Origin of the sequence: Streptomyces fradiae, assembly GCF_041270065.1 — a bacterium.
In the GTDB taxonomy this organism is placed as follows: Bacteria; Actinomycetota; Actinomycetes; order Streptomycetales; family Streptomycetaceae; genus Streptomyces.
In genome coordinates this window covers 6,767,387-6,877,733 of record NZ_CP065958.1, presented here as the reverse complement: position 1 = coordinate 6,877,733, position 110,347 = coordinate 6,767,387, and the positions used below count along the sequence as shown (strand labels likewise).

General features: G+C 73.3%; 109 protein-coding genes and 1 tRNA gene (2 of these 110 cut by a window edge). 52 read left to right on the top strand and 58 right to left on the bottom strand.

Annotation, left to right across the window (positions count from 1 at the left end; genetic code table 11):
• The 4 genes from JAO84_RS31260 to JAO84_RS31245 form a co-directional block, all read left to right on the top strand.
• Positions 1-508, top strand: the 3' portion of a protein-coding gene (locus JAO84_RS31260) for a response regulator (RefSeq protein ID WP_370415843.1). It extends 179 nt beyond the left edge of the window; only the last 508 of its 687 coding nucleotides appear in the window; its start codon lies off the left edge, out of view; the stop codon is at positions 506-508.
• Between the two features lie 257 nt (positions 509-765).
• Positions 766-1,848, top strand: coding sequence for a DNA gyrase subunit B (locus JAO84_RS31255; RefSeq protein WP_370415842.1), 1,083 nt, complete (start codon positions 766-768; stop codon positions 1,846-1,848).
• Positions 1,849-1,884: 36 nt separating this feature from the next.
• On the top strand, positions 1,885-3,009 hold the full coding sequence (locus JAO84_RS31250; protein ID WP_370415841.1) for a PP2C family protein-serine/threonine phosphatase: 1,125 nt from the start codon (positions 1,885-1,887) through the stop codon (positions 3,007-3,009).
• A 66-nt stretch (positions 3,010-3,075) separates the two neighbouring features.
• Positions 3,076-3,819, top strand: a complete 744-nt coding sequence (locus JAO84_RS31245; RefSeq protein WP_370415840.1) for a MerR family transcriptional regulator — start codon at positions 3,076-3,078, stop codon at positions 3,817-3,819.
• Here JAO84_RS31245 and JAO84_RS31240 read toward each other — a convergent pair.
• The 4 genes from JAO84_RS31240 to JAO84_RS31225 all read right to left on the bottom strand — a co-directional run bounded on the left by JAO84_RS31240 (position 3,806) and on the right by JAO84_RS31225 (position 9,695).
• Positions 3,806-5,980 (bottom strand): 3-hydroxyacyl-CoA dehydrogenase NAD-binding domain-containing protein, encoded by a 2,175-nt coding sequence (locus tag JAO84_RS31240; protein ID WP_370415839.1) that lies wholly within the window; start codon positions 5,978-5,980, stop codon positions 3,806-3,808. The genes JAO84_RS31245 and JAO84_RS31240 overlap by 14 nt on opposite strands.
• A gap of 48 nt (positions 5,981-6,028) precedes the next feature.
• A complete protein-coding gene (locus JAO84_RS31235; protein WP_370415838.1) occupies positions 6,029-7,243 on the bottom strand; it encodes an acetyl-CoA C-acetyltransferase in 1,215 nt (404 codons plus the stop codon).
• 83 nt (positions 7,244-7,326) lie between these two features.
• Complete coding sequence (locus tag JAO84_RS31230; protein WP_370415837.1) at positions 7,327-8,478, bottom strand: acyl-CoA dehydrogenase family protein; 1,152 nt, start codon at positions 8,476-8,478, stop codon at positions 7,327-7,329.
• Complete coding sequence (locus JAO84_RS31225; protein WP_370415836.1) at positions 8,475-9,695, bottom strand: CaiB/BaiF CoA transferase family protein; 1,221 nt, start codon at positions 9,693-9,695, stop codon at positions 8,475-8,477. Before JAO84_RS31225 ends, JAO84_RS31230 begins: the two co-directional genes overlap by 4 nt.
• Positions 9,696-9,944: 249 nt before the next feature.
• Here JAO84_RS31225 and JAO84_RS31220 point away from each other — a divergent pair, with 249 nt between their 5' ends.
• Positions 9,945-11,132, top strand: coding sequence for a trans-acting enoyl reductase family protein (locus JAO84_RS31220; protein ID WP_370415835.1), 1,188 nt, complete (start codon positions 9,945-9,947; stop codon positions 11,130-11,132).
• A 22-nt stretch (positions 11,133-11,154) separates the two neighbouring features.
• On the opposite strand, the gene JAO84_RS31215 is transcribed toward JAO84_RS31220, so the two are convergent.
• Both JAO84_RS31215 and JAO84_RS31210 read right to left on the bottom strand, forming a co-directional pair.
• Complete coding sequence (locus JAO84_RS31215) at positions 11,155-11,577, bottom strand: VOC family protein (RefSeq protein ID WP_370415834.1); 423 nt, start codon at positions 11,575-11,577, stop codon at positions 11,155-11,157.
• 65 nt (positions 11,578-11,642) lie between these two features.
• Entirely contained in the window at positions 11,643-12,344 is a 702-nt protein-coding gene (locus JAO84_RS31210; RefSeq protein ID WP_370415833.1) for an endonuclease V, read from the bottom strand.
• A gap of 54 nt (positions 12,345-12,398) precedes the next feature.
• Between JAO84_RS31210 and JAO84_RS31205 the strand changes: the two genes are divergently transcribed.
• Positions 12,399-12,698: a YciI family protein gene (locus JAO84_RS31205; protein WP_370415832.1), complete on the top strand. Its 300-nt coding sequence runs from the start codon at positions 12,399-12,401 to the stop codon at positions 12,696-12,698.
• A gap of 38 nt (positions 12,699-12,736) precedes the next feature.
• Here the strand turns inward: JAO84_RS31205 and JAO84_RS31200 are convergent, their stop codons facing one another.
• A complete protein-coding gene (locus tag JAO84_RS31200) occupies positions 12,737-13,852 on the bottom strand; it encodes a WD40/YVTN/BNR-like repeat-containing protein (RefSeq protein WP_370415831.1) in 1,116 nt (371 codons plus the stop codon).
• Positions 13,853-13,944: 92 nt separating this feature from the next.
• Between JAO84_RS31200 and JAO84_RS31195 the strand changes: the two genes are divergently transcribed.
• The 4 genes from JAO84_RS31195 to JAO84_RS31180 all read left to right on the top strand — a co-directional run bounded on the left by JAO84_RS31195 (position 13,945) and on the right by JAO84_RS31180 (position 18,131).
• Complete coding sequence (locus JAO84_RS31195) at positions 13,945-14,409, top strand: (4Fe-4S)-binding protein (RefSeq protein ID WP_370415830.1); 465 nt, start codon at positions 13,945-13,947, stop codon at positions 14,407-14,409.
• 177 nt (positions 14,410-14,586) lie between these two features.
• Positions 14,587-15,003 (top strand): SsgA family sporulation/cell division regulator, encoded by a 417-nt coding sequence (locus tag JAO84_RS31190; protein WP_370415829.1) that lies wholly within the window; start codon positions 14,587-14,589, stop codon positions 15,001-15,003.
• Between the two features lie 326 nt (positions 15,004-15,329).
• Positions 15,330-16,952 carry an ABC-F family ATP-binding cassette domain-containing protein gene (locus JAO84_RS31185; RefSeq protein ID WP_370415828.1) on the top strand — a complete coding sequence of 541 codons (1,623 nt, stop codon included), beginning with the start codon at positions 15,330-15,332 and terminating at the stop codon, positions 16,950-16,952.
• Between the two features lie 204 nt (positions 16,953-17,156).
• A complete protein-coding gene (locus tag JAO84_RS31180; RefSeq protein WP_370415827.1) occupies positions 17,157-18,131 on the top strand; it encodes an acyl-ACP desaturase in 975 nt (324 codons plus the stop codon).
• A 55-nt stretch (positions 18,132-18,186) separates the two neighbouring features.
• On the opposite strand, the gene JAO84_RS31175 is transcribed toward JAO84_RS31180, so the two are convergent.
• Complete coding sequence (locus tag JAO84_RS31175; protein WP_370415826.1) at positions 18,187-18,453, bottom strand: WhiB family transcriptional regulator; 267 nt, start codon at positions 18,451-18,453, stop codon at positions 18,187-18,189.
• 276 nt (positions 18,454-18,729) lie between these two features.
• Between JAO84_RS31175 and JAO84_RS31170 the strand changes: the two genes are divergently transcribed.
• Positions 18,730-19,461: an IclR family transcriptional regulator gene (locus tag JAO84_RS31170; protein WP_370416912.1), complete on the top strand. Its 732-nt coding sequence runs from the start codon at positions 18,730-18,732 to the stop codon at positions 19,459-19,461.
• Positions 19,462-19,489: 28 nt separating this feature from the next.
• Here the strand turns inward: JAO84_RS31170 and ligD are convergent, their stop codons facing one another.
• A complete protein-coding gene (ligD, locus tag JAO84_RS31165; RefSeq protein WP_370415825.1) occupies positions 19,490-20,506 on the bottom strand; it encodes a non-homologous end-joining DNA ligase in 1,017 nt (338 codons plus the stop codon).
• 67 nt (positions 20,507-20,573) lie between these two features.
• Between ligD and JAO84_RS31160 the strand changes: the two genes are divergently transcribed.
• The 3 genes from JAO84_RS31160 to JAO84_RS31150 all read left to right on the top strand — a co-directional run bounded on the left by JAO84_RS31160 (position 20,574) and on the right by JAO84_RS31150 (position 24,440).
• Positions 20,574-21,632, top strand: a complete 1,059-nt coding sequence (locus JAO84_RS31160) for an ATP-dependent DNA ligase (protein ID WP_370415824.1) — start codon at positions 20,574-20,576, stop codon at positions 21,630-21,632.
• 337 nt (positions 21,633-21,969) lie between these two features.
• The gene (locus JAO84_RS31155) at positions 21,970-22,227 is read left to right on the top strand and encodes a hypothetical protein (RefSeq protein WP_265863207.1); all 258 of its coding nucleotides are present in this window, start codon (positions 21,970-21,972) and stop codon (positions 22,225-22,227) included.
• A gap of 119 nt (positions 22,228-22,346) precedes the next feature.
• Positions 22,347-24,440, top strand: coding sequence for an MDR family MFS transporter (locus JAO84_RS31150; protein WP_370415823.1), 2,094 nt, complete (start codon positions 22,347-22,349; stop codon positions 24,438-24,440).
• 42 nt (positions 24,441-24,482) lie between these two features.
• Here the strand turns inward: JAO84_RS31150 and JAO84_RS31145 are convergent, their stop codons facing one another.
• The 4 genes from JAO84_RS31145 to JAO84_RS31130 all read right to left on the bottom strand — a co-directional run bounded on the left by JAO84_RS31145 (position 24,483) and on the right by JAO84_RS31130 (position 27,029).
• The gene (locus JAO84_RS31145) at positions 24,483-24,932 is read right to left on the bottom strand and encodes a YchJ family protein (protein WP_370415822.1); all 450 of its coding nucleotides are present in this window, start codon (positions 24,930-24,932) and stop codon (positions 24,483-24,485) included.
• 69 nt (positions 24,933-25,001) lie between these two features.
• Positions 25,002-25,595, bottom strand: a complete 594-nt coding sequence (locus JAO84_RS31140) for a GNAT family N-acetyltransferase (protein ID WP_370415821.1) — start codon at positions 25,593-25,595, stop codon at positions 25,002-25,004.
• Between the two features lie 62 nt (positions 25,596-25,657).
• Positions 25,658-26,587 (bottom strand): phosphotransferase family protein, encoded by a 930-nt coding sequence (locus tag JAO84_RS31135; protein ID WP_370415820.1) that lies wholly within the window; start codon positions 26,585-26,587, stop codon positions 25,658-25,660.
• 52 nt (positions 26,588-26,639) lie between these two features.
• Positions 26,640-27,029, bottom strand: coding sequence for a VOC family protein (locus tag JAO84_RS31130; RefSeq protein ID WP_370415819.1), 390 nt, complete (start codon positions 27,027-27,029; stop codon positions 26,640-26,642).
• 17 nt (positions 27,030-27,046) lie between these two features.
• On the opposite strand from JAO84_RS31130, the gene JAO84_RS31125 reads away from it, so the two are divergent.
• Both JAO84_RS31125 and JAO84_RS31120 read left to right on the top strand, forming a co-directional pair.
• Positions 27,047-28,390, top strand: coding sequence for a 6-phospho-beta-glucosidase (locus JAO84_RS31125; RefSeq protein WP_370415818.1), 1,344 nt, complete (start codon positions 27,047-27,049; stop codon positions 28,388-28,390).
• A 68-nt stretch (positions 28,391-28,458) separates the two neighbouring features.
• Positions 28,459-30,363, top strand: a complete 1,905-nt coding sequence (locus JAO84_RS31120; RefSeq protein WP_370415817.1) for a M64 family metallopeptidase — start codon at positions 28,459-28,461, stop codon at positions 30,361-30,363.
• Positions 30,364-30,441: 78 nt separating this feature from the next.
• Here the strand turns inward: JAO84_RS31120 and JAO84_RS31115 are convergent, their stop codons facing one another.
• The 3 genes from JAO84_RS31115 to JAO84_RS31105 form a co-directional block, all read right to left on the bottom strand.
• Positions 30,442-31,263 (bottom strand): SAM-dependent methyltransferase, encoded by an 822-nt coding sequence (locus tag JAO84_RS31115; RefSeq protein ID WP_370415816.1) that lies wholly within the window; start codon positions 31,261-31,263, stop codon positions 30,442-30,444.
• A gap of 74 nt (positions 31,264-31,337) precedes the next feature.
• Positions 31,338-31,574 carry a DUF397 domain-containing protein gene (locus tag JAO84_RS31110; RefSeq protein ID WP_015037566.1) on the bottom strand — a complete coding sequence of 79 codons (237 nt, stop codon included), beginning with the start codon at positions 31,572-31,574 and terminating at the stop codon, positions 31,338-31,340.
• Entirely contained in the window at positions 31,575-32,447 is an 873-nt protein-coding gene (locus JAO84_RS31105) for a helix-turn-helix domain-containing protein (RefSeq protein ID WP_370415815.1), read from the bottom strand.
• Between the two features lie 254 nt (positions 32,448-32,701).
• Between JAO84_RS31105 and JAO84_RS31100 the strand changes: the two genes are divergently transcribed.
• The 3 genes from JAO84_RS31100 to JAO84_RS31090 are packed head-to-tail and all read left to right on the top strand — an operon-like array spanning position 32,702 to position 34,334.
• A complete protein-coding gene (locus JAO84_RS31100) occupies positions 32,702-33,133 on the top strand; it encodes an ATP-binding protein (protein ID WP_265863227.1) in 432 nt (143 codons plus the stop codon).
• Positions 33,134-33,138: 5 nt separating this feature from the next.
• Positions 33,139-33,591, top strand: coding sequence for a hypothetical protein (locus JAO84_RS31095; RefSeq protein ID WP_370415814.1), 453 nt, complete (start codon positions 33,139-33,141; stop codon positions 33,589-33,591).
• Positions 33,592-33,608: 17 nt separating this feature from the next.
• Complete coding sequence (locus JAO84_RS31090) at positions 33,609-34,334, top strand: class I SAM-dependent methyltransferase (protein ID WP_370415813.1); 726 nt, start codon at positions 33,609-33,611, stop codon at positions 34,332-34,334.
• A 41-nt stretch (positions 34,335-34,375) separates the two neighbouring features.
• Here JAO84_RS31090 and JAO84_RS31085 read toward each other — a convergent pair.
• The 5 genes from JAO84_RS31085 to JAO84_RS31065 form a co-directional block, all read right to left on the bottom strand.
• A tRNA-Leu gene (locus tag JAO84_RS31085) sits at positions 34,376-34,463 on the bottom strand.
• 86 nt (positions 34,464-34,549) lie between these two features.
• On the bottom strand, positions 34,550-35,014 hold the full coding sequence (locus JAO84_RS31080; protein ID WP_370415812.1) for a hypothetical protein: 465 nt from the start codon (positions 35,012-35,014) through the stop codon (positions 34,550-34,552).
• Between the two features lie 199 nt (positions 35,015-35,213).
• Complete coding sequence (locus tag JAO84_RS31075; protein ID WP_370415811.1) at positions 35,214-35,852, bottom strand: class F sortase; 639 nt, start codon at positions 35,850-35,852, stop codon at positions 35,214-35,216.
• A gap of 103 nt (positions 35,853-35,955) precedes the next feature.
• Positions 35,956-36,630: a hypothetical protein gene (locus JAO84_RS31070; RefSeq protein WP_370415810.1), complete on the bottom strand. Its 675-nt coding sequence runs from the start codon at positions 36,628-36,630 to the stop codon at positions 35,956-35,958.
• A 191-nt stretch (positions 36,631-36,821) separates the two neighbouring features.
• Entirely contained in the window at positions 36,822-37,766 is a 945-nt protein-coding gene (locus tag JAO84_RS31065; RefSeq protein ID WP_370415809.1) for a beta-ketoacyl-ACP synthase III, read from the bottom strand.
• 254 nt (positions 37,767-38,020) lie between these two features.
• Here JAO84_RS31065 and fdhD point away from each other — a divergent pair, with 254 nt between their 5' ends.
• Complete coding sequence (fdhD, locus tag JAO84_RS31060; protein WP_370415808.1) at positions 38,021-38,869, top strand: formate dehydrogenase accessory sulfurtransferase FdhD; 849 nt, start codon at positions 38,021-38,023, stop codon at positions 38,867-38,869.
• Positions 38,870-38,876: 7 nt separating this feature from the next.
• On the opposite strand, the gene JAO84_RS31055 is transcribed toward fdhD, so the two are convergent.
• The 4 genes from JAO84_RS31055 to JAO84_RS31040 all read right to left on the bottom strand — a co-directional run bounded on the left by JAO84_RS31055 (position 38,877) and on the right by JAO84_RS31040 (position 41,772).
• Positions 38,877-39,260, bottom strand: coding sequence for a (2Fe-2S) ferredoxin domain-containing protein (locus JAO84_RS31055; RefSeq protein WP_265863237.1), 384 nt, complete (start codon positions 39,258-39,260; stop codon positions 38,877-38,879).
• Complete coding sequence (locus JAO84_RS31050) at positions 39,257-39,778, bottom strand: isochorismatase family protein (RefSeq protein ID WP_370415807.1); 522 nt, start codon at positions 39,776-39,778, stop codon at positions 39,257-39,259. Before JAO84_RS31050 ends, JAO84_RS31055 begins: the two co-directional genes overlap by 4 nt.
• A gap of 359 nt (positions 39,779-40,137) precedes the next feature.
• Positions 40,138-40,707: a GNAT family N-acetyltransferase gene (locus JAO84_RS31045; protein WP_370415806.1), complete on the bottom strand. Its 570-nt coding sequence runs from the start codon at positions 40,705-40,707 to the stop codon at positions 40,138-40,140.
• A 9-nt stretch (positions 40,708-40,716) separates the two neighbouring features.
• Positions 40,717-41,772: a bile acid:sodium symporter family protein gene (locus tag JAO84_RS31040; RefSeq protein WP_370415805.1), complete on the bottom strand. Its 1,056-nt coding sequence runs from the start codon at positions 41,770-41,772 to the stop codon at positions 40,717-40,719.
• Positions 41,773-41,875: 103 nt separating this feature from the next.
• On the opposite strand from JAO84_RS31040, the gene JAO84_RS31035 reads away from it, so the two are divergent.
• From JAO84_RS31035 to JAO84_RS31010, 6 genes are all read left to right on the top strand, one after another.
• Positions 41,876-42,799 carry a LysR substrate-binding domain-containing protein gene (locus JAO84_RS31035; RefSeq protein ID WP_370415804.1) on the top strand — a complete coding sequence of 308 codons (924 nt, stop codon included), beginning with the start codon at positions 41,876-41,878 and terminating at the stop codon, positions 42,797-42,799.
• Positions 42,800-43,224: 425 nt separating this feature from the next.
• Positions 43,225-45,048, top strand: a complete 1,824-nt coding sequence (locus JAO84_RS31030; RefSeq protein WP_370415803.1) for a long-chain fatty acid--CoA ligase — start codon at positions 43,225-43,227, stop codon at positions 45,046-45,048.
• A 113-nt stretch (positions 45,049-45,161) separates the two neighbouring features.
• Complete coding sequence (locus tag JAO84_RS31025; protein ID WP_370415802.1) at positions 45,162-46,430, top strand: ABC transporter substrate-binding protein; 1,269 nt, start codon at positions 45,162-45,164, stop codon at positions 46,428-46,430.
• 12 nt (positions 46,431-46,442) lie between these two features.
• Complete coding sequence (locus JAO84_RS31020; RefSeq protein WP_370415801.1) at positions 46,443-49,127, top strand: ATP-binding cassette domain-containing protein; 2,685 nt, start codon at positions 46,443-46,445, stop codon at positions 49,125-49,127.
• Positions 49,124-49,906, top strand: a complete 783-nt coding sequence (locus tag JAO84_RS31015; protein WP_370415800.1) for an ABC transporter ATP-binding protein — start codon at positions 49,124-49,126, stop codon at positions 49,904-49,906. The genes JAO84_RS31020 and JAO84_RS31015 overlap by 4 nt, the downstream gene beginning before the upstream one ends.
• A 123-nt stretch (positions 49,907-50,029) precedes the next feature.
• A complete protein-coding gene (locus tag JAO84_RS31010; protein ID WP_370416911.1) occupies positions 50,030-50,818 on the top strand; it encodes an aldo/keto reductase in 789 nt (262 codons plus the stop codon).
• 81 nt (positions 50,819-50,899) lie between these two features.
• On the opposite strand, the gene JAO84_RS31005 is transcribed toward JAO84_RS31010, so the two are convergent.
• Positions 50,900-51,850: a trans-aconitate 2-methyltransferase gene (locus tag JAO84_RS31005; RefSeq protein ID WP_370415799.1), complete on the bottom strand. Its 951-nt coding sequence runs from the start codon at positions 51,848-51,850 to the stop codon at positions 50,900-50,902.
• A gap of 132 nt (positions 51,851-51,982) precedes the next feature.
• On the bottom strand, positions 51,983-52,933 hold the full coding sequence (locus JAO84_RS31000; RefSeq protein ID WP_370415798.1) for a helix-turn-helix transcriptional regulator: 951 nt from the start codon (positions 52,931-52,933) through the stop codon (positions 51,983-51,985).
• A gap of 39 nt (positions 52,934-52,972) precedes the next feature.
• Between JAO84_RS31000 and JAO84_RS30995 the strand changes: the two genes are divergently transcribed.
• Positions 52,973-53,464, top strand: a complete 492-nt coding sequence (locus JAO84_RS30995; RefSeq protein ID WP_370415797.1) for a hypothetical protein — start codon at positions 52,973-52,975, stop codon at positions 53,462-53,464.
• The gene (locus JAO84_RS30990) at positions 53,461-53,949 is read left to right on the top strand and encodes a hypothetical protein (RefSeq protein ID WP_370415796.1); all 489 of its coding nucleotides are present in this window, start codon (positions 53,461-53,463) and stop codon (positions 53,947-53,949) included. Before JAO84_RS30995 ends, JAO84_RS30990 begins: the two co-directional genes overlap by 4 nt.
• On the opposite strand, the gene JAO84_RS30985 is transcribed toward JAO84_RS30990, so the two are convergent.
• Positions 53,927-54,706, bottom strand: coding sequence for a class I SAM-dependent methyltransferase (locus JAO84_RS30985; protein WP_370415795.1), 780 nt, complete (start codon positions 54,704-54,706; stop codon positions 53,927-53,929). The two genes, JAO84_RS30990 and JAO84_RS30985, sit on opposite strands and share 23 nt — an antisense overlap.
• 23 nt (positions 54,707-54,729) lie before the next feature.
• Positions 54,730-55,032 carry a 4a-hydroxytetrahydrobiopterin dehydratase gene (locus tag JAO84_RS30980; RefSeq protein WP_370415794.1) on the bottom strand — a complete coding sequence of 101 codons (303 nt, stop codon included), beginning with the start codon at positions 55,030-55,032 and terminating at the stop codon, positions 54,730-54,732.
• Positions 55,033-55,122: 90 nt separating this feature from the next.
• Between JAO84_RS30980 and JAO84_RS30975 the strand changes: the two genes are divergently transcribed.
• Positions 55,123-55,932, top strand: a complete 810-nt coding sequence (locus JAO84_RS30975) for a helix-turn-helix domain-containing protein (RefSeq protein ID WP_370415793.1) — start codon at positions 55,123-55,125, stop codon at positions 55,930-55,932.
• On the opposite strand, the gene JAO84_RS30970 is transcribed toward JAO84_RS30975, so the two are convergent.
• Positions 55,933-56,370: a hypothetical protein gene (locus JAO84_RS30970; RefSeq protein ID WP_370415792.1), complete on the bottom strand. Its 438-nt coding sequence runs from the start codon at positions 56,368-56,370 to the stop codon at positions 55,933-55,935. It lies immediately after the preceding gene.
• A gap of 256 nt (positions 56,371-56,626) precedes the next feature.
• Between JAO84_RS30970 and JAO84_RS30965 the strand changes: the two genes are divergently transcribed.
• A complete protein-coding gene (locus JAO84_RS30965; RefSeq protein WP_370415791.1) occupies positions 56,627-57,808 on the top strand; it encodes a low temperature requirement protein A in 1,182 nt (393 codons plus the stop codon).
• A 189-nt stretch (positions 57,809-57,997) separates the two neighbouring features.
• Here JAO84_RS30965 and JAO84_RS30960 read toward each other — a convergent pair whose 3' ends face one another.
• From JAO84_RS30960 to JAO84_RS30940, 5 genes are all read right to left on the bottom strand, one after another.
• Positions 57,998-58,150, bottom strand: coding sequence for a hypothetical protein (locus tag JAO84_RS30960; RefSeq protein ID WP_370415790.1), 153 nt, complete (start codon positions 58,148-58,150; stop codon positions 57,998-58,000).
• A gap of 52 nt (positions 58,151-58,202) precedes the next feature.
• The gene (locus tag JAO84_RS30955) at positions 58,203-58,469 is read right to left on the bottom strand and encodes a hypothetical protein (RefSeq protein WP_370415789.1); all 267 of its coding nucleotides are present in this window, start codon (positions 58,467-58,469) and stop codon (positions 58,203-58,205) included.
• 620 nt (positions 58,470-59,089) lie between these two features.
• On the bottom strand, positions 59,090-60,490 hold the full coding sequence (locus JAO84_RS30950; protein WP_370415788.1) for an amino acid permease: 1,401 nt from the start codon (positions 60,488-60,490) through the stop codon (positions 59,090-59,092).
• A gap of 66 nt (positions 60,491-60,556) precedes the next feature.
• Complete coding sequence (locus tag JAO84_RS30945) at positions 60,557-62,695, bottom strand: phage holin family protein (protein ID WP_370416910.1); 2,139 nt, start codon at positions 62,693-62,695, stop codon at positions 60,557-60,559.
• Between the two features lie 212 nt (positions 62,696-62,907).
• Positions 62,908-63,312, bottom strand: coding sequence for a hypothetical protein (locus JAO84_RS30940; protein WP_370415787.1), 405 nt, complete (start codon positions 63,310-63,312; stop codon positions 62,908-62,910).
• A 114-nt stretch (positions 63,313-63,426) separates the two neighbouring features.
• Between JAO84_RS30940 and JAO84_RS30935 the strand changes: the two genes are divergently transcribed.
• Both JAO84_RS30935 and JAO84_RS30930 read left to right on the top strand, forming a co-directional pair.
• Positions 63,427-64,251 carry an MBL fold metallo-hydrolase gene (locus JAO84_RS30935; RefSeq protein WP_370415786.1) on the top strand — a complete coding sequence of 275 codons (825 nt, stop codon included), beginning with the start codon at positions 63,427-63,429 and terminating at the stop codon, positions 64,249-64,251.
• Positions 64,252-64,262: 11 nt separating this feature from the next.
• A complete protein-coding gene (locus JAO84_RS30930; RefSeq protein WP_370416909.1) occupies positions 64,263-64,961 on the top strand; it encodes a DedA family protein in 699 nt (232 codons plus the stop codon).
• Here the strand turns inward: JAO84_RS30930 and JAO84_RS30925 are convergent.
• The 3 genes from JAO84_RS30925 to JAO84_RS30915 form a co-directional block, all read right to left on the bottom strand.
• Positions 64,941-65,996: an MBL fold metallo-hydrolase gene (locus tag JAO84_RS30925; RefSeq protein ID WP_370415785.1), complete on the bottom strand. Its 1,056-nt coding sequence runs from the start codon at positions 65,994-65,996 to the stop codon at positions 64,941-64,943. The genes JAO84_RS30930 and JAO84_RS30925 overlap by 21 nt on opposite strands.
• Before the next feature lie 95 nt (positions 65,997-66,091).
• Positions 66,092-67,327: an aminotransferase class I/II-fold pyridoxal phosphate-dependent enzyme gene (locus JAO84_RS30920; protein ID WP_370415784.1), complete on the bottom strand. Its 1,236-nt coding sequence runs from the start codon at positions 67,325-67,327 to the stop codon at positions 66,092-66,094.
• A gap of 171 nt (positions 67,328-67,498) precedes the next feature.
• Positions 67,499-68,680 (bottom strand): sulfite oxidase, encoded by a 1,182-nt coding sequence (locus JAO84_RS30915; RefSeq protein WP_370415783.1) that lies wholly within the window; start codon positions 68,678-68,680, stop codon positions 67,499-67,501.
• A 248-nt stretch (positions 68,681-68,928) separates the two neighbouring features.
• Here JAO84_RS30915 and JAO84_RS30910 point away from each other — a divergent pair, with 248 nt between their 5' ends.
• Positions 68,929-69,453 carry a GNAT family N-acetyltransferase gene (locus JAO84_RS30910; RefSeq protein WP_370415782.1) on the top strand — a complete coding sequence of 175 codons (525 nt, stop codon included), beginning with the start codon at positions 68,929-68,931 and terminating at the stop codon, positions 69,451-69,453.
• 140 nt (positions 69,454-69,593) lie between these two features.
• Entirely contained in the window at positions 69,594-70,418 is an 825-nt protein-coding gene (locus JAO84_RS30905; protein WP_370415781.1) for a class I SAM-dependent methyltransferase, read from the top strand.
• Positions 70,419-70,455: 37 nt separating this feature from the next.
• Here the strand turns inward: JAO84_RS30905 and JAO84_RS30900 are convergent, their stop codons facing one another.
• A complete protein-coding gene (locus JAO84_RS30900) occupies positions 70,456-72,444 on the bottom strand; it encodes a DUF5107 domain-containing protein (RefSeq protein WP_370415780.1) in 1,989 nt (662 codons plus the stop codon).
• A 147-nt stretch (positions 72,445-72,591) separates the two neighbouring features.
• On the opposite strand from JAO84_RS30900, the gene JAO84_RS30895 reads away from it, so the two are divergent.
• Positions 72,592-72,924 (top strand): DUF6204 family protein, encoded by a 333-nt coding sequence (locus tag JAO84_RS30895; RefSeq protein ID WP_370415779.1) that lies wholly within the window; start codon positions 72,592-72,594, stop codon positions 72,922-72,924.
• Here the strand turns inward: JAO84_RS30895 and JAO84_RS30890 are convergent.
• The 3 genes from JAO84_RS30890 to JAO84_RS30880 all read right to left on the bottom strand — a co-directional run bounded on the left by JAO84_RS30890 (position 72,921) and on the right by JAO84_RS30880 (position 74,151).
• The gene (locus tag JAO84_RS30890) at positions 72,921-73,478 is read right to left on the bottom strand and encodes a GNAT family N-acetyltransferase (RefSeq protein ID WP_370415778.1); all 558 of its coding nucleotides are present in this window, start codon (positions 73,476-73,478) and stop codon (positions 72,921-72,923) included. The two genes, JAO84_RS30895 and JAO84_RS30890, sit on opposite strands and share 4 nt — an antisense overlap.
• A gap of 74 nt (positions 73,479-73,552) precedes the next feature.
• Positions 73,553-73,912 (bottom strand): hypothetical protein, encoded by a 360-nt coding sequence (locus JAO84_RS30885; protein ID WP_370415777.1) that lies wholly within the window; start codon positions 73,910-73,912, stop codon positions 73,553-73,555.
• Positions 73,909-74,151, bottom strand: a complete 243-nt coding sequence (locus tag JAO84_RS30880; RefSeq protein ID WP_265867892.1) for a LapA family protein — start codon at positions 74,149-74,151, stop codon at positions 73,909-73,911. The genes JAO84_RS30885 and JAO84_RS30880 overlap by 4 nt, the downstream gene beginning before the upstream one ends.
• A gap of 156 nt (positions 74,152-74,307) precedes the next feature.
• On the opposite strand from JAO84_RS30880, the gene JAO84_RS30875 reads away from it, so the two are divergent.
• The 3 genes from JAO84_RS30875 to JAO84_RS30865 all read left to right on the top strand — a co-directional run bounded on the left by JAO84_RS30875 (position 74,308) and on the right by JAO84_RS30865 (position 76,988).
• Positions 74,308-75,060 carry a GntR family transcriptional regulator gene (locus JAO84_RS30875; protein ID WP_370415776.1) on the top strand — a complete coding sequence of 251 codons (753 nt, stop codon included), beginning with the start codon at positions 74,308-74,310 and terminating at the stop codon, positions 75,058-75,060.
• 87 nt (positions 75,061-75,147) lie between these two features.
• Entirely contained in the window at positions 75,148-76,239 is a 1,092-nt protein-coding gene (locus JAO84_RS30870) for an adenosine deaminase (RefSeq protein ID WP_370415775.1), read from the top strand.
• Between the two features lie 95 nt (positions 76,240-76,334).
• On the top strand, positions 76,335-76,988 hold the full coding sequence (locus JAO84_RS30865) for a GntR family transcriptional regulator (protein ID WP_370415774.1): 654 nt from the start codon (positions 76,335-76,337) through the stop codon (positions 76,986-76,988).
• Between the two features lie 34 nt (positions 76,989-77,022).
• Here JAO84_RS30865 and JAO84_RS30860 read toward each other — a convergent pair whose 3' ends face one another.
• Genes JAO84_RS30860 through JAO84_RS30845 form a run of 4 tightly spaced genes read right to left on the bottom strand, consistent with a single transcriptional unit; the run spans position 77,023 to position 82,154 of the window.
• Positions 77,023-77,964, bottom strand: a complete 942-nt coding sequence (locus tag JAO84_RS30860) for an LD-carboxypeptidase (protein ID WP_370415773.1) — start codon at positions 77,962-77,964, stop codon at positions 77,023-77,025.
• Positions 77,961-79,955 (bottom strand): prolyl oligopeptidase family serine peptidase, encoded by a 1,995-nt coding sequence (locus tag JAO84_RS30855; RefSeq protein WP_370415772.1) that lies wholly within the window; start codon positions 79,953-79,955, stop codon positions 77,961-77,963. Before JAO84_RS30855 ends, JAO84_RS30860 begins: the two co-directional genes overlap by 4 nt.
• Before the next feature lie 38 nt (positions 79,956-79,993).
• A complete protein-coding gene (locus JAO84_RS30850) occupies positions 79,994-81,328 on the bottom strand; it encodes a M20/M25/M40 family metallo-hydrolase (RefSeq protein WP_370415771.1) in 1,335 nt (444 codons plus the stop codon).
• Positions 81,321-82,154 (bottom strand): M55 family metallopeptidase, encoded by an 834-nt coding sequence (locus tag JAO84_RS30845; protein WP_370415770.1) that lies wholly within the window; start codon positions 82,152-82,154, stop codon positions 81,321-81,323. The genes JAO84_RS30850 and JAO84_RS30845 overlap by 8 nt, the downstream gene beginning before the upstream one ends.
• A gap of 182 nt (positions 82,155-82,336) precedes the next feature.
• Here JAO84_RS30845 and JAO84_RS30840 point away from each other — a divergent pair, with 182 nt between their 5' ends.
• Positions 82,337-83,512: a hypothetical protein gene (locus tag JAO84_RS30840; protein ID WP_370415769.1), complete on the top strand. Its 1,176-nt coding sequence runs from the start codon at positions 82,337-82,339 to the stop codon at positions 83,510-83,512.
• Positions 83,513-83,912: 400 nt separating this feature from the next.
• On the opposite strand, the gene JAO84_RS30835 is transcribed toward JAO84_RS30840, so the two are convergent.
• Together JAO84_RS30835 and JAO84_RS30830 are read right to left on the bottom strand one after the other, a co-directional pair.
• Positions 83,913-86,399 (bottom strand): MFS transporter, encoded by a 2,487-nt coding sequence (locus tag JAO84_RS30835; RefSeq protein WP_370415768.1) that lies wholly within the window; start codon positions 86,397-86,399, stop codon positions 83,913-83,915.
• A 296-nt stretch (positions 86,400-86,695) separates the two neighbouring features.
• Entirely contained in the window at positions 86,696-87,139 is a 444-nt protein-coding gene (locus JAO84_RS30830; protein ID WP_265867884.1) for an SRPBCC family protein, read from the bottom strand.
• A 148-nt stretch (positions 87,140-87,287) separates the two neighbouring features.
• Between JAO84_RS30830 and JAO84_RS30825 the strand changes: the two genes are divergently transcribed.
• Together JAO84_RS30825 and JAO84_RS30820 are read left to right on the top strand one after the other, a co-directional pair.
• On the top strand, positions 87,288-88,400 hold the full coding sequence (locus JAO84_RS30825) for an Rv2578c family radical SAM protein (protein ID WP_370415767.1): 1,113 nt from the start codon (positions 87,288-87,290) through the stop codon (positions 88,398-88,400).
• A gap of 93 nt (positions 88,401-88,493) precedes the next feature.
• Positions 88,494-90,092, top strand: coding sequence for an alpha/beta fold hydrolase (locus tag JAO84_RS30820; protein ID WP_370415766.1), 1,599 nt, complete (start codon positions 88,494-88,496; stop codon positions 90,090-90,092).
• A 24-nt stretch (positions 90,093-90,116) separates the two neighbouring features.
• Here the strand turns inward: JAO84_RS30820 and JAO84_RS30815 are convergent, their stop codons facing one another.
• The 6 genes from JAO84_RS30815 to JAO84_RS30790 form a co-directional block, all read right to left on the bottom strand.
• Entirely contained in the window at positions 90,117-90,827 is a 711-nt protein-coding gene (locus JAO84_RS30815; RefSeq protein WP_370415765.1) for a DUF6230 family protein, read from the bottom strand.
• Entirely contained in the window at positions 90,824-91,420 is a 597-nt protein-coding gene (locus JAO84_RS30810) for a hypothetical protein (protein ID WP_370415764.1), read from the bottom strand. Before JAO84_RS30810 ends, JAO84_RS30815 begins: the two co-directional genes overlap by 4 nt.
• Entirely contained in the window at positions 91,420-91,809 is a 390-nt protein-coding gene (locus JAO84_RS30805; protein ID WP_370415763.1) for a DUF6114 domain-containing protein, read from the bottom strand. Before JAO84_RS30805 ends, JAO84_RS30810 begins: the two co-directional genes overlap by 1 nt.
• Complete coding sequence (locus JAO84_RS30800) at positions 91,803-92,564, bottom strand: DUF6230 family protein (RefSeq protein WP_370415762.1); 762 nt, start codon at positions 92,562-92,564, stop codon at positions 91,803-91,805. Before JAO84_RS30800 ends, JAO84_RS30805 begins: the two co-directional genes overlap by 7 nt.
• On the bottom strand, positions 92,561-93,019 hold the full coding sequence (locus JAO84_RS30795; RefSeq protein WP_370415761.1) for a DUF6114 domain-containing protein: 459 nt from the start codon (positions 93,017-93,019) through the stop codon (positions 92,561-92,563). The genes JAO84_RS30800 and JAO84_RS30795 overlap by 4 nt, the downstream gene beginning before the upstream one ends.
• 141 nt (positions 93,020-93,160) lie before the next feature.
• Entirely contained in the window at positions 93,161-93,868 is a 708-nt protein-coding gene (locus JAO84_RS30790; protein ID WP_370415760.1) for a DUF6230 family protein, read from the bottom strand.
• 168 nt (positions 93,869-94,036) lie between these two features.
• Here JAO84_RS30790 and JAO84_RS30785 point away from each other — a divergent pair, with 168 nt between their 5' ends.
• Entirely contained in the window at positions 94,037-94,639 is a 603-nt protein-coding gene (locus JAO84_RS30785; protein ID WP_370415759.1) for a TetR/AcrR family transcriptional regulator, read from the top strand.
• 7 nt (positions 94,640-94,646) lie between these two features.
• Here the strand turns inward: JAO84_RS30785 and lepB are convergent, their stop codons facing one another.
• The 3 genes from lepB to JAO84_RS30770 form a co-directional block, all read right to left on the bottom strand.
• On the bottom strand, positions 94,647-95,384 hold the full coding sequence (gene lepB / locus JAO84_RS30780; RefSeq protein WP_370415758.1) for a signal peptidase I: 738 nt from the start codon (positions 95,382-95,384) through the stop codon (positions 94,647-94,649).
• An 88-nt stretch (positions 95,385-95,472) separates the two neighbouring features.
• A complete protein-coding gene (locus JAO84_RS30775) occupies positions 95,473-96,480 on the bottom strand; it encodes an AraC family transcriptional regulator (protein ID WP_370415757.1) in 1,008 nt (335 codons plus the stop codon).
• Positions 96,481-96,661: 181 nt separating this feature from the next.
• Complete coding sequence (locus tag JAO84_RS30770) at positions 96,662-97,261, bottom strand: HEAT repeat domain-containing protein (protein ID WP_370415756.1); 600 nt, start codon at positions 97,259-97,261, stop codon at positions 96,662-96,664.
• 299 nt (positions 97,262-97,560) lie between these two features.
• On the opposite strand from JAO84_RS30770, the gene JAO84_RS30765 reads away from it, so the two are divergent.
• From JAO84_RS30765 to pssA, 9 genes are all read left to right on the top strand, one after another.
• Positions 97,561-99,342 carry a 3-hydroxyacyl-CoA dehydrogenase family protein gene (locus JAO84_RS30765; RefSeq protein WP_370415755.1) on the top strand — a complete coding sequence of 594 codons (1,782 nt, stop codon included), beginning with the start codon at positions 97,561-97,563 and terminating at the stop codon, positions 99,340-99,342.
• A gap of 124 nt (positions 99,343-99,466) precedes the next feature.
• Positions 99,467-100,306 (top strand): TetR family transcriptional regulator, encoded by an 840-nt coding sequence (locus JAO84_RS30760; RefSeq protein WP_370415754.1) that lies wholly within the window; start codon positions 99,467-99,469, stop codon positions 100,304-100,306.
• A 399-nt stretch (positions 100,307-100,705) separates the two neighbouring features.
• Positions 100,706-102,043 carry a crotonyl-CoA carboxylase/reductase gene (ccrA, locus tag JAO84_RS30755; RefSeq protein ID WP_370415753.1) on the top strand — a complete coding sequence of 446 codons (1,338 nt, stop codon included), beginning with the start codon at positions 100,706-100,708 and terminating at the stop codon, positions 102,041-102,043.
• 11 nt (positions 102,044-102,054) lie between these two features.
• Positions 102,055-104,109: a protein meaA gene (locus tag JAO84_RS30750; protein WP_265867901.1), complete on the top strand. Its 2,055-nt coding sequence runs from the start codon at positions 102,055-102,057 to the stop codon at positions 104,107-104,109.
• A complete protein-coding gene (locus JAO84_RS30745; protein WP_265867875.1) occupies positions 104,106-105,083 on the top strand; it encodes a CoA ester lyase in 978 nt (325 codons plus the stop codon). Before JAO84_RS30750 ends, JAO84_RS30745 begins: the two co-directional genes overlap by 4 nt.
• 5 nt (positions 105,084-105,088) lie before the next feature.
• Complete coding sequence (locus JAO84_RS30740; protein ID WP_128981445.1) at positions 105,089-105,601, top strand: MaoC family dehydratase; 513 nt, start codon at positions 105,089-105,091, stop codon at positions 105,599-105,601.
• Between the two features lie 2 nt (positions 105,602-105,603).
• Positions 105,604-106,809 (top strand): acyl-CoA dehydrogenase family protein, encoded by a 1,206-nt coding sequence (locus JAO84_RS30735; protein WP_265867873.1) that lies wholly within the window; start codon positions 105,604-105,606, stop codon positions 106,807-106,809.
• Positions 106,810-106,977: 168 nt separating this feature from the next.
• Complete coding sequence (locus JAO84_RS30730) at positions 106,978-107,634, top strand: phosphatidylserine decarboxylase (RefSeq protein ID WP_370415752.1); 657 nt, start codon at positions 106,978-106,980, stop codon at positions 107,632-107,634.
• On the top strand, positions 107,627-108,499 hold the full coding sequence (pssA, locus tag JAO84_RS30725) for a CDP-diacylglycerol--serine O-phosphatidyltransferase (RefSeq protein WP_265867900.1): 873 nt from the start codon (positions 107,627-107,629) through the stop codon (positions 108,497-108,499). The genes JAO84_RS30730 and pssA overlap by 8 nt, the downstream gene beginning before the upstream one ends.
• A 117-nt stretch (positions 108,500-108,616) precedes the next feature.
• Here the strand turns inward: pssA and JAO84_RS30720 are convergent, their stop codons facing one another.
• Positions 108,617-109,768 carry a glycerate kinase gene (locus JAO84_RS30720; RefSeq protein ID WP_370415751.1) on the bottom strand — a complete coding sequence of 384 codons (1,152 nt, stop codon included), beginning with the start codon at positions 109,766-109,768 and terminating at the stop codon, positions 108,617-108,619.
• A 183-nt stretch (positions 109,769-109,951) separates the two neighbouring features.
• Between JAO84_RS30720 and JAO84_RS30715 the strand changes: the two genes are divergently transcribed.
• Positions 109,952-110,347 carry the 5' end (the start) of a BCCT family transporter gene (locus tag JAO84_RS30715; RefSeq protein ID WP_370416908.1) on the top strand. 1,206 nt of this gene lie beyond the right edge of the window, so the window shows 396 of its 1,602 coding nt (coding positions 1-396); its start codon is at positions 109,952-109,954; the stop codon falls past the right edge of the window.

Sequence of the window (110,347 nt, the reverse complement as noted above, 5' to 3'; positions counted from 1 at the left end):
GGACGGCATCGAGGCGACCCGCCGGATCGCCGCCGACCCGGCGCTCGCCGGGGTCCACGTCGTGATCCTCACCAACTACGGCATGGACGAGTACGTCCTCGACGCGCTGCGCGCCGGCGCCGCCGGCTTCCTGGTCAAGGACGTCCTGCCCGAGGACTTCCTGCACGCCGTCCGCGTCGCGGCCCGCGGCGACGCGCTGCTCGCACCGTCCATCACCCGCCGACTGATCCACCGCTACCTCGACGCCCGCCCGCCCCTCACCGCCGCCCCGCCGGGCCCGGCCCTCACCGCGCTGACCGGCCGCGAGCGCGAGGCGGTCGCCCTGGTCGCGCGCGGCCTCTCCAACGACGAGATCGCCGAGCGCATGGTGATCACCCCGATGACGGCGAAGACCCACATCAACCGCGCCATGACCAAACTCCGGGCCCGGGACCGGGCACAACTGGTGTTCCTGGCGTACGAGTCGGGGCTGGTACGGCCGGGCGGGGACCTCCCGGACCGGGGGTAGGCCGCGGCGGGGCCCCGGGGGGCACAGCGAAATCGGTGCCCCCGGGCCCGCCCGGAACAGGCCCGTGCACGCCTGCGCCGGTGCCCAGCACCGCCGTCACCCGTGCCCCGCACCCCTTCCGGGCCGTACGCCCACGGACGGCGCCCACTGGCCCGTACACGCCTCCGCGATTCCTCCGCGCACCAACTCTGACCTGGCCTTTTCCGGGAATTCTCCTAAGCTGACGGGAACCGCGGAACACGCCCGAGGGGGGATTCGTGAGCGACAGCCCGAACATGTACAGCGCCGCGAACATCAAGGTGCTTGAGTGGCCGGAAGCGATTCGGCAGCGGCCCGGGATGTATGTCGGCTCGACGAGCCGACGCGGTCTGCACCAGCTGGTGTACGAGGTGCTCGAACGGCCGGTGAACGAGGTGCTGGCGGGGTGCGCGACCCGGGTGGACGTCACCCTCATGGCCGACGGCCGGATCCGGGTCGAGGACGACGGGGTGGGGGACGGCGGCGGGCTCGGTCTCGAAGGGATGATGACGCATGTCCGCGCCGGGGTGCGGCCATGGGACCGGCGCACCGTGGATCTGAGTCATGTCGGCGCTCCGGTCGCCAACGCCCTGTCCAGCGAGCTGACCGCCGAGGTGCGGCGGGACGGGGTACGCCGGGTGCAGCGGTATGAGCGGGGCCTCGCGCTCGCGCCGGCGGCGCCCGTCGGGCCGGCTGCGGGAAGCGGGACCACGATCGTGTTCCGGCCGGACGCGGACGTCTTCGAGACGGTGGAGTGCTCGTTCGACGCGCTACTGGAGCGCTTCCGGGAGCTGGCCTTCCTGAACCGGGAGCTCACGCTCACGCTGACCGACGAGCGGGACCAGGGCGGTGCCCCGCGGCAGGAGCACTGCCGGTTCCCGGGCGGGGCGCGGGACTTCGTCGGCTTCCTCGACTCGGGTGCCGACAACCCCGTACACCCCGACATCGTGCATCTCGAGCGGGAGGACCCGCGCCTGGCGGGGACGGTGGAGGTGGCCCTGCGGTGGAGCGAGGGGCCGGGGGCGGGGGTCCGGTCCTTCGCCAACAGTGCGCCGACCCGGGAGGGCGGCACGCATGTGAATGGCTTCCGAGACGGGGTCGTAGCCGCGCTCGGTCTGCCGCCGGCAACGGATCACGGCCTGACGGCGGTCGTCTCCGTGAAGCTCGACGCCCCGGAGTTCGAGGGGGCCACCTGGGGACGGCTGGGCAGCGACGGCGTGCGCGCCTGCGTGGCGGACGCCGTACGAGAGCATCTCGCCGCCTGGCTCGCGGCGCATCCGGAGCGGGCGGAGGCCGTGGTCCGCCGGCTCACCGGCCCGTAACAGGACAGGTCCCCGGTCCTCGGGTATGCCTGTCCCATGGAGGCCCACCGGCGCGATCGGCGGCTCCGCCTGTCCCGGCGGGGCGGGCGGTGGCTGCTCTGTGTGCCGTTCGGGCTGATCGCGGCGGTCACCGTCGTGGACGTGCTGGCGCCGCCCGAGGTGCATCTGGGGCCGTTTCTGGTGGCGGCGCCGGCGTTGGCGGCGTCGTTCGCGGGGCCGCGGATGACGGCGTTGGTGGGGGCGGTCGCGGTGCTTGCGCAGTCGGTGGTGGCGGTGGCGCGGACGAGTCTCACGGACCTGAATCACACGTACCAGATCATCGCGCTGGTGCTGATCTCGGTGATCGTGACCTTCTTCGCGTATCTGCGGGAGCGGGACGAGGGCCGGATGACCCGGCTGCGGGCGGTCGCGCACGCCGCGCAGAGCGTCGTCCTGCGCCCGCTGCCGCACCGGGCGGGGCCGCTGCACATCGCGTCGGTGTATCTGGCGGCCGAGGAGGAGGCGCAGATGGGCGGGGACCTGTACGCGGCGGCGCGTACGGGGCGGGGGACGCGGCTGCTGATCGGGGACGCCCGGGGGAAGGGTCTTGACGCGATCAGCGAGGCCTCGCTGGTCCTGGGCGCGTTCCGGGTCACCGCGCGGCGCGAGCGGGAGCTGCCGGAGCTGATCGGGCAGCTGGAGGCGGGGATGGTGTCGGCGGACGACGACGGTGGCGGCTCGGACCCGGAAGACGACGGCGCCGACGAGGCCTTCGTCACCGCGCTCGTGCTCGACATCCCCGACGACGAGCCGGTCGTACGGCTGGTCAACTGCGGGCATCCACCGCCGCTGCTGCTGCGCGAGGGGCGGGTGACCCCTCTCGACGTCACCGACGCGAGCCCGCCCCTCGGCCTGTCCGACGTGCTCTCACCCGATGTCACCGTGGAGACCTTCCGGTTCGATGTCGGTGACGTGCTGCTGCTCTACACGGACGGCGTCGTCGAGGCCCGCGACCACACCCGCGCCTTCTACCCGCTCGCCGAGCGCCTGCCGGCCTGGGCCGGGGACGACCCGCCCACCCTGCTCGCCCGGCTGCGGGCCGACCTCCAGGCGTACGCGGGCGGGCACCTCGGCGACGACGCGGCGCTCGTCGCGGTCGAGCGGCTGGCAACAGAGGCATAGCCACCAAGGCTCCGGTAGCGCCATCACTCTTTTACAAGGCTGGTGAGACAGCAATACTGTTGAACCATGCAGCAGCAGGCGAGCGAGGAACGGGCCGACGAGCCCGGCTACACCGTCGACGAGCTGGCCGCCCGGGCCGGCGTCACGGTGCGGACCGTGCGGTTCTACGGCACGCGCGGTCTGTTGCCGCCGCCCGTGATCGGCGCCCGGCGGGTCGGGCGGTACGGGCCCGCGCACCTCTCCCGGCTCGCGCTGATCGAGGAGCTGCAGCGGCAGGGGATGACGCTCGCGGCGATCGAGCGGTATCTGGAGCAGCTGCCGCCGGATCTGAGCGCGCAGGATCTGGCGATCCACCGGGCGCTGGTGGCGTCCTGGGCGCCGGAGTCGGCCGAGGAGATCACCCGGCAGGAGCTGGAGCGGCGGGCGGGGCGGCCACTGACGGACCGGGACGTGGACTGGCTGGCCGCCCTGGGGGTGCTCGACCGCACGGCCGAGCCGGACACCTTCCGGCTCGACGCGGCCCTGCTCCGGCTCGGCGTGGAGCTCCTTGACGTACCGATCGAGAACGAGACGATCCTGGCCTCCCGGACCGTGCTCCTGGAACACGCCCGGGCCGCCGCGCAGGAGCTGGCCAGGCTGTTCCAGGAGCAGGTGTGGAGTCCGTACCGGGAGAGCGGCGAGGACCCGGACCACCTGACCGCGATGAAGTCGCTCTCGGCACACATGCAGCCGATGGTGATCCAGGTCCTCGTCACCGCCTTTCAGCGGTCCCTGAGCGAGGAGCTGAGAAAGGCGTTCAGGAGTCGGTGAAGACCTCGCCGCGCTCGGCCTTCGCCACGAGGAGCGCCGGCGGGGTGAAGCGCTCGCCGTACGTCGCCGCCAGCTCGCGCGCCCGCTCGACGAAGCCGGCGACGCCGCCCTCGTAACCGTTGATGTACTGGAGCACACCACCGGTCCAGGCCGGGAAGCCGATGCCCAGGATGGAGCCGATGTTGGCGTCGGCGACCGAGGTCAGCACGCCCTCCTCGATGAGGCGGACCGTGTCCAGGGCCTCGGAGAAGAGCATCCGCTCCTGCATGTCGCGGAACGGGATCTCGACCTCCGGCTTGGTGAAGTGCTCGCGCAGGCCGGGCCACAGCTTGCCGCGCTTGCCGTCCTCCGCGTAGTCGTAGAAGCCGGCGCCGCCGCTGCGCCCGGGGCGGTCGAACTCGTCGACCATGCGGTCGATGACGAGCTCGCCGGGGTGGGAGACCCAGGTGCCGCCGGCCTCCTCGACCGCCTTGCGCGTCTCGTTGCGGATCTTGCGCGGGAGGGTGAGGGTCAGCTCGTCCATGAGGGAGAGGACCTTCGCCGGGTAGCCGGCCTGGGCGGCGGCCTGCTCGACGGAGGCGGGCTCGGCGCCCTCGCCGACCATGGCGACGCCCTCGTTGATGAAGTGGCCGATCACCCGGGAGGTGAAGAAGCCGCGGGAGTCGTTGACGACGATCGGCGTCTTGTTGATCTGGCGGACCAGGTCGAAGGCGCGGGCCAGCGCCTCGTCGCCGGTGTGCTCGCCCTTGATGATCTCTACCAGCGGCATCTTGTCGACGGGCGAGAAGAAGTGCAGGCCGATGAAGTCGCTCTGCCGCTCGACGCCCTCGGCGAGGACGGTGATGGGCAGGGTGGAGGTGTTGGAGCAGAGCAGCGCGTCGGGCTCGACGACGTGCTGGATCTCCTGGAACACCTTGTGCTTGAGCGAGGTGTCCTCGAAGACCGCCTCGATGACGGCGTCGCAGCCGGCCAGGTCGGCGACGTCGCCGGTCGGGGTGATGAGGGCGAGGAGGGCGTCGGCCTTCTCCTGGGTGGTGCGGCCCTTGGCGACGGCCTTGGCGCACAGCTTCTCGGAGTACGCCTTGCCCTTGGCGGCGGCCTCGGTGGACACGTCCTTGAGGACGACCTCGATGCCGGCGCGGGCGCAGGAGTACGCGATGCCGGCGCCCATCATGCCGGCGCCGAGCACCGCGACCTTGCGCACCGGGCGCTTCTCGATGCCCTTGGGGCGGCTGGCGCCGGAGTTGACGGCCTGGAGGTCGAAGAAGAACGCCTGGATCATGTTCTTCGCGGTCTGGCCGGTGACCAGCTCGGTGAAGTACCGGGACTCGATGGTCAGCGCGGTCTCGAAGTCGACCTGGGAGCCCTCGACGGCCGCGGCCATGATGTTGCGCGGGGCGGGGTAGGGGGCGCCGTTCAGCTGCTTGCGCAGGTTGGCGGGGAAGGCCGGCAGGTTGGCGGCGAACCGCGGGTTGGACGGGGTCCCGCCGGGGATCTTGTAGCCGGGGACGTCCCACGGCTGCCGCGACTCGGGGTGGGCGTCGATGAAGGCGCGGGCCTGGGCCAGCATCTCCTCCGGCGTCGCGGCCAGCTCGTGCACGAGCCCGTTGTCGAGGGCGCGCTTCGGGTTGTACTGGGTGCCCTGGAGCAGCACCTTGAGCAGCGCGTCGGTGATGCCCATGAGGCGTACGGTGCGGGCGACTCCGCCACCGCCGGGCAGCAGGCCGAGGGTGACCTCGGGCAGGCCGATCTTGGAGCCGGGCGCGTCGAGCGCGATCCGGTGGTGGGAGGCGAGCGCGATCTCGTAACCGCCGCCCAGCGCCGCGCCGTTGATCGCCGCGACCACCGGCTTACCCAGGGTCTCGATGCGGCGCAGGGAGTCCTTGATCTCGATGGCGGTGTCGAAGATCGCCTGGGCGTCCTCGGGGCCGGCCTTGATCATGTCCTTGAGGTCGCCGCCGGCGAAGAAGGTCTTCTTCGCCGAGGTGTAGATGATGCCGCGGATGGAGTCCTGCTCGGCCACCGCGCGGTCGGCGATCGCCTTGATGGAGGCCCGGAAGGCCTGGTTCATCGTGTTCGCGGACTGGTCGGGGTCGTCCAGGACGAGGGTGACGACGCCGGTCTCGTCCTGCTCCCAGCGGATGGTGGTGCTCTCGCTCATGACTGATGCTTCTCCGTTGGATCCGTAAGAGGGGTGCGGACCGGGTGGTCAGACGCGCTCGACGATGGTGGCGATGCCCATGCCGCCGCCGACGCACAGCGTGGCCAGGCCGTAGCGCTTGTCCTGGCGCTCCAGCTCGTCGACGAGGGTGCCGAGGATCATCGCGCCGGTCGCGCCGAGCGGGTGGCCGAGGGCGATGGCGCCGCCGTTGACGTTGATCTTGTCGAGGGAGACGCCCATGTCCTTGGCGAAGCGCAGGACGACGGCGGCGAAGGCCTCGTTGATCTCGATCAGGTCGATGTCGTCGATGGTCAGGCCGGCCTTGGCCAGCGCCTTTCGGGTGGCCGGGGCGGGGCCGGTGAGCATGATGGTCGGCTCGGAGCCGGAGACGGCCGCCGCCACGATCCGGGCGCGCGGCGTCAGCCCGTACCGCTCGCCGACCTCCTTCGAGCCGATCGCGACGAGCGAGGCGCCGTCGACGATGCCGGAGGAGTTGCCGGCGTGGTGGACGTGGTCGATCTCCTCGATCCAGTGGTACTTCTGCAGCGCGACGGCGTCGAAGCCGCCGAGCTCGCCGATGTCCGCGAAGGACGGCTTGAGGCGGGCGAGGGAGTCGGCGGTGGTGCCGGGGCGCAGGTGCTCGTCGTGGTCCAGGACGGTGAGCCCGGCCCGGTCCTTGACGGGGACGATCGAGCGGTCGAAGCGCCCGGCCTTGACGGCCGCGGCGGCCCGCTCCTGGGACAGCGCGGCGTACTCGTCGACGTCGCGGCGCGAGAAGCCCTCGATGGTGGCGATGAGGTCGGCGCCGATGCCCTGGGGGACGAAGTTGGTGGCGATGTTGGTCATCGGGTCGGCGAACCAGGCGCCGCCGTCCGAGGCCATCGGCACCCGGGACATCGACTCGACGCCGCCGGCAAGGACCAGGTCCTCCCAGCCGGAGCGGACCTTCATCGCGGCGAGGTTGACCGCTTCGAGGCCGGAGGCGCAGAAGCGGTTCTCCTGGACGCCGGCGACGGTGTCCGGCAGGCCCGCGGCGATGGCGGCGATCCGGGCGATGACGGAGCCCTGGTCGCCGACCGGGCCGACGACACCGAGGACGATGTCGTCGATCGCCGCCGGGTCCAGGCCGGGCTGGCGGGCCTGGATCTCGTGGATGAGGCCGACGACCAGGTCGATCGGCTTGGTGCCGTGCAGGGCCCCGTTGGCCTTGCCGCGGCCGCGCGGGGTGCGGATCGCGTCGTAGACGTACGCTTCGGTGGTCACGGTGTTGCCTTTCGGGCGAGTCACAGAGGGGTTTCGGAGGACCGGCAGGTCGGCGGGCCGGCGGGTCGGCGGGTCGGCGGGGGTCAGGTGAGCAGGGAGCGGCCGATGATCTCCTTCATGATCTCGGTCGTCCCGCCGTAGATGGTCTGGATACGGCCGTCGGTGAAGGCCCTGGCCACCGGGAATTCGCTCATGTAGCCGTATCCCCCGTGCAGTTGCAGGCACCGGTCGGCGACCCGCTTCTGCAGCTCGGTCGCCCACCACTTGGCCATCGAGGCGTTGACGGGGTCGAGCCCGAGCCCGGCCGGATCGGCGTGCTCGGCGATACAGCGGTCGACGAACGCGCGGGTGACGGCGCACTCGGTGGCCATCTCGGCGATCTCGAAGCGCACGTGCTGCAGCTTGGCCAGCGGCCGGCCGAACGCCTCGCGCTCCTTGACGTACGTCGTCGTCAGCTCGAGGAGGTGCTCGGCGCCGGCGATGCCGGCGACGGCGATGGCCAGCCGCTCCTGGGCCAGATTGGTCATGAGGTGGACGAAGGCGCCGTTGAGCTCGCCGAGCAGGTTCTCCTTCGGGACGCGCACGTCGTTGAAGAACAGCTCGGCGGTGTCCTGGGACTTCTGCCCGATCTTGTCGAGGTTCCGGCCGCGCTCGAAGCCCTCCGTGCCGCGCTCGACGACGAGCAGGGACAGGCCGTGGGCGCCGCCCTCGGGGGTGGTCTTCGCGACGACCACGACGAGGTCGGCGAGGATGCCGTTGGAGATGAAGGTCTTGGAGCCGTTGAGGACCCAGTGGTCGCCGTGGTCCTCGGCGGTCGTCCGGATGCCCTGCAGGTCGGAGCCGGCGCCGGGCTCGGTCATCGCGATCGCGGTGACGATCTCGCCGCTGCAGAAGCCGGGCAGCCAGCGCCGCTTCTGCTCGTCGGTGGCGAGCTTGGTGAGGTACGGGCCGATGATGTCGTTGTGCAGGCCGATGGCCAGACCGGGGGCGGCGGCCCTGGTGAACTCCTCGGCGAGGACGGCGGCGTACCGGAAGTCGGGGTTGCCGCCACCGCCGTACTCCTCGTCGACGGCGATGCCGAGCAGCCCCTGCCGGCCGGCGGCGCGCCACGCCTCGCGGGAGACGATGCCGTCCTTCTCCCACTGCGCGTAGTGCGGCAGCACCTCCTTCTCCAGGAAGGTCCGGACGACTCCCCGGAAGGCCTCGTGGTCGTCGGTGTAGAGCGTGCGCTTCATGCGTTCTTCGACTCCTGGGCGTCGGGGCTGGGCGGGGCGTCCGGGCTGGGCGGGGTGTCCGGGGTGTGCGGCGCGTCCGGGGTGTGCAGGGCGGGTACGGCCCAGTCGCGGGCGACCTCGTCGGCGTCGGCGCCCGGCCGCGCGGGCCCGGTGCGCACCGCGCCGGGGGTGGCGGAGAAGCGGGGTGCGGGCGCGGGCTGGACGAGTCCGCCGTGCTCGACGAAGGTGCCGCGGGCGGCGAGGTGGGGGTGTGCGGGGGCCTCGCGCATCGAGAGGACGGGGGCGACGCAGGCGTCGGTGCCCTCGAAGACGCCCGTCCACTCCGCTCTCGTACGGGTGCGGAAGCGGGCGGCGACGGCCGCGCGCAGTTCGTCCCAGCGGGCGAGGTCGCGGCGCGCCGGGGCGGCCTCCTCGATGCCGAGGAGGCGCACGAACTCGTCGTAGAACTGCTGCTCCAGGGCGCCGACGGCCATGAAGCCGCCGTCGGAGGTCTCGTACACGCCGTAGAAGGGGCAGCCGCCGTCGAGGAGGTTGACCCCGCGCCGGTCCTGCCAGCTGCCGGCCGCGAGCATGCCGTGGATCATGGTGGCGAGGTGGGCGGCGCCGTCGACGATGGCGGCGTCGACGATCTGGCCCTCGCCGTGCGTCCGGGCGTGCTGGAGGGCGGCGAGGACGCCGATGACGAGGTAGAGGGAGCCGCCCGCGTAGTCGCCGACGAGGTTGGCGGGCACGGTGGGCGGGCCGTCCGGGTCGGGGCCGATCATGCCGAGGGTGCCGGTGACGGCGAGGTACGCGATGTCGTGGCCGGCGGCCTTGGCCAGCGGGCCGTCCTGGCCCCAGCCGGTCATCCGGCCGTAGACGAGCCGCGGGTTGCGGGCGAGGCAGGCGTCGGGGCCGAGGCCGAGGCGTTCGGCGACGCCGGGCCGGTAGCCCTCGATCAGGATGTCGGCCCGGGCCACCAGGTCGAGCACGGTGCCGGTGCCGCCGTCAGCCTTGAGGTCGAGGACGACGGAGCGCTTGTTGCGGTTGGTGAGGTCGTGGGCGGGGTCGATGCCGAGGGCGGCGCCGCCGGGGCGGTCGACGCGGACGACGTCGGCGCCGAGGTCGGCGAGCAGCATGGCGGCGAAGGGGCCGGGGCCGATCCCGGCGAGTTCGACCACGCGGACGCCGGAGAGCGGGCCGGTCCGCTCGGTCTGCGTCGTGCTCCTCGTACCCATCGAGTCCCCAGACGTGTGTGACAGTGATGATGTAACACCGAAGATGCTAGGAACGTGTTCCACTCGGCACAAGCCCCCGAGCCGAGCAAGCGCTTGGAAATTACCGAGGGGTACCGTCCGGTCCGCACGGCGAGCACCGCCCGGTCCGCACGGCGGGTACCGCCCGGTCCGCCTCCCCCGCGGCGTCCGCTAGAGTCCGCCGACGACACGCGCGCCGGGTGCGGCGCGGGGGCGAAGGCGAGGGGCTGGATGGAGACAGGGGCGGCCGCACGGCCGTACGACGTGGTCCTCTTCGGAGCGACCGGTTTCGTGGGGGAGCTCACCGCGGAGTACCTCGCCCAGCACGCCCCCGCGGAGACCCGCTGGGCCCTGGCCGGCCGCAGCCGCGGCAGGCTCGCCGCCCTGCGCGACCGGCTCGCCGCGCGGTGGCCGCGCTGCGCCGAGCTGCCGCTGCTCGTCGCGGACTCCGCCGATCCGGCCGCGCTGCGCGAACTCGCCGGGTCCGCACGGGTGGTGGCCAGCACCGTCGGCCCCTATGTCTGGTACGGCGAGGAGCTGGTGGCCGCGTGCGCGGAGGCCGGCACCGACTATCTGGACCTGACCGGCGAGGCCGAGTTCGTGGACCGGATGTACGTACGCTACGACGCCGTCGCCCGCGAGACCGGTGCCCGGCTCGTGCACGCCTGCGGCTTCGACTCGGTCCCGCACGACCTGGGCGCGTACTTCACGGTGCGGCAGCTGCCGGAGGGCGTGCCGCTGCGGATCGACGGGTTCGTGCGGGCCGGCGCGATCTTCTCCGGCGGTACCTTCGCCTCGGCGCTCACCGCGTTCGGGCGCGGCCGGGAGATCCTCCGGGCGGCGCGCGAACGGCGCCTGTACGAGCCGCGGTTGGTGACCCGGCGGGCCCGGGCGCCGCTGGGCCGGCCGCGCTTCAGCCGCGAGACCGGCACCTGGGCGCTGCCGCTGCCCACGATCGACCCGCAGGTGGTGGCGCGTTCGGCGCGCGGCCTGGAGCGTTACGGGCCGGACTTCCGCTACCGCCACTACGCCTCGGTGAAGACGCTGCCGATGGCGCTGGGCGGCTCGACGGTGGTCGGCGCGGGCGTGCTCGCGGCCCAACTCCCCTTCGTACGCGACTGGCTGATGGGCCGTTGGGAGCCGGGTCAGGGGCCGAGCGCGGAGCGGCGGGCGCGCAGCTGGTTCTCGGTGCGGTTCGTCGGCGAGGGCGGCGGGCGGCGCGTCTTCACCGAGGTGTCGGGCGGCGATCCGGGCTACGACGAGACGGCGAAGATGCTGGCCGAGTCGGCGCTGTGCCTGGCGCACGACACCCTGCCGAAGACCGCCGGGCAGGTGACGACGGCGGTCGCGATGGGCGACGCGCTGATCGAGCGGCTGCGGGCGGCGGGCCTGCGCTTCCGGGTGGCGCACTCGGGCTGACCGCGTCCTTTTCCTGGGGCGGTCAGTGCCGGACGAGGCAGAAGGGGTGACCGGCCGGGTCGGCATAGATGCGCCAGGCCCGGTCGTCGCCGTTCCCGTCCTCGCCGCCGTCGCCGTCCAGGCGCCAGGCGCCGAGCGCGAGGACCGCCTCGTGCGCGGCGTCCAGGTCGGCGACCCGGACGTCGATGTGGAACTGCTGCTCGGGCGCGCCCCACACCGGCGGCCGGTGGTCGGCCACGCCCTGGAAGGCCAGCACCGGGGTGCCGCCGGTGCCGTGCAGGGTGGCCCAGGCGTCGCCGACGGCCCACTGGGGGTCGGGGCGGTTGATCTCGCCGCCCAGCAACCGCTGGTAGAAGACGGCGAGTTCCATCACGTCGGGGCAGTCCAGGACGACGCACTGCAGGGTTCCGATGGGGGTGGGACGGGTCGTGCCGGGGGATGTCATGCCCACACTCTGCCGCCGCGGTGTCACGGCTCGATATCCGTACGGGTACTCAGTCGTCCCAAGCGTCACAGGGTCCTCGTGCTCAGGGCGTCCCGCAGCGCCCGGCGGCACAGCGCGTCGGCGTGCCGCGTGGTCTCGGGCAGCCGGAAGCGCGGGCTGAGGTGCAGGGTGAGCGCGCAGGCCCGGTCGAGCGAGACGCGGTGCCCGACGGAGACGAAGACCGGCTTGACGCCGGCGCGGGTGCGCAGGGCCCGTCCGACGGTCTCGCCGTCGGCGACGAGCGGGCTGAACTCGCCGCGGGAGGCGCCGGGTTGCTCGTACGTGAAGGTGAACGGGTTCTTGGCGACACCGATCGCCGGGCGGTCGGTGAGCACCCCGAGGTGGCTGGCGAGGCCGAAGCGGCGCGGGTGCGCGATCCCGTAGCCGTCGCAGACGAGCAGCCCGGGGTCGGCGGAGAGCCGCCCGAGCGCGGCGAGCACGGTCGGCACCTCCCGGAAGGCGAGCAGCCCCGGCACATACGGGAACGACACCCGCCCCACCGCCGTCGCCTCCTCCACCACCTCCAGGCTCCGCCCGTCGAGCACGACGGCCGCCGCGGCGACCAGGTCCCGCTCGTCGTCATACGCCACATCCACCCCGGTGACGTTCCCCTCCCCGACCCCGGGCCCCTCCTCCCCGAGCACGAGCCGCCCCCGCAGCTCCTGCTGCACGGCGAGCGCCGCGTCCTCGTCGGCGGGCCAACCCTCGGGAATCTCGATGATCGTCACGGTCCACAACCCTATGCGGCCGTGGGGTTCGAGGGGGCCGGTAGCCTGGCGGGCATGTTCGTCCTTGAGTTGAGTTATACGGCGCCCATCGAGCGGGTCGACGCGCTGCTCGGCGCGCATGTCGAGTGGCTGAACGCGCGGTATGCCGAAGGGGTGTTCCTGGCGTCCGGGCGGAAGGAGCCGCGGGACGGTGGGGTGATTCTGGCCGGTGGGGTCGGGCGGGGGGAGATCGAGGAGATCGTGGCGGGCGATCCGTTCGTCGTCGCCGGGGTGTGTGCGTACCGGATCGTGCAGTTCTACGCGACCAAGTCGGTGGACGGACTGGCGCCGTTCCGGGACGAGTTGCCCGTCTGACCGTCCGGGGGCCGGGCCCCGGCCCCCGGACGGCTTCGTCAGCGGCATTCCGCCCGGGCGATGCGGCCCTGTTCGCCGGCGGCCCAGCAGGCGCCGTCGGGGGTGCAGTCGACCGTGTCGTACGAGCCGGGGTCGACCGTGCGCCAGGTGCGGCCGCCGTCGGTGGTGAGGTCGGTGCCGGTGGGGCCGACGGCGAGGGCGGTGGACATGGTGTGTGGGAGCCAGGCGACGCCGGAGCGGTAGGCGGGCGGCGGGGTGGTGGCGGCGGTCCAGCTGTGGCCGGCGTCGCCGGTGACGGCGGCGGCCAGCGGCGAGGGCTCGTCCTTGCGGTAGTCGCCGCCGACCGCGATGCCGTGCCGGCGGTCGCGGAAGGCGAGCCCGAAGACGCCCTTGGCGCCCTCGCCCGCCGGGACGGTGGTCTCGGTGGCGGTCCAGGTCAGCCCTCGGTCCGCCGAGTGCAGCACGCGCCCGGTCGCGCCGCCGCCGGTCGCCAGCCACACGTCGCGCGGGCCGGCGGACACCAGGCACTGGCCGCTCGCCGCGAACCCGGCCTCGCCGGGCAGCGCCGCCGGCACGCCGTCGCTCGGCAGGACCTCCCAGGAGCGGCCGCCGTCGCGGGTGGACAGGATGCGGTACTTGCCGTCGACCGGGTCGCTCATCGCGAGCCCGTGCCGCCGGTCGAAGAAGGTCATGCAGTCGTAGAAGGCGCGCGGGTCGGTGTTGCGGAAGGACTCCGTCCAGGTCGTCCCGCCGTCCTCGGTGCGGAAGATCCGGGACGCCTCACCCTCGCCGATCGCCAGGACCACGGCCCGCCGCACGTCGAAGGCCTCGACGTCGCGGAACTCCAGACCGGCGGCCTCGGGCGGAGAGACGTTCCGCCAGCTCGCTCCGCCGTCGGTGGTGCGCAGCACCGTGCCCTTGGACCCGGCGGCCCAGGCCACCGAGCGGCTGACCGCGGCAAGGCCGCGGAAGCGCGCGTCGGTGCCGGTCTCGGTGAGCCGCCAGCCCCGCCACGCACCCGTGGCGTGCCCGTCGGCCGCCTCCGCGGCCCCCGCCGTGCCCGCCGCCTCGGCCGGCACCGTCAGGGCCATGGACAGCGCCGCCCCGGCCAGTCCCGCCGCCACCACTCGTCTCGTCTTCCCCATGGACGTCATGGCGCCGGAAGCTAGCCCACGGCGAAGACCCCGTCCAGAGCGCCTCGTCGGCCGGAGTGCGTACCGGCCGCCGCCTTCCTAGGCTGGTGGGCATGACGGACCGCGTGAACGACCCCGTCCCCGACGAGGCGCCGAAGCTCAAGGAGTACGACGGCGAGGGCATCACCGTCACGTTCGAGCCACGCCGCTGTCTGCACGCGGCCGAGTGCGTGCGCGGTCTCCCGGCCGTCTTCGACCTGCAGAAGCGGCCCTGGGTGCAGCCCGGCGAGGCGGCGCCTTCGGAGGTCGCCGAGGTGGTCCGCCGCTGCCCCTCGGGCGCGCTGCGCTACCACCTGGCGGACGGCGCGGCCGAACCGCCGGACGACCCGACCACCGTCCGCCGGATGCCGGACGGACGTCTGCTGCTCCGCGGTGACCTGCGGGTTCGCACCGGCAGCGGCGAGCGGCACGAGGTCCGGGCGGTGCTGTGCGGCTGCGGGGCCTCCGGGAACCAGCCGTACTGCGACCACTCGGGCCCCTGCGCGGGCGGCGACTTCGACCGGGCCGAGAACCGCTGAGGCCACTGCCGAACGCCGAAAGTCGCCGAGGAGCCGAGGAGCCCTGCCGGCGCGCCCGCGCCCCGGCGGTGACACAGCTCACGTACCCCTCCGGTGCACGATCCGGCCCCGAGGATCGTCTCTCCTTGTGTCAGGCAGAGGCAGCGGATGCAAGGCACCGCGACAGGAGGCTGGCCCATGTCCAAGGTCATCGAGCAGGCCGTGCAGGCCCGTCTGGTCGCGTCCGCACCCCGCACGGAGTCGGTCGCCGCCACCCTGCGCTACGACCGCGCGGACCCGTACGCCGTGAGCATGGCCTTCCCGCCGCCCGCAACCCTGGAGGGCGTCGAGGTGTCCTGGGCGTTCGCCCGCGAGCTGCTCGTGCAGGGCGTGGACGGGCCGGCCGGCGTCGGGGACGTACGGCTGCGGCCGTACGGCTACGACCGCACGGTGGTCGAGTTCCACGCGCCCGAGGGCGTGGCCATGGTGCACATCCGCACCTCGGAGCTGCGCAGTTTCCTGGAGCGCTCGCAGCACATGGTGCCGTCCGGCCGCGAGCACCAGTACGTGGACTGGGACCAGGACCTGGCGCAGCTCCTGGAGGAGCACCCCTAGCGCGCCCCGATCAACGCGCCCCCATCAACGCGCCCCGATAAATCGGTTGCCCTCCCCCGGACCCCGCCCGTAGCGTCGTCCGCGTCGTTGTCGTCGCCAGATCGGAGCAGGCCGTTGAACGTCTGAGGTCCTGAGACATCGTGCCGCGCGTGCCGCCTTGCCTGTTGCCTGCTGCCGCCGCGTGTGCCGTCGTCCGACCTCGGCGTACGAGCGCTCCTGCCGCTCCGGTCTCCGTTCCGGCCCGGATCTCCTGGTCCCGACGTCCCGCCGCGCCCCGGTGTCTCACGCGATGCCCCTTTTCCACGCTTCGCATCCGGGAGGCCCTCTTGGCAACTCGCCCCGTCTTCATCACGTGTTCGTCCCTCTCCTTCTCCTGGCCCGACGGCACTCGGGTCCTCGACGACTTCCGGCTTGCGGTCGGCCCCGGCCGGACCGGTCTGGTCGGGCTCAACGGCGCAGGGAAGTCGACCCTGCTCAAGCTGCTCGCCGGGGAGCTGACCCCGTCCTCGGGCACCATCCGCACGGCCGGCGAGATCGGCTATCTGCCGCAGAACCTGGTCCTGGACACCGCGCTGCGGGTCGACCGGGCGCTCGGCATCGACGCGGCACGGGCCGCCCTGCACGCGATCGAGTCGGGCGACACGGCCGAGGAGCACTTCGCGGCCGTCGGCGACGACTGGGACGTGGAGGAACGCGCCCGGGCGGTGCTCGACCAGCTCGGCCTGGGCCACATCGGACTGGACCGCACGATCGGGGAGCTGTCCGGCGGCGAATCCGTGCTGCTGCGGCTCGCCGCGCTGCTCCTCGCCCGGCCCGAGGTGCTGCTGCTCGACGAGCCGACCAACAATCTGGACCTGGCCGCGCGGCGCCGGCTCTACGAGGCGGTGGACGCCTGGACGGGCGTCCTCGTCGTGGTGAGCCACGACCGCGAACTCCTCGAACGGGTCGACCAGATCGCCGATCTCCGGGACGGCGAGGTCACCTGGTACGGGGGCGCCTGGTCGGACTACCAGGCCGCGCTGGCCGCCGAACAGGAGGCGGCCGAGCGGATGGTGCGGGTCGCGGAGGCCGACGTACAGCGGCAGAAGCGCGAACTCTCCGACGCCCAGGTCAAGTTGGCCCGGCGCAGGCGCTACGCGCAGAAGAGCTTCGAGAACAAGGTGGTGCCGAAGATCGTCGCGAACAACCGCAGGGCCCAGGCAGAGGTGTCCGCGGGGAAGCACCGGGCGCTGCACGCCGAACGCCTCGACGCGGCGCGTTCGCGGCTCGACGCGGCGGTGGAGCTGGTGCGGGACGACGACGAGATCCGCGTCGAACTGCCCCGTACCACCGTGCACCCCGGGCAGGACGTGCTGACCCTGCGCGATCTGGAACTGCCGTACGGGGCACGGGTCGACGGCGGGTTCGAGCTGCGGGGACCCGAGCGGGTGGCGCTGCTCGGCCGGAACGGGGCCGGGAAGACGACCCTGCTGCGGACGCTCGCGGGCGAACTCGCCCCGGTCTCGGGCGAGTTCGAGGTGCACGTGCCGCTGCGCTTCCTGCCGCAGCGGCTCGACGTCCTGGACGACGGGCTGAGCGTGGTGCAGAACGTGGCGCGGTTCGCGCCGCGGGCCACGCCCAACGAGATCCGGGCGCGCCTCGCCAGGTTCCTGTTCCGGGGCGCCCGGGCGGACCGGGCGGCGGGGACGCTGTCGGGCGGTGAGCGCTTCCGGGCGACGCTGGCGGCGCTGCTGCTCGCCGAGCCCGCGCCGCGCCTGCTGCTCCTCGACGAGCCGACGAACAACCTGGACCTGGCCTCGGTCCGCAGTCTGACGTCCGCCCTCGAGGCGTACGAGGGTGCGCTGGTCGTGGTCAGCCATGACCTGCCGTTCCTCGAATCGCTGGGGATCACGCGGTGGCTGACCCTCGACGGCACGCTGCGGCCGACGCCGGCCGAACGTCTGCTCTGAGTAGCCGCCCGACCACGGGGGACCCGGCGAACAAACGCGTGACCTGGGTCTCTTCCGTGGTACGGGACCTGGGGGCATAGCGGAACGTAACCGGACATCGCCGAGACGGGCTTGGCCGACGCCTTACGGGGCCTTAACCTACGGTCTCGTAACCTACGAAGCCGTAGGTAGTTCGTATGCCCTCTCCGTCCCCAGGAGTCCCCCGTGACGCTCACCTCTCCCCACCTCGGTACTTCTTCAGGGTGGACCGACGCACGGCTCCTGTACGCCCTCGAAGAGGCCGTGGAGAAGGAGATCAACCGGCATCTGAAGGTCTACAAGGACTGGATGCCGCACGAGTACGTCCCGTGGTCGGACGGCCGGAACTTCCCGGGCCTCTTCGAGGACGGCGAGGCCTGGGACCGCTCGCAGTCGAAACTCTCCGACGTCGGCCGGATCGCCCTCGTGGTGAACCTGCTGACCGAGGACAACCTGCCGAGCTACCACCACGAGATCGCCACCCTCTTCGGCCGCGACGGCGCCTGGGGCACCTGGGTGCACCGCTGGACCGCCGAGGAGGGCCGGCACAGCATCGTGATGCGCGACTACCTGCTGGCCTCGCGGGCCGTCGACCCGGACGAGCTTGAACGTTTCCGCATGGTGCACATGAGCGAGGGATTCGAGTCCGACAACCGGCACTCGATGCTGCACTCGATCGCGTACGTCTCCTTCCAGGAGCTCGCCACCCGCATCTCGCACCGCAACGCCGGCCACCACTCCGGCGACCCGGTCTGCGAGCGGATGCTCGCCCGCATCGCGCTGGACGAGAACCTGCACATGATCTTCTACCGCAACCTGCTGGGCGCGGCCTTCGAGCTCGCCCCCGACCTGACCATGCAGGCGGTACGGGACGTGGTCGTCGGCTTCCGCATGCCCGGCCACGGGATGCCCGGCTTCGAGCGCGCGGCGGCCCAGATGGCCATCGGCGGCATCTACAACCTGCGCATCCACCACGACGACGTGCTGCAGCCGGTGCTCCGCTTCCTCAAGGTCCTCGACATCGACGGGCTCGGCCCGGAGGGTCTGCAGGCCCAGGAGGAGCTCGGTCTGTACATGAACGGCCTGGACGCCGAGGCCCGCAAGTTCGACGAGCGGCTCGCGGCGCGCAAGGCGCGGCTGGAAGCCCGCGCGGCCGGCTGAGACCGAGTGGCTGGGGCTGAGCGCCGCGTGGCCGGGGCTGAGCCCCCGCGCGGGCTCAGCCCCGGCGCCGCTTGAGCCGGATCCGCTCCTTCTCCGAGAGGCCGCCCCACACGCCGAACCGCTCGTCGTGCGTCAGCGCGTACTCCAGGCAGGCGATGCGGCCCTCGCAGGCCCCGCACAGCAGCTTCGCCTCGCGGGTCGAGGAGCCCGGCGCCGGGAAGAAGAACTCCGGCCCGGCCTGGGCGCACAGCGCGTCCTCCTGCCACGAGAGGTCGTCGGCCACGAGGGGCAGCGGGGTGAGGGTCATGGTGTCGTTCTGCATGGGAACCACTGTGGTCCGGGGCTCTAAACGAGCCATCAACGTCCGATCAACGGGGCCGCCCGGACGTCAACACGGCGCGCCGGGGCGGGTTTCCGGCGCGCCGGTCCGACCGGTTTCGGCCATGATCCGCGGATCCGGGGGCCGGCCGCGTCCCAGCGCATGGGAGTGCGCGTGAACGGTGTGTTTCCGTTCACCGGATCCCGCCCGGCGGGGCTCCCGCCATGTGGCAGCGTGGGGACCATGACCCTCCAGGCCGACCCGTCGTTCGCCCCGCCGGTGCCCCTGTCCGCGCCCGAGCCCGTACCCGCCGGGGCGCAGGCCGTCCGCCGGGCCCTGGACGTCCTGAGCTGTTTCCAGGACAACGGGCCCGACCCGAGCGCCTCGGACCTGGCCCGCCGGCTCGGTCTGTCCACCTCGACCGCGCACCGGCTCGCCCGGACGCTGCTCTCCGCCGGTTTCCTGGAGCAGGACCCGCGGACGGCGCGCTACCGGCTCGGCCCGGTGGTCACGGAGCTCGGCCGGCTCTCGTACCACCAGCGGGGACTGCATCTGGCCGGGCCCGAGCTGGGCGATCTCGCCGAGCGAACCGGCGGCACGGTCACCCTGGCGCTGCGCAGCGGCGCGTACGCGGTGACGGTGGCCGGCGGGGCGGTCACCCCGAAGGTCTCGCTGCGCCGGCCGCTGCACGCGACCGCGCAGGGCCGGGTGCTGCTGGCCTGGCCGGGGCCCGGTGAGCCGGGCGGCGGCGCGGCGGATCCGGAGTCGGCGCGGATACGGGAGCGGGGCCACGCCCTGGCCGAGGACGACCCGCAGCCCGGGGAGCGCACGCTGGCGGTGCCGGTCCTGGACCGGTCGGGGCGGGCCCGGTTCGCCCTGGCCGTACGGGCCGACCGGCGGCTGCTCGCGGACGCCCGGCTCGACTGGTTCCTGGCGCGGGCCGGGGCGTGTGCCCGTGCCCTGGAGGTGCTGCTGCTCCCGCCCGGCGAGCGGCGCGCGCCGGAGGCGTAACAGCCCGGAGCCCGCACGGACCGGCCCGTCAGTCCTTCTTCGCGCGGCTCGGCTGGACCCGCTTCGGCTCGCCCGGCATCTTCGGGTACTCCGGCGGATAGGGCAGGTCGCCCAGGCCGTGCTCGGCCTCGTCCCGCCGGGCCAGTTCGAGCAGCGGCTCAAGGCTGAAGCGTTCGGCGTCCATGTCGGCGTGCACGTCGCCGAGTTCGGCGTACCGCGCCGGCATCGTACGGATGTCGAAGTCGCGCGGGACGGCGTCGTCGATCTCCTCCCAGCGCAGCGGCGCGGAGACGGGCGCGTGCGGGCGGGGGCGGACGGAGTAGGCGGAGGCGATGGTGCGGTCGCGGGCGGTCTGGTTGTAGTCGAGGAAGATCCGCTCGCCGCGCTCCTCCTTCCACCACTTGATGGTGACCCGGTCCGGCATGCGCCGTTCGAGTTCCCGGCCGCAGGCGATGGCGGCCCGCCGGACCTGGGTGAAGGTCCACTTGGGCAGGATCGGCACGAAGACGTGCAGACCGCGGCCGCCGGAGGTCTTGGGCCAGCCGCGCAGCCCGTGCTCGTCGAGGACCGCGCGCAGTTCGTGGGCGGCGCGGACGGCGTCGGCGTAGTCGGTGCCGGGCTGCGGGTCGAGGTCGAGGCGCAGTTCGTCGGGGTGGTCGGTGTCCTCCCGGCGTACCGGCCAGGGGTGGAAGGTGACCGCGCCCAGGTTCGCCGCCCAGAGCACGGCGGCCGGCTCGGTGGGGCACATCTCGTCGGCGGAGCGGCCGCTGGGGAAGGTGATGTGGGCGGTGGGGATCCAGTCGGGCAGGTACTTGGGCGCGCGCTTCTGGAAGAAGGACTCGCCGGTCACGCCGTCGGGGTAGCGCTCCAGGGTGGTGGGCCGGTCGCGCAGGGCGCGGGTGATGCCCTCGCCGACGGTCAGGTAGTAGCGGACCAGGTCCATCTTGGTGTAGCCGGGCTCGGGGAAGTACACCTTGTCGGGGTTGGACACCTTCACGGTCCGGTCGCCGACCTCGAGCTCCACCGCTGCCGCCTTGCCTGCCATGCCGGTCAGCCTAGGGCGGGCGCCCATGGCGCGCATATCGGGACGAACCATCCCTAGAATCGCGGGCATGGACCTGCCGGTGATACCGCCCGTGAAACCGATGCTGGCGAAGGCCGTCAAGAAGATCCCACCGGGGATGCAGTACGAGGCCAAGTGGGACGGCTTCCGCGCCCTGGTGCACCGGGACGGGCCGGAGCTCTTCATCGGCAGCCGCACCGGCAAGCCGCTGACCCGGTACTTCCCCGAGCTCGTCGAGGCGCTGCTCGCCCGGCTGCCGGAGCGCTGCGTGGTGGACGGGGAGATCGTCATCGAGCACGGCGGGCGGCTGGACTTCGACCGGCTCACCGAGCGGATCCACCCGGCCGACTCGCGGGTGCGGATGCTGGCGGAGACCACCCCGGCCCGGTTCGTCGTCTTCGACCTGCTCGCCCTGGACGACGAGGCCTTCCTCGACACGCCGCTCGCCGAGCGGCGCGCCGCCCTGGAGCGGGCGCTCGACGGGGTGACTCCCCCGGTGCACCTCGCGCCCGCGACGACGGACCCGGAGCTCGCGGCGCGCTGGTTCGAGCAGTACGAGGGCGCCGGGCTCGACGGGGTGATCGCCAAGCCGCTCGACCTGCCGTACCGGCCGGACGCACGGCTGATGTACAAGATCAAGCACGAGCGCACCGCCGATGTGGTCGTGGCCGGATACCGCTTCCACAAGAGCGGGCCGGTGATCGGCTCGCTGCTGCTCGGCCTGTACGACGACCGGGGCGCGCTCCAGCACGTCGGCGTGTGCGCGGCGTTCACCGCCCAGCGCCGGGCCGAACTGGTCGAGGAGCTGGCCCCGCTGGTCATGGACCCGCCGGACGGGCATCCGTGGGCGGCCTGGACGGACGAGTCGGCGCACGAGTCCTCACGTCTGCCGGGCGCGCCGAGCCGCTGGTCGGGCAAGAAGGACCTGTCGTGGGTGGCGCTGCGGCCGGAGCGGGTCTGCGAGGTCGGGTACGACCACATGGAGGGCGACCGCTTCCGGCACACCGCCCAGTTCAAGCGCTGGCGCCCGGACCGGACCCCGGAGTCCTGCGGCTACGCGCAGCTGGAGGAGCCGGTCTCGTACGACCTCGGCGAGATCCTCTCGTAGCGGCGCGGACTCGCCGCCCCCCATTACCACACGGAGATCGTTACGGCGCCGGGCGGACGTGAGATGCCCCACATCATGTTTGCGCGCAACGGCCGCTTCCCGCCACTCCGTTCGATGGACTGACGCTCGACAGGACGGGCGCACCCAGCCGCACCTGCGGGAACGTCCGGGGCCCCGGCGCGCCCGCCCGTACGCCGCGGCGAGGCGGCGCCCCGGGTGTTGCGCGGCGGTGACAGGGCCGTCGGCGAACCGGCACCGGCATCCGGTACGTATGGAAGTACGTACGGCGGAGAGAAACTCTCGTCCGCCCCGCCCGCGACCCCCACAAGGACCGACCGTGATCGCCTCGCCCTCGACCCTCGTCCCCGTGCCGATCCCCGACCGCGTCGCCGCGCTGATCGGTTCCTGCCTGCCGCTGCACGTGCTGCAGGCCGAGGTCGACGCCGACTGCGCGGCGCGCGAGGTGTACCGCTTCCGCGGGCCGCTGTGCGCGGAGGACCGGGCCGACCGGGAGCACGCGCTCGCCGCGCTCGCCCGAGCCAACAAGATCCTCGCCAAGCACCACCCCAAGCTGCCGGTGCGCCCCGGGTACTGACGGGCCGCCCGGCCGTCCCCGGGCCCGCGCCATCGGCGTACGCCCCGATCCGTCGGCGCACGCACCGGTTCGGGTGTCCTCCACATGCGGGACGCCGCCGTCGGTGTGACCCTGCGAGAGTGACCACCACCAGCGAAGCAGCGCCCGCGCCCCCCGCCGCCGAGCCCGCGGTGCTCGACAGCCGCCGTCGCAACGTCGTCTTCGGCACGATCATGCTCGGCGTGCTGCTCGCCGCGCTCGACCAGACGATCGTGGGCACCGCGCTGCCGACGATCGTGTCGGACCTCGGCGGCGCCGCCCACATGTCCTGGGTGGTCACCTCGTACCTCCTGGCGGAGACCGTCGCGACCGTCCTCGTCGGCAAGTTCGGCGATCTCTTCGGCCGCAAGGTGATCTTCCAGATCTCGGCGATCGTCTTCATCACCGGCTCGTTCCTGTGCGGCCTCGCCACCAACATGACGCTGCTGATCGTGTGGCGAGGCCTCCAGGGCATCGGCGCCGGCGGCCTCATGGTCACCTCGATGGCGCTGATCGCCGACGTGATCCCGCTGCGCGAACGCGGCAAGTACCAGGGCGCGATCGGCGCGGTGTTCGGCGTCTCCACCGTCATCGGACCGCTGCTCGGCGGCCTGTTCACCGACCACCTCAGCTGGCGCTGGGCGTTCTACGTCAACGTGCCGATCGCCATCCTGGTCGTGATCGCCGCCGCCCGCTCCATCCCCTCCGTGCGCTCCGCCAGCCGCCCGGTGATCGACTATCTGGGCATCGCGCTCGTCGCGGTCGGCTCCAGCGCCCTGATCCTGGCGACCAGTTGGGGCGGCAACGAGTACGCGTGGAGCTCCGGCGTCATCATCGGGCTGTTCGCGGGCGGGCTGATCGCGCTCGCACTGTTCTGCGTGGCGGAGACCCGGGCGGCCGAACCCATGCTGCCCATGCGCCTGTTCCGCAATCCGGTCTTCACCGTGTGCTCGGTGCTCAGCTTCGTCGTCGGCTTCGCGATGCTCGGCGCGATGACCTTCCTGCCGACCTATCTGCAGTACGTGGACGGGGACTCGGCGACGATCTCCGGCATCCGGACCCTGCCGATGGTCATCGGTCTGCTCATCGCCTCGATCTTCAGCGGCAACGTGGTCAGCAAGACCGGCCAGTACCGGATCTTCCCCATCGTCGGCTGTCTGGTGATGGGCCTCGGTCTCTTCCTGCTCTCCCTGCTCGGCCCGGACACCAGCGCCTGGCTGGCCTCGCTCTACATGTTCGTGCTCGGCACCGGCATCGGCCTGTGCATGCAGGTGCTCACCATCGCGGTGCAGAACACCGTGGACTACGCGGACCTGGGCACCGCCACGTCGGGCGTCACCTTCTTCCGTACGCTCGGCAGCTCCTTCGGCACGGCCGTCTTCGGCACCATCTACACCAACGCCCTCAAGCCCAATCTGACGGAGGGGGTCGCCCAGTCCTCGGCGCTCGCGGCGGCCGCCGGGCTCGACCCGGCGGCCGTCGTCCGCGGCTCGCAGAGCCCGTCGGGGCTCCACGCGCTGCCCGGCGGGATCGCCGAACCGATCGTCCAGGCCTACGCCGACACCCTGCAGACCGTCTTCCTGTGGACAGTGCCGGTGGCGGGCGTCGGCTTCGTCGTCGCGCTCTTCCTCAAGCAGGTGGCCCTGCGCGACACCGCGCGCGCCTCGGCCCCCGACATGGGCGAGGGCTTCGCCTCGCCGACCACCGCCGGCGACTCCGCCAAGCTGCTCGAACTCTCGGTCGGCCGGATCATCCGCAAGACCGACTACGACACCGCCAAACGCATCGTCGCCGACTCCGACACCCGGCTCGACACCGCCGGCGCGTGGGCCGTCATGCAGGTCGAACTCTTCACCCGCATCGTCGGCCACGCCAGCCTCGGCCTCATCTCGGCGGGCCGCCGCGTCCCGCCCGAGGTCCTGCTCCCGGTCTTCGACCGCATGGTCGACGAGGGCTTCCTCACCCGCCACGGCAATCTGCTGAGCCACACGGAGGCCGGCAAGCGCGAGGCGGACGTCATCACCAAGGCCTGGGGCGACTGGCTCGGCGCCCGCGTCGAACAGGAACGCGGCCGCCCGAGCGGCCCCGAACTGCGCGCGGCCACGGACGCCATCGCGAAGAAGCTCATCGCGGAGGACCTGGCGCAGGGGCTGCCGCGGGGGGACCGGGAGACGGTGGGGGTCGGGGTGAGGTAGCTCGGGGGTGAGGCAGGGCGGGGCGCGGGTCCGGGTCGCCCCTCAGTCCAGGAAGTCCCCGTCCACGTACACCCACGCGCCCTCGTGCCGGGCGAACCGGCTGCGCTCGTGGAGCTCGCCCGGGGTGCCGGCGTGGGTGAAGCGGGCGCGGAAGGTGACGGTGCCGTGCTGGTGGAAGGCGGTGCCGTCGGTGGTGGCCTCGATCGTCAGGCCGGTCCAGCGCAGCGTCGGGTCGAAGTCGACGTCGGCGGGGCGGGTGGCCGGGGCCCAGGTGCGCAGGAGGTAGGGCTCGTCGCGGACGACGAAGGCGCTGTAGCGGGAGCGCATGAGCAGCTCGGCGGTGGGGGCGGTGGCCGGGCCGGTGTGGAAGGGCTCGCAGCAGGCGCCGTACGGGGCGGGCAGGCCGCACGGGCAGGGCGACTCGGCGGTCACGGCGGGGGCGCTGGGCGCGGGGCGGGCCGGGCGGGCGGGGCGGGTCTTGCGTCGGGACATGGGCTCATTGTCGCGTGCCGACGGCGACCCGCCCCGCCGAGGTGCCGGTCAGCGGGGGGCCGGCGCGCGTCAGCGCGGGTCGCGCCACATGCCCCACAGCAGCGGGCCGCCGCCCGGCAGGGCGAACTCCTCGCGCACGCGGAAGCCGAAGTGCTCGTACACGGGCAGGTTGGCGGCCTTCGAGGACTCCAGGTAGACCGGTGTGCCGGCCGCGTCCGCCTGGGCGAGCCCGGAGCGGAGCAGGGCCGCGCCCTGGCCGGTGCCCTGGGCGGCCGGGGCGGCGCCGATCAGGGCGAGGGACCAGTGCGGCTCGCTCGGGGTGTGCCCGGCGGCGGTCTCGACGGCCTCCTTGAAGAGGCCGGCCCGGTCGCCGAGGATCGCGATCAGCTCCTGGATGGTGTCGCCGTCCGGCACGGCCTTCTCCTGCGCCTCGGCCGGCACCCAGAACGCGGCGGCGCCGTCGGTGCGTTCGCACACGCCGTCGGCCAGGTACTGGCGGGTGAAGAGGGTGGAGAAGTAGCGGGCGAGGGTCTCCGGACGGGTCGCGTCCTCGGGGAAGAACCAGCGCATCATCGGGTCGTCGTCGAAGGCCAGGGCCAGCGTGCGGCTGATGTCCCCGGCGTCCGCGAGCACAGCCTTCTTGGGCATGTTCGTGTTCGCCATGCGGACATTCTCCCCACAAGTGATCTTGAACGAGCGACCGGGGTCTCTTCTCCGCGATCCGCTCAGACCGTGCCGAACCACGCCTCGGCGAGCTCCCGCAGATCGCCCGCGCCCCGGTCGCCGAGCGCCCGCAGGTACCAGGGCAGATTGCTGTAGACGTGCAGCAGCGTGTACGCGAAGAGCACGTCCGGCTCGAAGTCCTCCCCGTACGCGCGGGCGAGCCGTGCAAGCAGGGCCGGGTCGCCACCGGTGACGAAGAGGCCGACGCCCACGAAGTCGTAGGCCCGGTCGCCGATCATGGCGGGCTCGAAGTCGAAGAGGCCGGTGAGCCGCCACCCGTCGGGGTCGACGAGGAAGTGCTGCCGCATCACCTCGGTGTGCAGCAGGCTGGGCCGTGGGCTGCGCGGCAGCGCCGGCGTCACGGAGGCGAGGAATCCGGGGATCTGTTCCAGCCACTCCGCAGGCAGTCCGCGGCTCCGCTGCCGCGCGACGGCGCCGGCGCTCTGCCGGTCGACGAAGGCGCCCCAGTCGCCGGGGCCGAGGACGTCGGCGAGCGGGCCGGGGTCGAGGGCGTGGAGCACGGCCAGGGTCTCGCCGATCTCGGTGACCAGCCGCTCCCGGTGTGCGGGCGGGACGCGCTCCCAGGCGTGGGCGAGGTTCTCCCCGGCGAGCCGGGACATCAGGACGTACCGCCAGCCGTTCTCGTACTCCCCGGCCGCGCGGACCCGCGGGGTCGGGACGGGCAGCCGGTCCTCGACCCGTGCGAGGACGCGGGCCTCGGCGAGGCCGTCGCGGGCGGCGGAACCGGGGAACAGCTTGAGCACATGCGCGTCGCCGACCGCGTAGACCGGCTGCGATCCCTCGGTGAAGCGGGTCAACGGCGCACCGGCGAGCCCGAGCCGGGCGCACAGTTCCGCAGCGCCGGGCCGCATCACCGCCTCGTCCCGGACGACCGCGTCCCACTCCTCGTCCGTCTCCACAGCAGGCAGCATGTTCCGGACCCTAGGTCCTCACCGCACCGCGCGACGAACGCTTTTCGCGGCCTTATGGCCGGTAGCGCAGCGGGTGCCGCTCCGGCACCTCCACGACCGCGATCCGCAGGCCGTCCGGGTCGGCCAGCCACATCTCGATCAGCCCCCAGGGCTCGGTGACGGGCTCGCGCAGCACGCGTACGTCCGCCTTGCCGCGCAGTTCCTCGCGGGCCGCGCGCACGTCGGCGACCTGGAGCCACAGCCTCGGTGCCGGCTCCGGCGGCGGGGCGGACGCGCGGCCGGAGAGTTCCAGGAAGCCGCCGCCGAGGAAGTAGACGGTGCCCCGGTCGGGACCGGTGCCGAACTCCCGGTACACGGGGAGCCCGAGGGTCTCGCCGTAGAACCGCCGGGACCGCTCGGGGTCGGTGGGGCGGAGCAGGATCCTGCTGCTGAGGACGTGCATCCCGATAGCGTACGAGCATGAAACTGACGATTCTCGGAGGCGGCGGATTCCGGGTGCCGCTCGTGTACGGCGCCCTGCTCGGCGACCACGCCGAGGGGCGGGTCACCCACGTCACCCTGTTCGACCTGGACGCCGGGCGGCTCTCGGCGATCGAGCGGGTCCTGGGCGAGCAGGGCGAGGGGGTGCCGGACGCGCCGGTGGTGCGCGCGACGAACGATCTCGACGAGGCGCTGCGCGGTGCGGACTTCGTGTTCTCGGCCATCCGGGTGGGCGGGCTCGCCGGGCGGGCCGCGGACGAGCGGATCGCGCTGGCCGAGGGCGTGCTCGGGCAGGAGACGGTGGGCGCGGGCGGCATCGCGTACGGGCTGCGCACCCTGCCGGTGGTGACGCACATCGCGCACCGGATCGCCGAACTCGCCCCGGACGCCTGGGTCATCAACTTCACCAACCCGGCGGGCATGGTCACCGAGGCGATGTCGCGGATCCTCGGCGACCGGGTGATCGGCATCTGCGACTCGCCGGTGGGGCTTGGCCGCCGGGTGGCGCGGGTGCTCGGCGCCCGCCCGGACGAGGCGTGGATCGACTACGTGGGCCTCAACCACCTCGGCTGGCTGCGGGGGTTGAAGGTCGGCGGACATGACGTACTGCCGCGGCTCTTCGAGGACGACGCGCTGCTCGGCTCCTTCGAGGAGGGCCGGCTCTTCGGCACGGAGTGGCTGCGCTCGCTCGGCGCGATCCCCAACGAGTACCTGCACTACTACTACTTCAACCGCGAGGCGGTCCGCGCCTACCGCGAGGCGGAGATGACCCGCGGTGCCTATCTCCTGGACCAACAGGCCGGTTTCTACGAGGAGATGGGCAAGCCGGACACGCCGCCCCTCGCCACCTGGCACCGGGTGCTCGCGGACCGCGAGGCGACCTACATGGCGCACAACCGGGAGGCGGCCGGGGTCGGCGAGCGGGACGAGGAGGACCTGGAGTCGGGCGGCTACGAGAAGGTGGCGCTCGCCCTGATGCGGGCCATCGCGCGCAACGAGCGGGCCACGCTGATCCTGAACGTCCGCAATCGGCGGACGCTTTCGGTGCTCGACGCGGACGCGGTGATCGAGGTGCCGTGCCTGGTGGACGCGGCCGGCGCGCACCCGGTGTCGGTGGACCCCCTCCCGTATCACGCGGTGGGTCTGGTGACGGCGGTGAAGGCCGTGGAGCGGGAGGCCCTGGCCGCCGCGGAGAGCGGTTCGCGGGCGACCGCGGTGAAGGCCTTCGCGCTGCATCCGCTGGTCGACTCGGTGGCGGTGGCCCGCCGCCTGCTCGACGGCTACACGGCCGAGCACGCGGGGCTTGCCTATTTGCGTCGCTGACATGGCCGGCCGACGTCGTCCGGCGAACACCTTTACGAGTGGGGGCGCTCGGCCTAGGCTCGCGCCCCATGACTTCACCGCGACGATGGGGTGCGAGACGAGGGGTGGCCCGGCTCCTGGTGGGCTGTCTGCTCGCGGCCGGCCTGGTGGCCACCGGGACCGTGGCCGACGGAGGGCCGGCCGCCGCCGAGTCCGGCGGGGCGACCGTCGTCCCCGTGCAGACCACCGGTCCCGCCGACCGCCGGTTCAATCTGGTGGTGATGGGCGACGGCTACACGGCGGACGAGATGCCGGCGTTCCGGGCCGATCTGGAACGGCACTTGAGCATGCTGTGGAGCATCGAGCCGTTCGCGTCGTACCGCTCGTACATCAACGTGTGGGCGGTGGAGGTGCCGTCCGAGGAGTCGGGCGTCGACTGCGATCCCTCGCTCGACGCACCGGCCCGGGACACCGCCCTCGACATGGGCTTCTGGGGCGGCTGCAATCCGGGGAGCGTGCAGCGGCTGCTCACCGTGGACAGCGCGAAGGCGGCCGGGTTCGCCGACCTGGTGCCGGGCACCCGGCCGGCGAACCGGCAGATCGTGGCGCTCGCGCACAGCTCCACCTACGGCGGCGCGGGCGGGAGTTACGCCACCGCGTCCGGCGGCAACGCCCTGTCGGCGCTCATCACCCCGCACGAGATAGGCCATTCGCTCGGCGGGCTGCAGGACGAGTACGACTACTACGCGCGCGGGGTGCCCGGCGGCGCCTACGCGGACGGCGAGCCGGCCTCCGTCCACCACTCGCTTCTGACGGAGGATCAGATGAGGGCGGAGCGGGCCAAGTGGTGGCGCTGGCTGGGCGAGGAGAGCGAGTCCGGCGGGGTCGTCGGGCGGTACGAGGGCGGCATGTACAGCACCCGGGGCATATGGCGGCCGAGCCGGCACTCGATGATGAAGACCCTCGGCTACGCCTTCGACCAGGTGGAGCGCGAGGTGATGGTGAAGGCCATCTCGGGCAAGGTCGACCTGGTGCAGGACCACACCCCGGACTCGGCCCCGATCGGCGCCGACCGCACGGTGTGGGTGGACACCCTGCATCCGACGGGTGGCGAACTCGCCGTGGAATGGCGGCTGGACGGGCGGCCGCTGGGCACCGGCGGCGCCCGCACGCTGGACCTGCGGGCCGTGGACGGCCTCTCCCCCGGGCGTACGTACGCGCTGACGGCGACGGTCACCGACCCCACCCCGTTCGTGCGCGACCCGGCGGTGCGCGGCTCGGCCGCCCTGACCCGTACGGTCCGGTGGACCGTGGACCCGGCGCTGCGCACGGCGCGGACCGCCGTGGCGGCGGCGTTCACCGGGCACACGGCGACCGCGGCCCCGGTCGGCGCCCGGTCCGTGGTGTACGCCGACACCACCCACCCGCTGCGCCGCACCCCGGCGGTGGTCTGGGCGCTCGACGGCCGTACGGTGCCGAACCCCGGCAACGACCGCGATCTCGACCTGGCCGCGCTGCGCCTCGCACCCGGATCGCACGCGCTGACCGCCCGGATCCCGGGGACGCGCGAGGTGCTGCGCTGGACGGTGGACGCGACGCCTGCCTCCGTCGCGTACGAGCTGTCGGAGCCGCTGCGCACGGTGCGCCGGCCGGGGCGGCCGGTCGAGTACGTGTACGACGGCGCGTTCACGATGCGGCTGACGGCGCGGGACGACGGGGCGGGCGCGGTGGTGAGCCAGTTCCGGGTGGACGGCGACGGCTGGTACACGTACTACGGCTGGCCGACGGACGCCGCCGCCCCGTTCCGCTTCTCGCCGTCGGGGACGGTGATCGACGATCTGGTGTACGGGAAGCTGGGCCGGCCGCGCGCGGTGCCGTGGGACGACGCGACACCGGAGTACGGCACGCACACGGTGGAGTACCGCACGGTGGACGCGGCGGGGAACGTGGGCCGGGCGCAGCGCTTCCTGGTGACGCTGGAGAAGAAGTCGTAGCACGCCGTGGTACGGGAGAGGGGCCCCGCCGTTTCGAACGGCGGGGCCCCTCTCCCGTACCGGACTGCGAGACCGTGGTCAGCGCTTGCGGCCGACAGCCGCCCAGCCCGGGATGGGCTCGTCGCCGGCCACCGGGACCGGCTCGCCCAGCTCGGGGTGCCACTCGGCGGTGAGGGCGACCCCCGGCTCGACCAGGTCGAGGCCGTCGAAGAAGGCGGCGAGCTCGTCGCGGGAGCGCGGGCGCAGGGTCAGTCCGCGGGCCCGGTACATGGCGGCGGCCTGCTCGGCGCCCTCGGGGTTGAAGTCGCCGGTGACGTGCGAGAGGACCAGGTAGCTGCCGGGGGCCAGCTGGTCGACGAGCTTGCCGACCAGCTCGTAGGCGCCGTCCTCGTCGCCGACGAAGTGCAGCAGCGCGAGCATCGACAGCGCGATCGGCTGGTCGAAGTCAAGGACCTTTCCGGCCCTTTCGAGGATCAGCTCGGGGTCGCGGGCGTCGGCCTGGATGTACTCGGTGGCCCCCTCCGGGGTCGAGCGCAGCAGGGCGGCGGCGTGCGCGAGCACGATCGGGTCGTTGTCGCAGTAGACGATCCGGGACTCCGGCGCGGCCCCCTGCGCGATCTGGTGCAGATTGGGCTCGGTGGGGATGCCGGTGCCGATGTCCAGGTACTGGCGTACCCCGTTGGCGCTGAGCCAGCGGATGGCGCGGTGCATGAAGGCCCGGTTGACCCGGGCCATGTCCCGGCCCCGGGCGTCGACGGTGAGGAGCTGGCGGGCCATCTCCTCGTCGACGGGGTAGTTGTCCTTGCCGCCCAGGAACCAGTCGTACATCCGCGCGGGATGCGGCTTGCTGGTGTCGATCCGTATGCCGCTCTGCGGGGGTACGGGGTCCTGGGGGGTCATCGGCTCTCCTCGACGGGTCGAACGGTGCTGCTTACAGCAAGAGTTACGCGATGCACGGGGTGGGACGGAAGGGTTCAGGTGAGCAGGAAGTCAGCCTGACCGGATTTCGCTCCCTGGATGAAAGCGGCGATCTCTCCGTGGGTGTAGATGAGCGCGGGTCCCTCAGGGTCTGCGGACTGTCGCACGGCGACCCTGCCGTCGGCCAGCTTCATGGCCTCGACGCAGTTGCCCCCGTTCCCACCGCTCCACGGCTTGTGCCAGCCCTCGGCACCGAGCTCGGCGGCGGGCATGCCGTTGTATATGCGATCCATTCACAGCTCCTTGCGGAGATTCCGGAGAATCTCCTTCGTGCGTTGTGCAGTCGCGGCCTGGGCCGCCATGCGGTCCATGACCTCGAGGTGGGAAGCCACCTCGGGGCGCGCGTCGAGATAGACGGCGCCGGTCAGGTACTCGCTGTAGACCATGTCCGGGAGTTCGGGCATGGCGAAGCGGAAGAGGACGAACGGTCCGTACGTACCGGGGTGGTGTCCGGACGCGAACTCCGCGATCTGCAGGGTGACGTTCGGCAGCTCCGACGCCTCGAGCAGCCGGTCGAGCTGGTCGCGCATCACTTCGGGCCCGTCACCGACCGGTCGGCGGAAGACCGTCTCGTCCATGATCACCCAGAACTTGGGCGCGTCCTCCCTGGCGAGCAGGGACTGGCGCTCCATGCGGAGGGCGACATGGCGCTCGGTCTCCTCGGACTCCTCGGCGTTCCTCCCGCCGACGGCCCCGCTGCGCAGAATGGCACGGGCGTACTCCTCGGTCTGGAGCAGACCGGGGACGAACTGCGGTTCGTAGGCCCGGATGAGGCTCGCGGCCCCCTCCAGGCTGACGTACATGGAGAACCAGCCGGGCAGCACGTCGTGGAACCGCTGCCACCAGCCGGGGAGGTTGGCCTCCTCCGCGAGGGCGACGAAGCCCTCCGCCTCGGAGTCCGTGATGCCGTACGCCTTCAGCAGCAGCTGTACGTACGGGATCTTCAGCGCGACCTCGGCGGTCTCCATGCGCCGGATCGTGGCCGGGGCGACCCGGAGGATCTTGGCGGCCTCTTCCCGCTTGAGGCCGGCCCGCTCGCGCAGATCCTGCAGACGCTTGCCGAGTACGACCTGTCCCACCGTGGGGGCGGACCGCGGCTCGCTCACTCTCAGACCTCCCCGACGCGCTGTTTCCAGGAGTGTGCCACGAACCCCGCCAGAGAGAACACCGCACTCTGCAATTTTCAGAGTGCCACTTGCCAAGTGTCCGACTCAGGAGCACAGTATTCCGGTGAACCAGTACGCACGCCGCCGGGCGAATCGCCCCGGAGGGGTGTGTACGGCACTCCTGCCCACTTTGTGAGGATCCGGTCGTGGCTTCTGGTAACGCGCACTCCTCAGGTCTCATGAGCCCTCGCGTCATGAACCAGCGGCCACGCCCCCACGACGTCCCCTTCCGCCGCTTCGCCTTCGAACTGCCCGCGCGGACCGAGTCCGTGTCCCGGGCCCGGCGGCTGGCCGAGGAGCGGCTCATCCTCTGGGGCTGTGACGGCGACATACGCGACACCGTCGCCCTGGTCGTCTCCGAACTCGTCACCAACGCCGTCGTGCACACCGCGAGCGCGCGGATCGTCTGCGAGATCCGCGAGGGCGAGGACCGGCTGCGGATAGCCGTGCGCGACGAGGGGGGACCCGCCGGTCCGCGGATACGCGAGTGCGGCGAGGAGGAGCGGGGCCGCGGCCTCATCCTGGTCGACGCCCTGTGCGCGTCCTGGGGCGCGGACCGCACCGGCCACGGCACGGCGCAGATCGTCTGGGCGGAACTGGCGCACGGCATGGGCGAGCCGTGCTGAGGACCATGGCGACGCTGCTGATCCCGCGCGCCCGCAAGAGCCCCGAGAACGCCCCCCGCAAGTCCCCCGCCCTCTCCCCCGTGCCCGCGCCCCTCGGCGAGACCCGGCTGCCGATCCCCGTCGACCTGCCGGCCACCCTCGGCTGCGACGCGGTCGGCGTCCCCGCCCGCTACGGCTTCCGCATCCTGTCCCGGCTGCCCGCCAAGGGCTGCGTCTACGCCGACGGCGACTGGTGGTGGTGGCTGGTCCCGGCCGGCTCGGACCTGGACCTGACCTGGCCACTGCCCGTCTGCTACGCCCCCGGGACGGTCATCCCGGACCGCGGCCCGCGCCTCGTCCACCACCCCGACGGCGGCTCCCCCTACACCCCGCCGATCCCGCTCTATCTGCTGACCTGCCAGCTGACCGGCATCGCGCCGGCCTGGAGCATGCCGTCACAGGTGCGCAGCGCGCTCTAGGTCATAGGGTCGGGGGCATGTTCTCCCCCGAGGGCCCCAGCCTGTACGAACTGACCCGCCAGGCGCTGTCGTCGGTCGAGCACGGCTACGACCTGCTCGCCGCGAAGTTCGACGCGACGCCGTTCCGCACCTCCGACCGGCTGCTCGGCGCGGTCGCCGAGACCCTGGAGCCGCTCGGCCCCTTCGACACCGGCCTGGACGTGTGCTGCGGCACCGGGGCGGGGCTCGGGGTGCTGCGCTCGGTGTGCGCGGGCCCGATCACGGGCGTCGACTTCAGCGCCGGGATGCTCGCCGGCGCCCGCGCCGCCCACCCCGACGCCACCCTGGTACGGGCCGACGCCCTGGCCCTGCCCTTCGCACCGGTCTTCGACCTCGCCGTCAGCTTCGGCGCCTTCGGCCACTTCCTCCCCGCCGAGCAGCGCGTCCTCTTCACCGGCGTCCACGCCGCCCTGCGCCCCGGCGGCACCTTCGCCTTCCCGCTCCCGGCCCCGCCCCGGGTGGGCTCCGCCCCGTACTGGACGCTCTGGGGCTTCGACGCGGCGATGCGGGTCCGCAACGCGCTGTGGCGGCCGCCCTTCGTGATGTACTACCGCACCTTCCGCCTCGCCGACATCCGCACCCGCCTCGCGTCCGCCGGCTTCACCGTGGAGACCCTGCCGATCCGCTCCCTGGGCGCCCGCGAGGACGGCAGCCCGCGCTGCCGGCTGGTGGTGGCCCGCAAGGGCTCGGGCCGAAAGGTGTGAAACGCGGAAGGACCCCGACGTGTGTCGGGGTCCTTCCGTACTGGTGTCCGAGGGGGGACTTGAACCCCCACGCCCGATAAAGGGCACTAGCACCTCAAGCTAGCGCGTCTGCCATTCCGCCACCCGGACCGGTGGTGTTGCGCGGGGTGTTCCCCGCGGCGACATGGATAACTCTACCAGGGGTTCGAGGCGCCTTTCACCAGCGTTTTCCGTGGTCAGTGCGGGGCGTGCGCCGTGTTGTCGGCGACCCAGTCCCGGTGGTCCTGCCAGGCGTACAGGGTGTCGCCGTCCGCGTACGCGTAGTAGAGGCCGCATCGGACGGTGGCCCGGTCGGGGGCGTCGGCCGGGAACCAGGAGGGGGCCAGGGCGGGGGCGGGGCGGGCGGTGGTGGCGGGGAGCGGGGTGCAGGCGGACGGGAGGGCGGGGCCGGGGAGGGTGGCCTTCAGGGCGCGGTCGCCGCCCGTGGTCCGCATCGCGTACTCGATCCGGCCCGCGTCGTCCGGCAGCCAGCGCGGCACGGAGGCCCGGTCGGACTTGGCCGCGGCGCCGGTGGCGTAGGCGCCGTACTCGTCGTGGCGGGAGTCCCACCAGTCGTCGGCCGCGGGGACGGCGACGACTCCGGTGAAGGCGAGGGCGGCGAGGGCGCCGCCGGTGGCGAGGGCGATGCGGGTGCGGTTCATGTGTTCCATCGTGGGCGCCGGTCCGGCCGCTTCCCGTACCTCCGCGGGACCGTTCCGGGTACGACTCGGGGCGCACGCCGGTGCCGTGGCCCTTAGGGGTCAGGGGGGAACCCGGCGCCCCCCGACGCCGGCTCCGTGAGGGTCACTCTCACCACCACCGGGTGGTCCGGGTCCAGGTGCGGCGGGGAAGTCCGTCAGGTCAGCGGACTTCGGTCAGGCGGGCCGAGACGACGACGTTGCTCTCGTAGCCGCCGTCCGGCGAGTAGCGGCCGCCGCAGGTGATCAGGCGGAGCTCGGGGGCGCCGGTGGCGCCGTAGACCCGTGCGGCCGGGAAGTCGTCCTTGGGGACGACCTCGATCCCGTACACCGTGAAGACCGCCGTCCGGCCGTCCGTGCGCGCGATCTCGACCCGCTTGCCGGGGGCGAGCGCGCCGAGGTCGTAGAAGACGGCCCGGCCGGCGGGCACGTCGACATGGCCGACGACGACGGCGGTGCCGCGCTCGCCCGGGGTGACGGCGCCGGTGAACCAGCCGGCGAGATTGCGGTCGTACGGGGCGGGGGCCTCGATCCAGCCCTCGGCGTCCAGGCCCACCCGGGTCACCGGCGCGTCGATGCGGACGGACGGCACCCTGACGCGTACGGGCGGCGAGGCGGGCAGCGGATCGGCGGTCGCCGCGGCGTCGGCGGCCCGGCCGGCCGCGGCGGCCGTCGCGGGCCGCGGCGGCCCGTCGGCGGGCCACTCCCCCGCCCCGCCGCGCACCAGGTGCACGCCGATCAGGAGGACCACGGCGATCACGCCCCAGGCGCCGCGGCGCCCGTGCCCTTCCGAGCCCTGCACGTGTCTGCCGCCCCTTCGCGTCGGATCTGTGCCGGAAATGGCGCTCCCCCGCCCCGGACCTCGTCACACCGGGGCGGAGGAGCCGTCTGGGAGACCGGCGGGTTCAGGACCCGTCGGTGCCGGTGGGTTCGCGGCGGCGCATCAGGACCACCGCGGCGCCGAGCGCGCCGGCGATGAGGACGCCGCCGGTGACCGTCTCGGTGGTGCCGATCCCGTCCGTGCCGCCGCTGCCGAAGCCGGCCTTCACGCCCTTGTGCGCGCCGCCGCCGGCGGCAATGGTGAGGGTGGTGGTGCCGCGCTCGCCCTTGCAGTCGAACGTGACCTCGTACTGGGCGCCGACCTTGGCGTCGAAGTCGACGGTGGCGGTGCCCTGGTGACCCTCGTTCAGGGTGACGGTGTCGAAGACCCCGGACTCGACCTTCACACTGGGCACCTCGCAGCCGTCGGCCTTGAGGGTGACGGTGCCGCCGGGCGCCACGGTGGACGGGGTGACGGAGAAGCCGAAGGACGTGATGTTGTGCCCGGTGCCGCCGTCCTTGGGGGGCATGTCCTTAGGGGCCGTGTCCTTGGGGAACGCGTCCTTGGGCGGGGCGCCGCCGCCGTCGTCCTTCGGGGCCGCGTCGTCCTCCTTGAGCAGCAGCTCGTCCTTGAGGAGGCCGAGGTCGGCCGGGCCGAAGCCCCCGTCGTCCGCGGACGCTCCTGGCGCGGCGAGGACCAGGGCGGCGGTCGCGAGGGGGGCGAGCAGGGCGGCGGAAGCGGCGGCGCGTATCGCGCGCATGGGGGTCCTCCAGATGACGCGAGGGCGGACGCGGAGCTCACGCTCCGCGGCGGGCCGATTGCGGGCCCTCGTCGCGTTCGAAGCTAGGCGCGCCCCGGGTGCCCCGCCACCGGGCTCCGCCGATCGGGTCAACCGCCCCCCGGACCGCCCCGGACCGGCCGAGGACCGCCCCCGGACCGGTCGAGGACCGGTTACGGCACCCGGACGACCTGGCCCGCGTAGGAGAGGTTGCCGCCGAAGCCGAAGAGCAGCACCGGCGCGCCGGAGGGGAGTTCGCCACGTTCGACCAGCTTGGCGAGGGCGAGCGGGACGGAGGCGGCGGAGGTGTTGCCGGAGTCGACGACGTCGCGGGCGACGACCGCGTTGACCGCGCCGATCTTCGCGGCGAGCGGCTCGACGATCCGCAGGTTGGCCTGGTGGAGCACCACTCCGGCCAGCTCCTCGGGGCGGACGCCGGAGCGCTCGCAGGTCTGGCGGGCGAGGGCGGGCAGCTGCTGGGTGGCCCAGCGGTAGACGCTCTGGCCCTCCTGGGCGAAGCGCGGCGGGGTGCCCTCGATGCGGACGGCGTGGCCCATCTCGGGGACCGAGCCCCACAGCACCGGGCCGATCGCGCCGGTGTCGGTCTCGGTCGCCTCGACGACCGCGGCGCCCGCGCCGTCGCCGACCAGCACGCAGGTGGTGCGGTCGGACCAGTCGACGACGTCGGTCATCTTGTCGGCGCCGATGACCAGGGCGCGGCGGGCGCCGCCGGCCCGGATCGCGTGGTCGGCGGTGGCGAGGGCGTGGGTGAAGCCGGCGCACACCACGTTGAGGTCCATGGTGGCCGGGGAGCCCATGCCGAGGCGGGCGGCGACCCGGGCTGCCGTGTTCGGCGAGCGGTCGATCGCGGTGGAGGTCGCGACGAGCACCAGGTCGACGTCGTCGGGGCCGAGACCGGCGGCGGCGAGGGCCTTGGCGGCGGCGTGCGCGGCGAGTTCGTCGACCGGCTCCTCGGGTCCCGCGATGTGCCGGGTGCGGATGCCGACCCGGCTGGTGATCCAGTCGTCGCTGGTGTCGACCAGGGCGGCGAGGTCGGCGTTGGTGAGCACCTTGGCGGGCTGGTAGTGCCCGAGCGCGGCGATACGAGTGCCGGTCATCCCGGGACCCCCTCGGTCGTTCGATGGTCGGTGCGTTGCCGCCGGGTGACGCATGGTGATGCTGATGCGCCGTTGCGGCAGCGGGAGGACCCAGTCTTGTCAGCGACTGATGGGTAACCGGTGACGTAAACCACCAAGATTCACCCGAAGTGCCTGTTCGACCGTGACAAGAGGAGAATGGCCCGGTCAGGCCCCTGGGGGCGATCCGCGGGGACAGTGCCGTCCCCGCTCGGACGGAAAACGGTGCAGCGACCATGGGACGGGTCACGGAGCGACGGCGTGTGGTGCGCATACGGGGCGGGGCGGTCAGCACCCGGCCGGACACCCTGGTGGCGGAGGAGCCGCTGGAGATCCGGCTGAACGGGCGGCCGATCGCCATCACCATGCGCACGCCCGGCGACGACTTCGCGCTCGCGGCCGGCTTCCTGGTCAGCGAGGGGGTCCTCGCGGCGGCCTCGGACGTGCGGAACATCGTGTACTGCGCGGGGGCGACGGCGGACGGCGTCAACACGTACAACGTGGTGGACGTGCAGCTGGCGCCGGAGGTCGTGGTGCCCGACATCTCCCTGGAGCGGAACGTCTACACGACCTCGTCGTGCGGGCTCTGCGGCAAGGCGAGCCTGGACGCGGTCCGCACCACCGCCCGCTTCCCGATCGCCGACACGCCGCCGCTGCGGCTGACGCCGCAGCTGCTCGCGGCGCTGCCGGAGCGGCTGCGCGCGGCGCAGAAGGTCTTCGACCGGACCGGTGGGCTGCACGCGGCCGCGCTGTTCTCGGAGGACGGCGAACTGCTCGACGTACGGGAGGACGTGGGCCGGCACAACGCGGTCGACAAGCTGGTCGGGCGGGCGCTCCAGGAGGGCCGGCTGCCGCTGGAGCGGGCGGTGCTGCTGGTGTCGGGGCGGGCCTCGTTCGAGCTGGCGCAGAAGGCGGTGATGGCGGGCCTTCCGGTGCTCGCCGCCGTGTCGGCGCCGTCCTCGCTCGCCGTGGACCTGGCGCAGGAGTCGGGCCTCACGCTGGTCGGCTTCCTGCGCGGGCAGGACATGAACGTGTACGCGGGCGAGCACCGGATCGCGCTGGAGACGGCGGCCCCGGCGTCCTAGCCACCACCTAGTTCTTCGGCGGGTCGATCATCTGGAGTTCCAGCGTGGCCGGCGGCGGTACGAGGCCGGGGCCGCCGGCCTCCGTCCAGGCCAGGACCTCGTCGAGGCAGTCCTGGTCGGCACTCCAGCCGATCCACGCGGCCCGGCCGCCGCGCCGCCGCCCTTCGGTGGACGGCTGCACGACGAGCACGTTGGCCTGGGCGCAGGGGCCGAGGCAGTCGCTGGTGCGGACGACCAGCCGGCCGCCGGATTCCGCGGCGGCGGCCCGGAGCCGGGCCAGCTGGCCGTCGTGGTCCTGGCCGGGGTTCTTGCGGGCGTCGCCGCAGCAGCAGCCGCGGCACACCACGAGGGAGCAGGGGCGGGCCCCGTACCGTATCGGCACCCGGGTCACTCGGCGCCGGCCAGCGTGACGGCGTCGGCCGGGGTGACCGTACCGAGGCGCGGGAAGTCCAGCTGGACGGAGGCGCGGTGCTCGTCGGCGGTGAGGGCGGTCATGGCGTCCTCGGCGAAGACGAGCTCGTACCCGAGGTCGCCGGCGGCGCGGGCGGTGGACTCGACGCCGAGGTTGGTGGCGATGCCGCCGAACACGAGGGTCGTCACCCCGTGCTTCCGCAGCAGTTCGTGCAGTCCGGTGTCGTGGAAGCCGCCGATGGTGCGCTTGACGACGATCTCGTCGCCGGGGTGTACGAGGTCGGCGACGAGGTCGCTGCCGGGCGGCTGGGTGTCGACGCCGGGGCGTTCCACCCGGATGTGGACGACGGGCGCGCCGGCGGCCCGGAAGGTCTCGGCGAGCCGGCCGGCCACGGCGAGCACGTCGCTGCCGGGGCGGGGGGCGAGGGGGAGCGCGACGATGCGTTCCATGAGGTCGACGAGGACGAGCGCGGTGCGGCCGGGATCGAGTGCGGGCATGGGAGCACCGTATCGGGCCCGATGATCTTCCCGGGGCGGGTGGGGTGCGATCCCGGCCACGGGCGGGTGGGGGGCGGGTGGGGCAGCGCGGGCGGGGGCGGGGCGCGCCGGGGGGGGGGGCCGGGGGCGGGCTGGCGGTGCGGGCGGCGCGGGGGCCGGGTGCGGGGCTCGGGTCCGATCCCGGCCACCGGCCGGTGCCGGGCGTGCCGGGGCGGGGTGCGGGCGGTGCCGGGATTCGGTGCGGCGGGGTGCCCCGCCGCCGGTGCGGTCAGTGCTGGGCCGCCGGCAGAGTCAGCCGGCGGGCCGCCGCGGTCGGTGCCGGGCCCGGGGCACGGTCGGGTGCCGGGGCGCCGGGGTGGTCAGGCCCCGTGGGTCCGTACGTGGACGTGGCCGTCGTGAGGGTAGGCGGGCGGGGACGCCGGCAGGATCCCGCTCAGCGCGTAGCCGCACTTCTCCGCGACGCGGCAGGACGCCGTGTTGTCCACCTGGTGCAGGAGCTCCAGGCGGGTCAGTCCGGCGTCGGCGAAGGTGGCGAAGGCCCAGGCGGTCAAGGCCTGCACGGCCCGGGGCGCCACGCCGCGGCCGCGGGCCCGGGCGGCCGTCCAGTAGCCGACCTCGGCGGACGAGGCGCCGGGGGCGAGGCCGTTGAGGACCGCGTGGCCCACCACCCGCTCTACCGCGCCCTGTTCCCGGGGCTCCAGGACGGCGAACGCGAAACGCGTGCCCGCCTCCCGGCCCCGCTGCTGCGTGCGGATCCAGTCGGCCGCCCCCGCCTCGTCGTCCACGGCCATGGTCGTCCAGCGGCGCAGGGCGGCGTCCTGGCCCAGCTCGACCAGGGCGGGGGCATCGGCCGGCTGCCAGGGGCGCAGGACGAGGGCGGGGGCCGTGGGTGTGGCGTCCGAGGTGATGCGTGCGGCGATCTTGTCCATCGGTGGAGCCTACGGGGCCGGCACCGCGATCCGCTCGTCGTTCGCCTCCGTCGGCTCCGCCGCCTCCGGGTCGCGGGCCCGGCGGCGGGCGATGACCGCGCAGACCATCAGCTGCATCTGGTGGAACAGCATCAGCGGGAGCACGGCGAGCGAGGCCTGCGCGCCGAACAGGACGCTGGCCATGGGCAGTCCGGCGGCCAGGCTCTTCTTCGAGCCGGCGAACTGGATCGCGACGCGGTCGCCCCGGCCGAAGCCGAGCCGCTTCGCGCCGTACCAGGTCAGCCCCAGCATCACGGCGAGCAGCACCGCCTCGACGGCGAGGAGCAGGCCGAGCCGGGCGGGGGTCACCAGGTGCCAGACGCCACGGTTCATGCCCTCGCTGAAGGCGGTGTAGACGACGAGCAGGATCGAGCCCCGGTCGACGTAGCCGAGCGCCTTCTTGTGCCGGACCAGGAAGCCGCCCACCCAGCGGCGCAGGAACTGCCCGGCGAGGAACGGCACGAGCAGCTGCAGCACGATCTTGAGGACCGAGTCCGCCGAGAAGCCGCCCGCGCTGTGGCCGAGGAGCAGTGCGGCGAGCAGCGGGGTGACCAGGATGCCGGCCAGCGAGGAGAACGAGCCCGCGCAGATGGCCGCCGGCACGTTGCCCCGGGCGATCGAGGTGAAGGCGATCGAGGACTGGATCGTCGACGGCACCAGGCAGAGGAAGAGGAAACCGCTGTAGAGGTCCGGGGTGAGGACGGTGGGGACCAGCCCCCGGGCCGCCAGGCCGAGCAGCGGGAAGACGAGGAAGGTGCAGGCCAGGACGGTGACGTGGAGCCGCCAGTGCTTCAGGCCGTCCAGCGCCTCGCGGGTCGAGAGCCGCGCCCCGTAGAGGAAGAAGAGCAGCGCGACCGCCCCGGTCGCCGCCCCGTTCGCGGCCGTCGCCGCCGCGCCGGAGGCGGGCAGCAGCGCGGCGAGCCCGACCGTGGCGAGCAGCGCCAGGATGTACGGGTCGATGGGCAGCCACGACGGGAGGAGGGGGCGGCGGGGTGTGTGGGGCGTACGGGGCGGGCGGGGGCTCATGGGTCCATCCTGGTCGACGCCGCGGCGATCGGGAACGCCGTACAGCGCACTGACTGTCATCACGAATCGTGATAGGCGGCCCTCACGGGGCTATCGTCGGGGTGTGTACGAGCCGAACCAGCTGCGCACCTTCCTCGCGGTCGCCCAGACCCTGAGCTTCACCCAGGCCGCCCGGCGCCTCGGGCTGCGCCAGTCGACGGTCAGCCAGCATGTGCGGCGCCTGGAGGAGGCCACCGGCCGGCCCCTCTTCGTCCGCGACACGCACGGCGTGGAGCTGACCGAGGACGGCGAGGCGATGCTCGGCTTCGCCCGCACGATCCTCGCGGCGCACGAGCGGGCGGCGGCCTTCTTCACCGGGACGCGGTTGCGGGGGCGGCTGCGGTTCGGCGCGTCGGAGGACTTCGTGACGACCCGGCTGCCGGAGATCCTGGAGACCTTCCGGCGCGAGCACCCGGAGGTCGACCTGGAGCTCACGGTCGAGCTGTCCGGCACGCTCCAGGCACGGCTTGAGGCGGGGCAGCTCGACCTCGTCCTGGCCAAGCGGCGCGGCGACCGGGCGGAGCCGGGCGGTGGCGACCGGGCGGAGCCGGGCGTGGGTGGCGAGGAGCTGGTCTGGCAGGACGTGCTGGTGTGGATCGGCGCGCCCCGGCTGCGGCTCGACCCGGAGCGTCCGGTGCCGCTGATCGTCTTCCCGCCGCCGGGCATCACCCGGGCCCGCGCCCTGGAGGCCCTGCAGGCGCAGGGCCGGCCGTGGCGGATCGCCTGCACCAGCAGCAGCCTGAGCGCGAACGTGGCGGCGGCGCGGGCCGGGCTCGGGGTGATGGCGCACACCCGGGGTCTGCTGCCGGCGGGCCTGGTCGAGGTACCGGCGCGGGCGGGGCTGCCGGAGCTGGGCGCGGTGGACTTCGTCCTGCGCAAGGGGCGGCGGCGGGGGGCGACGCAGGAGGCGGCGGACGCGCTGGCGGCGGCGATCCTGGCGGGCGGGGCCGTGCGTGCCGCTCCGGGGGCCGCATTCGGGACTGCATGATTTACGGCGCGGATACCGTTCCGCGTGAGCTTCAGGGCCTCGTGCCGCGCCACAAATCACGCTTCACGTCCCGAACGCGGCCCCCTGCGCGTCCCCCACGGCCCGGTTTCCGGCCGCCTGCGGGTCTCGTCCGCCATGCCGACTCCCGGCCCGGCCCCGGTCTCGTACCCGGCTCCCCGCGCCCGGTTCCGTCGGGTGCCGCAGTGATCAGCCCGTACAGATTCGGTGGAGATTCCGGCCTCCGGGGCTTACCGGCGGTCGGGCAACCGGGACCGGGAGGCTCTCACTTGCCCGCTCACCCGTCGCTGACCTGTGCGGATGCGTTATGTCGCGGCTTGGTGAAGGCACTCCCGTCCGGCTGCGGCGTGGGGTAGTTTCACCCGCGCCGTACGGAGTGCCACATCGAGCGGGTGAGGAGCAGGTCAGTGCGCGAGTTCACCGTGCCGCCCGTCGAGGCGGCGCCTCAGGTCGGCGGTCTGGCGGACGCCGTGTTCGACCACGCCGAGAACGACCCGTACCGGGTGGCCCTGGGCCGCAAGGGCGTCGACGGGCAGTGGCAGGACGTGACGGCCGCGGCCTTCCGGGACGAGGTCCTCGCGCTCGCGAAGGGGCTGATCGCGCAGGGCGTGCGGTTCGGCGACCGGGTCGCGATCATGGCGCGCACCCGCTACGAGTGGACGCTCTTCGACTTCGCGCTGTGGACCCTCGGCGCCCAGTCGGTGCCGATCTATCCGACCTCGTCCGCGGACCAGGTGCTGTGGATGCTGCACGACGCCGAGGTCACGGCCTGCGTGGTGGAGCACGAGGACCACGCGATGACGATCGGTTCGGTGGTCGACCGGCTGCCGAGGCTGCAGCGCCTGTGGCAGCTGGACGCGGGCGCGGTCGAGGAGCTGACGGCCGCGGGCGAGGAGATCGACGAGGAGGTCGTGCAGCGGCACCGCAGGGCGGTGACGCCGGAGTCGGTCGCGACGGTGATCTACACCTCGGGCACCACGGGCCGCCCCAAGGGCTGTGTGATCACCCACGCCAACTTCATGTTCGAGACGGAGATGCTGACCGGGCGGTGGGAGTCGGTGTTCCACTCCAAGCCGGGCGACGAGGCGTCCACGCTGCTGTTCCTGCCGCTGGCGCACGTCTTCGGGCGGATGGTGGAGGTCGCGGCGATCCGCAGCGGGGTGAAGCTGGGCCACCAGCCGGTGCTGGCCGCGGCCGAGTTGCTGCCCGATCTGCAGGCCTTCCGGCCGAGCTTCGTGCTTGCCGTGCCGTACGTCTTCGAGAAGGTCTTCAACGCCGCCCGCCGGCGTGCCGAGCAGGAGCGCAAGCGGGGACCGTTCGACAAGGCGGTGGACGTGGCCGTGAAGTACGCGGAGGCCATGGAGCACAAGGCCTTCGGCATCGGTCCCGGGCCGTCGGCGACGCTGCGGATGCAGCACCAGTTCTTCGAGAAGACGGTGTACGGGAAGGTGCGCGACGCCCTCGGCGGCCGGGTGCGGCACGCGATGTCGGGCGGCTCGGGGATGGACCGGCGGCTCGGGCTGTTCTTCGAGGGCGCGGGCGTGACGATCTACGAGGGGTACGGCCTGACGGAGTCCTCGGCGGCGGCGACGGCGAACCCGCCGGAGCGCACCCGGTACGGCACGGTGGGGCAGCCGGTGCCGGGCACCACGGTGCACATCGCGGAGGACGGCGAGGTGTGGCTGCACGGCGGGCATGTCTTCGCCGGCTATCTGAACAATCCGCAGGCCACGGACGCGGTCCTGAACGACGGCTGGCTGTCCACCGGGGACCTCGGCATGCTCGACGAGGACGGCTATCTGACGATCACCGGGCGGAAGAAGGAGATCCTGGTGACCTCGGGCGGCAAGAGCGTGTCGCCGGCCGGTCTGGAGGAGCGGGTGCGGGCGCATCCGCTGGTGTCCCAGTGCATCGTGGTCGGCAACGACCGGCCGTATGTCGCGGCGCTCGTCACCCTCGACCAGGAGGCCGTGGAGCACTGGCTGGCGATGCAGAACCGGCCCTCGCTGCCGCCCGCGGAGCTGGTGCACGACACGGGTCTGGAGACCGAGATCCGGCGGGCGGTGGTGGCGGCGAACACCAAGGTCTCGCAGGCGGAGTCGATCCGCACCTTCCGGATCCTGGCGCATCCGTTCAGTGAGGAGCACGGGCTGCTCACCCCGTCCCTGAAGCTGAAGCGGAAGGCGATCGAGCAGGCGTACGCGGCCGAGGTGGAGGCCCTGTATCGCTGACCGCCTTGCACAGTCGGTCTGATGATGGCTCATCAATTGATGGAGCGTCAGTTATTGACGGGCCATCAGGTCGGTCACAGAATGCGGGTCATCCGACGGAGGGATGACCGACCGTGTCCAGAACGCTCCGCACCCTGGCCGCCGCGGCGGCGGCGCTCTTCCTCGCCACCGCCTGCAACTCCGCCTCCACCGGAGGGGCTTCGGGACCTCCGGGCGGAGCGGGCGGCACCGTGCGGGGAGTGACCGCCGACACGATCAAGGTCGGCGGGATCGTCTCCATGACGAGCGCCAGCGGCTACTCCAAGAAGGACACCGACCTCGGCGCCCGGGCCCGCTACGACCGGGCCAACGCCGAAGGCGGGGTCAACGGGCGGCGCATCGACTACCTCGGCGCCGAGGACGACGGACAGGACCCGGCCCGCAACCTCGCCGCCGCCCGCGAACTGGTCCAGCAGGACAAGGTCTTCGCCGTCGCCCCGATGAGCTCGGTGACCTTCGCGGGCGCCGACTTCCTCGACTCCCGGGCCGTGCCCACGGTCGGCTGGGGCACCCTGCCCTCCTTCTGCGGGCCGAAGCACATCTACGGTTTCAACGGCTGCCTCGTCCCCACCCCCGGCGGCACCCTCAACCAGACCTGGCCGGAGGGCCTGGCGCAGGTCCTTGGCGGTGCCAAGGGCCGCTCGGTCGCGCTGATCGCCGGGGACAACGACGCCGGCAAGTTCGGCATCCGCACCTTCACCCAGGGCTTCAGGGCGGCCGGCTTCGACCTCGCCTACGCCAAGGCCGCGGTGCCCGCCGGCTCCCTGCCGAGCGACTGGTCCGCGTACACCAAGGAGATCCTGCGCTCCGGGCCCGGCGGGAAGCAGCCCGACGCCGTGGTGTCAGTGATGCAGACCCCGTACAACATCGGCCTGTTCACCGCGCTCAAGCGGGCCGGGTATCGCGGTTTGCTCTCCGACCCGACCGACTACGACCCCGGGCTGCTCGCCAAGGACGCGACCCGGCAGGCCCTCGACGGGGTGCTCGTCCTGCTCCAGTTCCAGCCCTTCGAGGCGGACAGCCCGGCGATGCGGCAGTTCAAGGCCGATGTGAAGAAGGCGGCGGGTGGGAGGGACGTTCCGCTCAACATGCACATGATGACGGGGTACATGAGCGCCGATCTGTTTCTGGCCGTCGCCGCCAGGGCCGGCAAGGACCTCACCGTCGAGTCCTTCCAGCGGGCCGCGAACGGCTTCTCCGACACCGGAACCCTGGTCGGCGACCGGAGCGAGCCCAAGGGGCAGAATGAGAGCTTCGGCTGCGGCGCGCTGGTCCGCCTCACCGGCGGGCGCTACGAGGTCGCCGTGCCCTTCCGCTGCTATCCGCCGATCCCCTTCCGCTAGGGGCGTGGTGCCGTGGGTGACCTGCTGGGCTTCGTCCTGAGCGGTCTGGTCTCGGGCGCGCTGTACGCGCTGCTCGCGACCGGGCTCGTGCTCTCCTCCGCCGCCTCCGGGCTCTTCAACTTCGCGCACGGGGCGACCGCCTACCTGTGCGCGCTGGCCTTCTACGAACTCCACTCCGGCCTCAGCCTGCCCGCCGTCCCGACCGCCCTGCTGCTCGTCCTGTTCGTCGCGCCCGGCCTCGGCTGGGCGCTCGACCGGCTGATGTTCCGCAAGCTCGCCCGGGTCGGCGAGACCGCCCAGATCACCGCCACCATCGGGCTGCTCGTCGCGCTGCCGGCCGCCGGGCTGTGGGCGGTCGAGCTCCTGGAACGGGCCGGGGCGCCGGTGAAGCCGGCCGAGAACCAGTTCGGCCTGCCCGGCGTCGGGCCGAGCCCCGCCGTCTCCTGGCAGCCCTTCGAGGCGCTCGGGATCGACGGGGTCGGCGTCGACTCCGACCAGCTGATCACCTGGCTGGTGACGGCGGCGGTCGCGGCCGGCCTGTGGGCGCTGCTCCGGCACACCCGGCTCGGTCTGCGGCTGCGGGCCGCCGTCGACAACCGCTCGCTCGCCGAACTGCGCGGAGTGGACGCCGACCGGCTGTCGTCGGTCGCGTGGATGCTGTCCTCGGGCCTCGCGGGCCTGGCCGGTGTCCTCGCGACCCCGCTGCTCGGGCTCTCCGCGCACGACTACACGCTCTTCCTGTTCGTGTCGGCGACGGCCGCCGTGCTCGGCCGCTTCACGTCCGTGCCGCTGGCCTTCGCGGGCGGCCTCGGCCTCGGCGTCGTCCAGAACCTGGTGGCCGGCTACGCGAGCTTCGCCGAGGGCATCACCGGCTTCCGTACCGCCGTGCCCTTCCTCATCCTCTTCGCCGGGCTCGTGCTGCTGGCCCGGCGCGAGCGGGTCGCGGGCACCGCGGCCGCCGACCCGCCGCCGGACGACCGGCTCGCGGAGGCGGGCGTGGTACGGCGCTGGGGGCCGTGGGCGGCGGCCGCGGCACTGCTCGCCACCGCGTTCTACACCGTCACCACCCCGTTCTGGAGCGGCATCCTCGCCCAAGGGCTGGCGATCGGCCTGGTCTTCCTGTCGTTCTCCGTGGTCACCGGGCTCGGCGCGATGGTGTCCCTCGCCCAGGCCACCTTCGTCACCGGCGCCGCCCTGGTGGCGGGGCTCCTGATGAGCCACGGCTGGCCCTTCGCCGCGGCGACGCTCGCCGGCACGGCGGTGGCGGCGCTGCTCGGCGCGGTCGTGGCGCTGCCCGCGCTGCGGCTCGGCGGGCGTTCCCTGGCGCTCGCCACCCTGGCCCTCGCCTTCCTCGCCGACCAGGTCCTCTTCCAGTTCGGGTGGCTGCGCAACGGCGACACCGGCTGGGCGATCCCGCGCCCGGTGATCGGCCCGCTCGACCTGTCCGACGACCGGGCGATGGGCGTGGCCCTGGTCGCGCTGTGCGCGGCGGGCGTGGCGGGCCTCAGCCGGCTGCGCGGCTCGCGGCGCGGCCGGGCGATGCTCGCGGTCCGCTCCGCACCGGCCGCCGCCGCGGCCTCCGGGGTGTCGGTGGTGCGCACCAAGCTCCTGGTGTTCGCCGTGTCGGCCGGGCTCGCCGGCTTCGGCGGGGTGCTCTACGCCTCGTACAACACCCGGATCACCGCGACCGACTTCCCCGCCATGGCCGGTCTGGTGTGGCTCGCGGTGGTGGTCGCGGCGGGCGTGCGACGGCCGCAGTACGCGGTGGTCGCCGGGCTCGTCTTCGCGGTCGCCCCGCATCTGCTCGCCACGTACGTCACGGACTCCGCCCATCTGCCAGTGGTGCTGTTCGGCCTCGCGGGCCTGGCGTTGGCGAACGATCCGGACGGGTACGTGGCGGCCGTCCCCGGCCGGTGGGCGCGGCGGCGTACGGGTGGGGCGGCGGCCCCCGTCGTACCTCCGCCGCGACGGGAGGCCGATGTCCCGGGCCCTGAGGGGGCCGTGCTCGAGCTGACCGGGGTCCGTGCGGGGTACGGGGGCGGGGCGGACGTGCTGCACGGGGTCGACCTCACCGTGCGCGCGGGCGAGATCGTGGCCGTCCTCGGCGCGAACGGGGCGGGCAAGTCCACGCTCTGCCGGGTGACCGGCGGACTGCTGCGGTGCCGGGACGGCGCCGTACGGATCGGCGGGGCCGAGAGCCGCGGCGACTCCGCCGTGGCCCGGTCCCGGCGCGGGGTGCGGCTGGCGCCCGAGGGCCGGGGCATCTTCGCGGGCCTGTCCATCGAGGAGAACCTGGCGCTCCAACTGCCCGCCGCCGAGGACCGGGAGGCCGTGTACGCGCGCTTCCCTGCGCTCGCGGCCCGCCGCACCGTCCCGGCGGGCTCCCTCTCCGGCGGCGAGCAGCAACTCCTCGCCCTGGCCCCGCTGCTGCAGTGCCCGCCGGCCCTGCTGATCGCCGACGAGCCCTCGCTCGGCCTCGCCCCGAAGGTGGTCGACGAGGTGTTCGCCCTGCTCGCCGAGGTACGGGAGCGGGGCACGGCGCTGCTCCTGGTGGAGGAGAAGGCGGCGGAGGCGCTTGGCATCGCGGACACCGTCGCGTACCTGGCGGAGGGGCGGATCGTATGGCGCGGACCGCGCGCCGAGGCCGACCCCGACCGGCTCGCCGACGCCTATTTGGGGATGGGGGTGCGCTCATGACGTACGGGACGGGGCGCGATACGCCGAGCAGTGCCGCGCTGCTGGAGGCGCGTGGGATCGGGGTGCGGTTCGGTGGGGTGCGGGCGCTTGACGAGGTGTCGCTCGTGGTGCGGGCCGGGGAGATCTGTGGGCTGATCGGGCCGAACGGGGCGGGGAAGACCACGCTCTTCGACGTGCTGTCCGGCATCCGGCGCCCGGAGCGGGGCCGGGTCCTTCTGGACGGTGTCGACATCACCCGCCGCTCCCCCGTCTGGCGGGCCCGGCACGGGGTGCGGCGGACGTTTCAGCGGCAGCAGCTCTTCGGGCAGCTGACGGTCGAGGACAACCTGGTCGTCGCCCAGGAGTGGCGGCGCGGCGCCGGGCGCGCCGTCACCGCCGCCCGCCGGGCCCGCGCCGCCGAGGTACTGCGGGCCTGCGACCTGGGCCCGCTCGCGGGCACCTGCGCGGGCGTCCTCCCGGTGGGCCGGGCCCGGCTTGCCGAGCTCGCCCGTGCGCTCGCCGACCCGCCCCGGCTGCTCCTGCTCGACGAGCCCGCCTCCGGCATGTCGGCGGAGGAACGGGAGCGGCTGGCCGCGGTGATCCGCCGGCTGGCGGCCGAGGAGGGCTGCGCGGTGCTGCTCGTCGAGCACCACGTCTCGTTCGTCATGGACCTGTGCGCCCGGGTCGTCGTCCTCGACCTGGGCCGGGTGCTCGCCGAGGGCCCGGCGGAGGCGGTCCGGGCGGATCCGGCGGTCCGGGCCGCGTATCTGGGGGCGGGCGGAATGCGATCACCGTCGTGATCGTTGAGGCTGTGAGGACTACTCCCCAAGGCCTCCGAAGCCCCCCCCCGACGACGTAAGGATCCATCCCCCGTGAGCACGGACAACAAGGTCCCCTTCCTCACCCTGAACAACGGCGTGCGCATGCCGCAGCTCGGCTTCGGCGTCTGGCAGGTGCCGGACGACGAGGCCGAGGCGGCCGTCGCCACCGCCCTGGAGGCGGGTTACCGCTCGATCGACACCGCCGCGATCTACGGAAACGAGACCGGCACCGGCAAGGCACTCGCCGCGTCGGGGCTCCCGCGCGAGGAGCTCTTCGTCACGACGAAGCTGTGGAACAGCGAGCAGGGCTACGACTCGACGCTCCGCGCGTTCGACGCCTCCCTGGAGAAGCTCGGCCTCGACGTCGTCGACCTGTACCTGATCCACTGGCCGGTGCCGGCGAAGGACGCGTACGTCGACACCTACCGCGCCTTCGAGAAGATCCTGGCCGACGGCCGGGCGCGCGCCATCGGCGTGTCGAACTTCCTGCCCGAGCACCTGGAGCGACTGATCGGCGCGACCTCGGTCGTGCCCGCCGTCAACCAGATCGAGCTGCACCCGCAGCTCCAGCAGACCGCGTCCCGCGAGGCGCACGCCGAGCACGGCATCGCGACCGAGGCCTGGTCGCCGCTCGGCTCGGGCAAGGGCCTCCTGGAGGTCCCGGCGATCGTGGCGATCGCCCAGAAGCACGGCCGCACCCCGGCCCAGGTGGTGCTGCGCTGGCACCTCCAGCTCGGCAACGTGGTGATCCCGAAGTCGGTCACCCCGTCCCGTATCCGCGAGAACATCGACGTCTTCGACTTCGAGCTGGACGCCGAGGACCTGGCCGCCTTCGCCGTCCTCGACGAGGGCCGCCGACTGGGCCCGAACCCGGGCGAGTTCGGCGCCTGATCTCCGGCACACCGGCGTACGGGCGGGGGCCCGGCGGATCCTCTTCCGCCGGGCCCCCGCCCCTCTCCGTGTCCCGGCCGGTCAGGACTTACGAGCGGTGTGGACGGTACGGGCGAGCAGCAGGAACACGTCCGGGCGCCGGTGCAGCGACAGCGGCTCCGCCGGGTCGAGCAGCCGCTCGACGGCCGCGCGGTCCTCGTCGGGCAGCCGGTCGCCGAAGCCCTCGCGCAGGCGCTCGTAGTGCGCGACGACCTGCCCGCGCACCGCGTCCGGCACCGGGGCGGGGACGTCGGCGAGGAAGCTGCGGGTGCCGCTCGGGTCGAGCCCGGCGCCGGTGAGCAGAGCGGCCCAGTCGTCGATCTCCTCCTTGCTGTCGGGCAGCGAGGCCCGCATCTCGCCGAACCACTCGGCGTGCGCCGCGTCGAGGCGCGCCTCGAGACCGGGCCGGCCGACGCCCTGGTTCCACGGCAGATGGCGCTCCGGCAGACCGCCCTCGGCGAGGGCGAGGACACCGCCGGGGTTGAGCAGTCCGGCGAAGGAGGCGATCGCGGCCCGCTGGTCGCCGATGTGGTGCAGGGAGTTGCTGGCGAAGATCAGGTCCGCGGTGCCCAGGGAGCCGAAGTCGCCAGGGAGTTCGGCCCGCAGCGTGCCGACCCGGTCGCCGAGGCCGCGGGCCTCGGCCCGCTCCCGGGCGAGCGCGAGGAGTTCCGGGGTGGCGTCGACGGCGACCACCTCCGCCTCGGGGAAGGCCTCGGCGAGCAGTGCGGTGACGACGCCCGGCCCGCTGCCGACGTCGAGGACCCGGCGGACCGCACCGTCCGGGAAGAGGGAGGCGAGCCAGGCCGCGGCCGCCGCGTAGAGGGGGCTCTGGGTCTCCGCCTGCACGGTGAGGAGGGGTGCGAGCTCGGCCCAGTCGAGGTGGGTGTGGTCGTGCCCGTGGGAACCGTGGCCGTGGCCATGTCCGTTCCCGTAGGAGCCGTGGTCGTGGTCGTGGGAGCCGTGGTCGTGCCCGGAGTGGTGGTCAGCGCTCATGGGGACAGCGTGCGCGCCCGGTGCCGTACACGCGAGAAAACTTGCCGGACCGGCAAAACGCGCTTCCCGGATCTCCGCATCCCCACATCCGCCGATCTCCGCGGCTCGGCCGCGCCCGGCCCGGACGTTCGGTCAGGCGTAGCGCGCGGCGAGGGTGCGCACGGTGGCGGCGATCCGGTCGCGGAGCTCCTCGGGGGCCAGGACCTCCACCTCCGCGCCGAGCGCGAGCAGGGTGGCGTGGGCGTGGTCGGGGCCCTCGACGGGGAGGGTGGCCCGGGTCCAGCCGTCGGGTTCGGGGGTGCCGTTCTCGGCGAGGGCGCGGGCGGCGGCGCCGGTGAGGGCGGCCGCGCCGCGCGGGGAGATCCGTACGACGGCCTCGCCCTGGTGGAGGCGGGCGTGGAAGTCGGCCTGGGTGGCGCGCCAGTGCGCGGCGAGGTCGAAGTCCTCGGGGATGTCGGCGTCCTCGTCGGTGACGGTGAGGTCGAGGATCTGGTCGACCCGGTAGGTGCGGGGCCCCGGCCCGGCGACCAGGTACCAGCGGCCGGCCTTGAGCACCAGTCCGTACGGGGCGAGCCGCCGGTCGACGTCGGTGGGCTCCTTCCAGCGCCGGTAGCGCACGGCGAGCACCCGCCCGTCCCGTACGGCGTCGGCGACCTGCGGCAGGAACGGGGTGCCGGTGTCCTCCGCGTACCAGCCGGGGGCGTCGATGTGGAAGCGGCCGCGCAGCCGGTCGACGTGCTCGCGCAGCGGCGCGGGGAGGGCGGCGCGCAGTTTCAGCTGGGCGTCGGCGAAGTGTCCGCCGAGCCCGAGCTCGTCGGCCGCGGCCGGAAGCCCGGCGAGGACGAGGGCCTCGGCCTCCCGCGCGTACAGGCCGGTGAGCCGGGAACGGTGGCCGGCGAGCAGCCGGTAGCCGCCGCGGTGCCCGGCGTCGCCGTAGAGCGGGACGCCGGCGGTGTGCAGGGCCTCGACGTCGCGGTAGACGGTGCGGACGGAGACCTCCAGCTCCTCGGCGAGCTGGGCGGCGGTCATCCGGCCGCGGGTCTGGAGCAGCAGCAGGATCGTCAGGAGTCGGCTGGACTTCACTGACAGAAGATGTCAGTGAACCGCTCCTACAGTCCAGCCATGGCTTTCACGGAGAAGAATCTGTTCGTCCTGCCGCCGGTCGTGGTCGCCGGCCGGCAGCTGAAGCGCTACCACGTCACGGCCGACCCGGCGGGCATCGAGCCGGAGGTGGAGAAGGCGGCGTACGCGCTGCTGCCCGAGCTGCTCCCGGAGCCGGACGGCGCCACCCCGGCGGCGGGTTTCGTGGTGCTGCACCGGGGCGGCGACACCGGTGCGTATCTGAACGTCTACAGCTGGGTGTGGGACAACGTGCTGCACTTCGCGGGTGCGGCGGCCGGGCAGCCGGCGCTCGACTGCCCGGACCTGGACCCGGCCCGTTTCGTACGGATCGAGCCGGGCGCCCGCAACTGGATCGGCTGTGTGTGGGAGTTGGCGCCGCTCGGGCACGAACGGGCGGCCTGGGTACGGCACATGCTCGCGCCCGACGCCCCGGACCTGTCCGGCTATGTCGCGGACGCGCTGACCACGGGCACCACGGGGGTGTGCGCGTGAGCGGCGGGGACTTCGACTTCCTGGACGGCCGGTGGACCGTGCGCAACCGCCGGCTCGCCGACTTCCTCGATCCGGACAGCGGCTGGGAGGAGTTCGACGGGCACACCACCGGGCGTCTCTTCTGGGACGGCCGGGCGCACGCCGACGAGATCGTGTTCCCGTCGAAGGGCTTCAGCGGGCTGACGCTGCGGCTGTACGAGCCGGAGACCGGCGAGTGGACGCTGAACTGGTCCAACAGCCGCACCGGCCGGCTCGAGCCGCCGGTGCGGGGCCGGTTCGGCGCGGACGGCACGGGGCTGTTCCTCGGCGACGACCACTACGCGGGGCGGCCGGTGCGGGTGCGGTTCCGCTGGACCGGGATCGGTCCGGACACGGCGCGCTGGGAACAGTCCTTCGCGCCGGCCGGCACCGAGGGCGCGGACGGCACGGAGGAGGAGTGGGTGGTGAACTGGGTGATGGAGTTCAGCCGCGGGGAGCAGCCTTGACGTAGCGGGCGAGCCGGTAGACGGGGTCGGGGCGCGGCCGGTCCTGGTCGGGCAGGGCGGCGAGCGCCGCGTCCAGGCTGTCGGTGTCGGCGGGCGTGCCGCGGTACCAGGAGGCGTAGTAGCCGCGGCGCAGCTTCCGCGCCGTACCGCGCGGGGTGGCACCCTGGCCGTGGCCGGTGAACTCGGTGCCGGGCGCCTGGTCGAGGCCGTGGACGGCGGCGTACGCGGTGATGCGCGCCGCGCCGTCGGAGCCGGAGTCCGAGCGGGAGCCGGAGCCGGCCGCGGCCGGCCGGTGCGGGCGGAGGAGGGCGTCGATGTCGCTGCCGACGTCGTGGCAGGCGTCCTTGTCGACGGTGGTGAGGAACACCCCACCGGGCCGGAGCACCCGGGCGGCCTCGGCGACGACCTCCTCGGCGAACGGCACCAGGTGGAGCAGCCAGATCGCACTGACCGCGTCGACCGACCCGTCCGGCAGCGGAAGCCGGCGGGCGTCGGCGCGCACCGCCCGGCCGGGGAGCCGGGCGGCGGCGGTGCGCAGCATCGCGTGGGCGGCGTCGGCGCCGTACGCGGTGAGGCCGGGGCGGGCGATCCGTTCGGTGACGAGTCCGGTGCCGCAGGCGACGTCGAGGAGGGTGCGGGTGCCGGGCGGCAGCAGCCGCAGGACGGCCTCCGCCGCCGCCTCGGCCCGCGGGACGCCGCCGCGGGTCTCGTCGTAGCGCGCGGCCTCGGCCTCGTAGTCGAGAATCGTCTCCCCCATGCGGGGATGGTACGGCGGGGGCGTCAGTGCGCGCCGTGGCCGGGGGCCACCGCCTCGACGCGTTCGGCGAGTTCGAAGTCCTTCTCGGTGACCCCGCCGGCGGAGTGGGTGTTCACGGCGACGGCGACCGTGTTGTAACCGAGCGTCAGATCGCTGTGGTGGTTCAGCTCCTGCTGGATCTGGGCGACGTGGACGACGAGCGCGGTGGCGGCGAAGTGGTCGGCGAGCTCGTAGCTCCGGGTGATGCGGTCGCCGTCGAGGGTCCAGCCGGGGAGCTCCCGCAGGCGGTCCTCGATCTCCTTCTGCGACAGGGGCTCAGTGGGCACGTGGTGCTCCCTCCGGTAGGTGTGCGGGGTGGTGACGGAGCGGTCCCGGGGAGAACGTACCCGGGTCCCCCTCTGGGATACCGTCTGCCCATGACGACTGTCGCGACCGACACGGGTGTGGGGCCCCTGCTGCGCGGATGGCGCGAGCAGCGGCGGCTGAGCCAGCTGGAGCTGGCGCTGCGGGCGGATTCGTCCGCGCGGCACATCTCCTTCGTCGAGACGGGCCGCTCACGGCCTTCGGAGGAGATGATCCTGCGGCTCGCGGAGCACCTGGAGGTGCCGGTGCGCGACCGCAACGCCCTGCTGCTCGCGGCGGGTTACGCGCCGCGCTACGCCGAGTCGGCGCTCGACGCGCCCGAGCTGGAGACGCTGCGCGAGGGCATCGAGCGGCTGCTGCAGGGGTACGAGCCGTTCCCGGCGCTCGTGGTGGACGGCTCGTACACGGTGGTGGCGGCCAACCGGGGGATCCAGCTGCTGCTCGCGGGGCTTCCGGAGCATCTGCTGACGCCGCCGCTGAACGCGATGCGGATCACGCTGCACCCGGAGGGCCTGGCGCCGCGGATCCGCAATCTGCGCGAGTGGCGGGGGCATCTCCTTGCCCAGATGGAGCGGCAGATCGGCCTGGCCCGCTCGGCGGCGCTGCGGGCGCTGTACGAGGAGGTGGCGGCCTATCCGCTGCCGGAGGGGACGACGGACCCGGACGACCGGGAGGACCCGGAGCCGTATCCGTACTTCGCGCTGCCGATGCGGATCGAGCACGACGGGCACGTGCTGTCCTTCGTGTCGTCGATCTCGACCTTCAACACGCCGATGGACGTGACGGTCGCCGAGCTGGCCATCGAGACGCTGCTGCCGGCCGACCCGGCGACGGTCGCCTATCTGCACGCGCTCAGCGGCTGATCAGCGGGTGGTATCGGCGGCGTCGGCAGCGTCGGCACGCAGGGCGGACCACTGGAGGGCCGCGAAGCCGGCGACGGTGCCGGCCTGGAGCAGGGTCCACACCGTGCCGGCGGTGGTCGGCTCCAGCCAGGCCACGAGGGCGACCACGCTCAGCACGGTCCACAGCAGGTTGATGCCCACGACGGCCTTCACCCCGCCCGCCGCGGGCCGCGTCCGGCTCGCGAGCCAGGCCACCCCGGCGGCGTACGCGACGAGGAGGAGCCCGAGCTCGAAGAGCAACCCCCGGTCGACGCCGAGGAGTTCGCCGAGCGGTCCGGGGACGGCGGCGTAGGCGAGCCCGTTGGCGCCGGTGACGACGGCGTCGAGCGCGAGGAACCGGCGGACCATGGACCGCGGCTCGGTGGTGCGGGAGAGGCCGGTGAGCAGGGCCTGGGACATGGGAGATCACCTTCCTGGCAGGGCGGTTGAGTGGGTGGGGGCGGCGTGGGTGTCCGGTGCCCGGTTCCCGGACGGAGTGCGCCGCCCGGGAACCGGTGCCTTGAGCTTGCCGGGGGCGGGCCGGTGCGTCGATTACGTCGGAGGTAATGCGGGACGGGGAGCCGCCCCGGGCCGGTAGGGTGCGCGCCGGGACGGCCGGCGGGGGCGCGGCCGGGAGACGAGGGGGCGCGGGATGGCGGCCGGGAATCGGTCACGCATGGTGGCGACCGGGGGCGATCACAAGGTGACGCCCGCGGAGTTGTTCTTCGATCTGGTCTTCGTCTATGCGATCACGCAGGTCACGGCGCTGATGGCGGCCGCGCCGTCGCCGACCCGGGTGGTCGAGGGGATGGTGGTGCTCGCGCTGCTGTGGTGGTGCTGGTGCTGCTTCGCCTGGCTGGGCAATGTCGTACGGGCCGACGCCGGCGCGCTGTTCGGGGTCCTGGTGACCGTGATGGCAGTGGTGTTCGTGGTGTCCCTCGCGGTGCCGGAGCTCTTCGCGGACGCCACCGGCGGGCTGCCGCTGCCGCTGGTGTTCGTGGCCTCGTACGGTCTGGTGCGGGTGCTGCACCTGGTCTCGTACCGGATCGCCAGCCCCGGCGACACGGCCCTGCACCGCACCCTGCGCCGCACGGCGCTGCTCTCGGTCGCGCCGCCGCTGGCGCTGCTGCTCGCGGGCTGCGCGTACGAGGGGACGCCGCGGCTGCTGCTCTGGCTGGGCGCGGTCCTGATCGACTACGGCGGCATCTATGTCACCGGCGCGTCCGGCTGGCGGGTCAACTCCCCCGGCCACTTCGCCGAACGGCACGGTCTCATCGTGATCATCGCGCTCGGCGAGTCGATCGTGGCGATGGGTGTCGGCGTGGCCGACTTCCCGCTGACGGTGGCGGTGATCGGCGCGTGCGCGGCGGGGCTGCTGCTCTCCGCCGGGCTGTGGGCGCTGTACTTCCGCCGCTTCGGCGAGCCGGCCGAGCACCGGCTCGGCGCGCTCGACGGCGACGACCGCACGCGCTTCGCCCGCGACGTCTACACCTTCCTCCATCTGCCGCTGGTGGCCGGCGTGGTGCTGTGCGCCCTCGGCATGAAGAAGGTCCTCACCCAGGTCGCCGACACCGGCCACTACGCCCTGGCCGAGCCCCTGCACGGCACGGTGGCCTGGTCGCTCGCCGGCGGCGTCGGCGTGTTCCTCCTCGGCGCCGCGGCGATCGTCCTGCGCTCCACGGGCCGCCGCCCGACCGCCCTCCTCGTCGGCGGCGCGCTCGGCCTCGCGGCCGGCCCCCTGGTGCAGCACATCCCGGCCCTACTGGCCCTCGCGCTCCTCGCGGCGGCGATCCTCGCCCTGGTGCTGGTGCACGGACGCGGGGCGGCGGCCCGGCCGGAACCGACGGCAGAGGCGTAGCCGCGCGGCGGTACGGCATGGGGCATGAGTCCGGCCCGCCGGGCGGGGCAGTGGCCCGGCCGGAATCGCCGCGACGGCGCGAGCCTGACCCGCAGGCGCGGCAGCCGAGTCACCGGGCAGCGGTACGGCAGGCGGCCAGGCGGACCGGGCGGGTACGGGCATCCGCGTGCCGGTCCGCCGGGGCGGGGGTCACTCGGGGCGGGGCTCCCGGCGGGGCGTCGGTTCGGTGGGGACGCGCTCCGGCGTCGGGGCCGATTCCGGGGTGGGGGGTTCGGGGCTGCGGTTGCGGGCGGCCTCGGCGCGGAGCAGGGCGTTGAGGACGGCGAAGGGGTCGACGGGCATGGCGGTGCGCTCCTTGCGGTGGGGGGTGTGGGGTGCTGGGAGGCAGGGCCTCTCAGCACCGCATCACCGCCGACCGGGGAGCGGCGCCACGCGCGGCGGGTACGGGGACGGGTGCGGGCGCGGTGGGACGGACCGGGCAGGGAGGCGGCGCGGGCCGCCGGTGCGTGCGCCGGAGGGGCGCGGTGGCCTGGAGCTCGGCGGTCTCGTGGGTCTCGCCGCCGGGGTCGGCCGCGGCGGACACGGACCGGATCTCGCCCTCGCCGAAGGCCGCCGCCCCGCCGGCGCCCGCGCCGAGCAGCGCGGCGAGCACGAGCAGCACCGCGAGCGCGAACCGGGCACCCCGGCCCGGGCCGTGCCCGGATCGCCCGCCCCCGGGGCTGCGCCCGGGCGGGGGTACGACCCGCGGCACGGGAGGAAATGCCTCCGGGCCACGGGCTCCGCCCGGGCGGTGGTGCCCGCGGCGCGCAGCGCCTGCCGCACCCCCCGTAGCCCTTCGGGCACGAGAGACACCCCGGTCCGAAGATGGCTCTCCGCCAGGCCCGGGCACGCGCCCGACACCCCGGGGCGAGGCGGAATCGCCCGGGTGCGCCCGGTACGAAGACGTCCCTCCAGCCTCCCCGGACACACGCCCGACACCCCGGCGCGACGCCGAATCACCCAGGTGCACCCCGTACGAAGACGGCACTCCGCCCTCCCCGGACACACGCCCGACACCCCGGCGCGAGGCCGAATCACCCAGGTGCGCCCCGTACGAAGACGTCCCTCCAGCCTCCCCGGACACACGCCCGACACCCCGCGCCCCGCCCCCAGGGGCAGACGGCGCGACGCTCCGGACACGGGCTCGGGGGCTCACGGTGATCCGTACTGCCCCGCCTCGGCCGGGACCTGCCGGGCCGGGGCGAAGATCCGCCCGGCCGGCCTACGTCGCCGGGGCGCTTTTCACCCCTCGGGGGTGACGCCCGCGGCGCCCGCGCGGCTCTTGCGGGCCGGCATCACCGCGTACACCAGGACGCCGACGAAGAGGAACAGCACGCCCTGGTAGACGGCGGCGTAGCCGGCGCCGGCGACCAGCCAGATCGAGAAGCCGAAGGCGGCGAGGGCGAGGACGCCGTCGCGGGCGAGACGGGCCTTGGAGACCTGATCCGACCGGCCGGAGAGGAGGAAGTGGATCTGGGCGGCGGTGGACAACAGATAGGGCACGGTGGCGGTGAAGGTGGTGACGAGCACGAGGATCTCGAAGACGCCCTCGGTGCCGGCCGTGTAGTTGTAGACCGTCAGGAGCGAGGCGAGGGCGACGGTGACGACGACACCGACGGTCGGGACGCCGCGCCGCTTGACGGTGAAGGCCTTCGGGAACAGGCCGTCGCGGGCGGCGGCGTAGGGGGCCTGGGCGCTGAGCAGGGTCCAGCCGTTGAGCGCGCCGAGGATGCTGATCATGGCCATGACGGCGACGGCGGCGCCGCCCCAGGAGCCGCCGAACATGATGTTCGTGGCGTCGGAGAAGGGCGCCGTGGAGCCGACCAGCTTGTCGTGGGCGACCGTGCCGAAGACGGAGAGGGTGCCGAGCAGATAGACGGCGGCGGCGCCGAGCGTGCCGAGGACGGTGGCGCGGCCGACGTTGCGGCGCGGGTCGCGGACCTCGCCGGCGCTGACGGCGGCGGATTCGACGCCCAGGTAGCTGAAGAGCAGGATCGCGGCGGAGGCGGAGACCGCGCCGAGCGCGCTGCCGCCGCTCGCCTGGAAGGGGCCGAGGTTGTCGGGGTCGAAGAAGAACAGTCCGCCGACGGCGACCAGGATCAGCGGCACGAACTTCAGCACGGTCGCGACGATCTGCACCGCGCCGACATAGCGCGTGCCGGCCAGGTTGGCGAGGCCGGGCAGCCACTGGAAGGCGAGGGCCGCGGCGATGGTGGCGAGCGTGGACTCGTGGATCGGGACGAGCACGTCGAGGTAGCCGACGGCCGCCACGGCGAGGGCCGCGTTGGAGACCCAGGCGGTGATCCAGTACGACCAGGCGGCCAGGAAGCCGGCGAAGTCGCCGAAGGCGGCGCGGGCGTAGACGTACGGGCCGCCGGTCTGCGGGAGTCGGCGGGCGAGCCGGCCGAAGACCAGCGCGAGGGCGATCGCGCCGAGGGTGAGCACGCCGAAGGCGAGCAGGCTGATGGTGCCGAAGGGGGCCACGGAGGCGGGGAGCAGGAAGATGCCACCGCCGATGATGTTGCCCATGACCAGGGCGGTCGCGACGGGGAGCCCGAAGCGCCGGGCGTGCTTGCTGGACCGCGGTTCCCGTGCGTCCTGGGTGGGGGCCGGGGCGGGGGGTGCGGTGGTGGCCGTGCTCATGGGGGGTGGTGCGCCTCTCGTCGTACAAACGCCACCATGGTCCGGATGGCGGGACGACGCTCCAAATCACCCGTTTTTGTCCCGCACGGCGGGCCCCTCGACCGGAAGAAATGCTTCCGTATCCGCGCTGGACGGGGAAATCTCCAGCGGCACCTGCGGTCCCTCGCCCTCCCGCAGCCAGCCGCGCAGCACCTCGTGCACCCGCTCGGCGCCGGCCACATCGGCCGGCGGCGGCGTCAGCTCGCGCGGCCACAGCAGGAAGGGACGGGACTGGTCGCCGCCGAGTCCGCCGTGCGAGCCGATCTGCTCCTCGAAGGCGTGCACGGTGCCGGCGGCCGGATCGTGCATCGAGTTGACCATGATGTCGGCGACGTGCGGGAAGCCGTCGGTGCGGCGTACGGCGTCGGCCGCGCCCGGACCGAAACCGGTCAGCGGCCCCTCGTCGTCGGCCAGGCGCGCGACCGGCACCTCGGCCCCGTCCCCGCCGAGCACCACCGAGCCGTGCTGCTCGCTCGCGACGAGGAGGAAGCCGATCCCGGGGTGGTGGGCGAGGGTGCGCAGCAGGGCCGGGTGGAGGCGGTCGATCTCCTCGCGGGTCATCCGGTGCGGCACGCCGGGGAAGGACACCAGGCCGAGGTTGCCGGAGGCGAGGACGACCGGTTCGGGCGCGCGGGCCGCGGCCACGGCCGCCGCCTCCGCGCCGTCCTTCCCGGCCTCCCCCGCCTCGTCGACGGGACGGTGCAGGGCGCTGCGCAGCGCGTCGCGCGCGGCGTCGCGGGCCTCCGAACCACTCCGAGTCCTGCGCACCCGGCGCGACACCGGCAGCCCGCATCCGGCCCGTACGAGATCCTTCAGCGTCAGCCCGTAGGCCGACTCGAAGGTCTCCCCCGGGCTCTGTCCGTGGTCGGAGAGCAGCACGATCCGGTACGGGCGGGGCGCGTGCTCGGCGACCTTGGCGATCAGGCCGAGCGCCCGGTCGAGCCGGGCGAGCACCTGGTCGGTGTCGCGTCCCCGCGGGCCGGAGTGGTGGGCCACCTCGTCGTAGGCGACCAGGTCGGCGTAGACGGCGGTGCGTCCGGCGAGCATGTCGCCCATCACGGCGGCGACCACGACGTCCCGCTCGACGACGGTCGCGAAGGCCCGGACGAAGGGGTAGAGCCCGCCGCGCGAGACCCGCGGGGTGTCGCGGCGCAGCCGGGCGCGGACCGACTGGGCGAGCTCGCGGAAGACCTCGGCGACGAGGGAGCCGGCGGTGCGGACCGCGTTGGCGGGGTCGGAGAAGTACGCGAAGTAGCCGGCCCGGGAGCGGTTGCGGCGGCCCCGGCGGGCGGCCATCGAGAGCACCAGGGCGAGCTGGTCGGCGCCGCCGCTGAACAGGTTGCCGCGCGAGGCGCCGTCGAGGGTGAGCAGTCCGCCGTCGCCGGTGCGCTCGACGGCCCGGCGCTGGAGCTCGACCGCGCTCGCGGGCCGGTTGGACACCATGAGCCGGCCGGTGTCCTTCTCGTACCAGCGGAAGGCGGGCACGTCCTCGTTGGAGCCGTGCAGGATGCCGAGCTGGCTGGCGCCGGTCTGGCTGGACCAGTCGGTGCGCCAGGGGGTGAGGGTGTGGGTGGTGGCCAGCCACTCGGCCACGGTCGGCATCCGGCCGGCGGCGACCGCGTCGGTCAGCACCCGGTGGCCGACGCCGTCGAGTTGGAGGAAGACCGTGCCGGGCACCGGCTCGACGCCCGCACGGGCGGTCCGGGGCCGCTTGCGGTCGGCGAGCCGGTAGAGGCGGCGCCGGTACGCCTCGTCGTCCCGGACGGCGAGCGCGGTGGAGGTGGCGGAGGCGACGGCCGACATCACGGCGGCCACCACCACGGCGGTCTCCGGCGCGGCGGCGGCCCGTCCGTCCGTGCTGAGCCGCAGCGCGAGGAGCAGCAGCGAGCCGTTGAGGAAGAACACCAACAGGCCGAGCACCAGGGCCGGTACGAGCAGCAGCGCGCGCACGATCAGCGGCCAGACGAGGGCGCTGAGCAGACCGAAGGCGCCCGCGCACCAGGCGGCGGTGAAGGCGACGGTGGTGAGGCTCTCGCCGTCGGCGGACTGCAGCTGGAAGTCGGGGAGGAGGGCGGCGAGCAGGAGCAGGGTGAGGGTGGAGACCGCCCACACGGTGATCACCCGCAGGACGGCGCGGCTCGCGCTCCGCCAGCGGATCCGGTCCAGGACCCGGCCTCGGACCCGGCCTCGGACCCGGCCCCGGTCCGGGCCCCGGTCCGGGCCCCGGTGCGGGCCCGCGGCCGCCGGTCCTCGCCGTTCACCCACGCCTCGTTCGCCTTTCGCCCGATTCCTGCCCCCAGCGTGGCACAACGGCGGCGCGGCGGGGCGGGCGAGCGGCGTTCGGGCGGTGCGGCGGCCGGCAGGGTCCCGGTGCGGCCTCAGGAGCCGTCGTACCCGGCGGTCGGCATGGAGAGCCGGCGGTGCACCCCGGCCTTCTTCGGCGCGTCGTACGCCGGTTCGGCGAGCCCGGCGGTCTCCAGGCGCACGCCGCGCCGCCCGCACTCGGCGCGGAAGCCGGGCACGTCGGTCAACGCCCGGGCCAGGACGCGTTCGTTGGGGGCGACGAAGAGGTCGACGGCCCCCTCCTCGACATCGGCCCACAGGGCGTCGTGGTCGGGCCGGATGCCGTAGAAGAGCAGCTGCCTCGTCACCACGTAGCCGCGCTCCCGGGCCCAGCGGACGCACATGGCGTGCTGGCTGCGGGTGTCGACCAGGAACGGGTCTTCGTCGAGCTCTTCGAGCGGGGTGAGGCTGGCGATCGCCGCCACCCGAACGTCGTCCATGGGGCGACCCTACTGCGTCGGAGGGCCCGGGAGGAGGGTCCCGGTATACCAAGAGGGGTCGTTCCGGTGAAGTCCCGCCCCTCCCGGACCCTCGGACAATTACCCTCGATACGGATGGCCGGTCCCGGTTGCGGGCCGGCGGCGACGGGAGAGGGCGGCGGACCGGTGGAAGTCACCTGGTGGGGCCACGCGACGTGCACGGTCGAGGACTCCGGGGTGCGCCTGCTCACCGACCCGCTCTTCGCACGCCGGCTGGCCCATCTGCGGCGCCGGCGGGGCGCGCTGCCGCCGCCCGAGGCGGCCCGCGCCGAGGTCGTCCTCGTCTCGCACCTGCACGCCGACCATCTGCATCCGCCCTCGCTGGCCCGGCTCGCGCCCGGCACCCTCCTCGTCGTCCCGGCCGGCGCGCCGGAGGCCGTCCCGGCGCTGCGCCGGCTCGCCCGGCGGGGCCTGCTCCTCGCCGAGCTGGCGGCCGGCGAGGAGCTGTCCGTGGAGGGCGTGACGGTACGGGCGGTGCCGGCGCGGCACGACGGGCGCCGGCTGCCGTACGGGCCGCACCGCTCCCCCGCGCTCGGTTACGTGGTGGAGGGCGAGGCCCGCACCTACTTCGCGGGCGACACCGGGCTCTTCGACGAGATGGCGGAGGCGGTCGGGCCGGTCGATGTGGCCCTGCTCCCGGTCGGCGGCTGGGGGCCCTACCTGGGCCACGGCCATCTGGACGCGCACCGTGCCGCCGAGGCGCTGGCCGCGCTGTCGCCGGCGGCCGCGGTGCCGGTGCACTACGGCACGTACTGGCCGATCGGCCTGGACGCGGTCCGTCCGCACGAGTTCCACGCCCCCGGCGACGACTTCGTCCGCCATGCCGCCCGGCTCGCCCCGAAGGTCACGGTCCACCTCCTCGGCCACGGCGAGCGGGTCCGGCCGGAGGTCGCCCGGTGATCGACCGGGTCATGGCGGTGGTGCGGGAGCTGCCGCCGGAGTCGACGCAGCAGGCGGTCGGCTATCCCTCGCTCTTCCTCCTGGTGGCGTTCGGCGCGCTGGTGCCGGTGGTGCCGACGGGGGCCATCGTGTCGTCGGCGGCGGTGGTGGCCTTCCACCAGTCGACGCCGTTCTCGCTCCTCTTCGTCTTCCTGGTGTCGTCGTGCGCGGCCTTCCTCGGCGACCTCGCGCTGTACTGGCTGGGGCAGCGCGGGGTCAGATCGCGCAACGGCTCGCGCTGGCTGGCGGCGCTGAGCTCCCGGGTCACCCCGGACCGGCTCGCCCACGCGCAGGAGCGCCTGGAGAGCCACCAGGTGCCGGTCCTGGTGCTCTCCCGCCTCGTGCCGGCCGGGCGGATCCCGGTGATGCTGGCCTGTCTGCTCGCCGGGATGCCGCTGCGCCGGTTCGCCCGGGGCGATCTGCCGGCGTGTCTGGCGTGGGCGGCGACGTACCAGCTGATCGGGATCCTGGGCGGTTCGCTGTTCCCCGAGCCCTGGCAGGGCGTGGTGGCGGCGGTGGGCCTGACGGTGCTGATCAGCGCGGTGCCGGCGCTGTGGCGCCGGCTGCGCGGAACGCGCCGACCGCGCCGGGACACGCCGGAGCGCTCAGGGAGCGAGCAGCCGGGGAGCGGGCAGCCGGGCAGCGGCCGGTCAGGGAACGAGCACGCCTGAGGCGCCGACCGGCAGGTCCCAGAGGTCCTCGCGGGGCAGTCCGGCCTTGGTCCAGGCGTCGCGGACGCGGGTGAGGGGTTCGAGCACGGGCTCGGAGGAGAGCACGAAGGTGGCCCAGTGCATGGGGGCCATCCGGCGCGCGCCGAGGTCCTGGAAGGCGCGGACCGCCTCCTCGGGGTCGGTGTGGACGTCGCTGAGCCACCAGCGCGGGTCGTAGGCGCCGATCGGCAGCAGCGCGAGGTCGATGCCGGGATGGCGGCGGCCGATCTCGGCGAACCAGTGGCCGTAGCCGGTGTCGCCCGCGAAGTAGAGCTTGCGGCCGGCCCGGTCGGTGAGCACCCAGCCGCCCCAGAGGGAGCGGCAGGTGTCGAGCAGGGTGCGTTTGGACCAGTGGTGGGCGGGGACGAAGTCGAAGCGCAGGCCGTCGAGTTCGGCCGCCTCCCACCAGTCGAGTTCGGTGACCCGGGTGAAGCGGCGGCGGGTGAACCAGCGGCCGAGTCCGGCGGGCACGAAGACGGGGGTGCGGCGGGGCAGTCGCTTGAGGGTGGGCGCGTCGAGGTGGTCGAAGTGGTTGTGGCTGATGACGACGGCGTCGACCGGCGGCAGGTCCTCCCAGCGGACGCCGACGGGGGTGAGGCGGGCCGGGGTGCCGAAGATGCGGCGGGACCAGACGGGGTCGGTGAGGACGGTGAGTCCGCCGGCCCGGACCACCCAGCTGGCGTGGCCTGCCCAGGTGACGGCAAGGGTGTCGGGCCCGGCCTCGGGCAGCGGTCCGGGGGCGAACGGCAGCAGCGGGATGTCGCGGAGCCCTTCGGCCGCAGGGCGCACGGCGCCCTCGCGGGCGAGCCGGGCCATGGCGCGGACGCCGGGCAGCGGCGCGGTGAGCCGGTCGGCGAAGCTGCGCGGCCAGTCGTGGCGGACCCGCCCGAGGGGCTGGAGCGCGGGCGCGGGGTGCGGGGCGCCAGGGGCGTCAGGGGCGTGCGGGGTGCGGGCGGAGTGCGGGGCCCGGGCCGGCCGGGCCGTCTGTTCCGTCATCTCTGCGGCCTCCGTGTGTTCCGTCAACCGTCGGTGCCTGTCGAGGGGTTCAGTCGGTGCCTGTCGTGGGGTTCGGTCGCTGCCTGTCGTGGGGTTCAGTGGGCGAGTTCGTCGAGGGCGGCTCCGAAGGCGCTCAACGCGCGGTCCACGTGGGGCAGTTCCTCGGGGCGGGCGGCGGTGAGGGTCTCCATCCGCTCCGCCTCGGTGGCGCCGAGGAAGGCGGCGGTGTCGAACCGGGCGCGCAGCGCGCCGAGTTCGTCGCCGAAGCGGTGGCCGCCGGGGACGGGGGTGCCGAGCCGGGCGGTGAGGTGGTTCTCGAGTTCGAGGGAGTCGGTGACCCCGCGGGCGGCGAGCCCGGCGCGCAGCGGTCCGAGGTCCGCGTAGAGGTGGCGGCCGGCCTGCGGGGGCCGGGCGAGGGCGCCGGCGGCGAGCACCGCCCGGTGGGCGGCGGCCGCGACCCGGCCGTGCGCCTGGGCGGTGAGCCGGGCCCGTACGGTGACGTCCTCGGGTTCGTCGAGGGCGTGCGCCGCGGCGGGGGCGAAGGGGCCGGGGACCAGGGCGCCGAGGGCGGTGAGGATGTCGAGGGTACGGGCCCGGTGGTCGCCGTAACGGTCGGTGCGCGAGGCGGCGGAGGGCGGGAAGCGGGCGACCGCGCACGGCCAGGCGGCGGGGGCGAGGGCGCCGGCGAGGTCGGTGAGCACGGTGACGTCGTCGGGGCACATCTCCGCGGGGCTGAGCAGCACGGTGTCCTGCGGGCGGTGCAGGGTGTCGCGCCAGGTCTCGTCGCTGATGATGTGCAGCCCCTCGGCGACGGCGGCCTCGCAGGCCTCGCGGAGGATCTCGGGCGGGGCGACGGTGGCGGTGGGGTCGTCGGCGACGGAGAGCAGCAGCAGCCGGGGGTGGCCGCCCTCGGCGCGGACCCGGCGGACGGTCTCCAGGAGGGCGTACGGGTCGGGGACGCCGCCGCACTCGGCGGGGGTGGGCACGTGGTAGGCGGGGCGGCCGAGGAGCCGGGCCTGCGGGGTCCACCAGGCGGGGCAGGGGCGGGGCAGCAGCAGGTCGCCGCGGTGCGCGGCGATCAGGGCGAGCAGCAGGGGCTGGGCGCCGGGGGCGGCGACCACGTCCTCGGCGTGGGTGCGCAGTCCGCGGCGCCACCAGTAGCCGGCGGCGGCCTCGCGGAGCACGGGTCCGCCACCGGGCGGTTCGGGTCCGGTGCGGTCGGCGGCGGCGGCGAGCAGGGCGGCGAGGCCGGGCAGCACCGGGAGACCGGGCTCCGGTGCGGGCGGCCCGTAACGCACGGGTCCGCGGCTTTCCGGGGCCGTCTGCCGCATCACCCGAACCTCCTCCTGCCCACGGCTGCACCGGGGCGCCCGCGAGCGGCACCCCAGTGACCTTTATACGGAGGTTTGCCGGGTTCCGCCGCTCGCGCGGCGCGCACACGGTGGCCACGCCGGCCCCGTCCGTGCTCAGGCCGGTGATCGGGCCGTTGCTCCGGCCGGTGGTCACTCCACGGTGACGGGGTGCCGGACGACGGCGTTGAAGAGGTAGCCCTGGGTGTTGTGGACGGCCCGCTCGGGCTGGACGTTCCCGGCGGTGTCGGTGACCCGGGAGAGCAGGGTCGCAGGCCCGGCCGCGGCGGGCCGCCAGGAGGCGGTCCAGCGCACCCAGCCGCCGGAGCGCGGCCGGTCGAGGAGCCGGGCCGGGTGCCAGGCGGCGCCGCCGTCGGCGGACACCTCCACGGCACGCACGGGCGCGAGCGCGGACCAGGCGCGGCCGGTGAGGTGGTGGGGGCGGCCCGCTTCGAGGGTGGCGCCGAAGGGGAGTTCGTAGGCGCTCTTGAGGGTCTGCGGGCCGAGCGGGGCGCTGCCGCCGGCCGGGTACGCCTCGCCGAAGAACCGGTAGTAGTCGGTGGACCAGGGCGAGGAGAGCGGGCTGCGGGAGACCTCGATGTCGCCGAGCCATTTGACGGAGGCGACGCCGACCCAGTTCGGCACGACGAGGCGTACCGGGTGCCCGTGGTCGTACGGGAGCGGCTCACCGTTCATCTCGTACGCGAGGATCACGTCGTCCAGCGCCTTGGCGACGGGCAGCGGGCGGCGCACGTGCCCGAGGTCGGCCCCGCCGGTGACGTACGGGGCGTCGAGCCCGCGCGGTTGTACGGCGACGGCGTCGGCGGCGATGCCGGCGAGCCGCAGCACGTCGGAGAGCCGGGCGCCGCGCCAGTGGGCGGCGCCGACCGCGCCGAGGGTCCAGGGCGTGCCGCTGACGGGCTCGCCCTGCTGGGTGGCGTAGAGGCTGCGGCCGTTTCCGGCGCATTCGATCAGGGCCGTCCGGGTGACGGCCGGCAGGTCGCGCAGCTGTCCGTAACCGATCCGCACGGACGGGCGGCGTCCGTGCAGTCCGTCGCCCCAGACGGTGAGCCGCCAGTCGGCGGCGTCGAGGACGGGTGTGGAGGTGTGGTTGCGGACGAAGAAGCGGTCGGTGGGCGTGACCCGGCCGGTGTCGCGGAAGGTCTCGAAGCGGGACTCGGCGTTGGTGCCGCGGACGGTGAAGTACGCGGGCGGGAGCGGCTTGACGATGCCGGGGGCCGGGTCGGGGGCGGCGGCCCCGGCTGGCGACGTGCCGAGGGCGGAGAGGACGGGGGCGGCGGCGAGCGCCTTCAGGAGGGTGCGGCGGGCGGGCACGGTGGTTCTCCTCGGCGCGTCGGGGACGGGGCGGACGACGGACGGGCACACCTTGGCACGGGACGGGGCCGGCGCGGGGTGCCCGCGGCGGTTCCTTCACGCGCCCGCAATATCGGGCCTGCGGGCGTGTCAGTGCCGGCCTGTGGGCCTGCGGGCTGTGGGCCTGTGGGCCTGCAAGGACGGGCCTCTCCTACCAGGATCCGCCCGGCGGGCGCCGTGCGCGGGGCCGGTCCCGCGACACTGGGCGGATGAACACCTTCGACCCGGCACACTTCGCCGCCGTCCCGCTGCGCGGCGCCCGTCTGGACCTGGAGCCGCTGCGGCTCGACCACGCCGCCGAGACGGCCCCGGCCCTGGCCGATCCGGCCCTGCACGTCTTCATCGGCGGTGCCCCGCTGACCGGGCCGGAGCTGACCGCCCGCTACGCGCGGCTGCTCGCCGGTCCGCCGGACCCGGCGACGACGGTGTGGTGCAACTGGGTGCTGCGGCTGCGCGAGACCGGGGAGGCGATCGGCACCGTGCAGGCCACGGTGGTGGCCGGGGGTGCCGAGCTCGCGTGGGTGCTCGGCACGCCCTGGCAGGGCCGCGGGCTGGCCCGGGAGGCGGCGGTGGTCCTGGCGGACTGGCTGCGGGAGCGCGGCGCGCCGGCGCTTGTGGCTCATGTGCATCCGGAGCACCGCGCGTCGGCGGCCGTGGCCGCGGCGGCGGGTCTGGCGCCGACGGAGGTGTTCGAGGACGGGGAGCGGCGCTGGGAATGGCGGGCCGCCAACTGACCCCCGCTGACCGCCCGTTCAGCCACCATGTCCACATCATGAGAATGGGGTCTCAGAATACGAATGCTCGGCGTACGGTGAGCTCACGGCAACACGGCAACACAGCAGCACAGCAACCGCTCATCCGAAGGAGTCCGGTCATGTCGTCGTCCACCCCTGCGCACGAGACCGCCACGTACACCCACGGCCACCACGAGTCCGTGCTGCGGTCGCACAGTTGGCGCACCGTCGAGAACTCCGCCGCCTATCTGATCCCCGAACTGGCCGCCGGTCTCGACGTCCTGGACGTCGGGTGCGGTCCCGGCACCATCAGCGCCGACCTGGCGGAGCGGGTGGCGCCGGGGCGGGTGACCGCGGTGGACGCCGCCGAGGACGTGCTGGACAAGGCGCGGGCCGTGGCGGCCGAACGGGGTCTGACCAATATGGAGTTCGCGGTCGCCGACGTCCACGCACTGGACTTCCCGGACGACTCCTTCGACATCGTGCACGCCCACCAGGTGCTGCAGCACGTCGGCGACCCGGTGCAGGCGCTGCGCGAGATGCGGCGGGTGTGCCGGCCGGGCGGAGTGGTGGCGGCCCGGGACAGCGACTACGGCGCCTTCACCTGGTTCCCGCAGACGCCTGGCCTGGACACCTGGCAGGAGCTGTACCAGCGGGTGGCCCGGGCGAACGGCGGCGAGCCCGACGCCGGCCGGCGGCTGCTGTCCTGGGCCCACGAAGCCGGGTTCACCGACGTCACCGCCTCCGCCGGGGTGTGGTGCTTCGCGTCCCCGGAGGAGCGCGCCTGGTGGAGCGGTCTGTGGGCGGACCGCACCACCGAGTCGGTGTACGCGCGCCTGGCGGTGGACGGCGGCCACGCGACGCCCGAGGAGCTGACCGCCGTCGCCGAGGCCTGGCGGGCCTGGGGCAAGGACGACGACGCGTGGTTCCTGGTGCCGCACGGCCAGATCCTGTGCCGGCCGTGAGCCGCCGCCCGGCACCCTCACCCACCATGACGCTCCGTCAGCTGGGACGCATGCGGAACTCGTAGGCGTCCGGCAGTGGTTCGTCGGTGAGCCGGGACCACAGCTCGCCCAGCTCCTCTGCGCCCTCCTTCAGGTCGGCGACCTCGAAGCCCGCGTCGAAGACCGCGCGGGCCGCGTCCGGACGGCCCTCCGCGAGCAGCAGCCGGGCCTCCAGACAGCGGAACGCGCCCCGGGCGCGCACCTCGCCGGGGAGCCGGGAGAGCACGGCCCGGGCCTCGGCGGGCCGGTTCGCGCCGAGCAGGACGGTCACCGTCTCGCGCCCGAGGGCGGCGGTGACCAGCGGATCGCCGCCGTACTGCTCCTCGAAGGCCTCGGCGTACCGGTCCGCGGCCCGTTCCCGGTGCCCGTCCTCCCGGTCGGCCACGGCCAGGCAGTAGAGCAGCGGCCAGCGCTCGGCGGCGTTCTTCAGGCCGCGCTCCCAGCTCCGTACCGCCTGGGCGAGATCCCCGGCCGCCCACTGGGCGACGCCCAAGTGGTATTCGGTGACCGGCTCGGCGGGGGCGGTCTCCAGCATGTCCCGCCAGGCGTCGGAGACCGGCGTCGGCCAGGGCGCGGCGCCCGGCTCCGGCGCGGCACCCGGATCGGGCGCGGGCAGGGCGCCGGTGCGCAACAGCTCGACCCACGGCCGCTGTTCGTCCCCGAGCAGCGCCGGGTCGAACGGCGTGCCGGGCAGCACATGGCCCCCGCGCAGCACTTCGAGCGCGCCCCAGCCCGAGCCCTGCGCGAGCAGCGGCCCGGGCTCGGTGTCGGCGGCGGTCGCCAGCCACCGCTCGTACGCCGTGTCGACCTCGGCGCGCGGCAGCGCCTCGGCGAGCGCGGTCTCGACGCCCGCGCGGGCCGCCGCCCAGTCCGCGCCGTGCACGGTCGCCGGGTCGGCGCCCAGCGGCCCGTACACCTCCAGCCAGGAGGCCTCCTCCCCCGCCTCCAGGACCGGGTGCTCCAGCTGGGTACGGGCGAGGCCGGCCTGGATCTCGGCGTAGCCGGGGGTGCCGGGCTCGGTCAGCCACTCCTGCCAGCGGCGCCCGCCGCGCCCGGTGCCCCACACGAAGAGCTTGCGGCCGAGCAGCCGGTCCGTGGAGGTCTGCACCAGGCCCTCGCCGTGTGCGTCGAGCGCGGCGATCCAGCGCCGCTGCCCGTCCGGCAGCGCGTAGAACCAGTCGCCGGCGTGGGTGCTCTCCAGCGGGTACGTGCGGTCCGCGCCGCCCTCGTCGCACGGCACCGGGACCCGGCGCAGGGCGCGTTCGTATCCGAAGTGCCAGGCGGTGTCGGCGGGTGCGAGGATCCGGCGGTCCTCGGGAACGGCCGTGTTGGACCACCAGTAGCAGGGCACGGCCCGCTCGTGCGGATTGCGGATCCGGACGCCGACGCGCAGATACGGGGAGTCCGCCGGCAGCCACAGGTCGACCTGGAACGGCAGGTCGCGCAGCCGCTCCCACTCCCACAGGCGCAGCATCTCGCCGCCGTCGGGCGCCGGGACGACGGCGGCGTGCAGCGGGCCGCAGGACAGGGTGGTGTGGCCGCGGGCGCCGATGTTCCATTCGATGCCGCCGGAGAACCAGGCGCCGTTGAGGGCGAAGGCGGCGGGCTGCAACACCGGGTTGCGGTAGAGGAGTTCGCGGTCGAGGAGTTCGCGGTCGGCGCGGCCGGTCGACTTGTGCACGAGCGAGTGGATCCGGCCGCCGAGTCCGGGGAGCACGGTCACCTTGAGGTGGTCGTTCTCGATCTCGATCGTGTCGAGGGTGGCCGGGGTGCGCTCGCGCCCGTATCCGTCGCGCATCCGGGTGGGGAGCAGGGTGCGCAGCGGGGCGTGCCCCAGTTGGCGGACCATGTCACGGGGCAGCCCGGCGCGGTCCCGCTCGTCGACCGAGGGCGCGGCCGCGCCGAGGCGGTGGAGCGCGGGCAGCGGGTTGTCCGGGCCCAACGGCGCCGCGGGCAGGGTGAGTACGGCACGTCGTACGGTCGTCATGCCGACCATGGAACACGCCGGAACCACTGCTGGCCAGAGGGTGTACAAGCGCCCGCGGCGGCTTGACCGGGAAATTCCGTTGCGCGGCGCGGGCGCCTCCGTAGGGTTGATCCGTTGTCGAGCAAGTCGTGAGGGAATGAGCGAGCAGTGAGCGAGCAGCACACCTATCGGGTGATCGTCCGGGGTACGTTCGAGAATCTCTCGGAGGAGAGCCGCACGCGCCTCCTCGCCGAGGCCGACGACCACGGGCTCGCCGCGATGCAGTTCACCGAGGACGGCTCGCTCGCCTACGACCGGACCCTGAAGCACTTCTCCTACCGCCTGGTCGTGCTCTCCGACGCGGCTGACGGCGAGGAGATGGCCGGCGCGATCGCGGAGGACCGCGTGGAGCGGGCGCTGGGGGCGCTGGGGCACGGCTTCGGGGGCCTGAAGTCCAAGGTCACGGACATGGACACGATGAAGATCAACTACAAGCGCTAGTCCCGGGCCTGGCCCGGCCGGTCGGCGGTGATCGCCCAGCGTTCGTGGTCCCGCCAGGCCCCGCCGATGAACAGCATCGCGGGCGAGAACCCTTCCAGGCGGAAGCCGGCCCGCCGGACCAGGGCGCGGGAGGCGGTGTTGCCCGGCTGGATGTTGGCCTCCAGCCGGTGCAGACCGAGCGGCCCGAAGGCGTGCCCGAGAACCAGGCCGAGCGCCTCCGTGAGCAGTCCGCGCCCGGCCGCGTGCGCGAAGGCGCCGTAGCCGAGGGCGCCGGAGAGGAAGGCGCCTCGGACGATGTTGTTGATGTTGACGAAGCCGGCGATCCCGCCGCCGTCCCGCTCGTACACGAGAAAGCCCTCGCGGGCCGGGTCCTCGATCAGCGGCCGGCTGTAGGCCGCGTACGTGTCGACGGTCTGCGGCGGATACAGCCAGGGCACATGCAGCTCCCGGCTCTCCTGCGCCCGCGCGGTGAACTCCTCGGCGTCCTCCGCCGTGAAGGGCCGCAGGCCGACACGGGACCCGGTGACGAGATACCGACCAAGATCGCCAGACATGACACCAGGCTACCGGCGGGCCGCGCCGAGCGCGGCCGGCGAGGGGCGCGCGCGGGCGCTGGGCGCCGGGGGCGTCAGCGGCGGGCGGCTGTCACTCGGGGTGGGCAGGCTTCGCCCTTCTTCACCACGCCGACCACGACGCGGCCGCGCGGGGCGCGCTCGGCGCCGGGGGCGGGGTGCTGGGTGCAGACCCACCAGTTCGGGGGCCAGAGGACGCGGCGGTCGCCGCCGCCGACGTCGATGACGTCGAGCCGGGTGCGCGGCGCGAGCGCCGTGAAGACGCGCCACAGGCTGCGCCCCAGCAGGTTCGGCGTGGGCTGGCGGACGGGCGGATGCTCGGCGTCCTCCGGCTCCGCGACCGGTTCGGCGGAGCTGACGGCCACGGCCGCGAGCGCCAGGACCGCGCCCGCGCCGACCAGGGTGGACCGTCTCATTTGCGCCTCCGGGCCGCCGCGTAGTAGCCGCAGACCGCGCCGAGCAGCGCCGTCACGAGCAGCGCGACGTACAGCGGCATGGTCACCTCGGGGATCAGCAGCCTGATCCGCACTTCTCTCGTGTTCTCGAAGATGAACACGAGCAGCAGGATCGCCACGACCCCGATCGCGATCCGGCCGGGGGTGAGGAATCCGCCCGCCCGGGCTCTGCCCGTGCTCGATGTCTCCTTGGGACTCATCGCCGGCCCTCTCCTCCGTCGTGCGTCCCCCCAGGATGGGCCGTTTCGTCCGTTTCGGCCGCGCGAGCGGGAGCCGTCCGAGTGACTTGTCAGACAAGGATGGGCGGTTACGGTAGACATCCCAGACCTGAACCGCGTGTGAAGGAGGACCGATCCGTGGCAGCCGGCGGACCGCAGCGACGCCCCGTGGTCGCGCTCTACGAACGGATCGCGGACGCCATCCACGACGGCACCTACCCGCCCGGCTCCACGCTGCCCTCCGAGCCCAAGCTCGCGTGCGCGCTCGGCGTGAGCCGCCCCGCCCTGCGCGAGGCGCTGCTGCTGCTCCAGGAGGACGGGCTGCTCACGGTGCGCCGCGGGGTCGGGCGCACGGTCAACGCGCATCCGCCACGGCGCGGTTTCGAGCAGGTCAGGGCCCTTGAGGAGCTGCTCGGCGGGGCCGCGCCGCTACGGGTGCGGGGGCTGCTCCGTACGGTCGAGGAGCCGACCGACTTCACCACCCAGCACCTGCTCGCCCCGGCCGGCGCCGAGCTCCGTTTCTGGGAGTCGGTCCTGGTCGGCGAGGCCGGTCCGGCGGTCCTGAGCCATGAGTGGGCCGCCGCCGACGGGGTCCTGGAACGCACCCACCCCGCCTTCGCCGAGGCCCTGCGGACACCGGCCTCCGGAGCCGAACGCACCTCGATGCTGGCCGTGCTGTCCGCGGCCTCGCGGGGCGTGCCGCTCGCGGCGCACAGCGCTGTCACCGCGACCCTGCTCGGGCGGCGCCGCGGCGAGCAGCTGGGCCGGTCGGCCGACACCCCGGCCGTGCTCGTCACGCAGGTGGTACGAGTCGCGGAGACCCCGGTCCTGGCCGCCAAGCACATGCTGCCGACGGGCGCGCCCGCGCTGCCGGTGCTCCAGTCGAACTGAGCCGGCGGGCCGTGGGGGCGGGGCCCGCAGCGGCCTGTCACCGGCGTCGCATCACCCCGCTCCCCGGGTGGCGTACACTTCCCCGCCATGCACTTGTCTGACAACTCTGCCGCCCCCTCCGTCACCACCCCCGTGGCCGAGTGGATCCGCCACGCCCCCAAGGCCGTCCTGCACGATCACCTCGACGGCGGGCTGCGTCCCGCGACGATCGTCGAACTGGCGCGGGCCTGCGGCTACACCGGGCTGCCCACCGAGGACCCGGCCGAGCTGGCGGTCTGGTTCCGGGACGCCGCCGACTCGGGGTCCCTGGAGCGGTATCTGGAGACCTTCGCCCACACCTGCGCGGTGATGCAGACCCGCGAGGCCCTGGAGCGGATCGCGGCCGAGTGCGCCGAGGACCTGGCCGCCGACGGGGTCGTCTACGCCGAGATCCGGTACGCCCCCGAGCAGCACCTGAACGGCGGGCTCACCCTCGACGAGGTGGTCGAGGCCGTGAACGACGGCTTCCGCGAGGGCGAGCGCCGGGCCGGCGGCCGGATCACCGTCCGCACCCTGCTCACCGGCATGCGCCACACCGACCGTTCCCTGGAGATCGCGCAGCTCACGGTGGCGCACCGGGACAACGGCGTCGCGGGCTTCGACATCGCCGGCGGCGAGATCGGCAACCCGCCGGCCCGCCACCTGCCCGCCTTCCAGCACCTCAAGCGGGAGAACTGCCACTTCACCATCCACGCGGGCGAGGCCGTCGGCGCGGAGTCGATCCACGAGGCCGTGCAGGTCTGCGGCACCGAGCGGATCGGGCACGGGGTGCGGATCACCGACGACATCGCCGAGGACGGCACGCTGGGCCGGCTCGCCTCGTACGTCCGGGACAACCGGATCGCGCTCGAGGTCTGCCCGACGTCCAACCTCCAGACGGGCGCGGCGAAGGACTACGCCTCGCACCCGATCGACGAGCTGCGCCGGCTCGGGTTCCGGATCACCCTGAACACCGACAACCGGCTGGTCTCCGGCACCACCATGAGCGAGGAGTTCCAGCACATGGTGGACGCCTTCGGCTACGGCCCGGAGGTCTTCGAGGAGTTCACGGTCGCCGCCCTGGAGGCCGCGTTCCTGTCGCTGCCCGAGCGGCAGCGGCTGATCGAGGAGATCGTCCGTCCGGGGTACGCGGCGCTCTGACCCGTACCCGTACGGGCCTGGGGGGTGAGGGAGGGCAGGCTGTGGCCCGGACCGCCCTGCCCTCTCCCGCCCTCCCCCGGTGGAAGAATGACGGCATGACAGCTGCCGAGGAGTTCAGGCCCGAGTCCGATCGGATCACGCGCACCCTGCGCGACCAGATCATCGACGGAACCCGGGCGCCCGGCAGCAAGCTGGTGGAGCGCGAGATCGCCGCCGAGCTGAACGTGAGCCGGCTGCCGGTCCGGGACGCGCTGCGGGACCTGGTGGCCGAGGGGCTGGTGACGCCGCGCCCCCGTACCTGGGCCGTGGTGCGCGAGTTCAGCGCCTCCGACATCTCCGACCTCATCGAGGTCCGCTCGGCCCTGGAGATCCTGGCGTTCCGGCTCGCCGCCCAGCGCCGTACCCGCGCGGGTCTCGCCAAGCTGCGCGCGGACCTCGACGCCGAGCAGTCCGCGGCGGCCCGCGGCGACGGCGCCACGGCCCGGCGGGCGGCCGCGGACTTCCACGAGACGGTCACCGAACTCGCGGACAACGCGCTGCTCACCGAACTGGAGGGGACCCTGCGCAGCCGGATGCGCTGGCTGCTCGGCCAGCACGACGCGTTCTCGGCCGTCGCCGAGGAGCACGAGGAGCTGTACCGGGGGATCGAGGCGCGGGACGCGGAGCGGGTCGAGGAACTGGCGCTGCGGCACCTGGAGACCAGCCGGAACACGGCCGCCGAGCACCGGCGGAGGACGGCGCCCGAGTAGCCCCCGGCACCCGTCCGGGCCTGCCCCGCCCCGCTCAGCTCAGGGCGGGTACGTCGAGGGTGAGCGTGCCCGCGTCGGCGTCGAGCACGCCGGGTATGCCGAGCGGGACGGTGAGCGCGGTGGAGGCGTGGCCGAAGCCCAGCTCCTCCACGACCGGGACGCCGAGCCCGCCGAGCCGGTCGGCGAGGACCGCGCGCACCTCCTCGTAGGGCTCGCACTCCGCCCACGAGCCGAGGCCGATGCCGGCCACCCCGTCCAGCCAGCCGGAGCGCAGCAGTTGGGTGAGGATCCGATCGAGGCGGTACGGCTCCTCCCCCACGTCCTCCAGGAGCAGCAGCCCACCGCGGGCGGAGCCCCGGGCGTGCGGGGTACCGAGGTCGGCGGCCAGCAGGCTGACGCAACCGCCAAGGGTGACCCCGTGCGCCCGGCCCGGCACCAGGGTGCCGGCGCTCTCCAGGCCGAGGGGGCACACCGATTCGGGCTCGAAGAGGGTGGCCCGCAGCGACTCCTGGGTGCGGGCGTCCTTCAGGAAGACCTCGGTGGCGACCATCGGGCCGTGCAGGGTGGCGAGGCCGAGCCGGGCGGCGAAGGCCTCGTGGAGGGCGGTGATGTCGCTGTAGCCGACGAGGACCTTCGGGCCGGCGGCCCGCATCGCGTCCCAGTCGAGCAGGTCCACCATCCGCTGCGCCCCGTAACCCCCGCGGGCACAGAGCACCGCGGAGATCTCGGGGTCGCACCAGGCCTCGGTGAGGTCGTGGGCCCGGTCGGCGTCGGTGCCGGCGAGGTGTCCGATCGTGGGGTGGGTGTCGAGGACGTGCGGGGCGACGACCGGGTCGAGGTCCCAGCCGCGCAGGATGTCGAGCCCGGCGCGCAGCCGCTCCTCCGGTATGGGGCCGCTCGGCGCGACCACGGCGACCCGGGCACCGGGGCGGAGCCTCGGCGGGCGCAGGAGCGCGGGGACGGGTCCGGGCGTCATGAGCGCAGCTCCAGCTCGGCGAGGTCGTCCCGAACGATGCCGAAGGCACGGGCGTACAGGGCGAGTTCGGCCTCCAGGGCACGGATCATCGTCTCGGCGAGGCGGAAGCCGTGGCTCTCGCCGGCGAAGGCGAGGTAGCCGTGCGGGATGCCCCGGCCGGCCATCCGGGCGAGGAAGCGCTCGGCCTGCGCGGGCGGGCAGACCGGGTCGTCGAGGCCCTGGAGCAGCAGGAAGGGTGCGGAGATCTTCTCGGCGTGCTCCAGCGGGGAGCGGTCCCGGTAGCGGGCGGGCACCTCGTCGGGCCGGCCGATGAGGGAGTGCATGTACTGCGATTCGAAGTCGTGGGTCTCGCCGGTGGTGAAGGCGGTGGGGTCGAGGACGGGGTAGATGATGGTGCCGCAGGCGTAGACGTCGGTGTGGGCGAGGGAGGCGGCGGTGGTCCAGCCGCCGGCGCTGCCGCCGCGGATCGCGAGGCGGTCGCGGTCGGCGGTGCCCTCTTCGGCGAGGGCCCGGGCCACGGCGGCGCAGTCCTCGACGTCGACGACGCCCCACTGCTCGCGGAGGCGTTCGCGGTACTCCCGGCCGTAGCCGGTGGAGCCGCCGTAGTTGACCACGGCGACGCCGATGCCCCGGGAGGTGAAGTAGGCGATCTCCAGGTCGAGGACGAGCGGGGCGTGGCCGGTGGGGCCGCCGTGCGCGGAGACGACGTAGGGCGGGAGCTCGTCGGCGGGGGCGGTGCGGTCGGGGTTGTGCGGCGGGTAGACGTGGGCGTGGATCTCGCGGTCGTCGGGGCCGGTGAAGGTGCGGATCTGCGGTTCGGGGTAGTAGGCGGGGTCGACCGGGTCCTGGTGCGGGGAGCCGATGACGCGGGTGCGGCCGGTGCGGGTGTCGAGCTCGACGACCTCGTAGGAGCTGCGCGGCCCGGCGGCGACGCCGACCACCCGGGTGCCGTGCGCGGCGAGGGTGGCGGACCATGCGGTCCGGGGTCCGGTGACGTCGACGAGTTCGCCGCTCTCCGGGTCCAGTATGCCGAGGGTGGTGGCGCCGCGGCCGTGGACGACGGCGACGAGGCCGCTGTCCAGCGGCCGGAACCAGCTGAGGCCGACCTGCCACAGCGGGCCGGCGAACTCCTCGGGGCGCGGGCAGAGCGGGACCGGTGCCGTGCCGGTGCCGGGCGCGGGGGTGCGGTAGAGGTTCCACCAGCCGGTGCGGTCGCTGACGTGGAGGAGCTGTCCGTCGGCGGTCCAGCCGACCTGGGGCACGGACTCCTCGGGTCCGCCGGCGACGGTCCGCGGGGCGCCGAGGGTGCCGTCGGCGGTGATGTCGGCGAGCAGGACCTCGGTGCCGTCCCAGGGCATCCGGGGGTGGTCCCAGGCGATCCAGGCGGCCTGCCGGCCGTCCGGGGAGAGCTGCGGTCCGGTGACGAAGCGGTGGGTGTCGTCGGTGAGTTCGCGAATGCGGCCGCGGTCCTCGGCGGCGGAGCCGTCGAGCGGCACGGCGGCGATCACCCGGCGCACGTCGGTGGGCGCGGGTCCGGTGAACTCCTCCAGGACGCACCAGACCTCACCGCGCTCGGGCAGCAGCACCGGGTCGGCCCAGCGCAGTCCGCCGCCGACCTCGGAGGTCGGGGTGAGCGGCCGGGGCACCGGGCCGCCCGGGGCGTCCGGCTCGCACACGTACAGCCGCTGGTCGGGGTGGTGGCAGAAGACGACGAACGGGGTGCCGTCCGGCCGTACGGTGCCGGCCCAGGCCTGTCCGCCGTATTCGAGGACCCGGCTGCGCACGTTCCAGGGTGCGGGCAGCACCGACTCCTCGGTGCCGTCCGGGCGGCGGCGCACCAGGGCGCGCCGCCCGCCCTCGGTGGGCCGCGGCGCGGTCCACCACACTTCGTCACCGACGAATCCGACGGAGTCGGGCCGTCCGTCGTGTGCCGCGGCGAGCGCGGCGCCGATGGGTGACGGCCAGCTGCCGTAGGCGGCCGTGGGTGCCATCAGGATTCCCCCCTGGTTGTGGTCGGGTGTGCGGGCTTTCAGGCCGAGCGCAGGTAGTGGTCGAGGACGCGGACGCCGAAGTGCAGGGCGTCGACCGGGACGCGTTCGTCGACGCCGTGGAACAGCGCCCCGTAGTCGAGGTCCGGGGGCAGCTTCAGCGGCGAGAAGCCGTAGCCGGTGATGCCGAGGCGGGAGAACTGCTTGGCGTCGGTGCCGCCGGTCATGGAGAAGGGCACGGTGTGTCCCTCGGGGTCGAAGCGCTCGACCGCGGCGCGCAGTTTGGCGAAGGTCGGCGAGTCGACGGGGGCCTCCAGGGGCACCTCGCGGTGGTGGAACTCCCACTCCACATCGGGTCCGGTGAGCCGGTCCATGGTCTCGACGAACTCGTCCTCGCCGCCGGGCAGCATCCGTCCGTCGACGTAGGCGACGGCCTGGCCGGGGATCACGTTCACCTTGTAACCGGCGTCCAGCATCGTCGGGTTGCTGCTGTTGCGCAGGGTGGGTGCGACGAGGGCGGCGGCCGGGCCGAGCTTCTTCAGGAGCGTTTCGACGTCGAAGCCGGGGGCGTCCACGTCGGCCTCGATGCCGTAGAGCGCGGCGAGTTCGACGAGTGCGGCGCGCACGGTCTTCGTGATCCGCACCGGCCACTCGTGGGCGCCGATCCGGGCGACGGCGGCGGCGAGCCGGGTGACCGCGTTGTCCTTGTTGATCTTCGAGCCGTGTCCGGCCCGGCCGTGCGCGGTGAGCTTGAGCCAGGCGGTGCCGCGCTCGCCCGCCGCGATCGGGTACAGCCGGGTCCGCGGGTCCGGGTGGAAGCTGAACGCGCCGGACTCGCTGATGCCCTCGGTGCAGCCCTCGAAGAGCGGGGCGTGCCGCTCGGCGAGGAACGCCGAGCCGTCCTCGGCGCTCGCCTCCTCGTCGGCGGTGTAGGCGATGACGATGTCCCGGCGCGGCCGCACGCCCTGGCGGGCCCAGGAGCGCACGACGGAGAGCACCATCGCGTCCATGTTCTTCATGTCGACGGCGCCGCGCCCCCACACGACGCCGTCGCGGACCTCGCCGGAGAAGGGGTGCACGGTCCAGTCGGCGGCCTCGGCGGGCACGACGTCCAGGTGGCCGTGGACGAGCAGCGCGTCGGCCGTCGGGTCGGTGCCGGGGATCCGGGCGACGACATTGGTGCGGCCCGGGGTGCGCTCCAGGAGAGTCGCCTGGAGGCCGGCGTCGGCGAGGCGCTCCGCCACGTACTCGGCGGCGGGGCGCTCGCGGCAGTCGCCGCCGCCCCGGTTGGTGGTGTCGATCCGGATCAGCTCGGACGTGAAGGTGACGACCTCGTCGAGGGCCGTCGCGTCCGGACCGGGTTGCTGCTCAGCCATACTGCTCCTCCACGGCGGCCGACACGATCGTCGTGACCGCCTTGAACGTGCGAATTGCCTCGTACATCGTCTCGCTGGTGTAGGCGGTGCGGCGCTCGCCACTCCGCTCGGCGCCCGGCACCACCGTGGCGGCGGCGGCCAGGTGCTCGGCGTCGAATTCCAGCTCCACCGTGAACGGCCCGCCGCTGACCGGCTCGCGCCGGACCGCGAGCGAGGCGGCCGCCTTGGCGGCGGCGCGGATCTCGGCGGCGGTGCGGGCCGGGGTGCGGCACACCGCCGCGTACCGCGACACGTAGTCCTTGACCGCGACCTTGGGTGCCTCCGGCGCGTACCCGAGAGCGTCCTCGCAGGTCAGGTCGTCGCCGGTGACGAGCACGACGGGGACGCCGAACTCGGCCACCACATGCGCGTTGAGCAGGCCCTCGCTCGCGCGGACGCCGTTCAGCCAGACGCCGGTGATGGAGTTGGCGAGATAGGTGTGTGCGAGGACGCCCTCGGCGCCGGCCCCCGTGTGATAGCCGACGAAGGCGATCCCGTCCACGTCGCCGTGCTGCACGCCCTCGACCATGGAGAGCGACTTGTGGCGGCCGGTGAGCATCTCGGCGCGCTCGTCGAGCCGCTCCAGGAGCAGATTGCGCATCGACCAGTGCGCCTCGTTGATGAGGACCTCGTCGGCGCCGCCGTCGAAGAAACCGAGCACCGCCGCGTTCACGTCGGACGTGAACATGGAACGGCACCGCTCCCACTGCGGGGTGCCGGGCAGCACGTCGGCGGGCCAGGTCACGCCCGTGGCGCCCTCCATGTCAGCACTGATCAGGATCTTCATGTCTGGCACCGTACGCGTCGGGCGGCGGGCCCCACCACCCCTGTGGATAAGTGTCGAAGGCGTGGACCGGTGACGGCGGTTCGGGCGGCGGCGTGTGCCGGTGATTCGGGCGAATCCTTTCATCTCGTGCGTATAGGCTGTCGGGCGCAGATTTTCCCTCCCGATCCGCAGGAGACCTCTCGGTGACCACGTCGCTCGCCCCGTCCGAAACCCCCGCCGAAACCCCCGCCGAAACGTCCACGTCCGTCGAGGTGCCGGCGCAGGCGCCCGCCGAGGCGACTGCCGACGTGACCGCCGAGGCGACCGTCGACATGGCCGTCGACACCGGTGAGTGGGTCGAGCCCGCCGCGCAGGCCGTGGCCGAGGCCGTGGTCCGCGACGCCCGCGACTTCGGGGTGTACGCGCGGACCGGCGGCTGGGCCTTCGCGCTCAAGGTGGCCCGCAGCGTGCGGCCCGGCGGCCAGCCGGCCGGGGGCTCGGACAAGGTGTCGGCGAAGGCCTTCGCGGAGCTCGCCGGGTGCTCGCCCGAGCGCGTGATGCGCTACTACAAGGCCTGGGACATGGCCGCGGACGACGGCCTGGTGCCGCAGTTCGAGGCGCTGGTGCCCGGCGAGGACGTCGAGCTGCCCGAGGCGGACGTCTGGCTGTCGTACTACTCCTCCCGCAACAGCGCGACCTCCGTGCGCGGCCACGCGATCAGCGCGGCGGCGGAGGCGGAGGGCATCAAGCCGACGAAGGCGCTGGAGGTCGCGGAGAACCCCACGGCCCTGCGCGCCGCGATCCTCGCCGACCCCGGCACCGCGGAGGCGGCGCGCGGCGCGCTGCTGGACCGGATGAAGGAGGACCCGGCACTGCAGACGGAGATGGCCCGCGCCATCGCCCGCACCGGCGACCTGAAGAAGGCGGTGGCCCAGGAGGCGAAGGCCGCCGACCGCATCGAGTACGTCCGCCAGATCGCCGAGGGCGGCCAGATCAGGACCCCGGCCGGCCAGACCGTCGCCGCCCCGCCGGAACTCCGCGCCGAGGCCGAGCGCCACCTGTCCCTCATCGACGAGCTCGACGACTCGGAGGAGGCCGGCGAGTGGGCCGGCGAGGCGTACGAGACGGTGCGCACGATGGTCGTCAAGGCCGTCGAGGACAACCCGGAACTGCGCGTCCAGGAACGCCGCACCAAGTTCTACAACAGCCTCCAGAAGGCCACCAAGGTCTTCGAGGAGCTCACCCTCGACGAGGTCCTGGAGGAAGACGTCGTCGAGGCCGACATGCTCCAGCGCCTGGAGGCCCTCCAGGACGCGATCGGCGCCTGCATCAGCGCCCTGCGCAAGGCGACGGCGTCGCCGGAGGCGGCCGAGGACTGAACCGGAGCGGGGCCGGGGCACGCCCCTGTCCCACCCGTTTCACCGGCCCGAGGCCGGGGTCGGGACGGAGCCGGGCGGGTGGCTCGGCGCATGCCGACGGCAGCGCCGGCCGGGGACTGACCGGAGCAGGCCCCGGACGCCGGGCAAGGCGCGGGCGCGCCATTGCACGGCTCTCCCGTATCACCGCCCCGAGGCCGGGGCCCGGCGGCTCCGCGCCCGCCGACGGCAGCGCCGGCCAGGGCGACCAGGGCGTCGCGCACGGCGCGGCCACTCCGATCACGGCACCCCTGGCCCGAAGCAGGGCCGGGCCGACCGAGGAGCGTACGGCCAGAGGCCGGGCCCGGGGCGGGCGGCGTCAGGCGCGTCCCGCCGGGGGCGGGGACCTGGGTCCCCGCCCCCCTCAGTCCTCGTGGCCCAGTTGCAGGTCGCGTTCCGTGCGGCCGCCGCGGGCGACCTGGAGGACTGTGGCGACCGGGGGGTAGCCGGCGGCGATGACGGTGTATTCGCCGGAGGAGAGGTCGACGAAGCGGAAGGCGCCGTCGGGGCCGGTGGTGAGGGTGTCGACGACATTGCCGGCGGCGTCGAGGAGGGTGACGCGGGCGTCCTCGACGGGGCGGCCGGCGCCGGCGCGGACGGTGCCGCGGAGGACCGCGCCGCCGGCGAGTTCGATGTCCTGGCGGGTCTCGCGGGAGGACTGGACGGTGACCGGGAGGGCAGCCGGGCGGAAGGCGGGGGCGCTGGCGGCGAGGGTGTACTCGCCGGCGACGAGTTCGCCGATGACGTAGCCGCCCTCACGGCCGCTGCGGGTGGAGGCGACGACCTCGCCGCGTACGTCGGTGAGGGTGACGGCCGCGTCCCCGACCGGGGTCCCGTCGGCGGTGACCACGGTGCCGGCGAGGCGGCCCGCGCCGCCGAGCACCACGTCGAGTTCGACCGGGCGCTCGCCGACGGTCACGGAGACCGCCTGCGGCTGGTGCCCGCCGGCGGCGGCGATCAGGACGTACGAGCCGGAGCCCGGCACGCTCAGCGCGTACCGGCCGTCGTCGCCGCTCGCGCCCCGGCCGATCTGCGTCCCCGCGACGTCGATGAGGGTGAGGGCCGCGCGCGGCACGCTGCTCCCGTCCGGGTGCTGCACATGGCCGCAGACCGGCACCCCGGGTGCGGGAGCCGTCCGGGCGGACGGGATCGGGGTGGTGGCGGGGGCCTCGGTGGTGGGGGTGTGGTGGGACACCAGCGGTTTCTCCTTGAGGAAGAAGGCGAGGACGAGGCCGAGCGCGAGGACCGGCACGAGGTAGAGGAAGATCCGGGGCATCGCGTCGGCGTACGCCTGGACGAAGGCGTCCCGGAGGGCGGGCGGCAGCGCGTGGACGGTCTGCGGGGTGACCGAGTCCGCCGGCGGCAGCGCGGCGGCGGCACCGTCCCGGGGCAGCCGTTCGGCGAGCGCGTCGTCGAGGCGGGCGGCGAAGAGCGTGCCGAAGACGGCGGCGCCGACGCTGCCGCCGATCTGCCGGAAGTAGTTGTGGGCGCTGGTCGCGGTGCCGAGGTCGGCGGGCCGCACCGAGTTCTGCACGGCGAGCACCAGGACCGGCATGATCAGGCCGATGCCGGTGCCGAGGACCGCCTGCCACAGGCTGTGCTGGAGACGCGGGGTGTCGGTGTCCATCCGGGAGAGCAGCCACATGCCAAGGGCGGCGACGGCGGCGCCCGCCACCGGGTACGCCTTGTAGCGGCCGGTGCGGCTGATGAGCTGTCCGGAGACGACGGAGGCGACGACGATGCCGCCCATCAGCGGGAGCATCAGCAGGCCGGACTCGGTGGCGCTGGCGCCCTCGACCATCTGCAGGAAGGTGGGCAGATAGCTGGCGGCGCCGAAGAGGGCGATGCCGACGACCGCGCCGACCAGGCTGGTGACGGTGAAGACGGAGTCGCGGAACAGCCGCAGCGGGATGAGGGGTTCGGCCGCGAAGCGCTCGACGACGAGGAACAGGACGGCGGCCGCCGCGGCGCCGATGCCCAGGCCGAGGATGACGCGCGAGCCCCAGGCGTACTCGGTGCCGCCCCAACTGGTCAGCAGCACCAGGCAGGTGGAGGCCGCGGCGAGCAGCAGGGTGCCGAGGACGTCGAAGCGGGCACGGGCGGCCGGCTTGGGGAGCTTGAGGACGAGCGCGACGACGACCAGGGTGACGAGCCCGAACGGAACGTTGAAGTAGAAGCACCAGCGCCAGGAGACGTGGTCGGTGAAGAAGCCGCCGAGCAGCGGTCCGGCGACCGAGGCGAGGCCGAACGCGGCCCCGATGAGGCCCATGTAGCGGCCGCGTTCGCGGGCGGGCACGATGTCGGCGATGATCGCCTGGACGCCGATCATCAGGCCGCCGGCGCCGACGCCCTGGAGGGCGCGGAAGGCGATGAGCTGGTCCATGGTGCGCGACCAGCCGGCGAGCCCGGAGCCGATGACGAACACGACGATCGCGAAGAGGAAGACGCCCTTGCGGCCGAGGAGGTCGCCGAGTTTGCCGTAGACCGGCAGGCCGATGGTGGCGGTGAGCAGATACGCGGTGATCGCCCAGGACATCCGGTCCAGGCCCTGGAGTTCACCGACGATCTTCGGCAGGGCGGTGGCGACGATCATCTGTTCCAGCGCGGCGAGGAGCAGCGCGAGCATGAGGCCGACGAAGACCAGCCGGACCCGGCGGGGGTCCAGGGCCTGCCCGGCATCGGGCCCGGCATCGGCACTGCCTCCGGGACCGGGACCGTCTTCGGAACCGGGAGCGTCTTCGGGACCCGTGGCGGCCGGTTCCGCGACCAGGTCCGGGGGCGGCTCGCCCACGAGGGGCGGCACCGCGCCCCCAGCCGCTTCGGCGTCCTTCACGCTCGTGATGGCACCCACCTGTCACTCCCCTCGCCACGCCCTCTGCGCGCGTCATTCTTCGCATTGCGCGCGAAGCGGGAGCAAGTCGGGCGGTACGGGGGACGGGTGGGGCCGGTGTGGTTGAACGTCCCTGCGCGGCGGCGCACTTGGGGCGCTCATCAGCGCGTTTACCGGGTGGTGCGCGACCCCCGGGTGCGCCGGGCACTCTTGCGGGGGTCGCGGGGAAACCACTCGAATCGGTGACGATTCGGAGCGTTACTTCGGGGTTCCGGTTTCCCGAGGCTACTTCCCGCCCCGGGGGCTCACGCTCGGGACTACTTCTCGACCTCGGTGGCCAGGTTGGCGAGCACGGCGTCGTAGATCCGGGCGAGGCCCTTGGGCGCGAAGGTGCGCTCGAAGAAGCCGCCGATGCCGCCGGCACCGTTCCAGACGGTGGTGACCACGGCCTTGGACCTGCCTTCGCCGGCCGGGGTGACGGTCCAGGTGGTGACCATGGAGGAGTTGCGGTCCTTCTCGACCAGCTGCCCGTCGGTGGGCTCGCTGACCTCCAGGAGGCAGTCGCGGACGCGCTTGCTGGTGGCCTGGAGCTTCCAGTGGACGAGGGTGCCCTCGCCGTCGCCGCCCTCGCGCACCTCGTACTCGCTGAAGTGCTCGGGGAGCAGCTTCCCGCGCGTGCCGGTGTAGTCGGCGAGCGCGTCGAACACCGTCTCCGCGTCGGCGGCGACGATCCGCTCCGTCGTGGCCTCGACCTGCGCCATGGCACTTCCTCCAGCTGTTCTCGTGGTGCTCACGGGGATGTGGGTCAAGCCAATCACCTGGGCGCCGGGGCCCAAAATCGGGGTTGCGGCGATCAAGGGAACACGTGTTCTATTCTGGCACTCACCACCGCCGACCGAGGAGGCGTCCATGCGCTGGGACCATCTGGCCGACACCGCCGGCGACACCACGCATCACACCGGTGCCATCGCTCCCGCCGCGCCCGCCGACCTCGCGCTGTTCGGCCGGGACGCCGTCACCACCCGTACCTTCGACACACCCGAGTTCCAGGGGATCACCTTCCACGAGGTGCGGGCCCGGTCGATCGTCAACCGGGTGCCCGGCGCCTCCCGCATGCCCTTCGAGTGGACGGTCAACCCGTACCGCGGCTGCACGCACGCGTGCGTGTACTGCTTCGCCCGCAAGACCCACAGCTATCTGGACCTGGACACCGGCATCGGCTTCGACTCCCAGATCGTGGTGAAGTTGAACGCCCCGGAGCTGCTGCGCGCCCACCTCGCCTCGCCGCGCTGGCAGGGCGCGCACATCGCCATGGGCACCAATGTCGACTGCTACCAGCGCGCGGAGGGCCGCTACCGGCTGATGCCCGGGATCCTGGAGGCGCTGCGGGACCGGGCCAACCCGTTCTCGATCCTCACCAAGGGCACGCTGATCCTGCGCGACCTGGAGCTGCTGCGGCAGGCCGCCGAGGTGACCGAGGTCGGCGTGTCCGTCTCCGTCGGCTTCACCGACCGGGAGCTGTGGCGCACCGTCGAGCCCGGCACCCCGGCCCCCGAGCGGCGCCTGGACGTCGTCCGCACCCTCGCCGGGCACGGCATCGGCTGCGGGGTCCTGATGGCCCCGGTCATCCCGTTCCTCGGCGACCGGCCGGAACAGCTGCGCGCCACGGTCCGCGCGGTCGCCGAGGCCGGCGCGACCTCGGTCACACCGCTCGTGCTTCACCTGCGGCCGGGCGCCCGCGAGTGGTTCCTCACCTGGCTGGGCCGTCACCACCCCGAACTGATCGCCCGTTACGAGCGGATGTACGCGGGCGGCGCCTACGCGCCCACCTGGTACCAGCGCCGGATCACCCGTCAGGTGCACGAGTTCGCGGCCGAGTTCGGTATGGGCCCGGGCGGGCGCGCGACCCCCCGCCCGGAACGGCGACGCGCGGCCGGCCCCGTACCCGACCACCACGCGCGCGTGCCGGCGGCCGAGCAGCTCAGCCTCCTGACGACGGCGGTCTCACGCCGGTCGCCGTAAAGCGAGGTCCCTGACGGCGTGTCACGTACGCCGAACGGGTCAACTCTCCACCGAAACGGTCCTTTCGCGCCCGCCACGGGGCACGGAGGCCGTATGAAACCCCGCGCAGGAAAACTGATCGCCGCTGGGGCGCTGGTCGCCGGGACGGTCACCGTCCTGCCCGCGCCCGCCACCGCCGCGAGCGAGCCCGGCCCGACCACCCGTCCCGTGGCCCCGCTCACCTGGACCGACTGCCCGACCAGGGCATATCCGAAGCTCCAGTGCGCCACCCTCCGGGTGCCGCTCAACCACGACGACCCGGCCGGCCGGAGCATCTCGCTCGCCCTGACCCGGGTCGCGCACACGGCGAAGATCTTCCAGGGCCCGCTGCTCGTCAACCCCGGCGGACCGGGCGGCAGCGGTCGCGGGATGGCCGGTTACGTCGCGGCCTCGCTGCCGCCGAAGCTGGCCGCGCAGTACGACGTCATCGGCTTCGACCCGCGCGGCGTCGGCAAGAGCGAGCCCGCCCTGAACTGCCGCCCCGGCCACTTCGATCCGGTGCGCCCGGACTCCGTGCCGCACGGCGCCGAGGGCGAACGGGCCGGTGTCGAGCGGGCCCAGGCGTTCGCGAAGGCCTGCGGCGACAAGTACGCCGACGTGCTGCCGTACATCGACACCGTCTCCACCGCCCGCGACATGGACTCCATCCGCGCCGCCCTCGGCGCGCCGAGACTCAACTACCTCGGCTACTCCTACGGCACCTACCTCGGCGCCGTGTACGCGCGGCTCTACCCCGAGCGGGTCCGGCGGATGGCCCTGGACTCCGTGGTCAACCCGCACGGCGTCTGGTACGAGGACAACCTCTCGCAGGACTACGCCTTCGACACCCGGCACAAGGACTTCGCCGCCTGGGTGGCCCGCAACGACGCGACCTACCGGCTCGGCACCGACCCGACGGCGGTCGAGGCGGCCTGGTACCGGATGCGCGACGAGCTGGCGACCACGCCGGCGGGCGGCAAGGTCGGGCCGGGCGAGCTGGAGGACACGTATCTGCCGGGCGGCTACTACAACGGCTACTGGCCGCGGCTCGCGACCGCCTTCGCCGCCTACGTCAACGACCAGGACAGCGCACCGCTGGTGAAGGCGTACGAGGACTACGCGGCGGCGGACGCGTCGGCCGAGAACGGCTACTCGGTCTACGCGAGCGTGCAGTGCCGGGACGCGGCCTGGCCGCGCGACTGGAGCGTGTGGCGCAAGGACAACTGGGAGACCCACGCCAAGGCGCCGTTCTCCACCTGGAACAACGCCTGGTACAACGCGCCGTGCGCCTTCTGGCCGGTCGAGCCGCTGTCCCCGCCGGACGTGCACAACGACCAGGTGCCGCCCACGCTGATCCTCCAGGCCACCGACGACGCCGCCACGCCGTACGAGGGCGGGGTCGCGCTGCACCGGATGGTGCGGGGCTCCAGCCTGGTCGTCGAGGAGGGCGGCGGCAACCACGGCGTGACGCTGGCCGGCAACGACTGCATGGACGAGCACCTCACCGCCTACCTCTCCACCGGCAAGGTGCCGCGCGCCGCGAACGCCGGCGCGGAGGCGGACGCGGTCTGCGAGACGCTCCCGGAGCCGGAGCCCGCCAAGCCCGCCGAGACCCGCGGCGCGGCTCCCGAGGCGGGCATGACCCTGCACGGACTGCTCGGCCACGTCCGCTGACCCGCCGCGCCCGGCGCTCAGCTCCTAGGGGGCGCCGGGCGTCCCGGGGGTGCCGGTGGGGGCGGCGGGCTTCGGGCAGGCGACCGTGCCGGGCTTCACGGCGACGCTCAGTCTCGGGGTGGTGAGCAGACCGGGGATCTGCATGTCCTGGGCGGTGCCGGTGATGGCGTCGAACTTGGCGTAGCGGGCCTGGATGCCGAAGCGGTGCTGCGGGCTGTCCAGCGGGTTGGGGAGGTAGGCGCCGGTGGCGTCCTTGACGGTCTTCACGTCGGCGCCGTTGACGTTGAGGTCGACGATGCCGTCCATGTCCAGCTCGCCGGTGGCGTCGCGCAGGTCCAGGACCGTGTTCTTGGTGCGGATCTCCCAGGTGCCGGGGTCGGTGTCGCCGAGGGTGAGGAGCAGGGTGTAGGTCACGCCGGCGATCTGCTGGCGCTGGCTCAAACACAACCCGTTGATGACCCCGTCCGCGAAGCCCATGCGCAGCACGCGCAGCGAGCCGGTGGTGCCGTCGGGCCGCACCACGGTCTGGTCGACGACGGCGGCGCCGTACTGGGTGCCGTACAGACTGCTGGTGGTGAAGTCCACCGGCCGGTCCTGGATGCGGAGGTCGACGGCGAGCGCGCCGCCGGTCATCGCGGCGGCCAGGGAGCCGGCCGCGAGCAGGGCGGGCAGGGCGACGGCGAGCGAGCGCCGCCAGTGCGTGCGCCCCTCCTCGAGGCCGGGGGCGGCGGTCATGGGCTGGTCACCGTGATCGTGCCGGGCAGGTGGACGGGGTTGTCGGTGGAGTTGAGCGCGGCGTGGTCGTCGACGGTGCGGATCGCGTAGATGGTGCCGCGGAAGTCGGTGGCGCCGGAGGTGAGCGGGATGAACTGACCGAAGAAGTTGAGCAGGTCCTGGATGTGGCAGGCGATGAGCAGGACGCAGATGTTGTCGATCGTGCCCCACATGGTGGTGGTCTCGGGGTTGCCCGCGCTGTCGTAGCCGCCGAGCGAGCCCTGGTTCGGCACGTCGATGGTCAGGGTGTGGCCGTCGGCGCGCTGGGTCACCCTCATGTGGCGGCTGACCTTGAGCTTGGTGAAGGTGTACTTGTTCGTCTGCACCGTCGAGCCGTCGGACAGACGGATGGTGACGCCGAGCTCCGCGGTCAGGGAGGTGGCGACCAGGCTGTCGATCCGTACGTCGAGGGGGTACGGGGACGGGAGGAAGGGCACGCCCAGCGGGACGACCTCCGCCGCGGCACGCGGGGCGGCGTTGCCGGCCCGGTCCGGCAGGACGGCCGTGGCGACGGCGACGAGCAGCACAGCGGCGACGGCGAGTGTCCGGCGCATCAGCTCTCCTCCGCAAGGCGGCGGGCGGGGCGGCCCGGGCGCTTGGGGCCCCAGCCGACCGTCATCGCACCGCCCAGCACGCCGAGGGCCATCCCCACCAGGAAGCCGCCCAGGTTGGACACGACCAGCGAGACCACCGCGAGCACGGTGCCGATGAGACCGAAGGTGTAGCGCTGGCGGGGTGCGGCGATCGGGATGAGCCCGCACAGGATCATGCCGCCGCCGGTGAGGTAGCCGGCCACTCCCCCGAAGCCGGTGTTCACGATCAACTGCACCGAGCTGAGCGAGAACTTGAGCACCGTCCAGCCGCCCGCGACCAGCCAGAGGCCGCCCCAGAACGGCCGGGTGCGCCGGAAGGCCCGGAACCAGCGCCGGGCGTCGCTCAGCATGACGTCGCCGTTCCGCCGACGATGCGGATGTCCAGCTGGGGCAGCACGAGGGCGCCGGCGATCTCGGCGTCGTACGCGGTGGCGTTGAGGCCGTGCAGATTGACGGAGCTGCCGCCGGGGCCGCCGGCCGAGCCGAGGCCGAAGCCGCCGGGCACGGCGCCGGTGAGCGGTCGGCCGTCGACGAGGACCTGGTCGGCGGACTGGCCGATGACCGCGTTCTGCAGGGTGGTCGGTCCGTACGACTGGAGTTCGGTGGCCTGGATGTAGAGGTTGGAGGCGTCGATGTCGGTGGTGAAGGTGGCGGGCGGGGCTGTGGTCACCTGCTGGCCGGCGGTCAGGAGCAGGGAGTACGGCAGGCCGGCGATCGACTGATGGACGATGCCGCACAGTCCGGCGAGCCCGGCCTGGGCGAAGCCGACCCGGGCCATGCCGGTGGTGGCGGTGGAGGTGCCGTCGGGCTTTCCGACCGGCGGGGTGTTGACGATGGCGCCGAAGCCGGTGCCGGAGACTCCGTTGGAGGTGAGGGTGAAGGGCTGGCCGGTGACGCTGAAGTTGGCGGCGAGGGCGCCCTGCGACATGGCGCCGCCGAGCGCGCCGACGGCGAGCGCGGCCGGGACGAGGGCGAAGGCGCCGCGTCCCCACCGGGTGCCGCGGCGGGTGCCGTCGGCGGCCTCGGCGAGCATCTCGGCGTTCCAGCGGGCGCCGGCCCGGGCCAGTGCGCGGGCGGTCTCGCGGGGGCTGGGGTACGCGCTCATGCGACGGCGCTCCCTTCCCGGGCGGGGGCGGGACGGCCGCGGCGCCGGCGGGCCGGCTTCTCGGGCAGCCAGGAGAAGGCCATGGCGCCGCCGAGCACGGCGAGGAACATGCCGAGGAACAGGCCGCCGAGGTTGGACAGCGGGAAGGAGGCGACGCCGGCGATCACCGCGATGACGCCCGCGGTGTGGCGCTGGCTGGGCAGGAAGAGGATCAGCAGTGCCATCGCCATCAGGAGCACTCCGCCGGCCATGCCCGCGATGCCGCCGACGCCGATCTGGAGGATCTTGCCGAGCGGCGCGAGCGGCAGGAAGAGGATCACGAAGCCGCCGAGTCCGGTCCACAGCGCCGCCCAGAAGGGCCGGGTGCGGCGCCAGCGCCGGAAGGCGAGCCGGGCGCGCGGCAGCGGACCGCCCGCGCGCGGTACGGGTGCGGGCGCGGCTCCCGGCTCGGACACGGGTGCTGCGCTTTCGGGCTCCGGGTCGTGCGTCATACGGACCTCGCAACGGTGAGGGGGCCGGGGGGGAGTCGGTGGTCCGGGGCGCCGCGTCCGGTGCGGGCGGCGCCCCGTACCCGTGGGGGGTGCGGAGGTACGGAATCAGCAGGTCGTCTCGCCGTGGGCGATGCCGATGGCGAGGTCCGGCAGGGTGATCGCGCCGGCGATGGTCGCGCCGTTGGCGTCGGCCTTCAGGCTCTCGATCGTGGTGCGTCCGCCGGTCGCGTCGAGGCCGAACTGGCCCGCCGAACCGTCGTTGATGCCGGTGCCCTTGATGCCGGCGCCGTCGGCGGCGGCACCGATCACGTTGGGCGTGGTGTCCGTGGCGTCGAGGGTCGCCTTGGACGCCTTGAGGGCCTGGGCGTCCAGGATGAGCTTGCGGGCCTGGAGGCCCTCGCCCGCCGCGAGCTGGTCCGGGGTGAGCGGGGTCGCGGCGGCCGGCGAGGAGATGTTGAGCGACCAGGTGCCGAGGCTGCCGATGACCGGGAGGTTGACCGACTGGGTCGCGTGCACGCACAGCCCGTCGAGTCCGGCCTGCGCGATGCCGACCTCGGCGGCGCCCTTGGGCCCGCCGGCGTCGACGGTGTGCATGACGGCGCCGATGCCGGAGGGCGCGGCGACCGTCTTGGAGCTGAGGGTGAAGGGGACGCTGGTCAGCGAGAGGTTCGCGGCCAGGGCGCCCTGGACCATCGCGGTCGCCATCCCGGCGACGGCCGCGGCGGCCGGCACCACCAGGAAGACGGATCTGCGCCAGCGGGTGACGCCCCGGGTCTCCCGGATCTCCCGGGTCTCACTGATCTCTTCGGACATGTGCCTTCTCCAACCGTCGTCCCGCGCGGTGCGCGGGTGGGGATGCGGGGATCGGTGTCACGGCCGTGACACTGCGTGGCCACTTGTTCGAGAATTGGACAGTATTAGAGGATGTGTCAACAGTCTGGACAGAGGGGATGGAAAATTCCTCTCCACTAGGCTGGGCCGATGGCCAGGTTCAGGGAGACGGTGCGCACGCTGCTGCGCGAGCGCCTGTTGGACGCCGCGTACGAACTCGTCGCGGACCGCGGTTTCGAGAAGCTGCGCATGGCGCACATCGCGAGCGCCGTGGGCGTGAGCCGGCAGACGCTGTACTCGGAGTTCCCGTCCAAGGAGGCGGTCGGCGAGGCCCTGTTCCAGCGCGAGCTGGAGCGCTGCCTGGTCGGCATCCAGGCGGCCCTCGACGCGCACCGGGACGACCTGCGGGCGGCCGTCACCGCCGCGGCGGACTTCACCCTCACCCTGGCCGCGCGCAATCCGCTGGTGAAGGCGATGCTCACGAGCGCCCGGGACGACGGACTGCTCCCCTATCTGACGACCCGCTCCCAGGCGGCGTTCGCCACCGCGTCGGCGATGGCCGGCGCGTACGTGGCCGAGGCCTGGCCCGCCGTGGACCCGGTCGCGCGCGAGCTCGCGGTCGACACCGCCGTACGCCTGACGGCCAGCCACATCGTGCAGGCGGCGGGCTCGCCGCAGGAGTCGGCCGGGCGGATCGCCGACGTCTTCCTGCGGATCGCGCTGAGCACGGGCGAGGAGCGCGTCCCGGGCTGAGGCCCGCTCAGGGTCCCGGACCCGGCCCCCCGCCCGCCAGGCCGCTCCCCCACCCCTCCTCCAGGACCGGCGGCGCCCCGAGCTCCGGCGAGGTCGGCACGAGGCCGCCGCGCAGACCGACCCGCCCCTCGACCCGGGCGATCTCGCCCCAGCCGTAGGCACGGGAGTCGTCGGAGAGATCGGGGTTGTCGCCGAGATAGAAGAAGGACCCGGCCGGCACCGTGCGCAGCTCCGGCCGGGCCGAGCGGGCGCCGTCGGCGGTGCAGCAGTTCCCGGTCCGCCGCGCCTGGCCGGTCCACTGACGTGCCGTCACACGGTAGACGGGGCCCCGGCCCTGTTCCTGGAGGAGCACCTGGAAGGGGTCCTCGGCGGTGGACACGATGGCGATCCGGTCGCCGGGCAGGCCGATGACCCGTTTGACCAGGAGCGCGTTCTGCCGCGGCGAGCGCAGCAGGACGACGTCGAAGCGGTGCACCTCGCCGGCCGAGCCGGGCACCGGGAGCAGCCGGTCGCCGTCGTGCAGGGTGGGCGCCATGCTCGATCCCTCGACCTTCACGCTGAGGGCGGTCACCGCGACGCCCGCGAGGAGGCAGAGCAGGACGAGCCCGGTGAGGGCGGCGGGCACCGCCCGGCGGGCGCTCATCTTCGGGGGCCCGGCGGCCGTGCGGCGCCGGGCAGGGAGTTCTCTTCCATGGCCGGGACGGTAGGCCCGGCGCTCCGGGCCCGCCGTGACCGTACCGCTCACGCTGCGCCCGTACGGACGCCGTCGCGCGAGCGCCCCGGTGGCGGAGCCCGTAACCCGTAGGACTCCGTACCCCCGTAAGGCTCCGTCCTCAGGGCACGTGCCGCAGGTACGCCCCCGGGGTCGCGCCGGTCCAGCGGCGGAACGCCCGGTGGAAGGCGCTGGGTTCGGAGAAGCCGAGCCGGCGGGAGAGGTCCTCGATGGAGAGCGCGCCGCGGGCGAGTTCCGCGAGGGCGTGGTCGCGCCGCACCTGGTCGCGGAGGCGTTGGTACGAGGTGCCCTCGGCGGCCAGCCGGCGGCGCAGGGTCTGCGGGCTGATCGCGAGCCGGCGGGCGACCTCCTCGGGCGGCGGCACGGGGCCGGCCGGGAGCGCGGCGGCGATCAGCCGGCGGACCCGGGTGGTGACCGTGACGGCGGTGACGGCGTCGCGGCAGACCAGGACGTCGAGGGTGATCCGGCGCAGCAGCGCGCGCAGGGCGGCGGCGTCGCGGCGGACCGGGGCGTCGAGGTCGGCGCGGTCGAGGACGACGGCGGTGCGCGGGGCGCCGAAGACGCAGGGGGCGCGGAAGAGCAGGGCGTACTCGTGGGCGTGCCGGGGTTCGGGGTAGCCGAACTCGACCCGGCGCAGCCCGAGTCGGCGGCCGATCAGCCAGCCGGCGAAGCGCTGGGTGACGACGACGGTGGTCTCGGCGCCGAAGCGCACGGGGTCGTCGTAGCCGGAGACGTCGAAGTCGATGCGCGCCTCGTCGGCGAACTCGCCCTCGGGCGCGGCGGGTTCGACGAGCCGGAAGCGGGGGCCGGCCGGGAAGAGGCGGTAGAAGGACGCGCCGCGGTGCAGGGCCTCGCGCAGGTCGCGGCTGCCGTGCACGACCAGGTCGGCCATGGTGGCGAAGGTCCCGAAGCGGCTCGGCGCCTCGCCGAAGCCGAGGAGTTCGTCGTCCAGGCGCCGCCAGAGCGTGCCGACGAGCCGGCCGAACTGCCGGGCGGGCACCCGGGCGGGGAGTTCCGCGGGCAGTCCGGCCCGGGCGAGCAGGGGCGCGGGCGCGATGCCGTGCCGTTCGGCGCCGAGCAGGGCGGCCCGCACATGATGGGCGCTCACCGACAGTGCGGGCACCGACAAGGCAGATACCGACAGGGCAGGCGCCGAGAGGGCGGGCGGGGTCGCAGGGGGCATGTTCCGCCTCCGCATCGACGGAAAACAGGGATGAGTGACCGGTGCCGGACACCGTAATAAAAAGTGTCAACAACGGACCCCGCCCGTCTCCCCGACGGGACGCACATCACAGCCGCCGCAACGCCTCCCGGGCCGCCTCCCCCAGCCTCGGGTGCGGCACCGCCGCGGTCAGGACCTCCCGGGCGTCCGGGCCGCCGAGCTCCCCCAGGGCCCCGAGCCCCTCGACGCAGGCGAGGCCGACGCGCCAGTGCGGGTCGCCGGGCGCGAGGCGGCGGCGCAGGACGGTGACGAGGGCGGGCGCGCTCTCCGGGGCGCGCAGGGCGGCGAGCAGCCGGACCGGCAGCAGGGCGTAGGCGACGCGGAGTTCGTTGGTGGCGAGCGCGGCGGCGGCGCGGGCGGTGCGCGGGTCGCCGAGCCGGGTGAGGGCGTGGGCGGCGGAGACACAGCGCCCGGGGTCGCGGTGGTTGAGCAGGAGGACCAGGGCCTCGAAGGCGCGGGGGTCGCCGGCCAGGCCGAGCCGGAAGGCGGCGATCTCGCGGGCCCAGAGTGGCTGCCCGGGTGCGGTGAGAGCCGCGTGCAGTTCCTCCGTACCGAGCGGTCCGGCGAGTTGTTCGAATGCCGCGGGAACCTCCCCTCCGTCATTCTCGATCTCTTCTCGCAAACGATCGATCATCGAGCAGAATTCGGGGTCCGCAGCGAAATTCATATTCCGCAGCCTATCCGCGACCCAGATCACACTTTCCTCAACTTCCCAGGACTGGCGTGCTCGTTACCGGGCAGTTAATCTCAGGTGAGCGGGCCACCCCCCGCACTCCGCACGACGGCCTGGTGACGCAGCCGTTGTGTTCGTTCGTTCGGTTCGGCAGTTTTCGACGTGACTCCGGGACAGGGTCCGTCGCCCGTTTTCCACGCCCTGCTGGTCTTTCCCTCGACCTCCGGGCCCACCGCGCCTTCCTTTCTTCGCGCGCTGCCTTCAGTCGTCACTCTTCTCCCAGGAGTCCCCTGATGGACACCCCTCTCTCCACCATCGCCGTCGTCGGTCTCGGCACCATGGGCACGGGCATCGCCGATGTCCTCGCCCGGGCCGGCCGCGAGGTCATCGGCATCGACATCGACGAGACCGCGGCCGCCCAGGCCGTCGCCGCCCTGGAGGCCTCCACCGCCCGCGCGGTGGCCCGCGAGCGCATCACCGAGCAGGAGCGGCAGGACGTCCTCGCCCGCTTCCGCACCTACTCCGACCTGCAGGCGGCCGCCGCGGCCGATCTCGTCATCGAGGTCGTGCCCGAGGCGTACGAGACCAAGCAGGAGGTCTTCCGCGCCCTGGACGGCATCGTCCGGCCGGACGCGATCCTCGCCACCGGCACCAACGCCCTCTCGGTCACCCGCCTCGCCGCCGACTCCGCGCACCCGGAGCGCGTGCTCGGCCTGCACTTCTTCACCCCGGTCCAGGCGATGAAGCTGGTCGAGGTGGTCTCCTCGGTTCTCACCGACCCGCGGCACGTGGACGCCGTCACGCGCCTCGCCCAGGAGCTCGGCAAGGAGCCGGTTGCGGTGGGCGACCGCCCCGGGTTCGTCGCCGACGGGCTGCTCTTCGGCTACCTCAACCAGGCCGCCGCGATGTACGAGGCCAAGTACGCCTCCCGCGAGGACATCGACGCCGCGATGCGGCTCGGCTGCGGTCTGCCGATGGGGCCGCTGGCGCTGCTCGACCTGATCGGCATCGACACCGCCCGTACCGTCCTGGAGGCGATGTACGCCTCCTCGCGGGACCGGCTGCACGCCCCGGCCCCGATCCTCAAGCAGCTCAGCGAGGCGGGTCTGACCGGCCGCAAGTCCGGCCGCGGCTTCTACAGCTACGCGTCCGCCGGCTCCGCCGAGGTCGTCGCCGACGCGCTCACCCCGCAGGACTCGGCGTCCGACGGCGTCGGCCGTGAGGTCCGCTCGGTCGGCGTCGCCGGCTCGGGCACCATGGCCTCCGGCATCGCCGAGGTCTTCGCCAAGGCCGGCTACCAGGTCGTCCTGGCCGCCCGCTCGCAGGAGAAGGCGGACACCGCCAAGGCCCGGATCGCCAAGTCGCTCGGCCGCTCCGTGGACAAGGGCCGGATGACCGGCGAGGCGCGCGACGAGACGCTGGCCCGGATCGCCCCGGCCGGTTCGCTCGACGCCTTCGCCGAGGTCGACCTGGCCGTCGAGGCGGTCGCCGAGGACCTGGCGGTCAAGCAGGACCTGTTCGCCCGCCTGGACAAGATCTGCAAGCCGGGCGCGGTCCTCGCCACCACGACCTCCTCGCTGCCGGTCGTCGCCTGCGCCAAGGCGACGAACCGCCCGCAGGACGTCATCGGAATGCACTTCTTCAACCCGGCGCCCGCCATGAAGCTGGTGGAGATCGTCCGTACGGTGCTGACCGCCGACGACGTCCACGCCACCGTCCGCGAGGTCACCGCCAAGATCAAGAAGCACGGCGTGGACTGCGGCGACCGGGCCGGCTTCATCGTCAACGCGCTGCTCTTCCCGTACCTCAACAACGCGATCAAGATGGTCCAGGAGCACTACGCCACCCTGGACGACATCGACGCCGCGATGAAGCTGGGCGGCGGCTACCCGATGGGTCCGTTCGAGCTGCTCGACGTGGTCGGCCTGGACGTCTCGCTCGCCATCGAGAAGGTCCTGCACCGCGAGTTCCGCGACCCGGGCCTGGCCCCGGCGCCGCTCCTGGAGCACCTGGTGGCCGCGGGCTGCCTCGGCCGCAAGACGGGCCGTGGCTTCCGCGAATATGCCCGCCGCTGAGCCGGGCTCCGGGCCGTACGGGGGATGGGGAGGGCTGCTCAGCCCGCCGGGCACCGCCGGTGCCGGGCCGGGCTCCCCTCCCCCACCTGGGCGCACTGCCGCTCCGATGCAGTACGTTCGGGACATGTCCAAGGCCGCGAAGACACCCCGTGCCACGTCCACGCCCGACGCCCCGGAGAGCGCGGCGGGGACCCGTGCCGCCGCGCAGCGGCTGAAAATGCGCCGGGAGCTCGCCAGCGCGGCCATGGAGCTGTTCGCCACCAAGGGGTACGAGGCGACCACCGTCGACGAGATCGCGGCGGCGGCCGGGGTGGCCCGGCGGACCTTCTTCCGGCACTTCCGCTCCAAGGAAGAGGCGATCTTCCCCGACCACGACGACACCCTGGTGCGCGCCGAGGCGGTGCTGAACGCCGCACCGCCGCACGAGCACCCGCTCGACACGGTGTGCCGGGGCATCAAGGAGGTCATGAAGATGTACGCGGGCGCGCCCGCGGTCTCCGTGGCCCGCTACCGGCTCACCCGTGAGGTGCCGACGCTGCGCGAGCGCGAGATCGCCTCGGTGGCCCGCTACGAGCGTCTCTTCACCCGCTATCTGCTCGGGCACTTCGACGAGCGCGACCACCACGACGGCAACGACGACCCGCTGCTCGCCGAGGTGGCCGCGTCGGCGGTGGTCACGGCCCACAACCACGTGCTGCGGCGCTGGCTGCGGGCCGGCGGCCAAGGCGATGTGGAGGCGCAGCTCGACCACGCCTTCGCGATCGTCCGGGAGACCTTCGGCAGCGGGATAGGCGCCCGGCCCGGGACCGTGCCGGCCGAGAGCGCCAGGGCCGCGGACGAGCCGGTCCGGCCGGCCGCCGCCACCGCCTCCACGACGGGCGGCGTGGTGGTCGCCGTCGCCCGGACGGACGCACCGCTGGACGAGGTCATGCGGACGATCCAGCAGGCGCTCAGGAAGAGCTGAACATCACGTCACGACGTGGGCCGCTCCCGGATTCCGGGGGTGGCCCTCGTCGTATCCGCCCAGTTCAGGGGCATTTTCGATCGATCATCGCTCATTCGTGACCACCAGATTGCATCTGAGTGAAATTGTTGGCACGCAGTGCCTTGTCACGTGACACGGCGTGCCATACGTTGAAGGTGTCCGGGCGGCCGGCGCGCAGAGATCACCTCGTGCGCCGGCTGTCCCCACAAGCGATCCTGCTCGTGCGCCCGGACGCCTGCGTCACAGGCACCTCCTGCGCCCCACCACGGCGCCGCCACCGCACCACCGCGCCGAACCGACGGCACACCTCCACAGCACCAACCCCGACGTAACCCTCAGCGCGTCCCCCGCAGGACGCCGCACCGCCGGAGGCATCCCGTGAAGGACATCCTGGACGCGATCCAGTCGCCCGACTCCACGTCGGCGGACTTCGCCAGCATCAAGCTCCCCGAGTCGTACCGCGCCGTGACCGTCCACAAGGACGAGCAGGAGATGTTCGCCGGGGTCGCCAGCCGCGACAAGGACCCGCGCAAGTCGCTCCACCTCGACGAGGTCGCCCTCCCCGAGCTCGGCCCGGGCGAGGCGCTGGTGGCCGTCATGGCCTCCTCCGTGAACTACAACTCGGTCTGGTCCTCGATCTTCGAGCCGGTGTCGACCTTCGCGTTCCTGGAGCGCTACGGCCGCCTGTCCGAGCTCACCAAGCGCCACGACCTGCCGTACCACGTCATCGGCTCCGACCTCTCGGGCGTCGTGCTGCGCACCGGCCCGGGCGTCAACGCCTGGAAGCCCGGCGACGAGGTCGTCGCGCACTGTCTGAGCGTCGAGCTGGAGTCCTCCGACGGCCACAACGACACGATGCTCGACCCCGAGCAGCGCATCTGGGGCTTCGAGACCAACTTCGGCGGCCTGGCCGAGATCGCCCTGGTGAAGTCCAACCAGCTGATGCCGAAGCCCGGCCACCTCAGCTGGGAGGAGGCCGCGGCGCCGGGCCTGGTGAACTCCACCGCGTACCGCCAGTTGGTCTCCCGCAACGGCGCCGGCATGAAGCAGGGCGACAACGTGCTGATCTGGGGCGCGAGCGGCGGCCTCGGCTCGTACGCCACCCAGTTCGCGCTGGCCGGCGGCGCCAACCCGATCTGTGTCGTCTCCTCCCCGGAGAAGGCCGCCATCTGCCGTTCCATGGGCGCGGAGGCGGTCATCGACCGCAACGCCGAGGGCTACAAGTTCTGGAAGGACGAGCAGAACCAGGACCCGCGCGAGTGGAAGCGCTTCGGCGGCAAGATCCGCGAGCTGACCGGCGGCGAGGACGTGGACATCGTCTTCGAGCACCCGGGCCGCGAGACCTTCGGCGCCAGCGTCTACGTCACCCGCAAGGGCGGCACCATCGTCACCTGCGCCTCGACCTCGGGCTACAACCACGAGTACGACAACCGCTACCTGTGGATGTCGCTGAAGAAGATCGTCGGCTCGCACTTCGCCAACTACCGCGAGGCCTGGGAGGCCAACCGGCTGGTCGCCAAGGGCAAGATCCACCCGACGCTTTCGAAGGTCTACTCCCTGGAGGAGACCGGCCAGGCCGCCTACGACGTGCACCGCAACCTGCACCAGGGCAAGGTCGGCGTGCTCGCGCTCGCGCCCGAGGAGGGCCTCGGCGTGCGCGACCACGAGCTGCGCGCCCAGCACATCGACGCGATCAATCGCTTCCGTAACGTCTGATTCCGCAACCTCTGAACCAGGGACCACAGATGACAGAGCGTCAGAAGGACCGGCCGTGGCTCATGCGGACCTACGCCGGCCACTCGACCGCCGAGGCGTCGAACGAGCTCTACCGGCGTAACCTCGCCAAGGGCCAGACCGGCCTCTCGGTCGCGTTCGACCTGCCCACGCAGACCGGCTACGACCCCGACCACGTCCTCGCCCGCGGCGAGGTCGGCCGGGTCGGCGTGCCCGTCTCGCACGTCGGCGACATGCGGCGGCTGTTCCAGGACATCCCCCTGGAGCAGATGAACACCTCGATGACCATCAACGCCACCGCCATGTGGCTCCTGGCGCTCTACCAGGTGGTCGCCGAGGAGCAGGGTGCGGACATCACCAAGCTCCAGGGCACCACCCAGAACGACATCGTGAAGGAGTACCTGTCGCGCGGGACGCACGTCTTCCCGCCCGGCCCCTCGCTCCGGCTCACGACGGACATGATCGCGTACACGGTCAACCACATCCCGAAGTGGAACCCGATCAACATCTGCAGCTACCACCTGCAGGAGGCCGGCGCCACGCCGGTCCAGGAGATCGCCTACGCCATGTCCACCGCGATCGCCGTCCTCGACGCCGTCCGCGACTCGGGGCAGGTCCCCGAGGAGCGGTTCGGCGAGGTCGTCGCCCGGATCTCGTTCTTCGTGAACGCCGGCGTCCGGTTCATCGAGGAGATGTGCAAGATGCGCGCCTTCGGCCGCATCTGGGACACCGTCACCCGTGAGCGGTACGGCATCGAGGACGCCAAGCAGCGCCGCTTCCGCTACGGCGTGCAGGTCAACTCGCTCGGTCTGACCGAGGCCCAGCCGGAGAACAACGTCCAGCGCATCGTCCTGGAGATGCTGGCCGTGACGCTCTCCAAGGACGCCCGCGCCCGCGCCGTACAGCTCCCGGCCTGGAACGAGGCGCTGGGCCTGCCGCGCCCCTGGGACCAGCAGTGGTCGCTCCGGATCCAGCAGGTGCTCGCCCACGAGTCCGACCTCCTGGAGTACGAGGACATCTTCGCCGGCTCGCACGTCATCGAGGCCAAGGTGGACGCCCTGGTCGCCGAGTGCCTGGCCGAGATCGAGCGGATCCAGGAGATGGGCGGCGCGATGGCCGCCGTCGAGTCCGGCTACCTCAAGGCGCAGCTGGTCTCCTCGCACGCCGAGCGGCGGGCCCGGATCGAGTCCGGCGAGGACAAGATCATCGGCGTCAACATCTTCGAGACCACCGAGCCCAACCCGCTCACCGCCGACCTGGACACCGCGATCCAGACCGTCGACCCGGCCGTCGAGGCCCGCGTCGTCGGCGCCCTGGGAACCTGGCGCGACACCCGCTACCAGCCGCCGTTCAACCACCCGCGGCCGTGCAAGGCCCTGGAGCGCCTGAAGGAGGCCGCCAAGGGCACCGGCAACCTCATGGAGGCCACCCTGGAGTGCGCCCGCGCCGGGGTCACCACCGGCGAGTGGGCCGGGGCGCTGCGCGAGGTGTTCGGCGAGTTCCGCGCCCCGACCGGCGTCTCCTCCGCCCCGGTGGCCGTGCCGGCCGAGGAGGGCTCCCCGCTCGCCGAGGTGCGCCGCAAGGTGGACCGCACGGCGGCCGACATGGGCGTCGGCAAGCTGCGCTTCCTGGTCGGCAAGCCGGGCCTGGACGGGCACTCCAACGGCGCCGAGCAGATCGCCGTGCGGGCCCGCGACGCCGGGTTCGAGGTGGTCTACCAGGGCATCCGGCTGACGCCGGAGCAGATCGTCGACGCGGCCCTGGAGGAGGACGTGCACGCGGTCGGCCTGTCGATCCTCTCCGGCTCGCACGCCCAGCTCGTGCCGGACGTCCTGGACCGGCTGAAGGACGCCGGAGCGGCCGACATCCCGGTCGTGGTCGGCGGAATCATCCCGAACGCCGACGCCGCGGAGCTCAAGGCCGCCGGCGTGGCCGCGGTCTTCACCCCGAAGGACTTCGGTATCACCGGGATCATCGGTCGTATCGTCGACGAGATCCGGAAAGCCAACCAGCTCAGCCCCCTTGAAAGTACGGAGGTCCCCGCATGACCAGCACGCCCGCTTCCCCTGTGAACCGGCTGCGCCCGCGCCGCTCCTGCCTCGCGGTGCCCGGCTCCAACCCGCGCTTCCTGGAGAAGGCCCAGGGCCTCGCCGCCGACCAGGTCTTCCTCGACCTGGAGGACGCGTGCGCGCCGCTGGCCAAGCCGGACGCCCGCCACACCATCGTGAAGTTCCTGAACGAGGGCGACTGGACCGGCAAGACCCGTGTGGTCCGCGTCAACGACTGGACGACCCACTGGACGTACCGTGACGTCGTCACCGTCGTCGAGGGCGCCGGCCAGAACCTCGACTGCATCATGCTGCCGAAGGTGCAGAACGCCGAGCAGATCGTCGCGCTCGACCTGCTGCTCACCCAGATCGAGAAGACCATGGGCTTCGAGGTCGGCAAGATCGGCATCGAGGCGCAGATCGAGAACGCCCAGGGCCTGAACAACGTCAACGCGATCGCGCAGGCCTCGCCGCGCGTCGAGACGATCATCTTCGGCCCGGCCGACTTCATGGCCTCCATCAACATGAAGTCCCTCGTCGTCGGCGAGCAGCCGCCCGGCTACCCGGCGGACGCCTACCACCACATCCTGATGAGCATCCTGATGGCCGCCCGCGCCAACAACCTGCAGGCGATCGACGGCCCCTACCTGCAGATCCGCAACCCGGAGGGCTACCGCGCGGTCGCCCAGCGCTCCGCCGCCCTGGGCTTCGACGGCAAGTGGGTGCTGCACCCGGACCAGGTCGCCGCCGCGAACGAGATCTACTCGCCCTCGCAGGAGGACTACGACCACGCCGAGCTGATCCTCGACGCGTACGACTACTACACCTCCGAGGCCGGCGGCAAGAAGGGCTCCGCGATGCTCGGCGACGAGATGATCGACGAGGCCTCCCGCAAGATGGCCCTGGTCATCTCCGGCAAGGGCCGCGCCGCCGGCATGCAGCGCACCACCAAGTTCGAGATCCCGGAGGCCTGAGTCCCATGCAGTTCGGCCGCACCTACGAAGAGTTCGAGATCGGCGCCGTCTACAAGCACTGGCCCGGGAAGACGGTCACCGAGTACGACGACCACCTCTTCTGTCTGCTGACGATGAACCACCACCCGCTTCACATGGACGTGAATTACGCGGAGAACACGACGGACTTCAAGAAGAACGTCGTCGTCGGCAACTACATCTACTCGCTGCTGCTCGGCATGTCCGTGCCGGACGTCTCCGGCAAGGCCATCGCCAACCTGGAGATCGAGTCGCTGCGCCACGTGGCGCCGACCTTCCACGGCGACACCATCTACGGCGAGACGACCGTCCTGGACAAGACGCCGTCGAAGTCGAAGAGCGACCGCGGCATCGTCTACGTCGAGACCAAGGGCTACAAGCAGGACGGCACCCTGGTGTGCGTCTTCCGCCGCAAGGTCATGGTCCCGACCGCCGAGTACATCGACGCGCGCGGCGGCGAGCAGCCCGGCCGCCCCGAGCTGAAGGAACAGGGGAAGTAGTCATGGCGCGACTCGCCCAGACCCACGGTCTGACCGACGTCCAGCAGGAGATCCTCTCCACCGTCCGGGACTTCGTCGACAAGGAGATCATCCCGGTCGCGACGGAGCTGGAGCACCGCGACGAGTACCCGCAGCAGATCGTGGACGGGCTGAAGGAGCTCGGCGTCTTCGGTCTGATGATCCCCGAGGAGTACGGGGGCCTGGGTGAGTCGCTGCTCACCTACGCGCTGTGCGTGGAGGAGATCGCCCGCGGCTGGATGTCGGTCTCCGGCATCATCAACACCCACTTCATCGTGGCGTACATGCTGAAGCAGCACGGCACGCAGGAGCAGAAGGACTACTTCCTGCCGCGGATGGCGGCCGGCGAGACGCGCGGCGCGTTCTCGATGTCGGAGCCGGGTCTCGGCTCGGACGTGTCGGCGATCACGTCGAAGGCGGTCAAGGACGGCGACGAGTACGTCCTCAACGGCCAGAAGATGTGGCTGACGAACGGCGGCACGTCAACGCTGGTGGCCGTTCTCGTCCGAAGTGACGAAGGACACCCCGAGGGCACCGCCCCGCACAAGTCGATGACGACCTTCCTCGTCGAGAAGGAGCCCGGCTTCGGAGAGGTCCGCCCCGGCCTCACCATTCCGGGCAAGATCGAGAAGATGGGTTACAAGGGCGTCGACACGACCGAACTCATCATGGACGGACTGCGCATTCCGGCCAATCGGGTCCTCGGCGGCGTCACCGGCCGAGGGTTTTACCAAATGATGGACGGCGTGGAAGTCGGCCGCGTGAATGTCGCGGCCCGTGGCTGCGGCGTCGCGCAGCGTGCTTTCGAACTCGGCGTCCAGTATGCCCAGCAGCGTCACACTTTCGGCAAGCAGATCGCCCAGCACCAGGCGATTCAGTTCAAGCTTGCCGAGATGGCTACCAAGGTCGAGGCCGCTCATGCCATGATGGTGAACGCAGCACGCAAAAAGGACTCCGGGGAACGAAACGACCTCGAAGCAGGGATGGCGAAGTACCTCGCCTCCGAATATTGCAAGGAGGTCGTCGAGGATGCGTTCCGCATTCACGGTGGCTACGGGTTCTCGAAGGAGTACGAGATCGAGCGCCTCTACCGCGAGGCCCCGATGCTGCTCATCGGCGAAGGTACCGCCGAGATCCAGAAAATGATCATTGGTCGACGGTTGCTCGAGGAGTACCGCTTCCAGGGTTGATTGTCGGATTTGGGTCGGTTTGGCCGCGAAGAAGATCACACCCTGTGTTCGTCTTCCGGCCGCCGACTCGGCTTCTGGCTTGCCCAGTTGCGGCCCGCAACCGATAGCATCGCCCGAAAGCCGCCGTCCCCGATTCCAGCGCGGCATCATCCGCTACGAAGGTCATCCATGCCCCACAGCCAAACCTCTGCACACCGCGACCGCCTCAAGGGCGTACGCATCGCACGCGGAGCATCGCCGTGGCTTCTGCCGACCGTCGCCACCGCGGCGCTCAGCCTGGCGCGCTCGCGCAAGTCGTCGCGCGCCAAGGCGATCGCCGTGCCGGCCACCGCTCTCGCGGCCGGCATGCTGTGGTTCTTCCGCGACCCCGAGCGAGAGATCGCCCAGGGCCGGGTCATCTCGCCCGCCGACGGCGTGGTGCAGAGCATCATGCCGTGGAAGGACGGACGCACCCGCGTCGCCATCTTCATGAGCCCGCTGAACGTCCACGTCAACCGCGCGCCGCTGGCCGGCACGGTGACGTCCGTGGAGCACGTCCCCGGCGGCTTCGTGCCGGCGTTCAACAAGGAGAGCGAGAACAACGAGCGCGTTGTCTGGCACTTCGACACCGAGCTCGGCGACATCGAGATGGTGCAGATCGCCGGCGCCGTGGCCCGGCGGATCGTGCCGTACATCCCGCAGGGGACGAAGGTCGAGCAGGGTGACCGGATCGGGCTGATCCGCTTCGGTTCGCGGGTCGACATCTACCTCCCCGAGGGTGTCGAGGTCGCGGTCGAGGTCGGTCAGCCCACGACTGCGGGGGTGACTCGCATTGACCGTGATTGATCCCGACACACGGGCGGCCGAATGGGTCGCCGAGTCGGAGGCGGACGCCGACGACGCCGAGGAGATGCCGCTGTCGCTGAGGCTGTCCATAGCGGACGCCCTCACGCTCGGTAACGCCACGTGCGGCTTCATGGCGGTGTACTTCACCACCACCGGCATCCTCATCCCGCACCTCACCGGGAGCAGCGAGACCGGCATGGCGCGCAACAGCGCCGCCACCGCCGTGATCCTCATGCTGGCCGCGGCGATCTTCGACCTCTTCGACGGCATCGTGGCGCGCAAGCTCCGCAGCTCGCCGATGGGCGCCGAGCTCGACAACCTCTCGGACCTGATCAGCTTCGGTCTCGCCCCGGCCTACTTCGTACTCGTGTACGGCATGGTCACGCCCGGCGCGCAGCAGAAGGTCTCGGCGGTGGCCGCGGTCCTGGTGCTGCTCGCGGTGGTGCTGAGACTCGCGCGGTTCTCCTGCGTGACGATGAAGGACGGCATGTTCCAGGGCATGCCGAGCCCCTTCGGCGCGCTGACCGTCGTGTCGATCGTCCTGCTCGAGCTGCCGTTCATCCCGACGCTGCTCGCGATCATCGGCGTCGCCTGGCTGATGGTGAGCCGGGTCGAGTACCCGAAGCCGCGGGGTGTCCTCGCGGTGGCCATGCTCAGCTGGATCGTCGGCGCCATGGCCATGCTGGCCGCATGGGCGTTCGACGCTCCGGGCGGACAGTTCCTCCTCCAGACCGGCTGCGCGCTGCAGGTGGTGATGGGCGCCGTGATCCCCCTCTTCGCGACGGCCCGGCGAGTGAACACCTTCCGCGACAACCGGCGTGAGAGCCGTGAGGCCCGCCAGGCGGAGGCCGCACAGCTGCGGTAGCCACGGCGGAGTGGATGGCACGAACGGAAGGGCCCGGACGCGGAAGCGTCCGGGCCCTTCCGTATGGTCTGGGCTTTCCGAATGGGTCTCCGAATGGGTCTCGGCGGCCGGGGCGGCCTACGCCAGGAAGTCCCGCGCGATGTTCGCCGAGACCTGCTCCAGGAGCGGGCCCGCGTTCGGGATGGACTTGGCCGGGTCCGGCTCCAGGTCCGTGAGCGGGTAGGCGCGGCGGATGCCGGCGGTGCCCAGGGCCACGGGAGTGAGGGCCAGGCGGCCGCAGACCGCGACGACCTCCTTGCCGGCCGCGCGGGCGGCCGCGGCGACGCCCGCCGGAGCCTTGCCGTGCAGGGTCTGCTCGTCGAGCGAGCCCTCGCCGGTGATGACCAGGGTGGCGCGCTCCAGGGCGGGGGCGAAGCCGAGCACGTCCAGCATCAGCTCGATGCCGGGGCGGAAGCTCGCGCCGAGCAGCAGGGCGCCGTAGCCGATGCCGCCCGCGCCGCCCGCGCCCGGGGAGGCGGCGAGCTCGGCGGCCTTGGCGCCGATCGCCTTCTCCAGGACCCGCGCGTAGTGCGCGAGGGCCGTGTCGAGGGTCTCGACGTCCTCGGGGGTCGCGCCCTTCTGCGGGCCGTACACCGCCGCGCAGCCCTTCGGGCCGGTCAGCGGGTTGTCCACGTCGCTGGCGAGGACGAGATCGACGCCCGCGAAGCGCGGGTCGACGCCCGACAGGTCCGCCGAGGCGAGGTCGGCGAGGGCGCCGCCGCCCGGGCCGACCGGATTGCCGTCCGCGTCGAGGAAGACCGCGCCGAGCGCGGCGAGCATGCCGGCGCCGCCGTCGGTGGTGGCGCTGCCGCCGACGCCGAAGACGATCGTGGTGGCGCCCGCGTCGAGCGCGGCGCGCAGCAGCTCGCCCGACCCGTACGTGGTGGCGGTGAGCGGGGCGAAGACCCCGGCGGGCAGCAGCTGGAGGCCGGAGGCCTCCGCCATCTCCACCACCGCGGTGGTCCCGCGCAGCGCGAACGCGGCCGTGACCGGTTCGCCGACCGGCCCGGTCACGGTGACCTCGCGCCGGTCGAACCCGGCCGCCACGGCCGCGGCCACGGTGCCGTCGCCCCCGTCTGCGACGGGCAGCGTCTCCACCTCGAGCTCCGGGACGACCCGTCGCAGACCTGCTGTGACCCGCTCCGCGACCTGTACGGCCGTGAGCGAGCCCTTGAACTTGTCGGCCGCGACGAGCACGCGTGCGACCTCAGTTACTGCTCCGTCCGTCACCTTGCATCCCTTGCTTTCGAACAGGCAGTCGCGCCAGGGCCGACCCTATCCGTACCGGAAGACGGCGTGCCACCCCCTGATAAGGGGATATTCCGCACCATAGTGGGGCCGGTGAGTACGGAACTGATCGATCAAAGCGGCGGACAGAAACCTCGGCCCGACCCGAAGGTCATCGGGATCGGCATGGCGGCCGTCGTCGCCGTCGTCGCCTGGGCGGCCCTCGGCAAGGACTCGTTCGCCGATGCCTCCGACACCGCCCTCGGCTGGGTCCTCGACAACTTCGCCTGGATGTTCGTCGTCGCCGCGGACGTCTTCCTGGTCCTGTGCGTGCTGATCGCGCTCAGCCGCTTCGGCCGGATCCGGCTGGGCGCGGACGACTCGGAGCCGGAGTTCACCAACCTGGCGTGGATCGCCATGATGTTCAGCGCCGGCATGGGCATCGGGCTGATGTTCTACGGCGTGGGCGAACCGCTTCAGCACTTCCTCGACCCGCCGCCGGGGAGCGGCGTGCAGCCCCAGTCGGGCGGGGCGGCCCTGCTCGCGATGGAGTACTCGTTCTTCCACTGGACGCTCACTCCC

Bases quoted from the DNA above. Each gene is read 5' to 3' on its own strand.
- JAO84_RS30740 (WP_128981445.1), top strand. From the start codon at position 105,089: ATGCAGTTCGGCCGCACCTACGAAGAGTTCGAGATCGGCGCCGTCTAC.
- JAO84_RS30810 (WP_370415764.1), bottom strand. From the start codon at position 91,420: ATGCGCCGGACACTCGCCGTCGCCGCTGTGCTGCTCGTCGCCGTCGCC.
- JAO84_RS30880 (WP_265867892.1), bottom strand. From the start codon at position 74,151: ATGAGTCCCAAGGAGACATCGAGCACGGGCAGAGCCCGGGCGGGCGGA.
- JAO84_RS31065 (WP_370415809.1), bottom strand. From the start codon at position 37,766: ATGACCGGCACTCGTATCGCCGCGCTCGGGCACTACCAGCCCGCCAAG.
- JAO84_RS31140 (WP_370415821.1), bottom strand. From the start codon at position 25,595: ATGGCGAACACGAACATGCCCAAGAAGGCTGTGCTCGCGGACGCCGGG.
- JAO84_RS31190 (WP_370415829.1), top strand. From the start codon at position 14,587: ATGTCCAAGGTCATCGAGCAGGCCGTGCAGGCCCGTCTGGTCGCGTCC.
- JAO84_RS31120 (WP_370415817.1), top strand. From the start codon at position 28,459: ATGACTTCACCGCGACGATGGGGTGCGAGACGAGGGGTGGCCCGGCTC.
- JAO84_RS30935 (WP_370415786.1), top strand. From the start codon at position 63,427: ATGGCCGGTCCCGGTTGCGGGCCGGCGGCGACGGGAGAGGGCGGCGGA.
- JAO84_RS30745 (WP_265867875.1), top strand. From the start codon at position 104,106: ATGACCAGCACGCCCGCTTCCCCTGTGAACCGGCTGCGCCCGCGCCGC.
- JAO84_RS30800 (WP_370415762.1), bottom strand. From the start codon at position 92,564: ATGAGCGCGTACCCCAGCCCCCGCGAGACCGCCCGCGCACTGGCCCGG.
- JAO84_RS30995 (WP_370415797.1), top strand. From the start codon at position 52,973: ATGGCTTTCACGGAGAAGAATCTGTTCGTCCTGCCGCCGGTCGTGGTC.
- JAO84_RS30770 (WP_370415756.1), bottom strand. From the start codon at position 97,261: ATGAATTTCGCTGCGGACCCCGAATTCTGCTCGATGATCGATCGTTTG.
- JAO84_RS30860 (WP_370415773.1), bottom strand. From the start codon at position 77,964: ATGACGCCCGGACCCGTCCCCGCGCTCCTGCGCCCGCCGAGGCTCCGC.
- JAO84_RS30790 (WP_370415760.1), bottom strand. From the start codon at position 93,868: ATGTCCGAAGAGATCAGTGAGACCCGGGAGATCCGGGAGACCCGGGGC.
- JAO84_RS31145 (WP_370415822.1), bottom strand. From the start codon at position 24,932: ATGTCCCGACGCAAGACCCGCCCCGCCCGCCCGGCCCGCCCCGCGCCC.
- JAO84_RS30965 (WP_370415791.1), top strand. From the start codon at position 56,627: ATGGTGGCGACCGGGGGCGATCACAAGGTGACGCCCGCGGAGTTGTTC.
- JAO84_RS31230 (WP_370415837.1), bottom strand. From the start codon at position 8,478: ATGAAGCGCACGCTCTACACCGACGACCACGAGGCCTTCCGGGGAGTC.
- JAO84_RS30900 (WP_370415780.1), bottom strand. From the start codon at position 72,444: ATGACGACCGTACGACGTGCCGTACTCACCCTGCCCGCGGCGCCGTTG.
- JAO84_RS31080 (WP_370415812.1), bottom strand. From the start codon at position 35,014: ATGAACCGCACCCGCATCGCCCTCGCCACCGGCGGCGCCCTCGCCGCC.
- JAO84_RS30925 (WP_370415785.1), bottom strand. From the start codon at position 65,996: ATGACGGAACAGACGGCCCGGCCGGCCCGGGCCCCGCACTCCGCCCGC.
- JAO84_RS31090 (WP_370415813.1), top strand. From the start codon at position 33,609: ATGTTCTCCCCCGAGGGCCCCAGCCTGTACGAACTGACCCGCCAGGCG.
- JAO84_RS30870 (WP_370415775.1), top strand. From the start codon at position 75,148: ATGCACTTGTCTGACAACTCTGCCGCCCCCTCCGTCACCACCCCCGTG.
- JAO84_RS30850 (WP_370415771.1), bottom strand. From the start codon at position 81,328: ATGGCTGAGCAGCAACCCGGTCCGGACGCGACGGCCCTCGACGAGGTC.
- JAO84_RS31115 (WP_370415816.1), bottom strand. From the start codon at position 31,263: ATGACCCCCCAGGACCCCGTACCCCCGCAGAGCGGCATACGGATCGAC.
- JAO84_RS30985 (WP_370415795.1), bottom strand. From the start codon at position 54,706: ATGGGGGAGACGATTCTCGACTACGAGGCCGAGGCCGCGCGCTACGAC.
- JAO84_RS31205 (WP_370415832.1), top strand. From the start codon at position 12,399: ATGTTCGTCCTTGAGTTGAGTTATACGGCGCCCATCGAGCGGGTCGAC.
- JAO84_RS30825 (WP_370415767.1), top strand. From the start codon at position 87,288: ATGCGCTGGGACCATCTGGCCGACACCGCCGGCGACACCACGCATCAC.
- JAO84_RS31245 (WP_370415840.1), top strand. From the start codon at position 3,076: ATGCAGCAGCAGGCGAGCGAGGAACGGGCCGACGAGCCCGGCTACACC.
- JAO84_RS31175 (WP_370415826.1), bottom strand. From the start codon at position 18,453: ATGCAGAACGACACCATGACCCTCACCCCGCTGCCCCTCGTGGCCGAC.
- JAO84_RS30940 (WP_370415787.1), bottom strand. From the start codon at position 63,312: ATGGACGACGTTCGGGTGGCGGCGATCGCCAGCCTCACCCCGCTCGAA.
- fdhD (WP_370415808.1), top strand. From the start codon at position 38,021: ATGGGACGGGTCACGGAGCGACGGCGTGTGGTGCGCATACGGGGCGGG.
- JAO84_RS31135 (WP_370415820.1), bottom strand. From the start codon at position 26,587: ATGCTGCCTGCTGTGGAGACGGACGAGGAGTGGGACGCGGTCGTCCGG.
- JAO84_RS31215 (WP_370415834.1), bottom strand. From the start codon at position 11,577: ATGACATCCCCCGGCACGACCCGTCCCACCCCCATCGGAACCCTGCAG.
- JAO84_RS31195 (WP_370415830.1), top strand. From the start codon at position 13,945: ATGACGGACCGCGTGAACGACCCCGTCCCCGACGAGGCGCCGAAGCTC.
- JAO84_RS30950 (WP_370415788.1), bottom strand. From the start codon at position 60,490: ATGAGCACGGCCACCACCGCACCCCCCGCCCCGGCCCCCACCCAGGAC.
- JAO84_RS30820 (WP_370415766.1), top strand. From the start codon at position 88,494: ATGAAACCCCGCGCAGGAAAACTGATCGCCGCTGGGGCGCTGGTCGCC.
- JAO84_RS31240 (WP_370415839.1), bottom strand. From the start codon at position 5,980: ATGAGCGAGAGCACCACCATCCGCTGGGAGCAGGACGAGACCGGCGTC.
- JAO84_RS31250 (WP_370415841.1), top strand. From the start codon at position 1,885: ATGGAGGCCCACCGGCGCGATCGGCGGCTCCGCCTGTCCCGGCGGGGC.
- JAO84_RS31225 (WP_370415836.1), bottom strand. From the start codon at position 9,695: ATGGGTACGAGGAGCACGACGCAGACCGAGCGGACCGGCCCGCTCTCC.
- JAO84_RS30845 (WP_370415770.1), bottom strand. From the start codon at position 82,154: ATGAAGATCCTGATCAGTGCTGACATGGAGGGCGCCACGGGCGTGACC.
- JAO84_RS31045 (WP_370415806.1), bottom strand. From the start codon at position 40,707: ATGGACAAGATCGCCGCACGCATCACCTCGGACGCCACACCCACGGCC.
- JAO84_RS30730 (WP_370415752.1), top strand. From the start codon at position 106,978: ATGCCCCACAGCCAAACCTCTGCACACCGCGACCGCCTCAAGGGCGTA.
- ligD (WP_370415825.1), bottom strand. From the start codon at position 20,506: ATGGCAGGCAAGGCGGCAGCGGTGGAGCTCGAGGTCGGCGACCGGACC.
- JAO84_RS30890 (WP_370415778.1), bottom strand. From the start codon at position 73,478: ATGTCTGGCGATCTTGGTCGGTATCTCGTCACCGGGTCCCGTGTCGGC.
- JAO84_RS31005 (WP_370415799.1), bottom strand. From the start codon at position 51,850: ATGAGCGCTGACCACCACTCCGGGCACGACCACGGCTCCCACGACCAC.
- JAO84_RS31130 (WP_370415819.1), bottom strand. From the start codon at position 27,029: ATGCACGTCCTCAGCAGCAGGATCCTGCTCCGCCCCACCGACCCCGAG.
- JAO84_RS30815 (WP_370415765.1), bottom strand. From the start codon at position 90,827: ATGACCGCCGCCCCCGGCCTCGAGGAGGGGCGCACGCACTGGCGGCGC.
- JAO84_RS30785 (WP_370415759.1), top strand. From the start codon at position 94,037: ATGGCCAGGTTCAGGGAGACGGTGCGCACGCTGCTGCGCGAGCGCCTG.
- JAO84_RS30865 (WP_370415774.1), top strand. From the start codon at position 76,335: ATGACAGCTGCCGAGGAGTTCAGGCCCGAGTCCGATCGGATCACGCGC.
- JAO84_RS31015 (WP_370415800.1), top strand. From the start codon at position 49,124: ATGACGTACGGGACGGGGCGCGATACGCCGAGCAGTGCCGCGCTGCTG.
- JAO84_RS30830 (WP_265867884.1), bottom strand. From the start codon at position 87,139: ATGGCGCAGGTCGAGGCCACGACGGAGCGGATCGTCGCCGCCGACGCG.
- JAO84_RS31040 (WP_370415805.1), bottom strand. From the start codon at position 41,772: ATGAGCCCCCGCCCGCCCCGTACGCCCCACACACCCCGCCGCCCCCTC.
- JAO84_RS30930 (WP_370416909.1), top strand. From the start codon at position 64,263: ATGGCGGTGGTGCGGGAGCTGCCGCCGGAGTCGACGCAGCAGGCGGTC.
- JAO84_RS31110 (WP_015037566.1), bottom strand. From the start codon at position 31,574: ATGGATCGCATATACAACGGCATGCCCGCCGCCGAGCTCGGTGCCGAG.
- JAO84_RS31200 (WP_370415831.1), bottom strand. From the start codon at position 13,852: ATGACGTCCATGGGGAAGACGAGACGAGTGGTGGCGGCGGGACTGGCC.
- JAO84_RS30910 (WP_370415782.1), top strand. From the start codon at position 68,929: ATGAACACCTTCGACCCGGCACACTTCGCCGCCGTCCCGCTGCGCGGC.
- JAO84_RS30920 (WP_370415784.1), bottom strand. From the start codon at position 67,327: ATGCGGCAGACGGCCCCGGAAAGCCGCGGACCCGTGCGTTACGGGCCG.
- JAO84_RS30855 (WP_370415772.1), bottom strand. From the start codon at position 79,955: ATGGCACCCACGGCCGCCTACGGCAGCTGGCCGTCACCCATCGGCGCC.
- JAO84_RS30975 (WP_370415793.1), top strand. From the start codon at position 55,123: ATGACGACTGTCGCGACCGACACGGGTGTGGGGCCCCTGCTGCGCGGA.
- JAO84_RS31050 (WP_370415807.1), bottom strand. From the start codon at position 39,778: ATGCCCGCACTCGATCCCGGCCGCACCGCGCTCGTCCTCGTCGACCTC.
- JAO84_RS31095 (WP_370415814.1), top strand. From the start codon at position 33,139: ATGGCGACGCTGCTGATCCCGCGCGCCCGCAAGAGCCCCGAGAACGCC.
- JAO84_RS31070 (WP_370415810.1), bottom strand. From the start codon at position 36,630: ATGCGCGCGATACGCGCCGCCGCTTCCGCCGCCCTGCTCGCCCCCCTC.
- JAO84_RS31160 (WP_370415824.1), top strand. From the start codon at position 20,574: ATGGACCTGCCGGTGATACCGCCCGTGAAACCGATGCTGGCGAAGGCC.
- JAO84_RS31010 (WP_370416911.1), top strand. From the start codon at position 50,030: ATGCCGCAGCTCGGCTTCGGCGTCTGGCAGGTGCCGGACGACGAGGCC.
- JAO84_RS30885 (WP_370415777.1), bottom strand. From the start codon at position 73,912: ATGAGACGGTCCACCCTGGTCGGCGCGGGCGCGGTCCTGGCGCTCGCG.
- JAO84_RS30970 (WP_370415792.1), bottom strand. From the start codon at position 56,370: ATGTCCCAGGCCCTGCTCACCGGCCTCTCCCGCACCACCGAGCCGCGG.
- JAO84_RS30735 (WP_265867873.1), top strand. From the start codon at position 105,604: ATGGCGCGACTCGCCCAGACCCACGGTCTGACCGACGTCCAGCAGGAG.
- JAO84_RS31100 (WP_265863227.1), top strand. From the start codon at position 32,702: ATGAACCAGCGGCCACGCCCCCACGACGTCCCCTTCCGCCGCTTCGCC.
- JAO84_RS31125 (WP_370415818.1), top strand. From the start codon at position 27,047: ATGAAACTGACGATTCTCGGAGGCGGCGGATTCCGGGTGCCGCTCGTG.
- JAO84_RS30960 (WP_370415790.1), bottom strand. From the start codon at position 58,150: ATGCCCGTCGACCCCTTCGCCGTCCTCAACGCCCTGCTCCGCGCCGAG.
- JAO84_RS31220 (WP_370415835.1), top strand. From the start codon at position 9,945: ATGGAGACAGGGGCGGCCGCACGGCCGTACGACGTGGTCCTCTTCGGA.
- JAO84_RS30805 (WP_370415763.1), bottom strand. From the start codon at position 91,809: ATGCTGAGCGACGCCCGGCGCTGGTTCCGGGCCTTCCGGCGCACCCGG.
- JAO84_RS30760 (WP_370415754.1), top strand. From the start codon at position 99,467: ATGTCCAAGGCCGCGAAGACACCCCGTGCCACGTCCACGCCCGACGCC.
- JAO84_RS30905 (WP_370415781.1), top strand. From the start codon at position 69,594: ATGTCGTCGTCCACCCCTGCGCACGAGACCGCCACGTACACCCACGGC.
- JAO84_RS30765 (WP_370415755.1), top strand. From the start codon at position 97,561: ATGGACACCCCTCTCTCCACCATCGCCGTCGTCGGTCTCGGCACCATG.